Raw genomic sequence first — 112,872 nt, forward strand, 5'->3', positions numbered from 1 at the left:
CGAGAAGGAACAGGGCAACCTCGAGTCGCTGCTGTCCGCCTTGCTGTACCCGATGCGCAATGCCCTGCTCTACCGCGCCGCCACCCAAAGCGCATTACGCGACCCGCTAACGAGCACGGGCAACCGCATCGCCATGGATCAGACCCTGCAACGGGAAATCGACATGTCGCGCCGGCACCTGCAGCCCTTGTCGCTGCTAATGCTGGACATCGATCACTTCAAACACATCAACGACAACCACGGTCACAGCGCCGGCGATGATGTGCTCAAGGCGGTTGCAGCCTCGATCAAAAACCAGTTGCGCAACGTCGACATGGTCTTCCGGTTTGGTGGCGAAGAGTTTCTGATCCTGTTGTCCAACACCAGCCGGGAAGCGGCGGCCATGGTCGGCGAACGCCTGCGGTTTGCGGCGCAGACTGAGGAATATTCGGCCGATGGCCAATCGATCGGCCTGACGGTCAGCCTGGGCTGCTCGACCCTGTTGCCGGGCGAATCTGCAGAAAGCCTGTTGCGCCGGGCGGATAGCGCGCTGTATGTGGCCAAGCGCGAAGGGCGTAACCGGTTGGCGATGGCGGGCTGATCCTTGCGCCACAACTCAAAACAAATGTGGGAGCGAGCCTGCTCGCGAATGTGATCTACCCTTCAACGATGATGTTGACTGATAGTCCGCTTTCGCGAGCAGGCTCGCTCCCACAGTTTTATTGCGTGCTCTTCAGATCAGCTTTCAGCCAGCTCCATCCGCTCACGGGCTACCGGTGTTCTTTCGCCGTGTTCCAGTTGCATGCAGCGCTCCAGGAACAAGAACATGTAGTCGTAGCTCTTGCAGACTGCCTGGCGCAATTCCACTTGCAGGGACTTACTCGGGTTCATACCCGCCAGCGTGCAGATGATTTCCAGGGCTTCCCACGGGTGGGCATCGTCATATTGGGCGTGCATCTTCAACCACTTCATGGCCCGCTTGCGATCTTCTTCCGGGAACGATGCCGCGTAGACGCCACTGGAACAGACCAGCGCCGACCACTCCCCGGTCGCACCTTCAATGGCGTAGTTGGTGGCGGCAATCGCCACGATCAGCGAATCCGCCGAACTGGTGTGCCAGCACCAGTGGCTCAAGGCGTGAAGTTCAGGGGCAACCTGTTGCGCTTGCAGATCGTCCAGGCTGACACCGTGAGCACGGCTCCAGTGCACCCAGTAATCGGCGTGGTTCAATTCGACACGAATGTTGCGCATCAGCCAGCGGCGCGCCATGTCCTCGCCGGGATGGCGGGCAAAGCGGGTCTTGGTCAGGTTTTGTGCCATATATAACGCGAACTGTTCGACCACCGGCCAGCCACCAATCAGGTACTGGCGCATGGTTTTTGCGCTGAGTTTGTTATCACGCATACGCTGATACAGCTCGTGTTCGACAACCCGGCGCTTGCTCTCGCTGCAATCCTGGATCAGGCGCTGAGCCCAGGCGGGATAACTTGCAGCTTCCATGAGTGGTCCGGTTCGGTTGAATGTGTCGATCACTGTCGGGCTCCTTTTGATTGTGATTGTAAGGATCAGCAAGAGATTTCAACGGAACGTGCCAGGCGCCTTGAACAACAAAGGCTGAGGCCGGGCGGGACGACTTTGTAAACTGTCGCAGGTAAACAAATGCGGGCGTTCAATAACATACCCTTGAGCGTAATCGACCCCGATCTCCAGCAATGCCTGCTCGATCTGGGGTGTTTCTACAAACTCGGCAATCGTACGTTTACCCATTACATGGCCGATGTGATTGATCACTTCGACCATGGCGCGGTTAATCGGGTCGTCCAGCATATCCTTTACGAAACTCCCGTCGATCTTCAGGAAGTCTACAGGCAAATGTTTCAGGTAGGCGAACGAGGACATTCCGGCACAAAAATCGTCCAGAGAAAAATGGCATCCCAAGCCTTTGAGTTCATTGATAAATCTGATTGCACTTCCGAGATTTGAAATCGCGCTGGTTTCAGTAATTTCAAAACAAATCATTTCCGGCGGTATGGAATAAGCAACAAATTGTTCACGCAAGAAGTCCAGAAATGCCTCATCGCCGATGGTCGTGCCTGACAGATTTATCGCACACATCGCCAACGGCCCTTTGCGCTTTTCAGCAATACATTGAGCGATGATCTTGAACACGTTCTCGACAACCCAGCGGTCAAGAGACGTCATCAAACCATAACGTTCAGCAGCCGGAATAAAACTGTCGGGCAGAATCATGCGTCCGGCTTCGTCGTGCAGGCGCAAAAGGATTTCGATATGCCCACCGCCCTTCTCGGTATGGCCCAGGGGCGCGATTTCCTGGGAGTACAGACAGAAGCGGTTTTCCTCCAGCGCAATGTGTAAGCGCTGCACCCACGCCATCTCGCCGAAGCGCAGTGACAGTTCCGAATCGTCGGCGTGATAGACCTGAACGCGGTTGCGGCCCTTTTCCTTGGCCATGTAGCACGCCATGTCGGCCGCACGCAGCGAGGCTTCGAGGGTGGTCGGGTTCTGAGTGACATGCACCAGCCCGATACTCACGGTGGTCACGAACGGTCGACCTTTCCACACGAAGTGCAGGTTCTGCACGGTCTGGCGCAGGCTCTCGGCGATCTTCTCCGCCGACTCCGGTGCACAGTTCTCCAGCAGGATGCCGAACTCATCGCCGCCCAGCCGGGCCAGGGTATCGCCTTCGCGCAAACCCGATTGCAGCAACGCGCAGATATGCCGCAGCAACTCGTCACCCGCCGCGTGACCGCAGGTGTCGTTGACCAGTTTGAACTGGTCCAGATCGAGGAACATCAGGGCATGGCGCCCCGAATGTCGCGTCAGGTTATGCAGTGCCTGTTCCAGGCGATATTCGAACTCGCGGCGGTTGGCCAGTCCGGTCAAGGCATCATGGGTTGCCTGCCACGACAGATTGGCGATGTATTGGCGCTCCTGGGTCATGTCGTGCAGCACCAGCACGGTGCCGCTGACTTTGCCGGCATTGCGGATCGGCGCACCGACCAGGGTCACCGACACCGTGCTGCCGTCCAGGCGCTGGATCAACTTGGAATGCTCGCTGCCACCGCTGAGTTGACCACTCAAAATGTGCTCGATCAGCGTAAATCCATCGGCCTGGGCGTTCTCGTCCAGCAGATTGAACAACGCCGCCAACGGCAGCCCCGTGGCCTGTTCAGCCTTCCAGTGGGTCAACGCCTCGGCCGCCGGGTTCATGTAGGCAATCGCGCCGGCGACATCCGTGGTAATCACCCCATCACCAATCGACTGCAAGGTGATCTGCGCCCGGTCTTTCTCCAGTTGCAGGGCTTCGGCGAACGCATGGCGCTGCTTGAGCAATTTGTGCGTGCGCATCAAGGCCAACGCAATCAAGCCCAGCGCGGTGGCGAGGTTGGTCACCAACAGCAGGCGCAGGATGACGCGGGAGCCTTCGCCCAAGGCATCGCTGAACGCTTTGGCCGCCGGACTCACGCCATCGTTGATGGCAAATATCTGCTCCCTCCAGCGCTTGACGTCGGCCTCGGAGGCCTGGCTCGCGGCGATGTGCTGATGCATCTCCTGCGCAACATTGTCGAGTTGCACCAGGTACGCGTCGCCCACTGTCCAGCGGTCGATGGCTTTTTCGAGGTAACTGAAGTGCCGGAAATTGAGGTACAGCCAGATCAGGCTGGAAACGTCATCCGGGTGGTTGCCGCCCTTGAGGATGGCCAGTCGTGCCGCCTCGATATTGGGTGGCTGCTGATCCAGGGCCACGCGCAATTCATGGCCGCCCTGAGGCACGGAAATGGCGTTCTGGTATTTGACAAAAATCGATTCGTCGCGGCTGTCGGCGTACAGATTGAGGTAATAGATGGCGTCTTTCTGGCCCTTGGACCACAGGCTTTCACCGGCGACGTAGCCGCGGACCGCCGACAGAACGTACAGGCTGACGCCGCCCAGCAGGGCCTGAAATAACACAACGGCGATGAATGGCCAGACGATGCCCAACAACCGTGGCGTTCCGAGAGTCCGCGTTTGATTCATGAGGTCCCTTGTTTTAGCACTGCTCGATCGTCGTCCGGACAAGATCGCTACCGCTAGACTAGGTGGCGATTCCGCTCCCGGCAAGCGGCAAACCTCGCCCTGCTGGCAGGGTGTGGCCCGTGTGGCTACAACTGCTGCAAATGCCCATACAGCTTGGCGTACAAACCACCCTCGGCAATCAATTGCTGGTGGTCGCCATCCTCGGCAATTTGCCCGCCGTCGAACACCAGCACACGGTCAGCTTGTTTCACCGCGGAAAGTCGATGGGCAATGATCAGCGTGGTGCGGTTGCTCAGGAAACGCGCCAGCGCCTGGTGCAGGTTGTATTCGGTGGCCGCGTCCAGCGCCGACGTGGCCTCATCGAGAATCACCACCTTGGGCTCGGCCAGGACCATTCGCGCAATCGCCAGCCGTTGACGCTGACCGCCCGACAAGCGCACGCCGGAACGCCCGACGATACTGTCCAGGCCATTGGGCAACTCACGAACCGTGGTGTGCAGCTGGGCAATTTCCAGTGCCTGCCAGCAGGCCTCGTCGCTGCGTTCGCGGCCCATGGTCAGGTTGGCCCGCACGGTGTCGTTGAACAGCGCCGGGTGTTGCAGGACCACGGCGACATTTTCCCGCACGGTGTCCAGGCCGATCTCTTGCTGGGTCGAGCCACCGAAGCGGATGGTCCCGGCCAACGGCGTGTACAAGCCCAGCAGCAATTGCACCAGCGTGCTCTTGCCGCCACCGCTGGCGCCGACGATCGCGACTTTTTCGCCGGGGGCGATGGACAGGTCCATCTGGTTCAACACCAACTCGTCGCCATAACCGAAACTCAAACCCTGGACTTCGATACCCACAGTCTCGCGACCGTTAAACGGGTCGACACCCCCCGGATATTCAGGCTCATCGGCACGGGCCAGCAACTCATTGATTCTCGACAGCGCGCCACCGGCCGCGTAGTAGGCATATTGCAGGTTCAGCAGTTGTTCCACCGGACCGATCATGAACCACAGGTAGCTGAACACCGCCAGCATCTGGCCGATGGACAGGTCGGAAAACAGCACGGTGAGCATCGCCGCCGCGCGGAAAATATCGATACCGAACTGGAACAGCAAACCGCTGGCACGGTTCGATGCATCGGTTTTCCACTGGGAGTTCACCGCGTAATCGCGCACTTCCCGAGCCCGCTGGCCGAGGCGCCCGAGGAAAAAGCCCTGACGGTTGCCGGCGCGCACTTCCTGAATGGCATCGAGGGTTTCAGTCAGCGCCTGGGTGAAGCGCGAAGTGCTGTCGTTCTCGAGTTTCTTCAGGTGCTTGACCCGCTTGCCCAACAGCACTGTGGCGTAGATCACCAACGGGTTGAACAGCAGGATCAACAGTGCCAGTTGCCAATGCATCCACACCAGAATGCCGGCGGTGCCGACCAGCGTGAGCATCGCCACGAGGAAGCGGCTGAGGGTTTCGCCGACGAATTTGTCGAGGGTGTCGAGGTCGGTCACCAGGTGCGTGGTCACCGTGCCGCTGCCCAGGCTTTCGTACTCACCCAGGGAGATACGCTTAAGGCGTTCGATCAGGCGCACGCGAATGCGGTACACGATGTCCTTGGCCAGCGCCGCGAACAACCGCGCCTGCACCACGTTGAACAGCAATGCCGCGCAGCGCAGGGTCAAGGTCACCAGCAGCATCAGGCCAATGTAGCCCGCCGCTTTCTGCCAGCCATCAGGCAGTGCGTGGTTCATGATCTTCAGCGCGGCATCACCGTGTCCCAGCAGGACTTCGTCCACCAGCAACGGCAGAAGCAAGGGGATTGGCACGCTGCAAAGGGTCGCCAGCACGGCCACGCCGTTGGCGATCCACAGGGATTTCTTGTGATGAAGGGCCAGCCGACGGATTTCCGCCCAGCTCAGACGATCGACACGTGGAGCGGTTGCGGCGTTGTCGGGCAGATCATGCACAGGCAGCGCGCTCCAGCCAACGGCCGAGCAGCGGTGACAGTACGCTCAGAGGTTGATAGCCATTGGTCAACAACGCCAATTGACCATCACGCTCTGCGAGCAAAGTAGGGAAACCGGCAATGCCCAGGTCCTGGACCCAGGTGAAATCGGCAGCGGTTGCGGCGTGCATGTCGGCACGGTCGAACGCGGCGGCGAACTCGATACGCGGCAGACCGGCCTGCTCCGCCAACTCCACCAGAACACTGGCGTGGGTGACATCGCGCCCTTCAGCGTAAAACGCGTGCTGAATCAGCCCGAGCAGTTTCCACGCGCAATCCGGCGCCAGGCTGCGCGCCGTCACCAGCGCCCGACAGGCAGGCTCGGTGTCGTAGACAAAGCCGTCCGGCAGCGCGCCTTCGCGCTTGAACGGCTGGCCGGTGGCCTCGGTGACCGCCTGCCAGTGTTCAAGAATATAGCGCCGGGTGGTCGGCTCCAGCGCCGAACCACTGCCGGTGCGCAAACCGCCCACCACCAGATGCACATCCACACCCGCTGCCTGCGCCTGCTCGACCAGCGCATTGGCAACCGGCGCAAAGCCCCAGCACCAGGAACACATTGGGTCCATCACATAGAGCAGGCGGCGCGCAGACATGGTTCAAGCCTCGGAAGGTGTTTGCTTGTAGTTGTAGCCGATCGGGTGAGGCATGTTGCGAGCCTTGGCCAATTCGATCTGCTTTTGCCGGTCGATGGCACTGCGACGGGTTTTCTCGCTCAGCTTATCCCAGCAATGGGGGCAACTGATGCCAGCCACATAGTGCTCGGATGTGCGGTCTTCAACGCTGACGGGGGTACGACAGGCATGGCATTGATCGTAGTCGCCTTCGCTGAGGTCATGGCGAACGGTCACGCGGTTGTCGAACACAAAGCAGTCGCCCTGCCATTTGGTTTCTGCCTGCGGCACCTCTTCGAGGTACTTCAGAATGCCGCCCTTGAGGTGATAGACCTCATCGAAGCCCTGGCTGAGCATGTAGCTCGAGGCCTTTTCGCAACGAATGCCGCCGGTGCAGAACATCGCGACTTTCTTGTGCACGGCCGGGTCGAAATGGGCTTTGATGTAGTCGGGGAATTCGCGAAAGCTTGTTGTCTTCGGATCGATGGCGCCTTCGAAGGTGCCGATCGAGACTTCGTAGTCGTTGCGGGTGTCGATCAACAGCACCTCTGGATCGCTGATCAGTGCGTTCCAGTTCTCTGGATCGACGTAGGTGCCGACCTTCTTGTTCGGGTCCACGCCTTCGACGCCGAGGGTGACGATTTCTTTCTTCAGTTTGACCTTGGTGCGATAGAACGGCTGCTCGTCGCAGTACGACTCTTTGTGGTCGATGTCGTCCATACGCGGATCGTTCTTGAGCCAGGCCATCAGCCCGTCGATGCCTTCGCGACTGCCGGACACGGTGCCGTTGATGCCTTCTTCGGCGATCAGCAACGTGCCTTTGATGCCGTTGTCGACCATTGCTTGCAGCAGTGGCTCGCGCAGGGCGACGTAATCTTCCAGGGTGACGAACTTATACAGTGCCGCCACGACAATCTGTTGTGTCATGGGTGTTTCTCCAGGTGGCTACCCTCGTAAAGGGTGAACCGGATGCGAAAAAAAACGCGCCGGGTAAGCGGCGCGTTGGGCATTCTAACAAAAATAACCCTCCCTGTAGGAGCACGGCTTGCCGGCGATGGCGATTTCAAGGACGCCTTCGCCGGCAAGCCGGCTCCTACAGGGGGTAATTTCAGTGTTTGCTGCCGCCAGCACAGGTTGGCGAGGCCGGAGCCGCGTCGATCTGTGCCCATTCTTCAGGCGTGTAGGTATGCAGCGCCAACGCATGGAACTCGCCCATCAGCTCGCCGAGCGTGCCGTAGACTTTCTGGTGACGCTTGACGCGATTGAGCCCTTCGAACTGCTGGCTGACCACCACCGCCTTGTAATGAGTTTGCAACCCACGGCTGTGCATGTGGCTTTCATCCAGCACTTGCAAATGCAAGGGCTGCAACAGTCCTAGCGTCGATTCGATGCGTTGTTGCATGGTCATACCGAACTCCGGTTAAGGCTTTTTCTTGGCTGGAGCGGCGGCGCCTTTAGGCTCCAGCTCGGCAGTCATGTCAGCCAGCAGTTTGTTGACCACAGGCACCGCGCTTTCCAGCTTGGCTTGAGTCATCTGGGCCGATTGCTGAGTCAGCTGTGGCATTTTTTCCAGGACTTTCTTGCCCAGTGGCGACTGGTAGAAGGCAACCAGGTCTTTGAGCTCGGATTCGCTGAAGTTGGTGGTGTAGAGCTTGACCATGTCCGGCTTCAGCTTGTTCCAGCCAATGGCTGCGTCCAGAGCTGCATTGGCCTTGGCCTGATAGGTTTCCAGCAAGGCTTTTTTCGATTCAGGGGCTTTGGTCTGTTCAAAGCGCTGAGCGAACATTTGCTGCACTTGCATGTACACCGGAGTGCCCAATTTGTCAGCGTGCGCCAGAGTCAGGAAAGCTTCGGCACTGGCGTTGTGGCTGGCGGTATCGGCAAAAACAGGGCCGCTGGCGCAAACCAGTGCAACCGCGGTACAGATGGCACGAAGACGAGTCATCGAGTTTCCTTTTCTAGCAGGCGAGGTCATTACCCCAAGGGCGACCATTCTGCACCTAAAAAAGTGTGTCACTCAACCCCAAGCCTTGTCGGGCCTGATTTAGAGGGGTTGAATGGTCAAAAACCAGACTGATGGAACCACGGCCGGCGATCACGGCCTAAACTGCGCTATCAGACCTACAGGAGTGTGCATGATGAGCCGTATCGAAACCGACAGCCTTGGCCAGGTGGAAGTCCCGGATGAAGCCTACTGGGGCGCTCAGACGCAACGCTCGCTGATCAACTTCGCCATCGGCAACGAAAAAATGCCGCTGGCCGTGCTGCATGCCTTGGCGCTGATCAAGAAAGCCGCGGCACGGGTCAACGACCGCAATGGCGACCTGCCCGCCGACATCGCCCGGCTGATCGAACAAGCCGCCGACGAAGTGCTCGACGGCAGCCACGACGACCAATTCCCGCTGGTGGTCTGGCAGACCGGCAGCGGCACCCAGAGCAACATGAACGTCAACGAAGTGATCGCCGGGCGTGCCAACGAACTGGCCGGCAACCCGCGTGGCGGCAAGTCGCCGGTGCACCCCAACGACCACGTCAATCGCTCGCAAAGTTCCAACGACTGCTTCCCCACCGCCATGCACATCGCTGCGGCGCAGGCCGTGCAACAGCATTTGCTGCCGGCGATCAACGAACTGTCGGGTGGATTGGCGGAGCTGTCTGCGCGGCACATGAAACTGGTCAAGACCGGCCGCACGCACATGATGGACGCGACGCCGATTACCTTTGGTCAAGAAGTCTCGGCGTTCATAGCGCAACTGGATTACGCCGAACGGGCGATCCGCAGCGCATTGCCGGCGGTCTGTGAACTGGCTCAGGGCGGCACCGCCGTCGGCACCGGGCTGAACTCGCCACACGGTTTTGGCGAAGCGATTGCCGCCGAACTGGCCGCCCTCAGCGGTCTGCCATTCGTCACCGCACCGAACAAATTCGCGGCGCTGGCCGGCCATGAGCCGCTGACCACGCTGTCCGGCGCGCTGAAAACCCTTGCCGTAACCCTGATGAAAATCGCCAACGACCTGCGCCTGTTGGGCTCCGGGCCGCGCGCCGGTTTCGCCGAAGTGAAGCTGCCGGCCAACGAACCAGGCAGCTCGATCATGCCCGGCAAGGTCAACCCGACCCAGTGCGAAGCCCTGTCGATGCTCGCTTGCCAGGTTTTGGGCAACGACGTTGCGATTGGTTTTGCCGCGAGTCAGGGGCACTTGCAATTGAACGTGTTCAAGCCGGTGATCATCCACAATTTGCTGCAATCGATCCGCCTGCTGGGCGATGGCTGCAGCAACTTCCAGCAGCATTGCATCGCCGGCCTGGAGCCGGATGCGGCGAAAATGGCGGAACATCTGGAGCGTGGGTTGATGTTGGTGACGGCACTCAATCCGCACATCGGTTATGACAAATCGGCGGAAATTGCCAAGAAGGCGTACAGCGAAGGGCTGACCTTGCGTGAGGCGGCATTGCAGCTAGGGTATCTGACCGATGAACAGTTTGATGCGTGGGTAAGGCCGGAGAATATGCTCGAGGCGGGGGCCAAGGGCTGAGACCTGCAGTGACTGATAGTCAGCCTTCGCGGGCAAGCCTCGCTCCTACAGGATTTGTGTCGTTCATGGAAATTGTGACCGGCACAAATCCTGTAGGAGCGAGGCTTGCCCGCGAAGAACGATGACGCGGTTTAACTGGCCGCCATCCGTACCTTCCGCGCCCGAAGCCCGGCAATCAATGACGGCCCCAACGCCACCAGCGCCGACCCCACGACCACCAGCACCGCCCCGCCATACCCCAGACCATTGATCGTCTCGGCATGCACATACTCCGGCCACAACCACGCCGCGATTGCCACGGCGACGAAGGTCACCAGCGGCGTGATCGCCAGCGTCGCACTCACCCGCGAAGCTTCCCAGTGAGCCAACGCCTCGGCAAACGCGCCATAGGCAACCAGGGTATTCATGCAGCACGCCAGCAGCAGCCAGCCTTGCAGCGGGCTCAGTTGCAGCGCTTCCAGCGGATGCACCCACGGCGTCAGCAACAGCGCACAGAACAGGTAGATCACCATCATCACCTGCAATGAATTCCACACCGTCAGCAACTGTTTTTGCCCTAGCGCGTAAAAGGTCCAGACCGTCGAAGCCAGCAGCACCATCAGCACGCCAGCGGTGTAATCGGTCAGCGAGGTCAGCAACTCGGCCAAGCGCTGATTAAAAAACAACGCGAAGCCGATCAGCAGCACCAGCAGGCCAATCGCCTGCCCCACGCTGAACCGCTCCTTGAACACAAACAGGCTGGCGATCAGCAACATGATCGGGCCCATCTGCACCACCAATTGCGCAGTGCCGGGGCTGAGCAGGTTCAGGCCCATCAAATACAGCACGTAGTTGCCCACTAGACCGAGCACCGCCATCAATACCAGCCAGCCTCCGCGCGGACCAAGCACTTTGCGGCTCGGCAGGCGTTTGGTTGCCGCCAGGTAAATGAACAGGCACCCGCCGGACACGATCAGGCGAAACCAGGTCACTGTCACCGGGTCCATCACCAGCAGCACTTGCTTGAGTTTGATCGGCAGGATTCCCCACAACAACGCGGTCAACAAGGCCAGGCACAGACCGTAAACCCAGCGACCCGATGAAATGTGCATGCGAACCCCAAAGCCAAGTAGCGAGAAGCGTCATTCTAGGCGCAGAGCCGTGCGGCACACAGGGACAGTTGGCCGTTAGCCGCGAATGAAACTGTGCAGGTCGCAACGCTGACCGGGCGACATGCCGTCGATCGGTTGGCCAGGCGTCGCAAAGGGTTCCTGCATAAGCTCATTGAATTCGCCAACCGGAACATCCCTCAGGAGATCGCCATGTACGGCATGCGCGCCCAGGACCACGCCCCCGCCACGCACTTTCGCAGTGACCGGATGTGTCGTGTGAATGGGGAGTTGTACTTCAGCACCCGGGAAAACACCCTGGAGGGGCCGTTTGAAAATCCGCAGAAGGCGGCGCGCGCGATTCAGGCCTACATCGAGCGGATGCTGCTTTTGCGCATGAGCCTATAGACCGCATCGCGGGCAAGCCCGCTCCCACAGATTCTGTGGCGTACACGATAGTTGTGATCGCCGCCATTCACTGTGGGAGCGGGCTTGCCCGCGATAGCCATCCAACAGTCGCTACAAACTCCGAAAGAGTTAACGCACCGCCTCAAACAACCCGGTCGCCCCCATCCCGCCCCCGACACACATGGTCACCACGCCGTAACGCAAGTTGCGCCGCTGCAACTCCCGCACGATATGCCCCACCTGACGCGACCCGGTCATGCCGAACGGGTGACCGATGGAAATCGAGCCGCCATTGACGTTGTACTTGTCGTTATCGATCTCCAACCGGTTGCGGCTGTACAAGCACTGCGAGGCAAACGCTTCATTGAGCTCCCACAGGTCGATATCGGCAATTTGCAAACCTTTGGCCTTGAGCAACTTCGGCACTGAAAACACCGGGCCGATGCCCATTTCATCCGGTTCACAGCCGGCCACCGCAAAGCCACGGAAGAACGCTTTCGGCTTCAGCCCCAGTTCCAGGGCTTTTTCCAAGCTCATCACCAGGGTCATGGAAGCGCCGTCAGACAGTTGCGAAGAGTTGCCGGCCGTGACCGACCCGTCTTCAGCAAACACCGGCTTCAAACCCGCCAGGCTTTCCAGCGTGGTGTCCGGGCGATTGCAGTCGTCGCGATCGACGATGCCGTCGAGGATCTGCACCTGACCGGTGACCTTGTCCTCAACCCGATACTTCACCGCCATCGGCACGATTTCATCGTCGAACAACCCGGCTGCCTGAGCCTGGGCGGTGCGTTGCTGGCTTTGCAGGGCGTACACATCCTGTTCTTCACGGCTGACGTTGTAACGGCGCGCGACGATTTCGGCGGTCTGGCCCATCGGGAAGTAGATGCCTGGCACCTGCTCTTTCAGCAGCGGGTTGATCAGATTGTCAGTGTTGACGCTTTTCATGGTCAGGCTGATGGACTCGACGCCACCGGCGACGATGATGTCGCTGCAACCCGAGGCAATCTGGTTGGCGGCGATGGCGATCGCCTGCAAGCCCGACGAGCAGAAGCGATTGAGGGTCATGCCGGCAGTGCCGATGCCCAAACGCGAGAGCACCGCAACGTTGCGTCCGATGTTAAAACCCTGGGCGCCTTCGTTGGAGCCGGCGCCGACGATGCAATCCTCGACGCTGGCCGGGTCGATGCCCGTGCGCGCCAACAACGCGTTGACGCAGTGCGCCGCCATGTCGTCCGGACGGGTCTGGTTGAACTTGCCGCGAAAGGATTTGGCCAGGCCGGTCCGCACGCTGTCGACGATCACCACTTCACGCATGGCATACCTCATTGTTGTTGTCGGTTGAGAGTGGACCGAGCATAAGTCCACCTCATAACCGACCGCGACAATCATTCACCCCGCGTATGCGTAACCATCGGATCACTTCGTGTGTCGCTTCGCCTTCTTGTCGTGCTTGTCGGACTTTTCGAAGGCTTCTTCCAGCGCATGGTTGATGGTGCGCAGGACCTTGACCCGCGCCCAGCGCTTGTCATTGGCTTCTACCAGGGTCCAGGGCGAAATCTCGGTGCTGGTGCGATCGACCATGTCGCCGACCGCCGCGCGGTAGGCATCCCATTTGTCGCGGTTGCGCCAGTCGTCTTCGGTGATCTTGAAGCGTTTGAAAGGGATCTCTTCTCGCGCCTGGAAACGCTCCAGTTGCGTCTGCTTGTCGATGGCCAGCCAGAACTTGACGACGATGACGCCTGACTCGGCGATCTGCTCTTCGAAATCGTTGATTTCGCTGTAGGCCCGCAGCCAGTCCGCCGGCGGGCAGAAACCTTCAATACGCTCCACCAACACCCGGCCATACCAGGAACGGTCGAACACAGTGAACTTGCCCTTGGCCGGAATGTGCCGCCAGAACCGCCACAAATAAGGTTGAGCCCGTTCTTCTTCGGTGGGTGCGGCAATCGGCACGATGCTGTATTGGCGCGGATCGAGTGCTGCCGCGACCCGGCGAATCGCCCCGCCCTTGCCTGCCGCATCATTACCTTCGAACACCGCCACCAGGGCATGCCGACGCATGCGTTTGTCGCGCATCAACCCGGAAAAACGCGCCTGCTCGGTAATCAGTTGCTCTTCGTAATCGTCCTTTTCCAGGCTTTGGGTCAAATCCAGGCTGTCGAGCAGGTTCAACTGATCAACATGAATGGGTAGCGGCGCGGCATTGACCTTGTCCGGATGGACCTCGGAACGCTTGAGGGCATTTTGCAGGCCTTCGAGCAGGATTTGGCCGACCGCCAGGCTGCGGTAATGAGCGTCGACACCTTCAATCACATGCCAAGGCGCGTAGTCGCGGCTGGTGCGACGCAACACGCGTTCACCGTACTTGACGAACTTGTCGTAGGTTTTCGATTGCTGCCAGTCCAGCGGACTGATGCGCCAGCTGTGCAGCGGGTCATCCGCCAGCGCCTTGAGGCGCGCGTTCATTTGCTTCTTGGAGAGGTGAAACCAGAACTTGAAGATCAGCGCGCCTTCGTCGCAGAGCATTTTTTCAAAACGCTCGGACTGGTTGATCGACTGATCGAGCACCGCGTCCTTGAACAAGCCATGAACCCGGCCTTGCAGCATCTGGCTGTACCAGTTGCCGAAGAAAATCCCCATGCGGCCCTTGGCCGGGAGCATCCGCCAGTAGCGCCAGGCCGGTGGCCGCGCCAGTTCTTCGTCGGTCTGCTGATCAAAGGTGCGGACCTCGATCAGGCGCGGGTCCATCCACTCGTTGAGCAACTTGACTGTCTCGCCTTTACCGGCGCCTTCGATGCCGTTGATCAGCACGATCACCGGAAAACGGCCTTGCTGTTGAAGTTCGAACTGAGCGTCCAGCAAGGCTTCACGCAGGACCGGTACTTCGGCGTCGTAGGTTTCTTTGTCGATGGCGTGACCGATTTCAGCAGATTCGAACATGGGACGGCTCCTTCCAGGATTGAGCAAGACTAGCGGATTGACTCTTTATCCGTGGGAGAAATCCCTTACTTCGTAATAACGAGCACTCATGTAGCAGCTGCCGAAGGCTGCGTTCGGCCGCGCAGCGGTCGTAAATCCTGAATCCGCGTTTTGCCTGAAAAAATACATTGGCTGATTTTACGACCGCTTCGCGGCCGAACGCAGCCTTCGGCAGCTGCTACAGGTTTTTCGGTGAGTCTGCGCACGCGTGCCTTGCCATGGATCAAGCACCCCGCTGGCGATCGGCTAGAATGGCCGCCTTGTCGTTGCCGAGCCTGCCATGAAACCTGTATTGCCCCACGCCCAGCTCGACTGGGATGACCAAGGTCTGCCGCGTTCGCGGGTGTTCGACGATGTGTATTTTTCGGACAAGTCGGGCCTTGAAGAAACCCGCTACGTGTTCCTTGAGCAAAACCATTTGCAGGAACGCTTCGCCGCGTTACCGGTCGGCGGTCGACTAGTGATTGGCGAGACCGGTTTCGGCACCGGACTGAATTTCCTGTGTGCCTGGCAGCTGTTCGAGCAGCACGCGGTGGCCGGCGCGCGAATGCATTTTGTCAGCGTCGAAAAGTACCCGCTAAGCCAACCTGACCTGCAGCGGGCGCTGGCCTTGTGGCCGGAGCTCAAGCCATTGGCCGATCAACTGCTGGCGCAGTACGTGGCGATCCATCAGGGCTTCCAGCGCCTGGTGCTGGACAACGGTCGTGTCACCTTGACCCTGCTGATCGGCGATGCGCTGGAACAGTTGCCACAGCTGGACGCACAGATCGACGCCTGGTTTCTCGACGGTTTCGCCCCGGCGAAAAACCCCGACATGTGGACCGCCGAACTGTTTGCCGAACTGGCGCGTCTGGCCGCGCCCGGCTCGACCATCAGCACCTTCACCAGCACCGGCTGGGTGCGTCGTCTGTTGAATGCGGCGGGCTTCAAGATGAAGCGCACACCGGGCATCGGCCACAAATGGGAAATCCTGCGCGGCGTGTTCCTCGGCTGGCCCGAAACTGCAGCAGCGCCCGCCGCGACAAAACCATGGTTTTCCCGTCCGCAGCCGTTGACCGGTGAACGTCGTGCACTGGTGATCGGAGCCGGCCTGGCCGGTTGCGCCAGCGCGGCGAGCCTGGCCGCGCGCGGTTGGCAAGTGAGTCTGCTGGAGCGTCACGATGCCCTGGCGCAGGAAGCCTCGGGCAATCCTCAGGGTGTGCTGTCCCTCAAGCTTTCGGCGCATGGTACGGCGCTGTCGCAACTGATCGTCAGTGGCTTTGGCTACACCCGCCGTGTGCTCGAACACCTGCAGCGAGGCGTCGATTGGGATGATTGTGGCGTGCTGCAACTGGCGTTCAATGCCAAGGAAGCCGAGCGTCAGGCGCAATTGGCGGCGGCGTTCTCTCCAGAGCTGGTGCACATTCTCGATCAACCTCAGGCTCAGGCGCAGGCCGGGATTGCCCTGGATCACGGTGGCCTGTTCTACCCGGAAGGTGGCTGGGTTCATCCGCCAGCGTTGTGCCACTGGCAGGCGTCCTCGACGAATATTCAGTGGCTGCCGCACCGTGAAGTGCTTGAGCTGCGCAAGGTCGATGATCAGTGGCAAGCGTGGGACGGTGATGCGCTGCTGGCCAGTGCGCCGGTAGTGATTCTGGCCGGCGCCGCCGAGATCAAGCGTTTTGCGCAAAGCGCCGAGCTGCCGCTCAAACGCATCCGTGGGCAAATTACCCGCCTGGCGCAAACCTGCGAAAGCCAGGCGCTGGCGACGGTGGTGTGTGCCGAAGGTTATGTGGCACCCGCTCGCCTGGGTGAACACACCCTCGGCGCCAGCTTCGATTTCAAGAGCGATGACTTGACTCCGACCGTCGCCGAACACCTCGGCAACCTGGCCTTGCTTGAGGAGATTTCCACCGACCTGGCCACCCGTCTGCACGCTCATGACCTCGACCCGCAACACCTTGAAGGACGCGCCGCGTTCCGTTGCACCAGCCCGGATTACTTGCCGATCGTCGGCCCGCTGGCCGAGCAAGCGGCCTTCGCCGATGCCTATGCGGTACTGAGCAAGGACGCCCGGCAAGTCCCCGATGTTCCTTGCCCTTGGCTGGACGGTTTTTACGTCAACAGCGGCCACGGTTCTCGCGGCCTGATCACCGCCCCGCTGTCGGGAGAGCTGCTGGCGGCATGGCTGGATAACGAACCCCTGCCGCTGCCCAAGTCGGTCGCCGAAGCCTGTCATCCCAACCGTTTTGCGGTCCGGCAACTGGTCCGCGGGAAAGTCTGACCCCGCGCCTTATAACTTATCGGTCTAAAACTCCGGGGATTGAGCCGGGTCAGTTTCTGAGTACCTGCCGTTTCTGGCAGGTATCGATTGACCCTCCCCAACGGAAAAACCGGTAAGGACTTTATGTGCGGATTAGCTGGCGAGTTACGCTTTGATCATCAACCTGCGGACCTCGCGGCCGTTGAACGAATCACCCATCACCTGGCGCCTCGCGGCCCCGATGCGTGGGGCTTCCACAGCCAGGGGCCGATTGCCCTGGGCCATCGACGCCTGAAAATCATGGACCTGTCGGACGGCTCGGCGCAGCCGATGATCGACAACCAACTGGGCTTGTCCCTGGCCTTCAACGGCGCGATCTACAACTTCCCGGAACTGCGCACCGAGCTGGAAAGCCTCGGTTACGCCTTCTATTCCGGCGGCGACACCGAAGTGCTGCTCAAGGGCTATCACGCCTGGGGCGAAGCACTGCTGCCGAAACTCAACGGCATGTTCGCCTTCGCCATTTGGGAACGCGACGCCAAACGCCTGTTCATCGCCCGTGACCGTCTCGGCGTGAAGCCGCTGTACCTGTCGCGCACCGGCCAGCGCCTGCGCTTTGCCTCGTCGTTGCCGGCATTGCTCAAGGGCGGCGACATCAACCCGATCCTCGATCCGGTGGCGCTCAATCACTACCTGAATTTCCACGCCGTGGTTCCGGCACCGCGCACCTTGTTGGCCGGCATCGAAAAACTGCCGCCAGCCACCTGGATGCGTATCGAAGCGGATGGCAGCACCGAGCAGAAAACCTGGTGGACCCTGCCCTACGGCCCACACGCCGATGAGATGAATCTGACCCTCGAAGACTGGCGCGACCGCGTGCTCGACAGTACCCGTGACGCCGTGGCGATTCGCCAACGTGCTGCGGTCGATGTCGGCGTGCTGCTTTCCGGCGGTGTCGATTCGAGCATGTTGGTCGGGCTGTTGCGTGAAGTCGGCGTGGAAAACCTCTCGACCTTTTCCATCGGTTTCCACGATGCCGGTGGCGAGCGTGGCGACGAGTTCCAGTACTCGGACCTGATCGCCAAGCACTACAACACCCAGCACCACCAACTGCGCATCGACGAAAAAGAGATCATCGAGCAACTGCCGGCCGCGTTCCGCGCCATGAGCGAGCCGATGGTCAGCCACGATTGCATTGCCTTCTATCTGCTGTCGCGTGAAGTGGCCAAGCACTGCAAGGTGGTGCAAAGCGGCCAAGGCGCCGACGAACTGTTCGCCGGTTACCACTGGTATCCGCAGGTGGATGGCGCCAGCGATCCGTATGCGGCGTACCGCGATGCCTTCTTCGATCGCAGCTACGAGGACTACGCCGCCACGGTGCAGCCGAAATGGCTGACAGCGAATGACGCCGCTGGCGACTTCGTGAAGGAACATTTCGCACAACCTGGTGCCGATGCCGCCGTCGACAAAGCCCTGCGTCTGGACAGCACGGTGATGCTGGTGGACGACCCGGTCAAACGCGTCGACAACATGACCATGGCCTGGGGCCTGGAAGCGCGCACGCCGTTTCTCGACTATCGCCTGGTGGAATTGTCGGCGCGGGTGCCGGGCAAATTCAAACTGCCGGACGGCGGTAAACAGGTCCTGAAAGAAGCGGCGCGGCTGGTGATTCCAAGTGAAGTGATCGACCGTAAGAAAGGTTACTTCCCGGTGCCGGGTCTCAAGCATTTGCAGGGCGACACATTGAACTGGGTGCGTGAATTGTTGCTCGACCCGAGTCAGGATCGCGGCCTATTCAACCCGGCCATGCTCGACCGCCTGCTGACCGACCCGCAAGGTCAACTGACCCCGTTGCGCGGCTCCAAGCTGTGGCAATTGGCGGCGCTGAACCTGTGGCTCAGTGAACAAGGACTCTGATCATGAAACCTCATGCCACGGCTTATAGCCAACGCTTGTTGCGCGGTCAGGCGCCCTCTTACGAACGCTTGCAGGCACGCCTCGCCGAAGACGGCAGCGAACTGGGTGCGGCGCCAATTGCCGTGCATTGCGGTTGGGGCCGGTTGCTGATCGGCCACACCTTTCCCGATGCGGCGAGCCTCGCCCAGGAATTGCTCAACGAACATACCGGCGAACGCGACATTGCCCTGTACGTCGCCGCGCCCCAGCAGGTGTTGGGGCTGGAGCCGGCGCAGCTATTCCTTGATCCGTCCGACACCTTGCGCCTGTGGTTCAGCGATTACCGTCAGTCCACCCGAGTGTTTCGCGGCTTTCGCATTCGTCGCGCGCAAAGCGATGCGGACTGGCAGGCGATCAATCAGCTGTATCAATTGCGCGGGATGCTGCCGATCGACGCGAGCCTGTTAACCCCGCGTCATCAGGGCGGCCCGGTGTATTGGCTGGCCGAAGACGAAGACAGCGGCGCGATCATCGGCAGCGTGATGGGCCTCAATCATCACAAGGCGTTCAACGATCCGGAAAACGGCAGCAGCCTGTGGTGCCTGGCGGTCGATCCGCAATGTTCGCGACCCGGTGTCGGCGAAGTGCTGGTGCGGCATTTGATCGAGCACTTCATGAGTCGTGGCCTGAGTTACCTCGACCTGTCGGTGCTGCACGACAATCGGCAGGCGAAAAGTCTTTACGCCAAGCTCGGCTTCCGCAACCTGTCGACCTTCGCCATCAAGCGCAAGAACTGCATCAATCAGCCGTTGTTCCTGGGCCCGGGCCCGGAAGCCGAGTTCAACCCGTATGCGCGGATCATCGTCGAGGAAGCTCACCGTCGCGGCATCGATGTGCAGGTCGATGACGCCGATGCCGGGATGTTCACCCTCAGCCATGGCGGGCGTCGGGTGCGTTGCCGCGAATCGCTCAGCGACCTGACCAGCGCCATCAGCATGAGCCTGTGCCAGGACAAAAGCCTGACGCACAAAGTGCTCAAGGCGGCCGGCTTGAACCTGCCGTCGCAGCAACTGGCGGGTAACGCCGATGACAATCTGGCGTTTCTCGACGAGCACGAACGGGTGGTGGTCAAACCGCTGGATGGCGAACAGGGTCAAGGGGTGGCGGTGGATCTGCGGACCATCGAAGAGGTTCAGCAAGCCATCGAATCGGCCCGCCAGTTCGACAGCCGCGTGCTGTTGGAAAGCTTTCACGAAGGTCTGGATTTGCGGATTGTGGTGATCGGTTTCGAGGTGGTCGCTGCGGCGATTCGCCGGCCGGCAGAGGTGGTGGGCGATGGTCAGCATTCCATCGGTGCACTGATCGAGGCCCAGAGTCGACGCCGGCAGGCCGCCACCAGCGGTGAAAGCAAAATCCCGCTGGACCATGAGACCGAGCGCACTTTGCAGGCGGCGGGTCACGGCTACGAGAGCATTCTGCCGGCCGGCGAGCATCTGTTCGTACGGCGTACGGCGAATCTTCATACCGGCGGCGTGCTTGAGGACGTCACGGCGATCCTGCATCCGACCCTGGTGGATGCGGCGGTGCGCGCGGCGCGGGCGCTGGATATTCCAATGGTTGGGCTCGACCTGATGGTGCCGGCGGCCGATCAGCCGGAGTATGTGTTTATCGAAGCCAACGAACGTGCCGGACTGGCCAACCATGAACCGCAGCCGACGGCCGAGCGGTTTGTGGATTTGTTGTTTCCGCATAGTCAGCCGGCGGTTTCTTAGTGATGTAGCGCCTGGACGGGCCTCTTCGCGGGCAAGCCTCGCTCCTACAGGTCACCGTTGCCTTTGTAGGAGCGAGGCTTGCCCGCGAAGGCGTCCGTTCAGGCAACCCTTCCTTTCCCCTCATCGAAACCATCGATGCTGTTTACTCATCAGGAGTTTCCATGACCAGCAAAATTCCCGAACCAGACCTCAACTACCTGCAAAAAGTCCTCCTGGAAATGCTCGCCATTCCCAGCCCGACCGGGTTCACCGACACCATCGTGCGCTACGTCGCCGAGCGGCTTGAAGAGCTGGGCATTCCATTTGAAATGACCCGACGCGGAACCATCCGCGCCACCCTCAAGGGCAAGAAGAACAGCCCGGACCGTGCAGTCTCGGCGCACCTGGACACCATCGGCGCGGCGGTTCGCGCGATCAAGGATAACGGTCGCCTGACCTTGGCCCCTGTCGGTTGCTGGTCCAGTCGATTTGCCGAGGGCAGTCGGGTGAGCCTGTTCACCGATAACGGCGTGATCCGTGGCAGCGTGTTGCCGCTGATGGCTTCCGGGCACGCGTTCAATACCGCCGTGGATGAAATGCCGATCAGTTGGGATCATGTCGAATTGCGCCTGGACGCCTATTGCGCCACACGCGCCGATTGCGACTCACTGGGGATCAGCGTCGGCGATTTCGTCGCCTTCGATCCGCTGCCAGAGTTCACCGAAAGCGGCCACATCAGCGCCCGTCACCTCGACGACAAGGCCGGTGTGGCAGCGCTGCTGGCGGCGCTGAAAGCGATCGTCGACAGCGGCGAAGAGCTGATGATCGACTGTCATCCGTTGTTCACCATCACCGAGGAAACCGGCAGCGGCGCTGCGGCGGCATTACCTTGGGATGTCAGTGAATTCGTCGGCATCGACATTGCGCCCGTCGCGCCGGGCCAGCACTCCAGCGAACACGCGGTGAGCGTGGCGATGCAGGATTCTGGCGGGCCGTATGACTATCATCTGTCGCGGCACCTGCTGCGACTGGCCAGTGACAACGAGTTGCCGGTGCGTCGCGACCTGTTCCGGTATTACTTCAGCGATGCTCACTCGGCGGTCACCGCCGGCCACGACATTCGCACCGCCCTGCTCGCCTTCGGCTGCGACGCCACCCACGGCTACGAACGCACCCACATCGACAGCCTGGCAGCGCTCAGCCGTCTGCTCGGCGCCTACATTCTCAGCCCGCCAGTGTTCGCCAGCGATGCGCAACCGGCCAAGGGTTCGCTGGACCGGTTCAGTCATCAGATCGAACATGACACGCAGATGGAAAGTGATACCCGGGTGCCGTCGGTGGACAGTCTGGTGGGGCAGCGGTCGGAGAGCTGATCCAAGGGTTTTCGTTGTTTGAAAGATGGCCATCGCGGGCAAGCCCGCTCCCACATTTGACCGCATTCTCATGAACGAACTCGGTCACCCTGTGGGAGCGGGCTTGCCCGCGAAGGCGTCTAATCAGGCACCGCATCAGGCCCGGGCTAGCCGCAACCGCCCATTCGCCGTAGCATCGCGCCATTGTTTAGCCGAGGTGCCTATGCTGATCCCTTACGACCAACTTGAAGTCGACACCCTGACCCGCCTGATCGAGGATTTCGTGACCCGTGACGGCACGGACAACGGTGATGACACGCCGCTGGAAACCCGCGTTTTGCGTGTTCGTCAGGCATTGACCAAAGGCCAGGCGTTGATTGTCTTCGATCCGGAAAGCGAGCAATGTCAGTTGATGCTCAAGCATGACGTGCCCAAGCACCTGTTCGACTGAGGCCTTAGCGTCCCTTGGTTTTATCCAGTTCGAGCTGGATACGGTCGTAGATTTCTTCACGGTGCACAGGGACGGCCCGTGGCGCTTCGATACCGAAGCGCACGCTGTCTCCGCTGACCGCTACAACGCGCACGGAAATCTCGTCACCGATGGAAATCAATTCGCCCACAACGCGGCTGAGTACAAGCATGGCATTCGTCCTTCAGGGTTATCGAACCCTGAAGATGCCCGGCCCTTGGCAGGTCTTCAATGCGACGGCAGCAAACCAGAACGCCCCTACAGCACCAGCCGAGCGCCTCTTACGGAAACTTCCGACAAATCATGTCAATGAAGGACCGATCCTTCAGGACGCGGAGAAACGCGGCCCGAAAAGGATGACGCTGGCCCCGATTACGCACAGAGCCACACCGATCCAGTCCGAGCCCAGCGGACGAATCCGCTCGACCACCGCCAGCCAGCCAATCGACGCAATGATGTAGATGCCACCGTAAGCGGCATAGGCGCGACCAGCGTAGGTCGCTTCGACTCGGGTCAGCAGCAAGGCAAACAAGGTCAGGCTGAGGAGCGCCGGCACAACCCACCACACGCTTTTGCCCTGGCGCAGCCACATCCAGAACGCAAAGCAGCCGGCGATTTCGAACAGCGCGGCGAGAAAAAACCACAGGTAATTGAGCATGCAAACGTCTCGCAAGGGATGGCCGATGGCGGCCACCCTAACGAGGGGGTTGCCTGCGGGCAAGTTCAGCCTGCGGTTTGTTTGGCCTTGGCGCGCATTTTGTCGGCCATGACGGTCATTTCGTTGTAGAGCAATTGCGGGTTCTTCTGCTTGAGCGCCCAGGCCATGCGGCCCTGCTCGTGCGGCAGGATCATGAACTCGCCGTCGGCGACGTGCTGATAGATATAGTCGGCAATGTCGGACGCGGTGATCGGCGAGCTTTCCAGCAACTTGCCGACCTGGGCTTTCATGGCCGGTGTCGGGCCGCGGAAGGAATCCAGCAGGTTGGTCTGGAAAAACGATGGGCACACCACATGCACGCCGATTTCCTGCTGCGCCAGTTCGACCAACAGGCTTTCGGACAACGCCACCACGCCGGCCTTGGCCACGTTGTAGTTGCTCATGGCCGGGCCTTGCATCAGGGCTGCCATGGACGCGATGTTGATGATCTTGCCTTTGCTTTTCTCCAGCAGCGGCAGGAAGGCCTTGCAACCCTTGACCACGCCCATCAGGTTGATCGCGATCTGCCAGTCCCAGTCTTCCAGGGACAGTTCGTTGAAGAACCCGCCCGAGGCGACGCCGGCATTGTTGACGATGACATCGATGCCACCGAGCTTCTCTTCGCAGGCCTGGGCGAAGGCCGTCAGCTGGCTGTAATCACGTACATCACAACGCTGGATGAAACCGTCGCCGCCGGCTTCGCGAACCAGTTTCAGGGTTTCTTGCAGGCCGGGCTCGCTGACGTCCGACAAGGCCAGCTGCCAGCCCTCGCGCGCCCAGCGTAGCGCGATTTCGCGACCCAGGCCTGAGCCCGCGCCAGTGATCATCATGCGATTTTGCATAGCAAACAGCCTTGTTGTTCTGGGGAAGATGTGCCGAGTGTAGCGAAGGAAATTGCCAGACCCACGCTCCATCAGATTGCTGAATGGCGCAGGCAAAGCCAAAAGATCGCAGCGTTCGGCAGTTCCTACAGGTATAGATGAGTAACTAGCGCAACTAAAACAAACGAAATAACGCTTTCTTCGAAAAACATTAAAAAAACTTGGAATTTTCCTTCATGCGCGACAGTCGGATTTTGTAAGCAGCTCGGATTTACTTGCATTCCAGCTGACAGTTAAAGGTTAGGTCATTCCAGAACACTTCCAACAAGGAAATAGACATGGGCACAATTCTTATCGTTATTCTGATCCTCCTGCTGGTAGGTGGTTTGCCGGTCTTCCCACACTCCAGAAGTTGGGGTTATGGCCCGTCGGGTATCATCGGCGTGGTGTTGGTAGTGCTGTTGATCCTGCTGTTGCTTGGCAAGATATAAAGAATTAACAGGCAAAAAAAGAGGCCCTTTCAAGGGCCTCTTTTTTATTGCGCCAACACTTAGTCCGGCTTGCCGTCAACCACACCGGCGGTGTTGTCGATCAGGCTTTTGGTCGCCGTTTGCAGGAACGCTTCGAGCTTGAGTTTCAGCTCAGCCGTACGCGGTGCATTCGGCACGATCTCGGCGTGAGGCGTGGCGCCGAGTTCGTACTGGTACATCTTCGGCTCCATCTCTTTTTCTTTCGGCAGCACCAGGATCTGGTCAGCGGTGATGATGGCCGTGGTCTGTTCGCTGCCCGACGGCTTGATCACACCAAAACCGGTGTCGCCTTCAGGCAGATTGAGCAGGTCACGTCCCCAGCACTGATGGCGCACTTCGCCACCGATGCGACCCATGATGGTCGGCACGATGTCGATCTGTGTGCCCACGGTGTGGTCACGCTGGCCGAATTTTTCCTGGATGCCCGGTGCGATCATCAGCATCGGTACGTTGAAGCGGCCCAGGTCCATTTCGGTGATCTGACGCTCGTTGCCAAACCCGTGGTCGCCAACGATGACAAACAGGGTTTCCTTGAAATACGGCTCTTTGCGGGCCTTTTCAAAGAACTGGCCCAGCGACCAGTCCGCGTAACGCATGGCGGTCAAATGCTCGTTCAGGCTACCGCGATCGGTCACACGCTCGACCGGCAATGGCGTCGGCAAGGCGTATGGCGTGTGGTTGGACAGGGTTTGCAGCAACGCATAGAACGGCTTGCCGTTTTCCCGTGCCTTGAGCTCTACCAGGCCACGGTCGAACATGTCCTGGTCGGACACGCCCCACGTCGGGTCGGAGAACACCGGGTTGACGAAGTCGTTACGACCAATGAAGTTGGTCATGCCTTGGTTGCTGAAGAAACCCGACTGGTTATCCCAGGCGAAGTCGCCGTTGTAGACGTACACGTCGTCGTACTTACGCGCACTGAGCAACTGCGGCAGGCCGGACAGTTTGTGGCTGCCTTCCGGGGTCTGCATCAGGTATTCGAAACCCGGCAGGTTCGGGAAGCAGGCCATGGTGGCGAACATACCCTGGTGGGTGTGGGTGCCGTTGGAGAAGAAGCGGTCGAACAGCAGGCCTTCTTTCGACAGTTTGTCGAGGTACGGCGTGATGTTGCCCGGCGCACCCAAGGCGCCGACCGAGTGACCGGCCATGCTTTCCATCAGGATCACGACAACGTTCTTGATCGGCAGCGTCTTGTCGCTCGGCGGCGTGTAATCACGGCGCACGGCGGCGGTCTCGGCATCCACCAGTTTGTCGTCCGGCATCACCAGCATGTCACGCACGATTTGCTGCGCTTGCGGCTGCGGCAACGTAGCTTTCCAGATGTTGTCGCGATCTTCGGACATCCGGCTCTTCGCCGCTGCGACCAGCGACAATGTGCCGTTGAGGCCCAACTGGTTGGCGAAGTTCGAGTCGGTGGTGTAGACGTCACCCCAACGCAGCGGCGGACCTTGACGCAGGGTGCCACGAGCGGCAACCACGCAAACCAGCAAGCAAACCACGAACACCGCGATGCGCGCATACCACGGAGCGATCTGGCGCGTGCCGATGCTGCCACCGCTGAACGGGCCACGAGGGCGGGTCGCACGGTCGGCGCCCTTGAACGCCAGGGTCAGGATCACGGTGCCCACGACCCAGGCCAGCAGGTAGCGAACCACCGGAAAACCGTACCAGAGCATGCTCATCACGGTTTTCGGGTCTTCTTTCACATACTGGAAGACCAGGCCGTTGAGGCGCTGGTGGAATTCGCGGTAGAAGTCCATCTCCATAAGGCCGAGGAACAGCGCGATGCTCGAGGCAATGGTCAACCAGAAACGGAAGAACCCGCGTGCGGCCATGGCGCGTGCGCTGAACAGTGCCAGCAGCAAAGGAATGCAGAGGTAGACCACCAGGCGCAGGTCGAAACGCAGGCCGTTGGCGAATGCTTCAAGGAAGGTCGAAGCTGGCGTGTCGAGGATCATCTCGCGGTTGTAGACCAGCAGCGCGACGCGCAGCAGGCTGAACATGACCATCATGACCAGGGCACACAGTAGCGTGTAGGCCAGATGCGATTTGACGGTCGGTTGCAGCAGGCGACTAGAAGCTCGCTGCTGATTCAGGGCGTCCGGGATTGCCATGTCGTTTTAGGACCCATTGGAAGTTTAAGTTTCAAAAATACAGCTGCGCCTTGCCCTCTGTTGGCCAGTTCTCGGCCCCGGGGCTTGCGCGGTGCGCAAATGTTGCACGATCAACCGCCGCAATGCCATTGATTACTGCCCGGATGTTGGCGCGGGCGAATTGTCTTGGACGCTTTGTGAAAATTTCGTACAGGGCGATATCTGGAAACACATTATTGGCGTTGGTTTGTGTGTATATCCGTTGCTGCGGTAGTGGCGGCTTATGGTTTCGCTCTTGCAGCGAGTCACTTGGAAGAGCCCTGTAGGAGCTGGCTTGCCAGCGAAGATCGTCAACGATGGCGCGTTTCATCAGGATAAACGTGGTGTATTCGAATGCTTCGCTGGCAAGCCAGCTCCTACAGGGCTTTCACTCGCTGTAAAAGCAAAACCGCCAGCGGCCGTTACCGAAGAAAACGGATATGCACAAAAACGCCGAAGTTACTTCTCAGCGCGTTCCTTCAAAGCTTTCAAGGTATTAAAAGGCGCATCCACCACAAACTTGTTGGCAACCATCGAAGGAATGCTACCGCCCGGCTCGGTATGCACCTGATAGGTCACTTCAACCTGATCGCCCTTGGGCACAAACTTCCAGAAACCATCAACCTTGGTCACCCGCACAAAGCCCTTCTCTTCAGGAATGTACGTCGGCACACCTTCAAGTTTGCGAGTCAGGCTGCCATCAGCACCCACAGTGGTAGTGACATGCAACACCGAATCACGCGCAGTCACCGGCCAAGGCGTATTGAACTGAGTGTAAGTCCAGCTCTGATCGCCTTCGTGCTTAAGCAACTTCTGGGTCTTGCATTCGTGAATCCAGGCACAGGCGCCCGGCACATCTTCCTGCAGCGCACGCAGCTTAGCCAGGGTGGTTTTCATCATGGTCACGCCCTGGTAGGCCTTGTAATCGGACCCAGCCACTTCACTCAGGGAAACCTTGATGCCATCTTCGTTCTTGGCGACTTTCCAGTCCTCGGCCTGCGCAGCCGTGTTGGCCAGCAAAACCGTCAAACCACACAACACAGCCATACGATGCAGCGAACCCATAGTCTTATTCCTTATTGTTGAAGTTCCGTTCCTCGAACACATCACGCAGCCGTCATTTCCTCCCACCAACCCAGCAATTTGATCGCTTCGTCATTACTGCTGCCGCAAACCTCGACGTCGGCCTCAAATGCCGAACACACCGCCGGGCGCTCCGGCTTACCGAAAATACTGCACAGGTTTTCGATTGAGAGTTGTACGCAGCGTTCTCCCGCAGCTTTGCCATTAGGCATGCCAGGAATCGGTGAACTGATGGAAGGGGCAATGCAACAGGCGCCACAGCCTGCACGGCATTTCATGACGACGAGCTCCTCGCGATAAGCGATGTGTTAAAGGACGGGACACAGAGTAACCGCTAAAACAGTTGTTTAAAATTACTTGGGACCGGGTTTTTTAGCTGAAACGAAGGTGACTGACCAGTCTCCGACAAAGCGTCTGGTTGGCGGGTCACGGACGGGATCAAATTAGCGCTTGAACTCGAATTCCAGCGCAGCGCCTTCGACTTCACGGCGCTCTTCGTTACGCAGTTGCAACTGCATTTCGTTGCTGATCAGCCGTCCATTGAGCTGAAACGGAGTCGCCTTGTCACCGAACATTTGCGGTAACACCGTATCGTGGCGGGGCAACGGGACTGTACCGATCGGCTTCAACTCCTCGGCCATGTCCTTGGGCAGGCTCAAATCCAATGTGGCCGGTGGCAGTTGAGTTTTCACCACCTCGCTCGCCGGTTTCGATTTGGAAGCAATCGGCGCACGTTTTTTCACCACTGCCGTTTTCTTTTTGGCCGGCGCGGCTTTCTTGGCCGGTGCCGGTTTCTTCGACGTGGCGCTTGCGCTTGCTGGCGGTTTTTCCTGAACGGCAGCCGCCATGACGCCTTCGGCGGGAAAGGTCATCAACAGGCAGATCGATAGCCAAACGGCGGGAAGAATAGGTTTCATGACCCAACAGCACTCACGGCAGAGGGCCGTATGCTCGCCTGTTGCACGCAACAAGACAAGCTCGGGCAGGAAGAACCTGCCCATCCTGTCAGATGCCGCCGGCCATTTCCTGGCAAAGCTGGGTGGCGAGCATGCCGAGGGTCATCAAGGCGCGCTCCGCTTCACGGTTCCAGGGTGTACCGCAGTTCAGCCGGATGCAGTGATTGAACTGCTCGGTGTTACTGAAAATCAGCCCCGGCGCGATGCTGATGCCTTGTTGCAAGGCGCGCACGTGCAGTTCCTGGGTGTTGACCCGCCCCGGCAGACTGACCCACAGAATGAAGCCGCCCGTCGGCCGGGTCATCTGCGTGCCTTCCGGGAAATACTGCTGCACCGCCAGCTGGAAGGCGCTGAGGTTCTTGCGGTATTCCTGACGGATGTAGCGCAAATGCCGGTCGTAACCGCCGTTTTCCAGATAGGCGGCAATACCCATCTGCGTGACGCTGCAAGCCGAATGGGTACTGAAGGTCTGTAAACGCTGGATTTCCTGCTGGTATTTACCCGCAATCATCCAGCCGATCCGCACACCCGGTGACAGGGTTTTGGAGAAGCTTGAGCAATAGATCACCCGATCCAGCCGATCATAGGCCTTGAGTGATTTGGTGCGACCTTGCTCGAACATCAGTTCGCCGTAGATATCGTCTTCGACAATCTGGATATCGAAATCCGAGGCCAGACGCAGCAATTGCTTCTGCCGCTCTTCGGGCATCGTGCCGCCCAATGGATTGCTCAGACGAGTGGTCAGCACCAGGGCTTTGATCGACCACTGGTTGGCGGCCAGTTGCAGGGCTTCAAGGCTCATGCCGGTGGCCGGATCGCTGGGAATCTCGATGACTTTGAGGCCCAGCAGGTCAGCCAGTTGCAGCAAACCGTAATAGGTCGGCGACTCGGCAGCGATCAAATCGCCCGGTCGGGTCAGCACGCGCAAGGACATCTGCAAGGCATCGACGCAGCCGTGAGTGATCACCACTTCCGAGGGGTCGACCACCACGCCAGCGTCACGCATACGAATCGCCACTTGCCGGCGCAACGGTTCGAAACCGGGGCTGAACATGTAGCTGAAGGCGCGCGGGCTATGGAAACGGGTGACTTTGGCCAACTGCTGATGCAGCGCCCGCACCGGCAAATAGTCGACGCTGGGCACTGCGGCGCCCAAGGGAAAGACGCCTTCGCGACGGGATTCGACCAACACTTGCTGAATGATGCTGCTGCGGGTGACCAGACCGGGACGCTCGACCCGGGCAATGTCCGGTGTCGGTGCGGTGAGGGCTGGCGTCTGGTGCACGTAATAACCGGACTGCGGCCGGGCACGGATCAGCCCCTGATCTTCGAGGTTGGCGTACGCCTGCAACACCGTCGCATGGCTGACGTTGAGCTGCGAGCTCATCTTGCGCACCGAAGGCACGCGCTCCCCCGGTTGATAGACACCACGGCGGATGTCTTCGGCCAGTTGTTGAGCAATACGTTGGTAGAGCAAGAGATTGGTCATGACGCAGCACTCGATTTCACGGGCATTTTATTCTTGTGTGAAACAATACCGGAACAGTTTAGAAGTGTACGGGGACAGTTGCCACAATAGTCGACCGTACAGTGCGGTGTCAGCAAAATCTGTACTGCTTTTTCTGGCATGCGCCGCGCTAACCAGCAGGCGTAAAAAAACCCGGCGCTGCATGGCAGGCCGGGTTGTTGGAGCTGTGTAGGAGCTGTGTAGGAGCTGTCGAGTGAAACGAGGCTGCGATCTTTTAATTTTGCTTTTTAAAAACAAGATCAAAAGATCGCAGCCTCGTTTCTCTCGACAGCTCCTACGGGACTTTGGTCCCTTAACGGGCAGCGCCGAGCTGGCCTTTTTCGTCGGAAAACACAATTTCCACCCGACGGTTCTGCGCACGTCCCCGTTCGGAGGCGTTCACGTCCACCGGGTATTCATCGCCGTAACCTTCAACCTGAATACGCTTGTCGTCGATGCCCAGGTCCATCAGCACGTCCGCCACCGATTGCGCACGGTCACGGGACAGCTTGAGGTTTTCCTGCTTGCCGCCGGTACTGTCGGCATAGCCTTCGATGCGCACCACGCGCTTGGGGTTGAGCTGCAGGAACTGCACGATCTTCAGCACCACGCGGTTGGCCGAGTTTTTCAACTCTGCCTCGCCGGTATCGAACAGCACATCGCCGAGGGTCATCACCAGGCCACGATCGGTCTGGGTGGTTGCCAGCGCGACAATCTGTTCTTCAAGCCATTTGCCCTGCTGCTGCACGCTGAGCAATTTCGATTCGCGCAAGGCCAATTGCAGGCGCTGACGTTCCAGTTCGAGCTTCGCCGCGCGCTCTTCGTTGAGCACCTGATTGGTGTGCTCCCGAGCGATTTCGCTGTAGCGCTGGCTCAGGTAAGCGTAATGCACCACGTCCGAACCGCTGCCCCAGTAGCTGGACAGACGATCGGCGCGGGCCAGGGATTCACCGGCACGGATCACGTCCTTGGGCGCGATACGCAGCACATTGGAGTCTTCCTTGACCTTCTGGAAGTCGGCGCCGGCCTGCTGCAACGCGGCCTCGCTGTGTTGACCGGCACAGCCATAGAGGCTCGCGCAACCCGCCAGCATCAAGGCGCCGAATGCTTTGGTCTTGAGGCTCATTGGGCATCTCCCAGTTGCTTGCGCAGGCGAGTGATACGGGTATTGAGCACATTCAGCTGTTCCTCGCTCTTGAGGGTCAGCACCTTTGCTTCGGCCAGGCGCGCATCCAGCTCGGCCTGTTCGGCGCGCATGCGTGCATTCTTGAAGGATTGGTCGTTCATGCTGCCCTTGGCACGGTTGAACTTGTCTTCGGCCAATTTCATTTCCGGTACATCATCGGCTGTGGCGCCGACGGCCTTGGCTTGTTCGAGTGCCTGCTCGGTCAGGCGCAATTGTTCATTCGGCGCCGGATCGGCTGCACAACCCGCCAGAGCCAGAACGGCCAGGGCAGCGAAAAGAGGTCGAATACTCACTAAAAATCCCTACTGTTTTGGGGTACTGGCGGGTTGTTGCTGTTGCTGCGCTTTCCAACGCTCGATGTTGCGTTGCAGCACAGCTTCCGTCAGTCCGGACGCGGGCAATTCTGTCATCTTTTTGGCCAGCTGTCCGCGCAACCACGGATCGTTGCAGGCGGAGTTGTGGGAAACCGCGAGGAACAGACCGGGTTTGTCGACTGGTTGTGGTCGAGCGACCAGATCGTTGGCCATGCTCAGTGCCTGCGCGGCGGCCATGCCCGAGTAACGTCCCGCGAGGACAAATTCCACTTCGCCCAAGAGCAATTTCTGCAGGGCCTGGGTCAGGTTGGGCGTACGTACGAGGGTCAATTGCTGCTCGGCGAACATGCCGAATGCCTGCGTCATTCGAGACTTTTCCGACAAAGCGCCGGGATGGCCGTGCAAGTCTTGCACTTGGTTGTAGACCAATGCCGAGTCTTTGCGGGTCCAGACCAGGTAATCGTTTTCCAGCAACGGCGGATGAATGTAATCCAGTGACTCCAGTTCGCTGACGGTCAACGGTGCATCGGCCAGCATGTCCATGCGCCCGCTGCGCACTTCGTCCAGGGCCGGGGAGCGTTTGCCGGCGTAGAGTATTTCGCCCTTGATGCCCACCTCTCCCGCCACTTGCTGCAACAAATCGGCACTGGCGCCGATCAGGTGCTTGGGGTTCTGCGGGTCTTGCCACAGGTACGGCGGCGCATCCGGACTGCCGGTCACCACCAGCCGTTCGCACTTGCCCGCGGCGAAAGACAGCGCCGGCAACAGCAACAATGACCAACCGAACACGCGGCGCAGATCCATGGCAATACACTCCACTCAAACGGTTTACCTGTAGGAGCTGTCGAGTGAAACGAGGCTGCGATCTTTTGATTTCGCTTTGTAAAAACAAGATCAAAAGATCGCAGCCTCGTTTCACTCGACAGCTCCTACAGAAAAGCAAAAAAAAGCCCGACCAAAAGGTCGGGCTCTTTATAAGTCAGGCCGCTGGATTAGACCAGCTTCTCGAACTCAGGGATGGCTTCGAACAAGTCCGCCACCAGGCCGTAATCGGCCACCTGGAAGATCGGCGCTTCTTCGTCCTTGTTGATCGCAACGATCACTTTGGAGTCTTTCATGCCGGCCAGGTGCTGGATCGCGCCGGAGATACCGACCGCGATGTACAGCTGTGGAGCAACGATCTTGCCGGTCTGACCGACCTGCATGTCGTTGGGTACAAAACCTGCGTCGACCGCAGCGCGGGAAGCGCCGACAGCAGCGCCCAGCTTGTCAGCCAGGGCGTACAGGTGTTTGAAGTTGTCGCCGTTCTGCATGCCGCGGCCGCCGGAAACGACGATCTTGGCAGCGGTCAGTTCCGGACGATCGGACTTGGCCAGTTCTTCGCCGACGAAGCTGGAAATCGCAGCATCGTGAGCAGCGGCAACGGCTTCAACCGCAGCCGAACCACCTTCAGCCGCCACCGGGTCGAAACCGGTGGCACGCACGGTGATCACTTTGACCGCAGCGTTCGACTGAACGGTAGCGATGGCGTTACCGGCATAGATCGGACGCTTGAAAGTGTCAGCGCTTTCGACCGAGATGATCTCGGAGATCTGGTCAACGTCCAGCTGCGCGGCAACGCGCGGCAGGATATTTTTGCCGTTGGAAGTAGCGGCAGCCAGGATGTGGCTGTAGCCCTTGCCCAGTTCGGCCACCAGCGGCGCAACGTTTTCCGGCAGCTGATGCGCGTAAGCAGCATTGTCAGCGTTCAGGACTTTGCTCACACCAGCGATTTTCGCTGCGGCTTCAGCCACGGCGCCAGCGCCCTGGCCTGCAACCAGCACGTGGATGTCGCCACCGATTTTGGCGGCAGCAGCCACGGTGTTCAGTGTGGCCGGGGCCAGCACTTTGTTGTCGTGTTCAGCGATTACCAAGATAGTCATGATTAGATTACCTTCGCTTCGTTTTTCAGTTTCTCGACCAGTTCAGCCACCGACTTGACCTTGATACCCGCGCTGCGTGCAGCAGGCGCTTCGACTTTCACGGTCTTGTTGGTGGAGGCGGTGGAAACGCCCAAAGCGTCCGGAGTCAGCACTTCGAGAGGCTTCTTCTTGGCTTTCATGATGTTTGGCAGGGACGCATAACGCGGCTCGTTCAAACGCAGGTCGGTGGTGACGATGGCCGGCAGTTTCAGGGAAACCGTCTGCGCGCCGCCGTCGACTTCGCGAGTCACGGCAACGCTGTCGCCACTGATCTCGACTTTGGAAGCGAACGTGCCCTGACCGTAACCGCTCAGTGCAGCGAGCATCTGGCCAGTCTGGTTGTTGTCACTGTCGATCGCCTGTTTGCCAAGGATCACCAGCTGAGGCTGTTCCTTGTCGACAACAGCTTTCAACAGTTTGGCAACGGCCAGGGAAGTCAGATCTTCAGCGGATTCGACGAGGATGGCGCGGTCGGCACCCAGAGCCAGCGCGGTGCGCAGTTGCTCTTGAGCGGTGGACGGGCCGATCGAGACGACGACGATTTCAGTCGCAACGCCTTTCTCTTTCAGGCGTACGGCTTCTTCCACTGCGATTTCGCAGAATGGGTTCATCGACATCTTCACGTTAGCGAGGTCGACGCCGGAATTGTCCGCCTTGACGCGAACCTTGACGTTGTAATCCACAACGCGTTTGACAGCTACAAGAACCTTCATGGATTCCTCGTTACTCTCCGGTGAAAAGAAAGTCGCCTAGGCGAACCTGGCGGTTGATGCTCATCGGGCGCAAGGGCACCTCCAAAAACGCCGGCAAATGTGTCAAGGGACCATCGCTCACGATGCTCATGACCGTTCGTCAGTGGTGACCAACGAGTCATTCATTATCGCTGCGTGTAAACTGCGCGCCAAACCCGCGCGGCGTCACACCTTGTACTGCCATCGCCCTGTCTTTAGAGGTGCTCTTGAAACCAACAGTCAGCCTACGGCGAGCGCAAAACCGACCGTATCTTGACCGGAACGCCTATTCCGGTCAATACGGCAAAATGGCCAGTCATAAGCCGCGTGACTTTGATTTCTCTGGCTTTGAGCCGATTCAAACAAACGTTTGTATTGGACGCTAGGAGTGGTGTAGATATAATGCGCCACCCAGAGAGAAAGGTGGTTCATCGATTGTCCTCTTCCAGCATTGCGCAGGAATTCATGGATGCGACACCAAACCTCCAATTAGAAAAAAAACTGTTGAGCCTTGAGTAGGAGATAACCTGTGGAACGCGAATACATGGAATTCGACGTCGTCATCGTCGGTGCCGGCCCCGCTGGTCTTTCCGCCGCCTGCCGCTTGAAGCAGAAGGCTGCGCAAGCCGGTAAGGAAATCAGCGTCTGCGTGGTCGAAAAAGGCTCCGAAGTCGGTGCTCACATCTTGTCCGGTGCCGTATTTGAACCACGCGCCCTGAACGAATTGTTCCCGGACTGGAAAGAACTCGGCGCGCCGCTGAACACGCCAGTCACCCGCGACGACATTTTCGTCCTCAAGAATGCCGACAGCGCGCAGAAAATTCCTGACCTCTTTGTGCCCAAGACCATGCACAACGAAGGCAACTACATCATATCCCTGGGCAACCTGTGCCGCTGGCTGGCCCAGCAGGCCGAGAACCTGGGCGTAGAAATCTACCCGGGCTTCGCCGCTCAGGAAGCGCTGTTCGACGAGAACGGCGTAGTTCGCGGGATCATCACCGGCGACCTGGGCGTGGATCGCGAAGGCCATCCGAAAGAAGGCTTGTACACCCCAGGCATGGAACTGCGTGGCAAGTACACACTGTTCGCCGAAGGCTGCCGTGGCCACATCGGCAAGCAGCTGATCAAGCGCTTCAACCTCGACAGCGATGCCGACGCCCAGCACTACGGCATCGGCCTGAAAGAAATCTGGGAAATCGACCCGGCCAAGCATCAGCCGGGCCTGGTAGTCCACACCGCCGGTTGGCCGCTGGACATCATGGGCACCGAGAACACCGGTGGCTCGTTCCTCTATCACCTGGAAAACAACCAGGTGGTGGTCGGCCTGATCGTCGATCTGTCCTACAGCAACACCTACCTGTCGCCATTCGACGAGTTCCAGCGCCTCAAGCATCACCCGGTGCTCAAGCAGTACCTGGAAGGCGGCAAGCGCATCAGCTACGGCGCGCGCGCCATCTGCAAAGGCGGCCTGAATTCGCTGCCGAAAATGGTCTTCAAGGGCGGCGCGCTGATCGGTTGCGACCTTGGCACCCTGAACTTCGCCAAGATCAAAGGCAGCCACACCGCGATGAAGTCCGGCATGCTCGCCGCTGAATCCGTGGCCGAAGCGCTGTTCGCTGAGAAGGACGGCACGGAAGAGCTGACCACTTACGTCGACGCGTTCAAGAAGAGCTGGCTCTACGACGAACTGTTCGCCAGCCGCAACTTCGGCCCGGCGATCCACAAGTTCGGCGCCATCGTCGGCGGCGGTTTCAACTGGCTCGACCAGAACATCTTCGGCGGCAAACTGCCGTTCACCTTGCACGACACCAAGCCGGATTATGCTTGCCTCAAGCTGGCGGCCGACTGCAAGAAGATCGACTACCCGAAACCGGACGGCAAGATCAGCTTCGACAAACTCAGCTCGGTGTTCATCTCCGGGACCAACCATGAAGAAGAACAACCTTGCCACTTGAAGCTGACTGACCCGAGCATTCCGATCGGCAAGAACCTGCCGCTGTACGATGAGCCTGCCCAGCGTTACTGCCCGGCCGGCGTGTACGAAGTGGTGACCAAGGAAGACGGCGAGAAGCGCTTCCAGATCAACGCCCAGAACTGCGTTCACTGCAAGACCTGCGACATCAAGGACCCTGCACAGAACATCACCTGGGTGGCGCCGGAAGGTGCTGGCGGCCCGACTTACCCGAACATGTAAGTCGAACGCCTGAACATCGAGGCTCCCGAAATGGGGGCCTTTTTGTTGCCCGAGATTCAAGCACCCATACATGTAGGAGCCGGCTTGCTGGCGAATGCGCTGTGTCAGTCACATAGAGGCTGGCAGATACACCGTATTCGCCGGCAAGCCGGCTCCTACAAGGGAATTGCGGTGGATCAGGCGGCGCGTTCATCGCCGGGACTGCGCTCGAAGTAGCGCTTGTACTCGCGACTGAACTGCGACGTGCTCTGATACCCCACTCGATGCGCCACCTGCGCCACTCCCAACCCTTCGGCCACCAGCAACGTCTGCGCCTTGAGCAAACGCAAGCGCTTCAAATACTGCACCGGCGACAACAGGGTGCTGCGCTTGAAATGCTCGTGAAAGGTCGATGCACTCATGTTCGCGCAACTGGCCAGTGTCTCGACGTTCAAGGGTTCGGTGTAATGCGCATGCAAATGGCTGAGTGATGCCGCGATCCGCGCAAATTGCCCCTGTTGCTCGACCAGCGCCCGCAACACATCTGCTTGCGGCCCGCGCAAGGCGACGAACAACAACTCGCGCAATCGCGCCTGTCCCATCACCTGGCATTCCAGCGGATCGTGCAGGCACTGCAACAGCCGCTCGACACACCCACGCATCGCATCGTCGAGCACCGCCGAGGTCATGGATTCTGGCGTCTGCGCCGCAATGTAGCGCGCCGGCGCCAGCCTCATGGCCAATACCAACTCACCGAGCAACACCCGGTCAATGGCGATAGACACGCCCAGCATCGGGCCATCGGGCGCCGAAAACGTCTCGCATTCAAACGGCACCGGCAACGCCTGAATCAAATAATGCCCGGCACCGTATTCCAGCGTTCGCGGGCCCAGATACGCCAACTTGCTGCCTTGCGCGATGATTACCAGGCTTGGCTCGTAGATCTGCGGACCACGGGCGACATCGCAACTGGCGCGCAAAACCTGCACACCCGGCAAGGCGGTGGGCGCGAATCCGTCGCGCGTGGTCAGCGGCTCAATCAACGAAACCAGCGTGGCATTGGCGTCAACATGACGGGTCAACAACATGGGAGCTCTTCACAGAAAAAGTCGCGGAAAAAGGGATGAAAGCATCATCGCAGGTCTGATCGCCAATGCGCTCGTTCAAAGACCGATACCGGAGGATTAGGCATGACACCCGGAGGATTCGCCATGGTCGCTGACAGGTACGGCGCCCAGAATTCGCTACCTCACCTGTCACTGCTTTTGCGAGGTTCCTCATGTACACCGCTATCGGATACGCCGCCCAGTCGGCTACCACTCCCCTCGCCCCCGTGAAATTCGAACGCCGCAGCCCTCGGGCCGACGACGTGGCGATCGATATTCTCTACTGTGGTGTCTGCCATTCCGACATCCATCAGGCACGCAACGAGTGGGGCATTGCCGTTTACCCGTTGATGCCCGGTCACGAGATCGTAGGCAAAGTTACCGCTGTCGGTGCGAACGTCACCCGACACAAGGTCGGCGATCTGGTCGGCGTCGGTTGTATGGTCGATTCGTGCCGCAGCTGCGAAGCCTGCCAGTCCAACCTCGAGCAATACTGCCTCGAAGGTCCGACCATGACCTACGCCACCCCGGACCGGGTCGATGGCAGCAACACCATGGGCGGCTACTCCGACAGCATCGTGGTCAGCGAGCACTTCGTGGTGCGCATCCCGGAAAAACTCGACCTGGCCAGTGCCGCGCCGATCCTCTGCGCCGGCATCACCACCTACTCGCCGCTCAAACACTACGGCGTGAAAGCCGGCGACAAGGTCGGGATTCTCGGCATGGGCGGCCTCGGCCACATGGGCATCAAGTTCGCCAAGGCCATGGGCGCGGAAGTGACGTTGTTCACCCGCTCGGCGAACAAGGCCGAAGAAGGTCGTCGCCAAGGCGCGGACCACGTAATCGTGTCCACCGATGCCGAGCAGATGAAGGCAGCGGCCGGACATTTCGACTTCCTGCTCGACACGATCCCGGTGCAGCACGACCTCAATCCCTACCTCGACACCCTGCGTTTCGACGGCGTGCACATTTTGGTGGGGTTGATCGAACCGATTGATCCGCCAGTCCACGCGGCCAAACTGGTGTTGGGCCGTCGGGTACTGGCCGGCTCGCTGATCGGCGGCATCGCCGAAACCCAGGAAGTGCTGGATTTTTGCGCCGAGCACAGCATCACCTGCGACATCGAAATGCTCGACATCCGTCAGATCAACGAGGCTTACACCCGCATGATCGCCGGTGACGTGAAGTACCGTTTCGTGATCGACATGGCCACGCTGAAGGTCTGATTTTTCAAGTCAGCTTAGCGCCAAGCTCCGCCGATAGCCGGGCTGTGACCCCTTTGATCAGGGGAATCAGCTCGGCCATTTTTTCCAGCGGCATGTACGGCACGGTGCTGGCGATGCTGATGCCGGCAACGATTCGCTTGCTGGCATCACGAATCGGCGCAGCCACGCAACGGATCGACGGTTCGTTGTCTTCCAGGTCGAAGGCGTAACCGCCCGCCACGTACTCGACCATGCGCTGCTGAAACTGCTCCCAGGACTGTTCCGGGTGCTGCGGCCAGAACTGATTTTTCCCCCCCGCCGGCAGGCTGACTTCGTACAGCCGCTGCCATTCTTCCTGCGTGTCATCGAGCATCAGCGCCTTGCCGATCCCGGTGCGCGCCAACGGCATGCGATGGCCGACCCGCGAACGCATTTCCGGGCCATTGCGCCCCGGATTCTTGTGCAGGTACAGCACCTCGTCGCCTTCGCGAATCGCCAGGTGAATGGTGTCACCGGTCAACGCCGACAACTCATCCAGATACGGCCCGGCCAGTGTCACCAGCGGCAGCTCTTCGCGCGCCTGGAAGCCCAACTCGATCAGCTTCGGCCCCAACAGGTAACCGACTTGCGGCACCACGCGCAGGTAACGCTCGTCTACCAGGCAACTGGCCAGACGATGGGTGGTGCTGCGCGTAGTGCCGATCAGCCGGGCAATTTCCTTGAGATCGCGGGCGCCACTGGCCACGGCCTGAACCACACCCAAACCACGAAGCAGTGTCTGGGTGCCGGTCGGCGCGGCGTCCTTGGCGATTTTTGGGGCGTCTTCCTGCATATCCAGCCTTTACCGTTGAGCGAGTGAACGGGCGGCATTATGGTCGCCCGATGGCTGCGACTACAACTTGATACGCTCGACTTTGCCCACCAGCAAGATGTAGGAAAGTGCACCCAGCAACGCCAGAACCGAGATGTAGGTGATCGCCGGGGCGAACGAATCACCGGTGGCGAGGAAACCAATGACGATGGGCGTGGCAATGGCCGACAGGTTGCCGATGAAATTGAACACCCCGCCGGTCAATCCGAGCAGGCGAGCTGGTGCCAGGGTTGAAACCAGCGACCAAGTGATCGACGCCAGGCCATTGCCGAAGAAGGCCAAGGCGAGGAAGGCAATCACCAGCGGCGTCGACTCAACGAAGTTGGCGCCGATGATCGACGTGGAAATCAGCAAGCCGCCAATGATCGGCAACTTGCGGGCGAAACCCACTGTGTAGCCGCGACGGATCAACCAATCGGAAAAGAACCCCGAACACAGCACGCCGACGAAGGCCGCGAGAAACGGCAGCGACGCCAACAGGCCGGACTTGATGAAGTCCATGCCGCGATATTTCACCAGGTACGTCGGGAACCACGTCAGAAAAAACCACAACGTTGAGTTGAGGCAAAATTGGCCGAGGTAGATGCCCCAGAGTTTACGTTTGCTCAGGACGATGCCGAGGTCGGTCCAGCTGAATTTCGCTTTGACTTTGGCTTGTTCAGCCTGGATATCCACCAGCCCGCCACCTTCGCGAATCAGCTCGATTTCCGCGTCGTTGGCACCTTTGAAATCCCGTGGCTCGCGATACACCGCGTACCAGATCACCGCCCACAGAATGCCCACCGCACCCGTGCTGACGAACACCATGTGCCAGCCATATTGATGCTGCAACCAGGCCAATACCGGCGTGAGGAATGCCAGGCCGACGAACTGCCCGGAGGTGTAGAAACCGATGGCCGTGGCACGTTCGCGCTCCGGAAACCACGTCGTCACCACACGGCTGTTGATTGGATACGCCGGCGCTTCCAGCGCACCGACCGCCATGCGTAAAACGAACAGCGCGATGAAACTGGCGGCGAAGCCGAGCATCACCGTGGCAATCGACCACAGCAGCAGCGCGACGCTGTAGAGGATGCGCGGCGGCACCCGATCCACCAGCCAGCCGCCGGGGATTTGCATGGCGGCGTACGTCCAGCCGAACGCGGAGAAGATCAGCCCGACGTGGATCGGGTCGATCCCCAGTTCGCTGGTCAGCGCCGGCGCGGCAATCGACAGGTTGCTGCGGTCCAGGTAGTTGATCACCACGGTGATGAACAGCAGGACCATGATGAAAAAACGCTTGCGACTGGGCGTCACCAACGACGCCTGCCCGGTGAGGGTTTGCGGTTGCATGGGGAATGCCTCTTCTTATGTTTATCGGGCGATTTGAAGACTTGCGCTGAACCCTGTGGGAGCGGGCTTGCCCGCGATGGCGGCGGCACATTCGATATTGATGTGACTGACAGGACGCTATCGCGGGCAAGCCCGCTCCCACAGGGGTTGTATTGGGTCAGGGAGCACTCACCACTCGGCGAAACTGCCATCGGCATGGCGCCAGATCGGGTTGCGCCAGCGATGGCCGACCTTGGCGCGTTCGATCACGTATTCCTCGTTGATCTCGATGCCCAGGCCCGGGCCGTTGGGGATTTTCACGAAGCCTTTGTCGTAATCGAACACTCGCGGATCCTTGACGTAATCCAGCAGGTCGTTGCTCTCGTTGTAGTGGATGCCCAGGCTCTGCTCCTGGATGAACGCGTTGTAGCAAACCGCGTCCAGTTGCAGGCACGCCGCCAGCGCAATCGGGCCCAACGGACAATGCAGCGCCAGCGCCACGTCGTAGGCTTCAGCCATGTTGGCGATCTTGCGCGTCTCGGTAATGCCGCCCGCGTGAGAGGCATCGGGCTGGATGATGTCGACGTAACCTTCGCTGAGCACACGCTTGAAATCCCAGCGCGAGAACAACCGCTCACCCAAGGCAATCGGCGTACTGGTCAGCGGCGCCAGTTCCTTCAGCGCTTCGTAGTTTTCGCTGAGCACCGGCTCTTCGATGAACATCAATTTGTACGGATCGAGTTCCTTCATCAGCACCTTGGCCATGGGCTTGTGCACCCGGCCATGGAAGTCCACGCCGATGCCAATGTTCGGCCCCACCGCGTCACGCACGGCGGCGACGTTGGCCAGGGCCAGGTCGACTTTCTCGAAGGAATCGAGGAACTGCAGCTCTTCGGTGCCGTTCATTTTCACCGCAGTGAAACCACGCTCGACGGCTTCCTTCGCCGCACGCGCGGTGTCGGCCGGGCGGTCGCCGCCGATCCACGAATAGACGCGGATTTTGTCGCGCACCTGGCCACCGAGCAGATCACTGACCGATACACCCAAGGCCTTGCCCTTGATGTCCCACAACGCCTGATCGATACCGGCCAGGGCACTCATGTGAATCGCGCCGCCACGGTAGAAGCCGCCACGATAAAGCACGGTCCAGATGTCTTCGATGTTGCGTGGGTCTTTGCCGATCAGGTAGTCGGACAATTCTTCAACGGCAGCAGCGACCGTGTGGGCGCGGCCTTCGACCACGGGCTCGCCCCAACCGGTCACGCCCTCGTCGGTTTCGATCTTGAGGAAGCACCAGCGCGGCGGAACGATGAAGGTGGTCAGTTTGGTGATTTTCATCTGTGCTCTCTTTTTGTAGATGCAGCTCTTTTAGATGCAGCGCGCTCGGCGCCAGAAAGTCTTAACGCAGAGAGTTCCATGCAGCGACGTAGGCCTTGGCGTTCACCGCCACTTCCTCGGGCGTCATGCCCGGCTTGAACAACCCGGAACCGAGGCCGAAACCTTTGACGCCAGCGTCGATAAACACCTGCATGTTGTCCGGGGTGATGCCGCCAACCGGCGCCAGGATCGTTCCCGCCGGCAGCACCGCGAGCCAGGCTTTGACGACTGCCGGTCCCATCTGCTCGGCCGGGAACATCTTCAGTACGTCCGCGCCTTCGGCCAGCGCGGCAAACGCTTCGGTCGGCGTGGCAACACCCGGCGACAGGTACAGCCCGGCGGCTTTCCCTGCGCGCAACACCTTGGCATCGCTGTGGGGCATGACGATCACCTGGCCACCCGCCGCTTTCACTTGCTCGACCTGCTCCGGCGTCAACACCGTGCCGGCACCGATCAGGCAATCGGCAGGCAAGGCATTGCGCAGGATGCGGATACTTTCGTACGGCTCAGGGGAATTGAGCGGCACTTCGATGACGCGAAATCCGGCCGAGTACAGGACGTCGCCGATGGCTGCCGCTTCCTTCGGACGCAGGCCGCGCAGGATCGCGATCAGACCGTTTTGTGCCAGTGCTTGTTTGAGCATGTCAGACCTCCAGTCAGGTTTAACGGGATGGGTTCGCGGTGATCAGTCCGGCGGCGAGCGCCAGTTGCCACAACCCGCGTTCGGTGGCTTGTTCGGCCAGCGTCACCCGGGCAAAACCACAGGCATCGAGCGCCCGGCTGTAGCGGGCACAGAGTTGGGTATTGCCGATGAGGATGATCGACGGCAGATGCACGCTGTTGCGTCGACGGCGCTGAACGCTGGCCAACGCCGACAGTTCATGGCCGATCAGCAGGCCGGACAGATAATCCGCTTGGGCGGTGGCGCTGAGTTCGCCAGTCAAGCCGAGGCTGCGGGCACTGAACAACGTCGACAGCGGGCCGATTTCGCCGTCCGCCGACAGGGCCACTTGCACACCGCGATCAAAGGCTTCGCCATCGAACGAAGCAGCCTTTTGCTGGGTGCGCCCCAGAATGCTGTGTTCGCTGAGCACGGCGAAGACTTCGCCGGTCATGAAGGTATCGAAATGCACGATGCAGCCGTCGGCCACTTCCACCCATTTCGAATGACTGCCCGGCAGGCCGATCAACAGATCACCGCCCGCCCCGCTCGGCAGATTCTGCAGCACGCCGAGCACCTGGGTTTCTTCACCGCGCATCACATTCGGCAGGCGCGAACGTTGAATCACGCCCGGCACGATGTGCACATCGACGCCGCGAAGGCTGCGAACCGTTTGTAGGGAAGTTCCGAGATTGGCGACGTTCGCCGGTGTATCGCGGTAAGCCGCTTCGCGCCAACCCTGGGCGCTGCCGACCATGCCACAGGCAATCACCGGCAAGTCGGGCTGCGCGTCGAGCCAGTCGCCGCAGGCCTCGTCGAAGGCCAGTTCAAAACCGTCGGTGCAGGCCTGACCGGCGATGATTCGCGGCGTGCGCGGCAGCTGCATGATCCCCGACGACAGCGACCGCTGTTCGAGCACCTGGCCACCTGCGGCAAGTTTGTAAGCACGTAATGAGGTTGTCCCCCAATCGAGCGCGATCAATTGCGCCAGCATCGCTTCACCTGTTTTGTTTATTGGCAGTGAGTGAGCTGGACTATAAACCCGGACGGACTAAAATCTCAATATATAAATATCACTCCCATATATTGGGATATGTTTTTGACAGGCAAAAAAAATCGCAGCCTTCGATTGCTGCGATGCACCACACACGGAAATCCACCACAGCCCTGTAGGAGCCGGCTTGCTGGCGATCCACGCTCAAGCGTCGCGTTGGTCTTGAGTACGCCATCGCTGGCAAGCCAGCTCCTACAGATTCGGTGCAGGCCGCATCAATTGCCGTCGGCAAACTCGCGCAGCACTTTCCCATCCATCCGATACCGCACCCACTCTTCCTGCGGTTGCGCGCCAAGGGATTTGTAGAACTCGATCGCCGGTTTGTTCCAGTCCAGCACGCTCCACTCGAACCGCCCGCAATCATTGGCACAGGCGATTTTTGCCAAATGACGCAGCAAGGTTTTACCGGCGCCGCCGCCACGCTGTTCGGGCGTGATGTAGAGGTCTTCGAGGTACAGGCAGTTGCTGCCCAGCCACGTGGAATAACTGAAGAAGAACACCGCAAAGCCGATCGGCGAACCATCGCGCAGGCAGATCAGGCCGTGGGCGGTGGCGCCTTCGCTGAACAGGCTGCGCTCGATGTCGGCGACGCTGGCGATGACTTCGTGGCGGGCACGTTCGTAGTCGGCCAATTCCGTGATGAACGAGAGAATTTGCGGTGCATCGCTGGGGGTCGCCGGGCGGATCTCGATCGTCATGGACGTGCCTTCGTCAAAAAGTGGAAAACGCCATACTAAGGCGGCGAGCGGCGCTCGTCACATCGGAAATGAAAACGTCATCAGCGGGCCTGATACCTGTAGCAGCTGCCGAAGGCTGCGTTCGGCTGCGTAGCAGTCGTGAACCCTGAGTACACGGCTTTGCTGATACACCGCGTTGTCTGATTTCACGACTGCTGCGCAGCCGAACGCAGCCTTCGGCAGCTGCTACAAAGAATGAGTTGCGACGCACATCCCGTTACTCCGGCCTGCACTAACCCTGGCATCGCGAACCTCAGACCTAACATCCACGCCCCGCGTGATAGATAGATGACACTCACGTCTATCGGGTCAAGGAACCGCGTCATGTCTACTGCACCACCCCAGGTCTCAAGCAGGTTGTTCGGCCTGTTCTGCCTCGCCAGTTACTTGTTGTCGCTGTCCTACGGCTCGACGTTTTTGCTGTCGCTGTTGATCGGCTCACGCGGCGGCAACGAGCACGATGCCGGCAGTGTGATTTCGGCGGCGATGCTCAGCACTTTTGCGGCGGTGATCGTGTCCGGGCACTTGTCTGATTTGCTCGGCGCGGCGCGTTCGATTGCGCTGTTTGGTGTCTTGCTGGTGACCGCCAGCCTGGGTTTTGCACTGACACCAGGCTTCGGCAATTGGCTGCTGTTTTTCGGGCTGTTGCTGGGGTTGGGCTGGGGCGTGTTTTACACCCTGGGGCCGATCATCGTGGCGAGTCTGGTGTCACCCGCGCAACGGGCCAAATACTTTGCCCTGTTGTCGGGCAGCATGATGACCGGGATTGGCAGTGGCCCGTTGCTGGGGCGCGCCGCCAGCGCCCTCGGCTATCCGGTCACGGCGGCGTTTTACCTGGCGGCGCTGGCCAGTCTGATCGGCGTTTTACTGTTCTGGCGGCTGGACGTGCAGCTGAAAAAAGCGCCCGTCCAATCGACAGCGGTGTCGCGAATTTCCTGGCGCGCCACCGCTCGGGTGCTGTCCTCAAAAGCACTGTTTCCGATCATCATGGTCGGCCTCGGCGGGTGCGTGTTCGGCGGTCTGTCGAGTTTTCAAACCAGCTATGCGGCGGGCCGCTCGCTCGACTATTCGTTGTTCTTCCTTGGCTTCGTGAGCGCCGCGATCAGCAGCCGAATGCTGATTGCCGGTTTCGTCGTCAAGCGCGATCCGCTCCGGGCGTCCTGCCTGCTGTCAGGCTTGATGATGAGTTCGATCCTGATGTTCGGTTTCGTCGTCGATGACGGGTTCAGCTATGTGCTGGCGGCGGTGATGCTCGGGGTCGGTTACGGGCTGACCTACTCGGTGATCAACGGTCTGGCGGCCAACGAAGCGCCAAACGGTACAACCTCGCAAGCCTTGCTGTTGTTCAGCCTGTCTTACTTCATCGGCGTGGTTGGTTTTCCGTTGCTGGCCGGGTAAATCATCGTCGAACACGGGATGGCGACGCTGCTGCTCACGGTGTTGGCGATTGCCGTGCTGAACTGGTTGATCACCGTGGGCCGGCTGATCTGGCGTCGTGTCGTCACCCTTAAAACCGTGCAACAGGCCTGAACCGTTCGTCGTTCATCAGGCACCAACCCAATCGAGGGCGGACCAACATCAGGTAAGGACTCTAATAAATGGAGACGACACCATGATCCTGTCCAAGTTGACTGCCCTCGCTCTCGCCACCCTGCTGTCATCCGCCGCCTTCGCCGCAACCGGCCCGACCGATCCGGTTGAAAAGCCAAAATCCCCCGCCATCCAAAGCGCGCCCGGCATGAACACCAATGGCTCAGGTGTCGACAGCAGTTTGCCTCCGTCCACGGGCACCGACCCACGGACGCAAGGCAACGACGCGGGCCGTCAAGGTGGCATGAACATGCCAGACACCCGGACTCCTGACAACGCCGACACCGGCGTCGGCTCGAAAACCACCACCGGTGGCTCGGGTTCCGAAGGCGGTGCCAGCCAATAGTTCGCCCACGCGAGCGCCAGCAATACCTATCCACAGCCATGAAGAGGTAAGCATGAACGTCGATAAAAACCTGGAAAAAGAAGTCCTGACCCGCCTGCTGCACGCTCATCCGAGCGGTTTGGGCAAGGAGGTCCTGGACAATTACCGGGGGGAGAAAGTCGTGGCCAGCACCCTCGCCACATTGCAGGACCGTGGGCTGATTCAGCACGGTCATGTGGTCTGCAATGAGGCCGGTGAGCATTCGTTGAACCTGCCGATCAAACTCAGCGCTGCGGGGGTTGAAGCGGCGCGCAAGCTGAGCCTTCAGTAGCTCCCATGAGGTCGTGGTCGTGCGCGGCCGCGACCGTTTGCCAGACTCTACAAGCAGCAGGAGAAATCCCATGCCTCGTGGAAGCAAAGACACATACACCGCCGAGCAAAAGCGCAAGGCCGAACACATCGAAGAAAGCTACGAGCACAAAGGTCTCTCGAAAGATGAGGCCGAAGCGCGTGCCTGGGCGACGGTCAATAAACAGTCCGGTGGCGGTGAACGCAGCGGCGGCTCGGGGCGCAAGAAGCCGGCGAGTGCAAAGTCGGAAGATCGTAAGGAATCGGCACGACGCGCGGTGGCCAGCCGTGAAGGTCATTCGCGTAACAGCAAGGCTTCGCGCGATACGCAGACGGTGGACAGTTTGATGAAAGAGGCCAGGGCGAAGCAGATTCCTGGGCGGTCATCAATGCGTAAGCAGGAGTTGATTGAGGCGTTGCGCAAGGCTGGCTAGTCGTCAGGATTGATGTTGCATCTTATGGCCTCATCGCGGGCAAGCCCGCTCCCACAGTTTTTTGGAGTGAACACACAATTTTGTGAACACGCTGATCCCTGTAGGAGCGAGGCTTGCCCGCGAAGGCGGCAGGTCAGCCGCTGAAAGTCTTGCAGATCAATGCATCAACTTCAGCCGCCCCCGGCGATGTCGCCGGCCCCCACCGGGTCACCGCCAACGCCGCCGCCGCATTCGCCCGCCGCGCCGCCTCAACCGCCGACAACCCCTGCGCCACCCCGGCCACAAACCCCCCGGCATGGGCATCCCCGGCGCCGTTGCTGTCCACCGCCTCGACCTTGAACCCCGGCACATGCTGGCAGTCACCGCGCTGACTGATCCAACAGCCCTGCGGGCCATCGCGAACCACCATCAACACGTCGCTCGGCAGATGCTCAGCCAGCCGCTCCAACGCCTCGGCAATCTCCGACGCACCGGTGAACCGCAGCGCCTCGACACCGTTGCTGGTCCACACATCGATGCGCGCCAGCAGGGCCTGCATCAATGGCGTGTCCGGCGAATCCACCAGCGGGCCCGGATCGAACACCACCTTGATCCCGGCCGGTAACTCCAGCACCCAATCCACCAGTGCCTGGGCCTTGCCGACTTGCAGCAAGCTGTAGCCGCTGACGTAGACATAGTCGCCCGCCTCGGCCGGCACACTGGCCAGGTCCTCGGCAGTCACCTCGCCCTCGGCGCCGATGTAGGAAATGAAACTGCGCTCGGCCGAAGCATCCGTCACCGCGACGCACAATCCGGTATCGCGCTCGGCCCGGTGGGCGATGCCGATGCGGATGCCCTCAGCCTGCATCGCCTCCCGGGCCAGGTCGCCGAAACGGCCCGTGCCATGACGACCGAGATAGACCACCGGCAAGCCATTGCGCTGGGCGGCGGCCATCACATTGAAGCCGCCGCCGGCTTCGAAACTGGCGGACTGCGCCAACACGTCGCCGCCCGGCTGGGGCAGTTTATCCACGGCCATGACCAGGTCGATGATGACCTGGCCGGTGTGCAACAGCTTAGGCATGAGCATTCTCGATCAGTGCAGCGCGGCGATCCTTGGCCCCACCGAGTACGAAGTAAATCCCGCCGGCCACCAGGAACGTCACGATCCAGCCCAGGCCGTTATGGCCCAGCCATGAGTCAGACAGGAAACCGCGGAACCACACAGTTTGCTCGGTAGTGCCAATGGTGGTGAAACTGAAACCCAGCACGATCGCTATCGCCCACGCACCAAACGCACGCCACTCGACGCCGCCGCGATACCAGTAGGCGCTGCTCGGGCTGACGGCCAGCAGGTCCTTGGGGCTGTAGTAATGACGGTGAATCAGGTCGACCACGAAGATCCCGACCCACGCCGTGATCGGCACCGCCAGCAGAGAAATGAACGTGATAAAGGGGCCGTAGAAGCTGTCAGCGATCAGCATGAAGTAGATCGAACCGGCGAAAATCGCGACGATGTCGACCACCACCGCGTACACGCGTTTGACCTTGAGGCCGAGGGTCAGCGTGGTCAAACCGGCGGAGTACACCGACAGGTTGTTCGACAGCAGCAGCCCGCCGAACGCGGTGATCAGGTACGGCACGGCCATCCAGGTCGGCAGCATGTCGCGGATCGCGATGATCGGGTCAGTCGCCGAAGCGAGGTCGTTGTTGCCCACCGACAGCAGGCCGCCGAGGGTGATCAGCAGCACCAGCGGAATGCCCGCACCGAATGCCGCCGAGGCCACCAGGCGCACAGCCTTGACGCTGCGGTGCTGATAGCGCGACATGTCCGCACCGGCGTTGGCCCAGCCAATCCCGGTGCCGGCGGCCATGGTGCCGACGCCGATGATCATGGCGCTCAGCGGTGCCGGCGTGGCGTTGAACACGGCGCTCCAGTCGATGGTCGCGCAGAGGAAGCCGCCGACCAGAATGTTCAGCGCACCGAACACGTACGTCGCCCATTTCTGGATGACCAGCAAGGTGGCGTGACCGAGGCCGGACACCGACAACGTCAGCAACACGAAAATCGCAATGAAGACCAACGTCAACACAGGTGCGCTTTTGGCTTCCACCGGCGAGCCGAACAGGATCGAGCACAGCGACAACAACACGAAGGCGGCGGTGGTGGTGTTGACGGTTTCCCAGCCCAGGCGCGACATCAGCGAGACCAGGGTCGGGCCGATATTGCCGCGCACACCAAAGATTGCTCGCGACAGGGTCAGGCTCGGTGCGCGGCCACGACGGCCGGCGATGGAGATGATCCCGACCACCGCGAAGGAACCGGCGGCGCCGAGGATCGCGACGATGATCGCTTGCCAAATGGCCAGGCCGCGAAAGGCTACCAGCGTCGCGCCCAGCGGCAGGCCGAGGATGGAAATGTTGGCGGCGAACCAGACCCAGAACAGTTGCAGCGGATGACCGTTGCACTCGGCTTCCGGCACCGGTTCGATGCCTCGGGTTTCCAGTTGCCCGGCACTTGGCCCGGCGTTTGTTGAACTCATGAAAAATGCTCCTGTTGCCATTGTTGTGGTTGTTGGCAATAAATCAATGTGGCGGCATTCGAAGCCCCTGTAGGAGCTGCCGAAGGCTGCGATCTTTTGATCTTGATTTTTAGCGGCGTCAAGGCCGCCAAGATCAAAAGATCGCAGCCTTCGGCAGCTCCTACAGGGGGGCTGTGTTCCTCAGCGGAGGGTGAGGAGTCCTTTCACAAGGGGTTCAAGCTCCAGGCCATTAACGGCTTTAACCTGTTCAATCATCGCCACTGGCCAACTCTCTAGACCGAGACAGGCCCCCAGCATCGCACCCAGAATCGCCGCGATGGTATCCGTGTCGCCGCCCAGGCTGGCGGCCATGCACAGCGCTTCGAAGGCATTGATTTCGCCAATGGCCACTTGCTGGGCCAGGGCAAACGCCACCACCACCGATTCCTGCGACGCCACCGACGTGCCGATCACGTCGTACATCAAATCGGCGAGCATCCCTTTGTCACTGTCGACGCTGAGGGTCCGCGCCCAGCTGATGCGCGAGGCGATGCGGCCACCCGCAACCCAATGGCCGTGGCTTTCCGCTTGCTGGGCGATGTGCTGGCCGAGGTTCAACGCCTCGCCCAGGTCCACGCCGTTGATCCCGGCCGAGACCACTGCCGCCACCGCCGCCGCGCTGGAAATCCCCAGCGTGGTGTTATGGGTAACCTGGCAGGCTTGCACCACGGCGCTGATGAAGCGTTCAGGATCGGCGACGTCCGCCGCAATCCCCACCGGGGTGATGCGCATCGCCGCCCCATTGGTGGTGCCATAGCGCCCCGCTTCTTCCGGCGAATGACCGGCGAGGATCATCTCGATCGCCCGTTTGGTCGAAGGCCCGAGCAAATCCTGCGAGCCCTTGGCCTGCATCCCGGCTTCCCATTCGATCAGCCGCTGGGCGAGCACCGAAGGTTCGATGAGGCCTTCACCTTCAACCAGCAGCTGACCGACCAGGATCGCCTGTTCGGTGTCGTCGGTGATCGAGCCTTTGGGCATGTTGGCCGCGATCGGTTGATCGGGGCCGGCGTCTTGCAAATCGGTGATCTCGCCGAAGCGCAACTTGATCTCGGCGCGGCTCAGGGATTGAGTCGGCATGCCCAGCGCGTCGCCCAGGGCCAGTCCGTAGAACGCGCCCAGGGCACGATTGAGCGCGGTCATTGTGACGATCCAAATTGCAAATGCAGGCGAAAGTGCACGGGGTCGAGCAGGCTTTCGACCTGTTCCATGAAGCGGTTCTGCCGGTCGTAAGTGGTGCGCAGGGCTTTGAGAAACACCGTGCCGGTCGGACGGCCGAGCAGTTCGGCGTCTTCGGCGCTCAGGGGTTCAGCGCCGATCCATTGATCGCCGCGTTCGCCGATGTAGCCGTAGGCGGCCAGGGTGATGGTCAGGGAGTTGTCGATCAGGCCGACGCGCGGCAGGCTTTCCAGGCCTCCGGTGGCGGGCATCAATGAGCGTTCGAGGGAAACCAGTTTGCCGTCGGTGGAACGGCGGCGCCGATCGAGGGTAATGAATTGGTCGGTGCCGAAACGCGACAGCAGGTCCGGACGGGTTACCGCCTCCAGCCGCAGCACTTCGGTATTGATAAACGCGCCACTGTCCGCCAGGGCCTGGGCCCAGCCACTGCGCTGATCGAGCACCACACCGTCGAACGTGACGATGGACCCGACCCCGCTTTGCGTCGCGATGTAGTGACGCCGTTTCAACTCGGCCAGGGCTTCACGCAGCGTACCTCGGCTGACTTTGAATTCTTGAGCCAACTGATGCTCACCCGGCAACAGAAAGCCGTCCTCCATGAGGCCGGTTTCGATGCGCCGGATGAGCTCGTCGACCACCCGTTGTTTCTTGTCAAATCGTACCTGTCTAATCATGTACAAAGTGATAACCGAAACGGGTTGGGGCGAGCAAGGAATATTTAAGGGAAGTGACAGAAGGATGGGATTGTTCGTGATAGCAGGGGTGAATCAAATACACCGCCATCGCGGGCAAGCCACGCTCCCACAGGTTATGTGTCGTTCACGTATATGCGATTGACATGTAACCTGTGGGAGCGTGGCTTGCCCGCGATGGCGTCCGCGAGATCAGCGAAAATCTTAGCGTTGTTTCAACCGGTCAATCACCACAGCCAGCAACAAGATCGAACCGCGAATCACGTACTGATAAAAGGTATCGATGTTCTTCAGGTTCATCGCATTCTCAATGATCGCCAGAATCAACACCCCGGCAATCACATGCCGAATCATCCCGATCCCGCCGCTCAGCGACACCCCGCCCAGCACGCACGCCGAGATCACTGTCAGTTCGAAACCCTGACCAATCATCGGCTGCCCCGAGGTCATGCGCGACGCCAGGATCACCCCGGCCAACGCGCCAATCACCCCGTGCACGGCGAAGATGATGATCTTGGTCCGGTCAACGTTGACCCCGGCCAGCAGCGCCGCTTCCTGGTTACCGCCGATGGCCATGGTGTTGCGCCCGTAGGTGGTGTAATTCAGCAGCCAGCCGAAAAACAGGAAGCACACGAGGGTGATCAGGATCGGCACCGGCACGCCGAACAACTGGCCGTTGCCGAAGACGAAGAACGACTCCTGAGACACACCGACCGCTTTGCCGTTGGCAAAAATGTAAGCCAGACCGCGAACGATCTGCATGGTCGCCAGCGTGGTAATCAACGCATTGACCCGCAGCTTGGCAATCACGATCCCGTTGATCAGCCCGACAATCAGCCCCATCACCAGCGCCGCACTGACACCGAGAAACACGCTGTCGGTGTCGCGCATCACCACCGCCGCCACCACGCCGGCACAGGCAATCACCGACCCCACCGACAAGTCGAAATGCCCCGACGCCAGGCAATACAACATGGTGCAGGCGGCAATTCCCGTGGTGGAAATCGCCAGGCCCAGCCCACGCATGTTCAGCGGCGAAAGGAAGTTGTCGATCAGCAAGGTGCAGAGGACGAAGATCCCGACAGCCGCCAGCAACATCACCCAGTCATCGAGAAAGCGCCGCAGGTCGAGCGGTTTGCGCTGGGTCGGCAGAGCGTTGTTTTGGATGGTCATAGTCACCTCTCAGTTCGCCACGCCGTCAGCGCGTTGGCGTGGCAAAGCCAGCTGCAGCAGGTTGGATTCATTGGCCTGTTCGCGGGACAGTTCGCCGCGCATCGCGCCTTCGCAGAGCACCAGGATGCGGTCGGAAATGCCCATCACTTCCATCAGGTCGCTGGACACCACAATCACCGCGATACCGCTCTCGGCCAGGTTGTGGATGATCTGGTAGATCTCGGCTTTGGCGCCGATGTCGATGCCGCGAGTGGGCTCGTCGAGCAGCAGGACTTTCATCGGCATCGACAGCCAGCGACCGAGAATGGCCTTCTGCTGATTGCCGCCGGACAGGTACATGATTTTCTGCGCCGCGCTGGGCGTCTTCACTTTCAACGCCTTGATCTGCTTCTCGGCGTTGCCCTTTTCCCATAGGCCACGCAACAGGCAACCGAAGGTGGAATGGGCGCCGCGCGCGCTGATGTTGATGTTCTCGGCGACGCTTGCGAGCGGCAGGATGCCCTCCTTCTTGCGGTCTTCGGGGCACAGCAGAATCCCGGCGGCGATCGCATCGCGAGGTGAATGCAGTTTCAGTTCATGACCACGCAATTCGAGGCGTCCGGCGGTGTTGCGCGTCAGTCCGCTGAGCATGCGCAACAGCTCCGTACGCCCGGCGCCGACCAGACCGAACAGCCCGAGAATCTCGCCTTTGTGCGCGTCGAAACTCACCGGCTCACGCAAGCCCGGCCCGAGCAAACCGTCGACCCTGAGCGCAACCGCACCCCGCTGGCGCGAGCGGTAATCGTAGATGTCCTGGATGTCGCGGCCGACCATGCAGGTGACCAGTTGATCGTGGGTCAGCTCGCTCATGTCCTCGAAGGTACGCACGTAACGGCCGTCCTTGAACACCGTCACCGCGTTGCAGATGCGGAACACTTCTTCCATGCGGTGCGAGACATACAGCACCACTTTGCCCTCATCGCGCAGGCGAGTGATGATCGCCATCAAGCGATCGATCTCCCGCGCCGACAGGCTGCTGGTCGGCTCATCAAAAGCAATCACATGCGCGCCACGAGACAACGCCTTGGCGATTTCCACCAGTTGGCGCTGGCCGAGGGACAGGCGCCCGACTTTCTCTTGCGGATCGATTTCATCGGCCAGGCCCTTGAGGCAGGCCAACGCTTGCTGGCGCAATGCGCCGCGATTGATCAGGCCGAAACTCGCCGGCAGATGACCGAGGAACAGGTTCTCCGCCACGGTCATTTCCGGCACCAGGTGCAGCTCCTGATGGATCACGGCAACGCGGCTGGCGATGCTGTCGGCGGTGGACTTGAAGACCATCGTTTGTTCGCCGATCTGCAGGTCGCCGCTGCTCGGTGTGTAGGCGCCGCCGAGGATTTTCAGCAGCGTCGACTTGCCGGCACCGTTCTCGCCCATCAACGCGTGAACCTGCCCCGGGTGGGCGACGAAGCTGATGCCGTCCAGCGCCTTCACGCCGGGAAAGGTCTTGCCGATCCCGTTGAAGCGCAAGCTGCCGCCGCGGTGTTCTTGTCTGTGTGTTTGCGCTTGCATAACCACCTCATCGCAAAGATCAGGCGGCCCCGTTGCCAGGGCCGCCGATGAAATCAACCGCGCCTCAGTTCCACAGGCCGATCTTTTCCAGTTCCTGCTTGAAGTTGTCGCGCGTGATCAGCGTCACGTCGTCCATGGCGGTGTACTTCACCGGCTCTTTGCCGGTGGTGACCCACTCGTACATCATGCTGGCGGTGTTGTAGCCTTCGATGTGCGGGCTCGGCAGCATCGAGCCGTAGAAGCCGCTGTTGGCTTTCTTCAGTTCGCCGATGGCGTCGGTGCCATTGATGCCGATGCCGATCACATTGGCCGCGGCGAACCCGGCGCTTTCGGTGGCGCGCACGCCGCCCAGCACGGTGTTGTCGTTCATGCCGCCGATGATCAGGTTTTTTGCCGCGCCTGGCAGTTTCACCAGCGCCGAATTGGTGGCGTCCATGCTGCCCGGCACGTCGAGGGTTTTCAGCGCCGAGTACAGAATGTGCTCTTTCGGCATGCCGGCGTCTTGCAGGGCTTTGGCCGAGCCGTCGGTGCGCTTCTTGCCGGTGTCGAGTTCGTTGTAGGTGTTGATCACCGCGTAGGTGTCTTTCCATTCCCAACCGCGTTTTTTCGCTTCGGTGGCCATGGCGTTGCCTTGTTTCTGGCCGACTTCGAACGCCGCCATGCCGAGGTACGGAACGTCTTCCATGAACTTGCCGCTGGCATCGACGAAGCGGTCATCGACCGCGATCACTTTCAAACCGTTGAGCTTGGCCTTGGCCATGATCGCAGGGCCGAGGGACACGTCCGGCGGGCAGATCACGAACCCCTTGGCACCGTTGGCGGCGAGGCTGTCGATGGCCGAGAGGGTTTTTTCGCCATCCGGCACGGCGATCTTGATCAGGGTGAAGCCCTTCTCTTTACCCGCCTTTTCGGCGAACGCCCATTCAGTCTGGAACCAGGGCTCTTCCGCTTGCTTGACCAGAAAGCCGATCTTCACTTCTTCGGCCGCCAGCAGCGTGCTGCTCAGGCTGACCGCGGTGACCGCCAAAGCGGCACAGCACAGGGTACGGATCCCACGACGACGATTCATAAGCTGACTCCTTGTTATTTTTTTTGAGAGTTTCAGAAATCGATGCAGCGTCAAAACCATGCAGCCAATAGTCATATCGTATGATGATTGGATTTCAAGCGTAGCTTCTCGCCTGAAACCCGTTTTATTCAGTCGTGGTACATGACCGAGCGACCACCATCGATGGTGATGCACGACGCGTTGATGAACGGCGCTTCATCGCTGGCCAGGAACACCGCGGTCATGGCCACTTCGATCGGCTGACCGATGCGCCGTGGCGGATGCAGATCGAAGGCGCGCTGACGCTCGACGTGAGGGTCGGCAAAGCCGTTCCAGTAATCGACGTTCAGTTGAGTTTCGATGTAGCCCGGCGCGATGGCGTTGACGCGAATGCCCTTGGGCGCATATTCGATGCCCAGCGCGCGGGTCAGGCCGAGCAAACCATGCTTGGCCACCGGGTACGGGAAGCAACCGGGAATGATGTGAGTGGAATGGGTCGAGGCGATGTTGATGATGCTGCCGATGCCCTGCTCGATCATCTGCGGCAGCACCGCCTTGCAGCCGTACCAGGCGCCGTCCAGATCGATGGCGAAGCAGCGGCGCCAGTCTTCTTCAGTCATTTGCAGTGGATCACGGAACACGTTGACCCCGGCGCAGTTGACCAGCACGTCGATCCGACCATGAAGCTCGATGGCCAGCTTGGCCATGGCGTGCAAGTCTTGCTGGTTGGACACGTCGGCCTTGATCGCCTGGACATCAAAGCCCTTGTCCCGCCACTGGGCCGCGACGCTTTCGACTTTCTCGCCCTGGATATCGCTGATGACCAGTTTGGCTTGCTGCGAAGCGAAGGTCGCGACGATCGCCTCGCCGATACCTTGAGCGGCGCCGGTCAGCAGGACGACCTTGTTTCTCAGGCGTTCGCCCTTCGGCGGTTCGGGCACCGGTGGCAAGGAAAGAGGTTCAGCCATGGATCAGGACTCCTTTTCGAAGGCACGACAAAAGCCGGGCATCTGTCGATGCCCGGCCAAAAAGCTGTTTGGAAAATCGCTGCATCACTTCACCTGTTTTGTTTTTTTAAGTGTGAGTGCGTGTCACTGATGGGGCTGACTATAAACCCGGCCTGCCAATAATCTCAATATATAATTTTACATCCCATATTTAGGGATTTATCCAGCGAAGCGAGTACAGGTTTTTCCGGGTACATCGACGCGAATCGATAACACGGCACCGTCCAATAGGTGATTGTGCGGGCTGGCGGCACTGGTGATGTACAGGGTTTTCAGGTCTTCATCGCCGAACACGCAACTGGTGGGACGGCTGACGGGCAGTTCGATCATCCGATCGACACGGCCATCCGGCGCCAGTCTGAGCAGGCAGCTGCCGTCCCAGCGGGCGTTCCAGATAAAACCTTCGGTATCCATTGCCGAGCCATCGGGACCACCGCGCTGATGAGGGCCGAACCAGACTTTGGCCGGGTCGAGGTTTCCGTCAGTGCGGATGAAATGCTGATAGATCGTGCGGTCGAGGCTGTCGGCGAAATACACCGTGCTGGCGTCATCGCTCCACAGCAACGTATTGGGAATGCCCAAGCCTCGGAGCAACGGCGTGACGCGAGCATCGCGGTCGATACGAAACAGGCCACCGCAACGGCGCACGATGGGCACGTCTTCGCCCTGCGGACCGATGTTGTTTTGCATGGTGCCAAGCCAGAGCCGGCCCTGAGCATCGCAGCGCGCTTCGTTGGCGCGATTGCCCGGTTGCGGGTCGGCGACGCAGAGCAATGTCAGTCGCGGTTCCAGGCCGGGGGAATCCAGGTCTAGCCGGTACACGCCGCTGTTCAGGGTCACCAGCGCATCGCCGCTTTCGCAGGGAATGAAGGCGGACACGTGCTCGGGCATCTGCCAGATCTGCACGTTGGCGCCGATCAGCCGTAGCGCTTGTTTGCCGGCGATGTCGACCCAGTACAGCGCCTGGGTCGGCGCGTCCCAGAACGGGCCTTCGCCGAGTCGTGCACGGTGTTCGGTCACTGCGGTCCAGTCCATGAAACCTCCTGCGTTGTTCTTGTTTTTTTTATCTAGGAGCCCGGCTTGCCGGCGATGGCGTCCTTCAGCTCGCCTTCGCCGGCAAGCCGGCTCCTACCTTGTCGGCCATGACTTGTGGGTAGAAACGCTTGATGGCCAGGTCAGCGTTATCGATCAGGGTCATGCAGGCCCAGACACCGCGCGCGGCATCCCGGGCGGCGATGGCGTCGGCCATGTCTTTGTGAATCGGCAAGGTGCGGCGCAGTTCGTCGGGGTCGGCGGCGGACACTTCGAACGACACCGCGAGCAGCGCGCCGAGGGCCGGGACCATTTGTTCGATGAATTGATTGTGGCTGGCGGCGAGGATGCACTCGTGGAAAAACTGGTCGGCACGGTTGTAATCGACGCCGCTGTCGACTGCCCGTTCCAGAGCGTTATAGGCCTGAAGGATAGCGTGCACCTGTTCGGTGGTAGCGCGCTCGCACGCCCAGCGCACGGCCATCGGTTCGATGGTGCGGCGCAGGTCGAGCAGGTCGTCGACGAAGTTTTCCGGCAGGCCGCTGCGCGACAACCAGCCTACGACTTGTGGATCGAAGAGGTTCCAGCGCCGCACCGGCAATACTCGCGTGCCGACCTTTGGCCCGACTTCGAGCATGCCTTTGGCGACCAGGGTTTTGATGGCTTCGCGGATGACCGTGCGGCTGACACCCAGTTGTTCGCCGAGGTCAGCTTCGACCTTGAGGGTCTCTCCGGGCTTCACTTGGCCTGCGGCAATCCAGCCGCCCAGCCAATCGACCGTCGACGCATGAAAACTGCTGGACATGGACACCTCAAAGCCATTCGCTATGGAGGCCCACGCTAATCATCATACGATTGGGTGTCAATTTGATTTTCAGAAGTACACACAGGTCCACTGTGGGAGCGGGCTTGCCCGCGATGAGGCCTTAACATTCAACATCAATGTCGCCTGTTACGCCGCTATCGCGGGCAAGCCCGCTCCCACAGTGTTGTGTGTTATGGCTCCAGGCCGATGGGGAAGAACTCGCCGCCACTCCACACGCCCAGCCAGCGCTCGCCGTCGATCTCGCGACTCACCGCCAGCTCCACCAGTTGATAGAACACGTTACGGTGGATCAGCGCTTCAAGGTTGGTGCGCACATGCACGTATGGCGCGGGCTCTTGCGTCACCGGATCGATCACCACGCGAATCGGGTGTTCGGCGCCGGCCTCGGCGGTTTCGTCAACGTTGGTAGTGAAGCGCAAGACCTGGGCTTCGCCCTCGCCCTCCACTTCCACGGCAATCGCCACGAACGGCGCGTCGTCGACCTTGATGCCGACTTTCTCGACCGGGGTAATGAGGAAGTAATCATCGCCGTCGCGGCGGATGATGGTGGAGAACAGCTTGACCATCGGCTTGCGCCCGATCGGCGTGCCCAGGTAATACCAGGTGCCGTCGCGGGCGATGCGCATGTCGATGTCGCCGCAGAAGTCGGGGTTCCACAGGTGGACCGGCGGCAAGCCTTTGGTTTTGGGGATTTGCCCCAACAAGTCGTTGGCTTTTTGCGGGCCACTCATGGCGTTCTCCTGTCGAATTATTGGTCGCTGAGCCCCAGCAGGCTGCGCGCGTATTGTTCCAGCGGCGGGCCCCCCAGGCTTCTGGCTTTTTGTCGGGGGACGTCAGTAAACCGCCACGACTCTTGATGCGTGCAGTATCAATCAAATACTGGGTGCTGGTCTCGATCAACATGATTTGAATGACGCCACTGTCGATGCCGAGGCGATCCACGGCTTCCTGATCCAGCCACTCATCCGAGTTGCCGATGCGGTCGTCGGACTTGGCGAAACGCGTATAGAGAAGGTAGTGCGCCCCGGCGGCCCGTGCTTCGCCCATGGCTTCATCAAGACCTTCCGGCGTACGCGCGCGGCGGACCATGGGGAAATACTCGACGAAGCCATCGAAGGCGACTTCGGCAATCACGTTAGGTCGAGGGTAGCCGGCACTGCCTGGCGGGATGAAGGCGCCCTGGGCGATGTAGACGAACGAGTCCGGTTGAATGCGCAGGTTGTTCACGCGGCGGCTGTCGCTATGGTCGAGCAGGCCCGCATCGCTCATGTGGTAGCGAGTCCCTTCGGCCATATCGCTGACATTCATGCAGCCACCAAGCGCCAAAACGGCCAGCAGCAAAACCAGGCTACGCATCCTATCCTCCAGAGGCCGGTGACGGAAAACCGGCGAATGGCCAGTGGATGCAGCTTCCGCGCCAGCTCAGGGAACATCAGCGGCTGACAGATTGCTTTCGCGGGCAAGCCTCGCTCCTACAGGTTTTGCACAATCCCCTGTAGGAGCGAGGCTTGCCCGCGAAGAGGCCCGATCAGCCGCCGATAATCTTCATAACTGTGGCACCACCAGAGAACGCCACTTCCTGCTTGTCCCCCAGGGCTTTCACCAAGAGTCGCTGCAAGGCCGGCAACGCCTGATGACGCGGTTTGTCGAGCAGGTCACCAACATAGTGGCGATTACTCGATGACAGGCAGCCATGCAGCCACCCCGTGGAAGACAGGCGCAACCGCGAACAGGTGCGGCAGAACGGCACGCTTTCGTTGGCAATCACGCCGAAGTGGCCCTGCCCCGGAATTTCGTACCGCACCGCCGTCGCATCGACCGGCGCATCGGCCTGAAGGTACTCGTAGCGTTCGCCGATCAGGCTGAGCAATTGCTGGAGGCTGACAAACTGCTGCAAGAACGCGTTGGAGTCGCTGGCCAGATGGCCCATGCGCATCAGCTCGATGAAACGCAGCTCATAGCCGCGCTCCAGGCAGTAATCGAGCAACGGCATTACCTGATCGAGGTTCTGCCCGCGCAACGGCACCATGTTGACCTTGATCTTGAGGCCCGCCGCGCTGGCCTGGTCCATGCCATCGAGCACGGTCGCCAGATCGCCGCCACGGGCGATGCTGCGGAATGCGCCGGCATCCAGGGTATCGAGGGAAACGTTGATGCGACGAATGCCAGCGTCTACCAGCAGTGGCAGTTTCTTCGCCAGCAGCTGGCCATTGGTGGTCAGGCTGATGTCTTCAAGGCCCATTTGCCCGACGGCGGTCATGAAGGCTTCGAGTTTGGGGCTGACCAGTGGCTCACCACCGGTGATACGCAAGCGCTCGATGCCGGCGGCTTCGATCAGATACGCCACGCCACGCGCCATGGCCTCGGCCGACAATTCATCCTGCGCTGCCACCAATCGCTTGCCGTTGGGCACGCAATAGGTACACGCGTAATTGCAGGCTGAGGTCAGGCTGATTCGCAAATTGCGAAAACGCCTGCCTTGACGGTCAACGATCATGGATCACTCCGGCAGAAGAAGTTTCGGACCGCTAAAACTTGACTCACAAATCAAGTTTTAGCAATACCTAAGCCTGAGTATATTCCTGCGGTACTGCGCCATGTAGCGAAATAATGGCGCAATCAGGCAACTGAATGGTTCAGCTGCTGGGGGTGTCGGTATCGCGCTTGCGCTTGTTGCCCATGCGCACGCCGATGTCCATCAGGAACTGGAAGAAGCCTTCCTGATCTTCCAGCACATTGCTCCAGAATGGCGAGTGATACAGCGCCACGGCGCCATGCACCAGCGCCCAAGATGCGCAGTAATGGAAGTACGGCGGCACGTCTTCGAGCTTGCCTTCGCTGATCCGGCCCTTGATGAGCAGGGTCAGGCGTTCGAAGTTCGAGGCGCGGATCTTGTGCAATTCCTCGACCATCTCCGGCACCTGGTTGCCCTTGACCACCTTTTCTTCCAGGCGATCGAACAACCGATAGCGTTGCGGGTCGCGCATGCGGAATTCGAAATAGGCCCGGGACAACGCTTCCTTGTCCTTGTCGACATCGGCCGAATGCAACAGCTCGTTCAAATCGCGCTCGTAATCGAGCATCAGGCGCAGATAGATCTCGGCTTTGGATTTGAAGTGCTTGTAGATCGTGCCTTTGCCGATACCGACGGCATCAGCAATCATCTCGACGGTGACACTGTCTTCACCTTGGTCGAGGAACAGCTTGAGCGCGGTATCGAGAATTTCTTGCTCGCGGCGACGAAACTCACGGACCTTACGAGGTTCTTTATGCATAAGAAAAGGTCTGTAGGGGTCAAAATTCGAAGCCGCGTATTATGCCTAACTTGCGCAAAAATGCACGGATCATCCGACCATATATGTGTTTCTTGATGAATTCGGACAGGGTCGCCGGTTGATGAGAACTCTTCCGAAGCGGCCGTATTCCAAAATTGTTTAAAAACCGGGGCCGGTAAACTGGACTCGGCGCAATACTGATCAATACTTGAACTGTCGGCGAGGCATCTCCCCCAAGTGTCGCGCCGATATAGGTACCAACGGACCGCGTACCTTTGTTTTACTCCTAATGGTCTTAACCCGGATTCACCCCCCAGAACCCGGGTTTTTTTTGCCTGCGATTTAACCTTTCACGTGCGCCAGCGGAAACAGGCGCTTGAAGTTTTCAGTGGTTTGCTCGGCAAAACGCTCGTAGGACTCGCCTCGCAACATTGCCAGAAATTCCGCAACCTCGCGCACGTACTGCGGCAGGTTCGGCTTGCCGCGATACGGGATCGGCGCCAGGTACGGAGAGTCGGTTTCCACCAACAGACGATCAGCGGGCACCTTGCTGGCGACATCGCGCAACGCGTCGGCATTGCGAAAAGTGACAATACCGGACAGGGAAATGTAATACCCCATATCCAGTGCGGCTTTGGCCATCTCCCAGTCTTCGGTGAAGCAATGCAGTACGCCGGCCTGGGGCAACGCCGCTTCACGCAGGAGGTTCAACGTATCGGCGCGGGCGCCACGGGTGTGGATGATCACCGGCTTGCCGGTCTGCTGCGCCGCTTGCAGGTGCAGACGAAACGAAGCCTGCTGCAACTCCGCCGCTTCCGGTTCGTAGTGATAGTCCAGACCGGTTTCACCGATCGCCACCACACGTGGATGGTTGAGCTCCTGCAACAGCCAGTCCAGCGCTGGCGCGGCGTCCGCCTGTACATCCAGCGGATGCACGCCGACCGAACAATCGACGTCTTCATAACGTTCAGCCAGGGCTTTGACGTCGGCGGCATTGTCGACGCTGACGCCGATGCACAAGAAGTGCCCTACGCCGCGCTGACGGGCCGCATCCAGCGCAGCATCGAGGGAACCGTTGTGGGCGGCGAGATCAAGGCGATCGAGGTGGCAATGGGAATCTACGAGCATAAAAAGGGCTGCAACTTACATCGTATGAGTGGGACGGTCGGACTTCAGGGCTCCGGCCAGGTGGGTTTCGATTCGACTGCGCGCGGTGTCGTCGCCTGCGTTGAACTGCACGCCGACCCCGGCAGCCCGGTTGCCCTGGGCGCCTTTGGGGGTGATCCAGGTGACCTTGCCGGCGACCGGGATCTTTTCCGATTCATCCATCAGGTTCAGCAGCATGAACACCTCATCGCCCAACTTGTAGCTCTTGTTGGTCGGGATAAACAGGCCGCCATTCTTGATGAACGGCATGTAGGCCGCATAAAGCACGGACTTGTCCTTGATGGTCAGGGACAAAATACCGTTGCGCGGCCCCGGATTGACGGCTTCATTCATGCTGACCTCCACTGCTGATGCTCAGAGTCTAGGCGCAGACACTTACTTGTGGATAGGCAGGGATGCCCATTGCACCAGCAGCGCTTCCAGCAACAGCACCCGATTGAGGTTGGCTTTGCTCATGACTTTCTGGCGCTGGGCGAGGATCCAGTCCTGAATGTTCAGCACTTTGTCCTGAGCGGTTTTCTGCGCGAGGTACTGAACCACCTTGCGCATGTCCGTCAATCCAAGTCCTTCTTCATCCTGGGTCAACTGATAGCGAAGGATAAGGCTCGACCAGTCGCAGAACCAGTCGAACAGCAGCAACAACGGAATCGCATTCCAGCCTTCGGCCAGTTGCGTCGGCGATTGCTGCTGCTTGAGCAACTTCTTCACGCCATCAACCACCAGTGCTCGCTGTTCACGCACGCCCTGGGCCTGCAACTTGACCGCGGCCAGCGGCGAACCGGCGGCCAGGGTCAACAACTCGACGCGCTCTTCTTCCGAACAGTCCGGCAACGCCTGCGCCAGCCATGTCAGGCTCATGGCCTCGCTGGGCAGCGGACACGCCTGCTGCTGGCAGCGGCTCTTGATGGTCGGCAACAAACGGCTGGTCTGGTGGCTGACCAACAGCAGCACCGTATCGCCGGACGGTTCTTCCAGGCTTTTGAGCAAGGCGTTGGCGGCGTTGACGTTCATCGACTCTGTCGGCTCGATCAGCACCACTTTACGCCCGCCCATCTGCGCGGTCTGGACCACGAAGCTGACCAGATCACGAACCTGATCGACCTTGATCGCCTTGTCGGCTTCTTCCGGTTCCAGAATGTAGTTGTCGGGGTGACTGCCAGCCTTGAGCAACAGGCAGGATTTGCACTCGCCGCAGGCATTTTGCGCGGTCGGACGCTGACACAGTAAATGAGCCATCAGCCGCTCGGCCAATGCACGCTTGCCGATACCGGCCGGACCATGGAGCAAGTACGCATGCGCATGCTGCTTACGCCCCGCCAGTTGCTGCCAGAGATCGTCCTGCCACGGATAGGCCTCAGCCACGGGTCAACTCCAGCAGACGCGGGAGCAAGGCATCCAGGGACTGCTGAACCTGCGCCAGCGGTTGGGCGGCATCGACCAGGACATAACGCGCCGGATCGGCTTCAGCGCGCTTGAGGAAGGCACTGCGCACCGCATCGAAAAAGGTCCGGCCTTCGAGTTCGAATCGATCCAGACGACCGCGCGCGCTGGCGCGGGCCAGGCCTACTTCCACCGGCAGATCGAAAATCAAAGTCAGGTCCGGGCGCAAGTCGCCCTGGACGAAGGTTTCCAGCGTAGCGATACGCTCCAGCGACAAGCCGCGACCGCCGCCCTGATACGCGTAGGTCGAATCGGTAAAACGATCGCACAACACCACCGCGCCACGGGCCAGCGCCGGGCGGATCACCTCGGCCAGGTGCTGGGCTCGCGCGGCAAATACCAGCAGCAATTCGGTGTCCGGGTTCATGACTTCGTCGACCGGCGCCAACAGCACTTCGCGGATTCGCTCGGCCAACGGCGTACCACCCGGCTCGCGGGTCAGCACCACTTCGATACCGGCGGCGCACAGACGCTCGGCCAGGTATTCGCGATTGGTGCTCTTGCCGGCGCCTTCCGGGCCTTCCAGGGTAATAAACAAGCCAGTCACAGGCAGTCCTTAGTCAGAATCATTGCGGGCTTTGCGGCGCGTTTGCATCCGGTTCGGGCGCGGGTGCAGCAGCGGGTTCTTGGGCAGGCTCTGGAGCAGGCGCTTGCGGCGCCTCTTGAGGCGGCACTGGCGGCGACTCCTGAACCGGGTCCAGCGGCGTCACTGGCGGCAAAGCCTCGGGGGCTGTGTCGGGCGACGCAGCCGGAATCGGTGCCTGCCCATTCGTAGCCTCAGGCGCGGTGGCCGGTGCCGGGCTGGAGCGGTAATCGGCGCGGCGCTTGAGCTGGAACTCACGCACGGCATTGTTATGCGCATCCAGATCATCGGAGAACACGTGGCTGCCATCACCGCGTGCGACGAAGTACAGGCTGTTACCCGCCACCGGGTTCAACGCCGCATGGATTGCTTCGCGGCCGACCATCGCAATCGGGGTCGGCGGCAGGCCAGAAATCATATAAGTGTTGTAAGGCGTCGCTTCCTTGAGATGGGCGCGGGTCAACTTGCCGTTGTAACGGTCACCGAGACCGTAGATCACGGTCGGATCGGTCTGCAGCAGCATGCCCATTTCCATGCGTCGCACGAACACGCCGGCAATCTGCCCACGCTCCTGTGGCACGCCCGTTTCCTTCTCCACCAGCGAGGCCATGATCAGCGCCTGATAGGGTTCGGTGTACGGCACATCCGCGGCGCGCTGGCTCCATTCCTTGGCGAGGACTTCGTCGAGGCGGTCGTAGGCCAGTTTCAGCAGCTCGACGTCGGACATGCCGCGCACGAAACGGTACGTGTCAGGGAAGAATCGCCCTTCCGGAAAGATCCCGCTGTGGCCGAGCTTGTCCATCACTTCGCTGTCGCTCAAACCGTTCAGGGTCTGATCGAGTTTTTCATCCTTGGCCAACGCCGCACGGACCTGATGGAAATTCCAGCCCTCGACCAGGGTCAGGCTGTACTGAACGATTTCCCCGCGCTTCCACAGGTCGATCAGCCCCTCGACCGTCATGCCGGGCTGCATGCGGTATTCGCCTTTGTGCAACGGTTGTTTGGCGAGGTTGAACCGCCAGTACACGCGCAACCAGAAAGCGTCCTTGATGACGCCATCGGCTTCGAGTCGATAGAAGGTACGGGTAGGTGTCGTGCCCTTGGGCACTTCCAGCAGTTCTTCCTGGGTGATGTTCAGCGGCTGTTCCAGCGCCGAATGGATTTTCCAGGCCGAAGCGCCCAAACACAGCCCCGCCAGAACCAATCCGGTTTCCAGCAGCAGCAAGAATTTACGTCTCACGTATCAAGCATCCAGTAGCGCGCGGGCAATGGTTTGGAGTTTACGGGTGAGCGGCCCAACCGGCCAGCTCAGTGCTGCATAGGCGCGCACCGGCCAAACGCCATACACGCTGTTGCAGACAAAGACTTCGTCAGCCCATTGCAGCTGTTCGAGGGTGATATCGGTGATTTGCGTGGGAATCCCCAACGACTTGGCTTGAAACAATAATTCGGCACGCATCACGCCGACCACGCCACAGCGCTTGAGATTGGCCGTAATCAACACGCCATCACGGACCAGGAACAGATTGCTGAACACGCCTTCGATCACGCGCCCGACCTGATCAAGCATCAAGCCCTCTGCATGCTCGGTGTCTTGCCATTCGGAACGGGCAATCACTTGTTCAAGACGATTCAGGTGCTTGAGGCCGGCGAGCAGTGGCTGTTTTGAAAGCCGTGTCGCACAAGGGAACAGGCGGACGCCCTGCTCGGCATGCACAGCAGGATAAGCCGCCGGTGGATTGCCTTGCAAAATGCGCCGGGCCTGGGCCGAGGGATCGGGCGCGTAACCGCGCAAGCTATCACCGCGAGTGAGGATGAGCTTGAGCACGCCCTCGCCCAATGCGGCGGCATAGGCCAGCAGTTCGCTGCGGATCAGCTCGTGATCGGCAGCGATCGACAGGCGCAAACAGCCCTCCGCCAGACGCGACAGGTGCCGGTCCAGCAACAACGGCTGCCCGCCCCGCACGGCAATGGTCTCGAACAGACCATCACCATAAGCCAGGCCGCGATCCTTCAGCGACAAAGCGTCAGCCGGCTGACCGTCGACCCAGCTGTCCATCACTCAGAGAACCGGCGGAACACCAGCGAGCCGTTAGTACCGCCAAACCCGAAGGAGTTGGACAGCACCACATCGATATCCATGTTGCGCGCAGTGTGCGGAACGAAATCGAGGTCGCAGCCTTCGTCCGGCTCATCGAGGTTGATGGTCGGCGGCGCCACCTGGCTGTTGATCGCCAGCACGCTGAAGATCGCCTCGACCGCGCCTGCCGCACCCAACAGGTGGCCGGTCATGGACTTGGTCGAACTGACGGCCAGCTTGTAGGCGTGATCGCCAAACACCGACTTGATCGCGCAGGCTTCAGCGAGGTCGCCAGCGGAAGTCGAAGTGCCGTGGGCGTTGATGTACTGGACTTGATCGCCATTGATCTTCGCGTCGCGCAGGGCATTGGTGATGCAGCGTGCAGCACCGGCGCCATCAGCTGGCGGCGAAGTCATGTGGTAGGCGTCGCCACTGGTGCCGAAGCCGATCAGTTCGGCATAGATGGTCGCGCCGCGGGCCTTGGCGTGTTCCAGTTCTTCCAGAACCAGCGCACCGGCGCCATCAGACAATACGAAGCCATCACGGCCCTTGTCCCATGGACGGCTGGCGCGGGTCGGCTCGTCGTTGCGGGTCGACAGCGCGCGGGAGGCACCGAAGCCACCCATGCCCAGACCGCAAGCCGCCATCTCGGCGCCGCCGGCGATCATCACGTCGGCTTCGTCGTACATGATGTTGCGTGCCGCCATGCCGATGCAGTGTGTACCGGTGGTACACGCGGTGGCGATGGCGTAGTTAGGTCCCTGTGCACCCAAGTGAATGGACAGGAAACCGGAAATCATATTGATGATCGAGCCAGGCACGAAAAACGGAGAGATCCGTCGTGGGCCGGAATCATGCAGCGTGCGGCTGGTTTCTTCGATATTGGTCAGACCGCCAATCCCCGAACCCATGGCCACGCCGATGCGCTCACGGTTGGCGTCGGTGACTTCCAGACCGGAGTTGCGTACTGCCTGGAACCCTGCGGCCAGACCGTACTGAATGAACAGGTCGAGCTTGCGAGCTTCCTTGACCGACAGGTATTCCTCGACATTGAAGCCCTTTACCGAGCCGCCAAAACGGGTGGAATAGGCAGAAAGGTCGGTGTGTTCGATCAGACCAATGCCACTGCGGCCAGCCAGAATGCCCTGCCAACTGCTTGGCACATCCGTGCCCAGTGGCGACAACATACCCATACCGGTGACTACGACGCGTCTACGCGACACAGCACTCTCCTTTTTCAAATGACGACTTTGCATCAGGCCTAAAGAAAAAACCGCACGCCGTGATGGCAGTGCGGTTTTTCCATGACAGCGAGCAACGATTACAAACTATTACGCCTGGTGGCTAGTAACGTAGTCGATTGCAGCTTGTACAGTAGTGATCTTCTCAGCTTCTTCGTCAGGGATTTCGGTCTCGAATTCCTCTTCCAGAGCCATCACCAGCTCAACGGTGTCAAGGGAGTCGGCACCCAGGTCTTCGACGAAGGAAGCAGTGTTGACCACTTCTTCTTCTTTAACGCCCAGTTGCTCAGCAACGATTTTCTTGACGCGCTCTTCGATGGTGCTCATACCTTGTTTTCACTCCTAATGGACAAATTCAGGCAGCTGGCCAGTGGGTAAGTGTATAGAAAGACTTTTCAGTTTTTCAACTGAAAGCTTCACTCCTCAAACCCTGCGGCCTTCTGCCTATAAAATAGATTGCAGCTTTATAACGGATTTTAGACAGCTCGTATGACATTTTTTTGAAGCAATCCGTCACATTTAACTCATGTACATCCCGCCGTTCACCGGGATTGTAGCCCCAGTAACGTAAGCCGCACCGTCGGATGCAAGAAAAGCGACCACAGACGCGATCTCTTGAGCTTGCCCCAGACGACCCAGCGGAATCTGTGTCACCAAGCCTTCACGCTGCGTCTCGGGCAGTTCGCGAGTCATATCGGTATCGATGAACCCAGGGGCCACCGAGTTTACCGTAATCGAACGCGAACCGACTTCACGCGCCAGCGCACGACTGAAACCTTCCAGACCGGCCTTGGCGGCAGCGTAGTTTACTTGGCCTGCGTTGCCCATGGCACCCACAACCGAGCCAATACTGATAATTCGTCCCCAACGGGCTTTGGTCATGCCGCGCAAAACGCCCTTGGACAGGCGGAACAGACTGTTCAGGTTGGTATCGACGACGTCATGCCATTCGTCATCTTTCATCCGCATCATCAGATTATCGCGGGTGATACCGGCATTGTTGACCAGGATCGCCGGCGCTCCGAACTGCGCCGTGATGCTCGCCAGCACCGCCGCGACAGATTCGTCGCTGGTGACATTGAGTTCCAGGCCAGTGCCTTGAATACCGTTTTCCTTCAGGGTAGCGGCAATACACTCGGCACCCGAGGCGGACGTAGCGGTGCCAACAACGATGGCACCCTGACGACCCAGTTCCAGGGCAATAGCCTGGCCGATACCGCGGCTCGCACCGGTGACCAGTGCAACTTTACCTTGCAGACTCATGCAAGCTTCTCCTGATTCAGGCCAACGCTGCGCGGGCGGCAGCGAAAGCGTCTGGGGTATTGAGGTTGGATGTCGACACGCCTTCGGCGCAGCGCTTGTTCAGGCCAGCCAGCACTTTGCCTGGACCGCATTCGACCAATTGAGTCGCGCCCTTGGCGGCCAGCGCCTGGACCGATTCGACCCAGCGTACAGGCTTGTAGAGCTGCTCAAGCAGATCGCGCTTGAGGATTTCCAGATCCGCCGGCACAGCAGCGCTGACGTTCTGCACAACAGGAATCTGCGGCGCCTGCCAGTCGATTGCAGCGATCGATTCGGCGAAACGCTCGGCTGCCGGACGCATCAGCTCGCAATGGGACGGCACGCTGACCGGCAGCGGCATGGCGCGCTTGGCACCACGGGCCTTGCAGCCTTCAATGGCGCGCTCGACCGCAGCCTTGGCACCGGCGATAACCACTTGGCCCGGGGAGTTGAAGTTGACCGCGCTTACCACTTCGCCTTGCGCCGCTTCGGCACAGGCCGCCAGCACGTCAGCGTCTTCCAGGCCGAGGATCGCGGCCATGCCGCCCTGCCCGGCCGGAACGGCTTCCTGCATCAACTGACCACGACGCTCAACCAGCTTGACGGCATCGCCAAGGCTCAGACTGCCCGCCGCTACCAGGGCGCTGTATTCGCCCAGGCTGTGACCGGCAACATAAGCCGGACGCGCGCCGCCTTCAGCCAGCCACAGACGCCACAAGGCGATCGAGGCGGTCAGAATGGCCGGCTGGGTTTTATCGGTTTGATTGAGTTGCTCTTCCGGCCCTTGCTGGGTCAGTGCCCACAGGTCGTAACCGAGGGCATCGGAAGCTTCTTTGAATGTTTCGAGGACAACAGGATGTTGTGCGCCCAACTCGGCCAGCATGCCGAGGGACTGCGAACCCTGTCCTGGAAAGACGAATGCGAGGGAAGCAGACATGTAACGAGCCCCTAATGATCTTGTCGTCGGAAAATTTGACGCCCCGCTTGGGGACGCAAGAAACTGACAGTTGGATGGCCTATTGAACTGAGCGGTCACATTTAAGCATTGTCCGACGAAAACGCCTAAAGCAACAAATCCTCCAGACGACCGTGAATCCGCTCCGGCAGGTTTTCCTGAATTTCGATCAGTGCGCGGGAAATGGCACTCTGAAAGCCCTGGACCCCGGCCGAACCGTGGCTTTTCACCACAATCCCCTGCAAACCAAGGAAACTCGCGCCGTTATGCCGCGCAGGCGCCAGGTCTGCCTGCAGACGCTTCATCAGTGGCAGCGCCAGGGCACCGACCATTTTTGACGCGAGGTTTTTCCTGAACAAGGCTTCGATGCGCCCGGCAATCATGGTGGCCAGGCCTTCGCTGGACTTGAGCAGGATATTGCCGACAAATCCGTCACACACCACCACATCCGCTTCGCCACGGTACAAACCATCACCTTCGACAAAACCGATGTAGTTGATACCACGGGCTCGTTGCAACAAGGTTGCAGCGAGCTTGACCTGTTGATTGCCCTTGATGTCTTCGGTGCCGATGTTCAGCAGCGCCACACGTGGACGCACGATACCCAGGGTTTCCGCCGCCACCGAGCCCATCACCGCGAACTGCAACAGATGTTCAGCGCTGCAATCGACATTGGCGCCCAGATCGAGCAACTGGCAGTAACCCTTCTGCGTCGGAATCGCCGCGACCATGGCTGGTCGATCGATACCCGGCAAGGTCTTGAGCACAAACCGTGACAAGGCCATCAGCGCGCCGGTATTGCCGGCGCTGACACAGGCCTGGACCTTGCCGTCACGCAGCAATTCAAGCGCCACGCGCATCGATGAATCCGGCTTGCCGCGCAGCGCCTGGGCAGGCTTCTCGTCCATCGTAATGACTTCGGACGCCGGGACAATCGACAGGCGCGCGCGATCCATAGCCGATTGGCCAGAGAGCAATTCTTCAAGAAGTGAGGGTTGACCGACGAGGGTCAGGTGCAACGAGGGCGTAGCAGACAGGCAAGCAAGGCTGGCCTGAACAATGCTGCGGGGACCGAAGTCCCCGCCCATTGCGTCAATCGCGATGACTTGAGCAGACAAGGATTACTCGTCAGCGCCCTTGTCGATCACTTTACGACCACGGTATACGCCTTCTGGCGATACGTGGTGACGCAGGTGAACTTCACCGGTGGTTTTTTCTACAGACAGGGTGCTAGCCTCGAGAGCGTCGTGCGAACGGCGCATGTCACGGGCAGAGCGGGATTTTTTGTTCTGCTGAACAGCCATAATTGATTAACTCCTAAACGTTTGGGTCACGCTTTAACTGCGCCAATACACTGAACGGGTTGGACCGCGTTACCTCGTCCTCGCTCGGTTCGGGCTCATCGAGACCCGCCGGCTGCTGGCATTCTTCCGGATGATGAGCAGGCACAATGGGCAAGGCGAGCAGAAGCTCCTCCTCGATCAGTGACTGCAGATCCAATGGATCTTCGCCCAGTTCCAGCACGTCATAACCTTTCGGCAACGACTGGGTATTCGCACCCTCCTTCACCACAGCATAACTGCATTCGCTATGGATCGGCAGGGTGACCAGCTCAAGACAACGCTGGCAAACCATTTTGACCTCGGTGTCGATAAAGCTGTGGATTACCACAGACTTACGTTCATCTCGTTCAAAAACGAATTTAGCCTGCACCGTACCGACAGTGTCGGAAAGCGGGTCGCAGAGTCTCTCCAAATCGGCCAGCAGCAGTTCACCTTGAAGGGTGGTGCCACGATCAGCCAATTTGCGCGGGTCAACGTGAGGTGGAATCGGGTCATTCAACATAGGCGCAGCATTATAGGGATGCACCCAGCCATGTCAAAGGAAATTCAGCCCTGTCCGTCACTTGCAAGCCTCCGCTAGAATTCGCGCCTGTCTTCTGGAGATGCGCATGCTGCCTTTATTACTCGCTTCTAGCTCGGTTTACCGTCGGGAATTGCTGGCCCGCTTGCAGCTGCCGTTCACGTGCAGCTCGCCGGATATCGACGAAAGCCATCGTCCGGGGGAGTCCGCGATCGAGCTGGTAAAGCGCCTCGCCGAGGGGAAAGCCCGGGCACTGGCTGGCAGTCATGCCGCTCATCTGATTATTGGTTCCGACCAGGTCGCGGTGCTCGGTGAGCGGATTATTGGCAAGCCGCACACATTTGAAAAGGCGCGCGAGCAGTTGATGGCGGCCAGTGGCGCCAGTGTGACGTTTTTGACGGGTTTGGCGTTGCTGAACAGTCAGACGGGAGAGTGTCAGGTGGATTGCGTGCCGTTCACGGTGCATATGCGCGAGTTCGATCAGGCGCGCATTGAACGTTATCTGCGCGCGGAGCAGCCCTATGACTGCGCTGGCAGCTTTAAGGCGGAGGGTTTGGGGGTGAGCTTGTTTCAGCGCACTGAAGGGCCTGACGCTACCAGCCTGGTCGGTCTGCCGTTGATTCGTCTGATTGACATGCTGCTCAACGAAGGCGTGCAAATCCCCTGAACACCACACTTATGTAGCAGCTGGCGAAGCCTGCGTTCGAGTGCGCAGCGCTCGCCAAACCATTCACCGCAACCTTTCAGGCAAACTGCGTCCTACGGATTGGCGAGCGCTGCGCACTCGAACGCAGGCTTCGCCAGCTGCTACAGAGACCGTGCACAGACGAAAAAACCGGCCACTTGGGCCGGCTTTTTTAGCATCGCAAAAGAATCAGCGCAGCGATGGACCGTTGAACCCCATCCACATCGCCAACTGCGCAGCCACACTGGCACCGAGCTTCTTCGAAAAGCGATCAAACGGCGATTCCTGAACCGTAAAATCCACCAGCTCTTTCTCGCCAATCACATCACGCGCCACCGAACTTGCATTGCCCAGGCCATCGATCAGCCCCAGCGGCAGCGCCTGCTCACCATTCCAGACCAGCCCGGAAAACAGCTCTGGATGTTCCTTGTCCTTGAGGCGATCGCCACGACCCTGCTTCACGCTGTTGATGAACTGCTGATGAGTGGTATCAAGCACGCTCTGCCAGAACTGAGTTTCCTCAGGCTTCTGCGGCTGGAACGGATCAAGGAAGGTCTTGTGCTCCCCGGAGGTGTACGTGCGACGCTCGACGCCCAGCTTCTCCATGGTGCCGACAAAACCGTAGCCGGCCGCCGTCACACCAATGGAACCCACCAGGCTCGCCTTGTCGGCGTAGATCTGGTCCGCCGCACTGGCGATGTAATAAGCGCCGGAAGCGCCCAGGTCAGAGATCACCGCGTAAATCTTGGTGTCCGGATGCAAGCCGCGCAAACGGCGGATTTCGTCATAGACGTAACCCGACTGCACCGGACTACCACCCGGGCTGTTGATGCGCAGGATGATGCCCTTGACCTTCTCGTCCTCGAAAGCCGCACGCAGGCTGCCGACGATGTTATCGGCGCTGGCAGGCTCCTTGTCGGCGATCATGCCCGTCACGTCGATCAGCGCCGTGTAGTTGGCACTGCGTGTGGCGGCTTTTTCCATGTCTATCAGCGGCGTGAACAGGACCAGCGCGCCAAACAGGTACACAAAGGTCAGTAGCTTGAAGAAAATCCCCCAACGACGGGACCGGCGCTGCTCCTGCACACTGGCGAGCAGGGTCTTTTCCAGCAGCTTCCAGCTTTTCTCGTCACCGCTCTCTGCGCTCGCCTTGGCGGGCGCTTTCCATTCGTCGGTCATGACATCTACCCCAGCAAAAACCTATTAAGCCCGCTGACTCAGCCAGGCATGCAATTCTGAAAAACGGTCAATCGCCAGTGCCGGCTCGAACAGCTTCAGCGCCTCGATGGATTGCGCGCCGTAGCTGACCGCCACCGAATTCATGCCGGCGTTGCGCGCCATCTGCAAGTCGAAGGACGAATCGCCGACCATCAATGCCTGCTCCGGACGAACCTCGCAATGGGCGAGAATCTGCTCCAGCATCAGCGGATGGGGTTTGCTGGCGGTTTCGTCAGCCGCACGGGTGATGTCGAAGTAATCTTCCCAACCATGAGACTTCAGCACCCGGTCCAGCCCACGACGGGCCTTGCCGGTTGCCACTGCCAAGCGATAACCCTCGGCGCGGAATGCCTCCATCGACTCGACCACCCCCTCAAACAACGGCGAAGGCACGGCTTCCGAAGCGATGTAGTGATCGGCGTAGTGTTCGCGAAAAGCGATCAGCTCGGTATCGCCAATCTCCGGGTACAACGTGCGAATCGCTTCCGGCAGCCCCAGGCCAATAATGCCCTTGACGGCAAAATCATCGCGCAACTCAAACCCGGAGCGCTCGGAGGCGACGTGCATCGCCTCGACAATCCGACCAATGGAATCAGCGAGCGTGCCGTCCCAATCGAAAATCAGCAGTTTGTAATCAGAGGGGTGCACTCAGGCGCTCCACGGTCTTGGCCCACATCTCGTCGACAGGCGCCTGCAACTTCAACTCGCTGCCATCGGGCAGTGGCACCGTCAGCATGTAGGCGTGCAGGAACAGGCGCTTTCCACCCAGGTCACGAATTTCTTTACTGAAGCCTTCATCGCCGTACTTGGTGTCGCCGGCAATGCAATGCCCGGCATGCAAGGTGTGGACGCGGATCTGGTGAGTCCGGCCGGTGATCGGCTTGGCTTCGATCAGGGTGGCAAAGTCGCCGAAACGGCGCAGGACCTTGAACACGGTCACAGACTCTTTGCCCTCCTCCTCGTCGACCTCGACCATGCGCTCGCCGGAGCGCAGATTGCTCTTGCCCAGCGACGCACGGACTTGCTTGATCGACGCCGCCCAGTTACCACGAACCAGCGCCATGTAGCGCTTATCGACGCCATCGCCGCGCAATGCCGTGTGCAAGTGGCGCAACATGCTGCGCTTCTTGGCGATCATCAACAGGCCCGAGGTATCACGGTCGAGACGGTGAACCAGTTCGAGCTCCTTGCAATCGGGACGCAACTGACGAAAGGCTTCGATCACGCCGTAAGTCAGGCCGCTGCCGCCGTGAACCGCGATGCCGCAAGGCTTGTTGATCACGATCAGCGCCTTGTCCTCGAAGACAATCGAGGCTTCGAGACGCTGGAGCAGGCCTTGTGCCAGCGGCACGGGCTCGTCGCGCTCAGGCACGCGAACCGGCGGCACGCGCACGATATCGCCCGCCTGCAGCTTGTATTCGGGCTTGATCCGGCCTTTGTTCACTCGCACTTCGCCTTTGCGCAAAATGCGGTAAATCAAGGTCTTGGGCACGCCTTTGAGCCGAGCGAGAAGGAAGTTATCAATACGTTGGCCGGCATATTCCGGCGAGACCTCCAGCAGTTGTACGGCTGGGGTCGAAGGGGCAGTAGTCGTCATGGTGCGGATGATAACAATTTTTTATGGAATTGAAGCACTTAATCATTGCTGCTATAGTCGCGAACGCCGCCAAAAGTGGCCTGGACAGCGGACTAACGGTCAAAAACCGGCCCTGACCAACGCAATTCACGAGGACGTGAGGCCGTCCTACGGGGCTTTCGCTACGTAACGGTAGAGTTTGCAGCTGTAACGAGCGCAGGTGACATGAGGCCTGAATCATGCCGCAAAGCAGAGTTTTCACTCGCCTTCCGAGCAAATATTCACGGCCAGTTCACAAAGTGCAGTCAGCTACGAACAACCCCGAGCGAACGCTTCGGAAACAACGCCTAAATTAGCCATGATGCGTGACCTCCCCTTTCGGAGCTCACGGTAAATGCCAACCCGCTGCGGATTCTGCGCGCGGCAGCACCCGAATTATCAGGGATACGTGTAGGGTGGAGATGCACAACCGTCGGACTGTGTAGCACTAGGCTTATATTTAGACGCTTCATCTCGTCCACAGTCGCCGGTTGATTCCTCCTCCTGACTGAGTGCTTAAGTAGCCACAGCAAGCAGGACGCGTACGTCGCGACGCCGGCCCACATTGGCCGGACATCGCTAGACACTGGAGTGTCCAACCACTCCTGACGCACCTGACACCGACCATGAGAAGTCGTGTGTGCCGAACGCCGTTTCCGGCAGCCCGGAAACCGACGGTACTACATGAAAAGAATGCTGATTAACGCAACTCAACCCGAAGAGTTGCGTGTTGCACTGGTAGATGGCCAGCGCCTCTATGACCTGGACATCGAATCCGGTGCACGCGAGCAGAAAAAGGCCAACATCTATAAAGGCCGGATTACTCGCATCGAACCAAGCCTTGAGGCTGCCTTTGTCGATTTCGGCTCTGAGCGCCACGGCTTCCTGCCCCTCAAAGAAATCTCCCGCGAATACTTCAAGAAAGCCCCCGAAGGCCGCGTCAACATCAAGGACGTCCTGAGCGAAGGCCAGGAAGTCATCGTTCAGGTCGAAAAAGAAGAACGTGGCAACAAGGGCGCAGCCCTGACCACCTTCATCAGCCTGGCTGGTCGTTACCTGGTCCTGATGCCGAACAACCCGCGTGCCGGCGGTATCTCCCGTCGCATCGAAGGTGAAGAGCGCAACGAACTGCGTGAAGCCCTGAACGGCCTGGTTGCCCCGGCTGACATGGGTCTGATCGTTCGCACGGCCGGCCTTGGCCGCAGCAGCGAAGAAATGCAGTGGGACCTCGATTACCTGCTGCAACTCTGGACCGCTATCAAAGAAGCCTCGCTGGATCGCTCCGCGCCTTTCCTGATCTACCAGGAAAGCAACGTGATCATCCGCGCCATCCGCGATTACCTGCGCCAGGACATCGGCGAAGTGCTGATCGACAGCGTTGAAGCCCAGGACGAAGCCCTGACCTTCATCCGCCAGGTGATGCCGCAGTACGCCAGCAAGATCAAGCTGTACGAAGACAGCGTTCCGCTGTTCAACCGTTTCCAGATCGAAAGCCAGATCGAGACCGCTTTCCAGCGCGTCGTTGAACTGCCTTCCGGCGGCTCCATCGTCATCGATCCGACCGAAGCCCTGGTGTCCATCGACATCAACTCGGCGCGCGCCACCAAAGGCAGCGACATCGAAGAAACCGCCCTGCAGACCAACCTTGAAGCCGCCGAAGAAATCGCCCGTCAGTTGCGCTTGCGCGACATCGGCGGCCTGATCGTCATCGACTTCATCGACATGACCCCTGCCAAGAACCAGCGCGCCGTGGAAGAGAAAGTCCGCGAATGCCTGGAAGCCGACCGCGCTCGCGTGCAAGTCGGTCGCATCTCGCGCTTCGGCCTGCTGGAAATGTCCCGTCAGCGCCTGCGTCCATCGCTCGGCGAAAGCAGCGGCATCGTGTGCCCTCGTTGCAACGGCACCGGCATCATCCGCGACGTTGAATCGCTGTCGCTGGCGATCCTGCGCCTGATCGAAGAAGAAGCCCTGAAAGACCGTACCGCCGAAGTTCGCGCCCAAGTGCCGATTCCGGTGGCGGCGTTCCTGCTCAACGAAAAACGCAACTCGATCACCAAGATCGAACTGCGCACCCGTGCCCGCATCGTCATTCTGCCGAACGATCACCTCGAAACGCCGCACTTCGAAGTGCAACGTTTGCGCGATGACAGCCCGGAAGCTGCGGTCGGCCAGTCCAGCTACGAAATCGCTGCTGCCGCTGCCGAAGTCGAAGAAGTCCAGCCAGCCGCTGCGACCCGCACCCTGGTTCGCCAGGAAGCCGCGGTCAAGACCGCTCCGGCCCGCGCCAACGCGCCGGTGCCGACCGAAGTCGTCGCCGCACCTGTTGCTGCACCGGTCGCCGCGCCAGAGCCAAGCCTGTTCAAAGGCCTGGTGAAGTCGTTGGTCAGCCTGTTCGCGACCAAGGAAGAGCCAGCCGCTCCGGTTGTGGTTGAAAAGCCAGCTACCACCGAGCGTCCGGCCCGCAATGAAGAGCGTCGCAACGGTCGTCAGCAGAGCCGCAACCGTAACGGTCGCCGCGATGAAGAGCGCAAGCCTCGTGAGGAACGTGCACCGCGTGAAGAACGCGCACCACGTGAGCCACGCGAAGAGCGTGCCCCGCGCGAAGTCCGCGAAGAGACCGCTCCGGTCGTCGCTCGCGAAGAACGCGCTCCACGTGCTCCTCGTGAAGAACGTGCACCGCGCGCTCCACGTGAAGATCGCAAGCCACGTGGCGATCGTGAAGAGCGTCCGGTTCGTGAACTGCGTGAACCTCTGGATGCCGCTCCGGCCGCCGCTGCCACTTCGACTCCGGCTGCCGCTGAAGAGCGTCCAGCCCGTCAGCCACGCGAAGAACGCGCTCCACGCCCACCGCGTGAAGAACGTCAACCTCGCGCCGAGCAAGCGGCTGCCGCCGTTGCCGAAGAAGAGCTGACCACCAGCGAAGAGCAATTGCAGGAAGACGGTCAGGAAGGCGCCGAGGGCGATCGTCCACGCCGCCGCTCTCGTGGCCAGCGTCGTCGCAGCAACCGTCGCGAGCGTCAACGCGATGCCAACGGCAACGTGATCGAAGGTTCGGAAGAATCCGAAACCGGCGAAGGTAACGAAGCCAACGAAGCGCCAAGCACTGCCGACCTGGCCGCCGGCCTGGCGGTTACCGCAGCCGTTGCCAGCTCCGTGATCAGCGCGCCTGCTGAAGCACAAGCCAACGAGCAAGCTGAACGCGCCACTGCCGCCACCCTGGAAACTGCTCCAGTCGAAGCGCCAGTCGTTGAAGCGACCACTGCGGTAGAAGCCACCGCCGCTCCGGAAATCGAAGTGGCCCCGGTTCGTGAAGCACAGCCTGTCGTTGAAGCTGCCGCTGAGCCCGTGGTTGTCGCAGAATCGGTTGCTGAAACTTCATCCGAGACCGTGACCGAAGCCGTTCGTGAAGTTCGCGAAGAGCAAACCGCGTTCAACTGGGTTGCCGAGCCAGTAGCCGCCGAAGCGCCAGCACCTGTTGCTGAAGCCGAGGTTGCTCAAGCAATGGTCTCCGAGACAGTGGTTGTGGCTGCCGAACCGGCTCCAGTGGTTGAAGCACCGGTTGTTGAAGCCGCAGTTGAAGCCCCAGTTGTAGCCGAAGTGGTTGCACCGGTGGTCGAAGCCGCCCCGGTCAGCGCGCTGACGCCAAGTGGCCGTGCGCCAAACGACCCGCGTGAAGTGCGTCGTCGCAAGCGTGAAGAAGAGCGTCTGCAGAAGGAAGCCGAACTGGCTGCCGCTGCGGCTCCGGTTGAAGCGGTTGTTGCTGAAGCACCGGCACCGGTTGTTGCTGAGGTGGTCGAGGCTGCTGAAGTCGCTGCCGAACCCGTCAGCTCCGTGATCGACGAAGCGCCGCGCTCCGTTCAGGAAGCGGTACAGCAACACGAGCAAGCCCTGGAAAAAGAGCACGAGCCTAAACCCCTCGTCTGATCCATCGGCCACTAAAAAGCCCCGCCTGGTAACCCCAGGCGGGGCTTTTTTTATGTCTGTGGCGAAGCAGCGGGACCGCGTTATCGTTCATCGAGGGCAAGCCACGCTCCCACAGGTTTTGTGTCGTTCACATATTCAGCGAACGACACAAAACCTGTGGGAGCGTGGCTTGCCCGCGATGGCGATCCATCAGTCGAACACCAACTTCTCAGGCACATCCACATCCCACAACACCCCGAGATCATCCACCGCCACCTCAACCACCCTCGCCGAGGCAAACAACGACTTGGCACCACGATCACCGGATAACGCCATCAACCCCGGCCCGAAGCTGCGACCAAACCCCACCGGATGCCCAAGCTCACCCTCATGCACCGGCACGCTGATAACGTCATCAGCAATCCCCGCCAGCACCTGTTCGATACTCGACGGCAGGATAAACGGCATATCCCCCAGCACCATCAGCCACCCGCCAAGCTGCGCACACGCAGCCACCCCGGCCGCAATGCTGTCACCCATGCCGGTTGATTCGATCAGCACGATTTCGCAGCCATAGGCCTTGGCCATGCGGATCACCTGTGGGCGATCTTCGGTGGTCACTAAAATGCGTTTATCCAGCGAGGCCGGCAAGTTCACCAGCACGTGCTCGATCACCGAACGGACCGCGCCATCACGGCCAGTACAGTCCGCCAGCAACTTATCCTTTTCGGCACCGGCCACCTGCCGGAAACGACTGCCCTGCCCCGCCGCCAGCACGATGACGCCGATGGGTTCACTCATACAGCCTCCTGCAACGGCTTCTTCTGCTTCAGCTCTATGCCGTTCTTGATTGCCACGATTTCCGCCAGCAATGACAAGGCGATTTCCGCCGGGGTATGGCTGCCGATGTGCAAGCCGATCGGGCCGTGCAGCCGCTCGATGGCCTCTTCTGACAAGCCTAGCTGAGCCAGGTTATCCCGACGCTTAAGGCTGTTGACCCGCGAACCCAGTGCACCGACATAAAAGGCCTTGGAGTCCAGGGCCGTGAGCAGTGCCATGTCATCCAGTCGTGGATCGTGGGTGAGCGCGACGATGGCCGTCCGTTCGTCGGTCTGGATGCTCAACACCGCTTCGTCGGGCATGCCGGAAACAAACCGGCCGTGCTGCTCCTCCCAGCCATAGACGAACTCGGTGCGTGGATCGCAGATCAGCACTTCGAAGTCCAGCAACCGCGCCATCTCGGCGACATACCGCGACAACTGCCCCGCGCCGATCAGCAACAACCGCCAGCGCGGCCCGTAGATGGCGCGCAGGGTTTTGCCGTCAAAGCTCAGTGCATCGGCCTTGTTGGCCGGCTGCAACACCACTTCGCCGGTCACAATATCCAGCGAACGCGCGACGATTTCATGCGCTTCGCAGCGCCTCAGCAACTCGTCGAGCCATGCCGGATCACCAACCCGCTCTTCGGTCAGGCGCAAGGTGCCGCCACAGGGCAAACCAAAGCGCGCGGCTTCCTCACGGGTAATCCCATAAGTGATCAACTGCACCGGCGGCCCATCAGCCGGAATCCGCCCGTCGTGCAGCCGCGCAATCAAATCATCCTCGACACACCCACCGGACACCGAGCCAATCACCACGCCGTCCTCGCGCAAGGCCAGCATCGCGCCAGGCGCCCGGGGCGCGGTGCCCCAGGTCTGGACCACGCTGTACAACACCACTCGCTGACCGGCGCGGCGCCACTCCAGCACGCTGCGCAGGACATTCAGATCGACGCTGTCCATCAGGCCTGGGCCTTCTGCCAACCCTGCAGCTGATAGCGGACCGGCAGAGCGCGGATGCGTTTGCCAGTGGCGGCGAAGATCGCGTTGCACAGCGCAGGTGCAATCGGCGGCACGCCCGGTTCACCGACACCGCCCAATGGCACGTTGCCCGGCGGCGTGACCAGATGCACCGCGACTTCCTTCGGCGCCAGGGACATGCGCGCCACTTCGTACATGTGGAAGTTGTCCTGCTGGACCTTGCCGTCCTTGAAGCTGATTTCCCCCAGCACCGCGTTGCCCAGGCCCATCACACAGGCGCCCTCGAACTGCGCGCGAATCCGCTCGGGGTTGATCTGCGGACCGCAATCCACCGCAATATCCGCCTTGTGCACAATCAACGTGCCGTCGTCTTTGACTTCGACTTCAATCACCGCCGCCACGTAAGTGACGAAGCTGTAATGCACCGCCAGGCCCAAGCCTCGGCCCTTGGGCAATTCACGGCCCCAACCAGCGGCTTTGGCAGCGGTTTCCAACACCGTGCGCAAACGGCCGGTGTCGATCGGATAACGCTCGGGAGACTCGCCGTAGTTCCACTCTTCACTCAAGGTGCGCGGGTCGATCTGACGGTCCGGGCCCAGCAGCTTGATCTGATACTTGAGCGGATCCTGCCCGGCCTTGTGCGCCAGTTCGTCGACGAAGCTCTGAATGGCGAAACCGTGGGGAATGTTCGACACCGAGCGATACCAGCCGACACGGGTGTGGACCGCCGCTTCCGGGTTTTCCAGGCGCACGTTGGGAATCGCGTAGGCCATGTTGGTGAAACCCATGCCCAACTCGAAAGCCGCCTCGTGGTTCATGCCCGGCGCGAACAGCGCGGTAATACTCGGCGCCACCGTGCGGTGCAACCAGCCGGAAGGCAGGCCGTCCTTGTTCAGGCTGGCCTTCAGGTATTCGGCCGACACGGTGTGGAAATAGGAGCAGTGGATGTCGTCTTCACGGGTCCATTGCACCCGCACGGCCTTGCCGGGGAATTCCTTGGCGAGCACGGCCGCTTCGATGATGAAGTCCGGTTTCGATTTGCGACCGAAACCACCGCCTAGCAGGGTGACGTTAAAAGTGACGTTATCGAACGGAATGCCGAGGCGTTCGCCAATCCGTGTGCGGGTGACTTGTGGTGCTTGGCTCGGCGCCCAGGCTTCGCACACGCCGTCCTTGTAGCGGGCGACGGCGACCATTGGTTCCATCGGCGCTTGCGTCAGGTGCGGCAGGTAATAGGACGCTTCCAGGGTACTGTCGGCGCTGCCCATGGCCTCTTCGATATTGCCGGTGTTGCGCACCACTTTGCCGGGTTTGAGCGACGCGGCTTCAATTTCCTTGCGGTAGGCGATCGAGTCGTAACTGGCATTGGGGCCGTCATCCCACTCGATTTTCAACGCCTCGCGGCCCTTGATCGCCGCCCAGGTGTTGCTGGCCACCACGGCCACGCCACCCAACGGTTGAAACTCCGACGGCACCGGGCTGCTGTCAATCTGGATGACCTTGATCACGCCAGGGACTTTCAGGGCGGCGATGGAGTCGACGGATTTGACCTTGCCACCGTACACCGCAGGGCGCGCAATGGTGGCGTAGAGCATACCGTCGAAGTGCACGTCTGCACCATAAATGGCGCGGCCATTGACGATGTCGGCCCCGTCGATGGCCTTGGTGCCTTCCTTGCCGATGTAGCGGAATTCCGACGGTTGCTTGAGCCGCAGACTGTCGCGAGCCGGCACTGGCAGAGCCCCTGCGGCAGCGGCCAAGGCGCCATAGCCGAGTTCACGACCGGACGGTTTATGGATGACTTTGTGCAGTTGCGCATGGCACTCGCTGACTGGCACTTTCCACTGCTCGGCAGCCGCTTGTTCCAGCATGGTCCGCGCGGCAGCGCCGCAACGCCGCATCGGCTCGTACCAGTGACGCATGCTGCGCGAACCGTCAGTATCCTGGTTGCCGAAGCGCACTTCGTCGCCCGGCGCCTGTTGCACCTTCATCATTGCCCAGTCGGCGTCCAGCTCATCGGCCACCACCATGGTCAGGCTGGTGCGCACGCCCTGGCCCATTTCCGAACGGTTGCAAACCACGGTCACACTGCCGTCAGCGGCGATGCTGACGTACACCTTCGGATCATCGATCCAGCCGTGGGGCATGCCGTCGGCACCGAATTTCTTCTCTTTCTCTTCAGCGAAGGCATCCTGCCAGCCCCAGCTTGCGGCCAGCACCAGCGCACTGGTGGCGCCCACGCCTTTGAGGAAACCACGGCGACTGAGGTTGCTCAGGGCGAAATCATTCGGTAACGGGCTCATGCCTTGGCCTCCTTCAGGTGAGTGGATGCCTGGCGGATGGCGGTCTTGATGCGGTTGTAGGTGCCGCACCGGCAAATATTGCCGACCATCGCCTCTTCGATCTGTTCGTCGCTCGGGTTCGGATTCGTCTTGAGCAGCGCAGTGGCGGACATGATCTGCCCGCCCTGGCAAAAACCGCACTGGGCCACGGCGGTGTCGAGCCAGGCTTGCTGGACGACTTGCCCGACCGGGTCGGCGTGCAGGTTATCGATGGTGGTGACGTTCTGGCCGACCACCGAGCCGATCGGCGTGATGCAACTGCGCGCCGGAGCGCCTTCGATATGGATGGTGCAGGCGCCGCACAGACCCATGCCGCAGCCGAATTTGGTGCCGTTGTAACCGGCCACGTCGCGGATCGCCCAGAGCAGCGGCATATCCTCGGTGACGTCGAGTTGATGGTCTTGACCATTGAGCTTCAGGGTAATCATGGGCACGCCCGCATATTATCGGTTATGGGGTCGAGCAATCTGCCGCCGTGGGTTGGCGGTTGGCATCACGCAGATCCGCTCAGGCTGATGGGCTCTCTTATGCGGACGGCGACGTCTGCATCGGGCCTTTGGTGGAGCAAACGTTTGCATCGTTAGGTGGCTAAGTTAACCCAGCATTAACAAAAAAGCCCTGCACAATGGAAGTTGTGCAGGGCTTTGAAATCAGCCTTTAAAGCTTAGACTCAATACCGGTTTGGCTCCATTTCCAGATCGACATGGAAACGTTCTGAAATGTCTTTCTGGATGCGCTGCGCCAGGTCGAGCAATTGCAGCCCGGTCGCGCCGCCGTAATTGACCAGTACCAGTGCCTGCAATTTATGCACACCCGCATCGGCCTCACGGAAACCTTTCCAACCCGCGCGCTCGATCAACCAGCCCGCCGCCAGTTTCATTTGCCCATCGGGTTGTGCATAAGCCACCAGATCCGGGTATTCACCTTTGAGCCGGGCGACCAGCGCTGCGGGCACCAACGGATTCTTGAAGAAGCTGCCGGCATTGCCCAGCACCGCCGGGTCCGGGAGCTTTTCGTTGCGAATACTGCAAATCGCCTGGCTGACGTCGGTAGCGGTCGGATGATCGATACCTTGCTCGGTCAGGCGTTGACGCACCGGGCCGTATTCCAGATGCAGGTGCGCGGCACGATCCAGGGCAAACCGCACGCGCAGGATCAACCAACGCCCCGGCTGCTGTTTGAACAGGCTGTCGCGGTAGGCGAAGTTGCACTCGGCCAACGTGAAGTCGCGCAGTTCGCCGGTCTGGCGATCGAGCGCCGTCAGGCCGGCGAACACGTCTTTGATCTCGACACCATAGGCGCCGATGTTTTGCATCGGTGCGGCGCCGACGGTGCCGGGAATCAGGCTGAGGTTTTCCAGCCCCGACAAACCCTGCGCCAGCGTGTGCTGCACGAATGGATGCCAAGGCTCGCCGGCCTCGGCTTCGATCACCACGTTGCTGCCGTCATCGCTGAGGATGCGAATCCCGCGCGTGGCCATGCGCAGCACCAGCGACTGGATATCGGCGGTCAGCAGCAAGGTGCTGCCGCCCCCAATCACCAGCAGCGGTACATCGTGTTCCACCGCATACGCCAAGGCTTCGCGGACGTCGGCATCGCTGTAGGCCTCGGCAAACAACCGGGCCTGGACGTCCACGCCAAAGCTGTTGAACGGCTTGAGCGAAACCTGCGGTCGAACCTGCAAACTCATAACCGTCCCTTCAATTCGATCACCAGCAGATCGCTGGCACGCTCGATCAAGTCGAGCACCTGCTCAAAGCCCTGGTCGCCGTCGTAATACGGATCCGGGACTTCGTCGATTTCCGACTGGTAGCGACGCAGGAACAGGTCCAGTTCAGCCTTGCCCTTGGCCGGTTGCAGGGCCTTGAGGTTGCGCAGGTTGCTGTTGTCCATCGCCAGGATCAGGTCGTACGTGGCGAAATCGGCACGAGACACTTGCCGGGCGCGCTGGGCCGACAGGTCGTAACCGCGTAGCCTGGCCGCAGCCTGACTGCGCTTGTCCGGCGCCTTGCCGATGTGCCAGTCACCCGTACCGGCGGAGGCGACTTCGATTTGATCGGCCAGCCCCGCTTCGCGCAGTTTGTGCCGCAGCACGCCTTCGGCCGTGGGTGAACGGCAGATGTTGCCCAGGCAGACGAACAGAACCCGCATCAGGCCTCCAGCAGGCGACGAACGCGCTCGAGGTCTTCAACGGTGTCGACCCCCGTTGGCGGTGCGATCAGTGCATCGGCGACATGAATTCGCACGCCGTGCCACAAGGCCCGCAGTTGTTCCAGGGATTCGGTGTTTTCCAGCCAGCACGGGCCCCAGCTGACGAAGTCATGCAGGAAACCGGCGCGGTAGGCATAGATGCCGATGTGGCGACGGTACGGCACGCCCTCCGGCAATTGCTCACGACTCTTGGCAAAGGCGTCACGCGCCCACGGCAACGTCGCGCGACTGAAGGTCAGCGCCAGGCCATTGAGGTCGCTGACGACCTTGACCACGTTGGGGTTGAACAGGGTTTCCACGTCTTCGATCGGCTCGGCCAGGGTGGCCATGCGCGCTTCTGTGTGGGCGGCCAGGTTGGCGGCGACCTGATCGATCACGCTCGGCGGGATCAACGGCTCGTCACCCTGGACGTTGACCACAATCGCGTCGGGCGCCAGGCCCAGAATCGCAGCGACTTCGGCCAGGCGATCGGTGCCGGAATTGTGGTCCTCACGAGTCAGCACCACTTCGGCGCCAAAGCCTTTGCAGGCCTCGGCGATGCGCGCATCGTCAGTGGCAACCACTATGCGTTCGGCGCTGCTTTTGCTCGCCTGTTCCCAGACGTGCTGGACCATAGGCTTGCCGGCGATCAACAGCAGCGGTTTACCCGGCAAGCGGGTGGAGGCGTAACGCGATGGAATGACAACGGTAAAAGGTGTGGTCATTTATCCAGGCGCTCATCGGTGGTCAGGGTGCGGGCTTCGGTTTCGAGCATGACCGGAATGCCATCGCGAATCGGGTACGCCAGACCTGCGCCTTTACTGATCAGCTCGGTTTTGTCGGCGCTGAGCTTGAGCGGGCCTTTGCAGACCGGGCAAGCGAGGATGTCGAGCAATTTGGTGTCCATGAGCATTCCCTGGATAAAAACGGTTTTAAGGCAAAAGACGGTCCGGTAACAGGCGCATCAGCTGCGTATCGAACCAGGCCACGAAGGCCGGCGATGGCACAGCATCGACCGCCAGATACCACCAATCGGCGGCGGCGAAGGCACGGCACTTCACCGCGTCCTTTTCGGTCATCACCAATGGCAATGACGGTGTGAAATTCAAGGCCTGGACGCTGTACTCGGCGTGGTCGGCAAACGCATGCGGGACAGGCTGCCAGTGTAGCGTTTCGAGGGTCGTGAAGAAACGCTGTGGATTGCCGATCCCGGCCACGGCGTGCAGGGCTTGTCCTGGGGGAAAGTGATCGAGGGGACGCCGCTCGCCGCTTTGCAGGTTGATCAGTGCGGTGGGTTGCAACTGGAAGGCAAAACCACCGTCGCGATCGGCAGCGGCACCGTTATAGAGCACCGCGTCGACACTTTGCAGACGCTCGACCGGTTCGCGCAACGGCCCGGCCGGCAGGCAACGCTGGTTGCCCAGGCCTCGGGCGGCGTCGATCAGCACCAGCTCCAGGTCCCGGGCCAGACGGTAATGCTGCATGCCGTCGTCGGACAGGATCAGGTCCAGCGGCTCACTCGCCAGCAGGGCTTGGACCGCGCGACTGCGGTCGGGGTCGATCATCAACGGCACGCCGGTGCGCTGGACGATCAACAAAGGTTCATCGCCGGCGATCCCGGCACTTTGATCGGCTTCGACTCGCCACGGTAATTGCGGCGGTTTGGCGCCGTAACCGCGGCTGACCACGCCGACGCGCAAACCGCTGCGCTGGCAATGCTGGATCATCCACAGAATCAGCGGCGTCTTGCCGGTGCCACCGACGGTGATATTACCGACCACGATCAGCGGCACCGGCGGTTGATAGATCTCGCCCTCACCCGCCAGAAAACGCTTGCGCTTGTTCACGACCACGCGCCGATACAACCACTCCAGCGGCTGCAACAGCTTCAAGGCCGGATGACCTTGATACCACGCGGCGAGCAAGCGATCAGACATGGCCATCAGGGCGTCGGCGGCGCCGCTTCGACAGTGGTCATGCGCAGATGGCTGAAGCCGAGCTTGCCGGCGGCATCCATGGCGGTGATGACGGACTGATGCTGGGTCTTGCCATCGGCGCTGATGGACAGCGGCAGGTTGGTGTCACCGCTCGATTCCTTTTGCAGCGCATCCATCAGGGTCGCCAGATCGTTCTTGGGCAATAGCTGATTGTTCACCGAGAACACGCCCTCGGCACTGATGGCGACGTCCAGATGCTTGGCCTGCTGGTCTTCGGCAGGCGAACCGCTCGCTGCTTCCGGCAGTTCGACGCGCAACTGGGTTTCCCGGGTAAAGGTGGTGGTCACCACGAAAAACAGCAGCAGGACAAACACCACGTCGATCAGCGACACGAGGTTGATGTCCACGTTCTCCCGTTGCTTGCGGCGGAATTTCACGCTCGGCCCTCAGCCAGGTCCACGTCGCGGTCGCCCTGCACCACTTCAACCAGCTTGATGGCTTCCTGTTCCATGCCCACGACGAGTTCATCGATTCGCCGTTGCAGGAAACGGTGGAAGAACACCGACGGGATACCGACGATCAGACCCGACGCCGTGGTGATCAAGGCTTTGGAAATACCGCCGGCCAGCACTGCGGCGTTGGTAGTCATGCCAGTGCCCATGAACGAACTGAAGATATCGATCATGCCCAGCACCGTACCCAGCAGGCCCAGCAACGGCGCCATGGCGGCAATGGTGCCGAGGGCGTTGATGTAGCGCTCAAGCTCATGAATGACCCGCGCGGCAGCCTCTTCGATGCACTCTTTCATGATCTCGCGACCGTGCCTGGAGTTAGCCAGGCCCGCAGCCAGGATCTCGCCCAACGGGGAGTTGGCGCGCAGTTCCTTGAGTTTGTCTTTATTGAGTTGTTTGTCCTTGATCCAGACCCAGACCTGACCGAGCAAGTGCTCCGGGGTTACACGGCTGGCGCGCAGGGTCCAGAGACGCTCGGCAACGATAGCCATTGCCGCGATGGAACTCAGAATGATCGGAATCATCATCCAGCCGCCGGATTTAACCAATTCCCACACAGTGACAGTCCCCTCGAAAAAGTGCGCCACTCTAACATAGGGGGTGGGCGCACCGAAGACCGTGATGTCGCATCCGGTCGGGGTTTAATAGCTCGCGGTTATTGCGGCGAGCGCCAGAAACGCCGTTCTTGACGCATCGACCGGGGCGGTTGGAAACGTCCCAGTTGCAGATGAATGGCACCCTGCTCCGCGCTGTCATGGATCAGCATGCCGCGCTTTCGATAGCGTGCCACGACGGTAGGATGGGGATGTCCGAAGGAATTGCCGTTGCCTCGGGAGATCAACACCGCTTTTGGTTGCAACCCGGCCAGCAGCGCCATGGATGACGAACTGCGACTGCCATGGTGCGGCGCCTGCAACCAATCGGTGGTCATGGCCAATGGGCTTTCGAGCAGCGCTCGTTCGGCTGCGCTGTCGATGTCACCGGTCAGCAGCAATCGCTCGCCATTGGCTTCGATCTGCAGGACGCAGGACTTTTGATTGCTATCGGTGGCAAGCGGCCATTGCCAGAGCTGGAACCGGACATCGTCCCAGATCCATTGCCGACCACTTTCACAGGGCCCGGCGTGTAGTTCGGCCGGCAATGCCAGTGGATCGCCACTGATAACCCGCGTCACCGGCAGCCCATTGGCAACGGCCCGTGCGCCGCCAGCATGATCGGCGTCGGCATGACTGATCAGCATCAGGTCGAGGCCGTCCACGCCCAGTTTGCGTAACGATGGCAGTACCACCCGTTCGCCCAGGTCGAAATCGCCGAAACGCGGTCCGGTGTCATACAGCAGGGTGTGATGACGGGTGCGCACCAGAATGGCCAATCCTTGACCGACATCCAGCTGCCAGATGTCGGCAACCCCTTCTGGCAACGATTGCTTGGGCGCAAATACCAGTAACAGCAGCATCGGCCAGCCCAACGGGCGCATGGGCACGCCGCGCGGCAGCAATAGTAGAAAGGCACCGAATGTACTGAGGGCCCACACCCCTATGGGGATGGCCGGCGGCACCCACGCGGGGACCTGACCGGCCATCAACGCCAGGCATTTGAACAGCCAGTCGATCAAACCTCCCGCCAGCCACAGCAAACTTTCGCCCACATAAGGCACTGGCAACAGCAGAGTCCCAAGCAAAGCCGGCGGCAACACCACCAGACTGATCCACGGCACCGCCAGCAGATTGACCAAGGGCCCGCTGAGACTGATCGGCAGCCCCAGCACCAGCAACACTGGACACAGGCCGATCGCGATCAGCCATTGCGCGCGAGTCCAGGTTTGCCACCATCGCCAGGGTCCCAGGCGACCGCCGAAGGTGAAGATCAGCACCGCTACCGCCGCGAACGACAACCAGAAACCCGGTTGCAGGCTCGCCAATGGGTCGAGCAGCAAAACGCTGTCGAGCGCCAGTAACAGCGGCCACCAGGCGCCGAGATGGCGAAACCGCAGCCGCCACAGCAGCACCAGGCCGATCATCACACAGGCCCGACGCACCGGCACTTCGAAGCCCGCCAGCAGCCCATAACCGAGCGCCGCGGCGAATGCGAGGCTACACGCCCACGGTAGCCAGGGCAGGTTTGGCCACAGACCGTAACGGGCCAGCCCGGCGATCAGCAGGTACACCAGCCCTGCCAGCAAACCGATGTGCTGGCCGGAAATCACCAACAGGTGCACGGTGCCGGTGTCTTGCAGAGCCTGCCAGTCCTCACGACTCAGCCCGGCGCCGTCCCCTAGCACCAACGCCGTCAGCGCTCCTGTTCGTCCTTGGGCATCCACGGCCTGCAAACGCTGACGGATACCATCGCGCCAGGCCCACCGGGCCTCCATCAGCCGCTCGCCATCCTTGACCGTACCTGTGGCGCCGATGTGTTGGGCCAGCAGCCAGGCGTCGTAATCGAACGCATGAGGGTTGAGCAGCCCGGCAGGACGCTTCAACTTGACCGCCAGTCGCCAATATTCGCCGCTGTTCACGGGTGGCCCGTCGTACCAGGCCAGGCGTATCAGTTGCGGCACCCTGGTGTGTCGCGACCGGGCGTCCGCCAATTCGAAACGCACGACATCTTCATTGTTCTGCGGCAATCCCGTTACCCGGCCTTCGATCCAACGGGTTTCGCCATCCAGGCTTTTTGGCAGGCGATCATCCAGCGCCCACTGCGCATTCGCGCACGCCCAACTGAGACCGAACAGGAAGAACGCCACCGGGTAAGTCCTGAACGGCAGCATCATCAAACCCACTACCGGCAACAACAGCCACAACCAGACCGGTGGTAAAACCGGTAAAAAACGCAGGGCCAGCAACCCCAGCGCCAGCGCCATCATCCCTGTGCGCATAAGCCCGTCCTTGAGAGTTCCTTCCCTAGGCATAGCCGGGCCGCCGCACGACCGTGGATATCAATTGTCACAAAGTCTGAATGGGCGACTCATAGAATCCAGACATACTTGCCGCCTTAACCGACCGAGAAGCCTTATGCCCCGGCGCTTATTCAAACGTTACATGCCAGACCCGACGAGCATCAGGGAACACAAATCCTTACGCTTTCTCGGCACCCTGCTGCATGACCCGAACCTCTGGCACCTCAACCGGCACTCCGTCGCGCGGGCCATGGCGGTGGGGTTGTTCGCGGCTTTCCTGCCGATTCCGTTGCAGATGCTGGTGGCGGCCATCCTGGCGATTTTGGTGCGTGGCAATATGCCGATAGCGGTGAGTCTGGTCTGGCTGACTAACCCGATTACCATGCCGGCGGTGTTCTTTTGTACCTATCAGACGGGTGCCTGGTTGATGGATGTTCCTGCTCGTCATTTGCCTGACGAACTGACCTGGGAATGGATCAGTGGTGAACTCTCTACGTTGTGGCAGCCGTTTTTGCTTGGCTCGGTGGTGACGGGGTTGGTGCTCGGGGCATTGGCCTATTGTTTGACCATGCTGTATTGGCGGTGGTGGGTTGGGCGGCAGTGGGCTCGGCGCAAGAAAAAGCGGATGTTGTGAATGTGGAAAGGCCTCCGTGGTGGGAGGCCTTTTTTTTGCTTTTTGATTGGGGGTATATCCGTTGCTGAGGTTGCGGCGGCTGACGGTTTCGCTTTTAAAAACCACCCTCCCCTGTAGGAGCTGGCTTGCCAGCGAAGCATTCGAATGTGCCACGTTTATCCTGTTGGAACGCGTCATCGTTGACGACCTTCGCTGGCAAGCCAGCTCCTACAGGGGATTGGGGGATGACACGGTTACTGTAGGAGCTGGCTAGCCAGCGAAGCATTCGAATGCGCCATGTTTATCCTGTTGGAACGCGTCATCTTTAACGACCTTCGCTGGCGAGCCAGCTCCTACAGGGGATTGGGGGATGACACGGTTACTGTAGGAGCTGGCTTGCCAGCGAAGCATTCGAATGTGCCACGTTTATCCTGTCGGAACGCGTCATCGTTGACGACCTTCGCTGGCAAGCCAGCTCCTACAGGGGACGCAGGTCGCCGTGTTGTAAAAGCGTAACCATTAGCCGCCATCACCACAAAACCGGATATGTACACAAACCAAAGAACCTAGGTACGCATCCCCCGCCCACTAACCAACAATCTCGCGCAGCCAATATAAAGCGCCACAGTCGCCACCAACATAAAGGTAATCGCGACACTGATCTTAATGTCCGAAACCCCAAGAATGCCGTAACGGAACGCGTTAACCATATGCAACACCGGGTTAGCCAACGACACCGTCTGCCAAAACGGCGGCAGCAACGTAATCGAGTAAAACACCCCGCCGAGGTAAGTCAGAGGCGTCAGCACAAACGTCGGAATAATCGAAATATCATCAAAGTTGCGCGCAAACACCGCATTGATAAAACCCAGCAGCGAAAAGATCGTCGCCGTCAGCACCACCACCAAAATGGTCACACCCAGGTGATGCACCTGCAAATGCGTGAAGAACAGCGACAGCAGCGTCACGATAATCCCGACCATCAACCCACGCAGCACGCCACCCAAGGTGTAGCCGATCAGAATCGTATGCGGCGACACCGGCGACACCATCAACTCTTCAATCGATCGCTGAAACTTGCTACCAAAAAAACTCGAGACCACGTTGCCATAGGAGTTAGTGATCACCGACATCATGATCAACCCCGGCACGATGTATTCCATATAGGTGAAGCCACCCATATCACCAATTTGCCGGCCAATCAGATTACCGAAGATCACGAAGTACAGAACCATGGTGATCGCCGGCGGCAGCAACGTCTGCGGCCAGATCCGCGTGAAGCGTCTGACCTCACGGTAAACGATGGTATTGAGGGCAACTAAGTTGGGTTGCAGCTCGGAACTCATACCGCCACCTTCGACAGATTTTTCTCCACCAGGGACACGAACAACTCCTCGAGGCGATTGGTTTTGTTACGCAGGCTCAGCACTTCGATGTTCTGCTGCGCCAACTGAGTGAACAACGCGGTGATGCCCATGGACTTGTCCACCTGGACTTCCAAAGTGTGGCTGTCGAGCAGTTTGCTGGCGTAACCGAGCAACTGCGGCGCCACTTTCAGATCGTTTTTCATGTCGAGCAAGAACGTTTCCACATGCAGTTGGCCGAGCAACTGTTTCATGCTGGTGTTCTCGACGATGGTGCCGTGGTCGATGATGCCGATGTTGCGGCACAACTGCTCAGCCTCCTCCAGATAGTGGGTGGTGAGGATGATGGTGATGCCTTTCCTGTTCAGCTCGGTGAGGAAGGTCCACATCGAGCGACGCAGTTCGATGTCCACACCCGCCGTCGGTTCGTCGAGGATCAGCAAGCGCGGCTCGTGAACCAGCGCGCGGGCGATCATCAGGCGACGCTTCATGCCACCGGACAGTGAACGCGACGGCACATCGCGCTTGTCCCACAACCCCAATTGGGTCAGGTATTGCTCGGCGCGTTCCTTGGCGACTTTCGGCGGAATGCCGTAGTAACCGGCCTGGGTCACGACGATATCGAAAGTCTTTTCGAACTGGTTGAAGTTGAATTCCTGGGGCACCACGCCGATGGAGCGTTTGAGCTGCGCAGGGTTCTTGTCCAGGTCGTTACCAAAAATATTCACCGTGCCGCTGGTCTTGTTCACCAGGGTCGAGAGAATGCCGATGGTCGTGGATTTGCCGGCGCCGTTAGGGCCGAGCAAGGCGAAAAAGTCACCTTCGGCGACGTCCAGATCGATACCACTCAGGGCCTGGAAACCGTTGCCGTAGGTTTTGGTTAGCTGCCGGATGGACAGAGCGGAACTCATATCGGATTACGCACCAAGAAGGGAGGAAAGGAAGAAATAAGGGCGGGCGGCGATCAGTTCAACCACGGCGCATGAGCGCAATGGTGCTTGTCGCCGCCACACAAGTACAGTCAAGTGTGTCGATAGTGAGTATTAAGTCAACGCGGTCATAACGGCTTTCTGATACGCCGGACGCTGTTTCAAGCGGGCATACCAGGCTTCAAGATGAGGCTGCGGCGCGCGTTCGATCGGCATCTCGAACCAGGCATAAATGAAACTGCCCAGGGGGATATCGCCCATGCCGATCTCATCGCCCGACAGGTACGGTTGGGTAGCCAACGCGTGATCGGCCATCGCCAACAGGCCGTCACATTCTTTGATCGCGGCGTGGATGGCCGACCAGTCCTGCTGATCTGCCGGCGTACGCAATACACCCCAGAACACCGTGCGGAACGGGCCGGCAAAACTTGAAGTGGCCCAGTCCATCCACTTGTCGGCGGTGGCGCGGTTTTTTGGATCTTCCGGATACCAGGCCGTGCCATTGGCATGCAGAGCCATCAGGTAACGCACAATGGCGTTGGATTCCCACAGCACGAAACCGTCGTCTTCAATCACCGGCACGCGACCATTGGGGTTCATCGCGCGGTATTCCGGTGTATCGACTACACCAAAGGCGCCGCCCGCATCGATGGCTTCATAGGCCAGGCCCAGCTCCTCGGCAGCCCACAACGGTTTTCTGACATTCGACGAATTTTTCCGACCCCAGATCTTCAGCATGACCGCCTCTTTATGGATGAATGCGCAGGCAGCATACGCCGGATCAGGCGCGACTCAAATCGCTCTGCATGTCCCCCAGCAGTGTCGGCAGTTGCTCGCTGAACAGATGCGGATAGCACTTTTGCAGGTGCTCGAAAAAGAACGCTTCGGGCACGTCGGTGAACTGGCCGTGATCCACCACATACTCCATCAACTGCTCGCCATCGCGATTGAAGGGATGGAAAACACTGTCGTTGATCCCGTCGAACTCCAGCGGCGCGACATTGAACAGTTCACACAAACCTTGATTGAACGCTGGCGTCGCCTTGACCCAGCGACCGTTCAGGTACAGCTCGGTGTAGCCATGCATGGCGAACACGTCGCTCTTGAGCAATTCGAGCAGGCGCGGCGTCGACAAATGATTGCGCACGTCCGCCAGCCCGATACGCGCGGGGATCGCGCAATGCCGGGCGCACCCGGCCAGTAGCGTGGCTTTTGGCACGCAATAACTTTCCCCGGCCGCCAGCGCATAACTGCCGCGCAAGGTTTGCGGGTCGCGGCTGAAGGTGTAGGGGTTGTAACGCACGGCCTCGCGCACGGCGTAATAAAGATTGATCGCCTGCTCGAGTGGATCGCGACGACTGCCGCGATGTGTTTCGGCGAACTCCACCACCGACGGGTGGTCACTATCGATGAAGCGGCCGGGACTCAGGTACTCGTGCATGAGAATAATCTCCTGGGGAAGCCACGAGTCTATCGACACGTTCAGCACAGAGATAACGACGTTTCGGCCAAACATGGACGCTTTGTCGCCCGCCCAGCGAACGATTTCCCAGGCCTGTTGCCAACCGGGCCTACAAAACTCATCCAAGGTTTCCCACGAATTCAAACACATCGCTCTGACCACCCTGTTTTGCGGATGCCGTCTAAGCTCTGAAGGTTGGTTTGCCCTGGTTTCACGGAGGATTAAATATGCTGCTGTTGTGGATACTGGTTCTGGTTGTCGGGATTGCCTGGTTAGCTCACCGCCGTATCGCCCCGTTGCCCGCCCTGGGCATTGTTGCCCTCTATCTGGTGGCGATGGGTGCCTTCAGCCGCGCACCCGGCTGGTTGCTGCTGATTTTCTGGGTATTGATCGCAGCCGTCGCGGCGCCTTTGTTGCTGCCCGACCTGCGCCGCAAATTCTGCAGCGCGCCGCTGTTCAACTGGTTCCAGAAAACCCTGCCGCCGATGTCGCAAACCGAACGCGACGCCATCGACGCCGGCACGGTGTGGTGGGACGGTGAACTGTTCAGCGGCCGCCCGGACTGGAACAAGCTGCTGTCCTATCCAAAAGCGCAGTTGAGTGAAGAGGAACAGGCCTTCATCGACGGCCCGACCGACGAACTCTGCGCGATGGTCAGCGACTGGCAGATCGGGCAAGACATGGACCTGCCGGCCGAGGCCTGGACCCACATCAAGGAAAACGGCTTCTTCGCCCTGATCATTCCCAAAGAGTTTGGCGGCAAAGGCTTCTCGGCTTATGCCCACTCGCAAGTGGCGATGAAACTGGCGACCCGCAGTGGCGACCTCGCCTCCACCGTGATGGTCCCCAACTCCCTAGGTCCGGCCGAACTGCTGTTGCATTACGGCACCGACGAACAACGCAACCATTACCTGCCACGGCTGGCGCGCGGCGATGACATTCCATGTTTCGCGTTGACCGGGCCATTGGCCGGCTCCGACGCCGGCGCCATGCCCGACACCGGCGTCATCTGCAAAGGCGAATGGGAAGGCAAGGAAACCCTCGGCCTGCGCCTGAATTGGGAAAAGCGCTACATCACGCTGGGCCCGGTGGCCACCCTCCTCGGCCTCGCCTTCAAGGCTTACGACCCGGACCACCTGCTGGGTGACAAGGAAGACCTGGGCATCAGCCTGGCATTGATCCCGACCGATACCGCCGGTGTTGAAATCGGCCGTCGTCACTTGCCGCTGGGCGCCGCGTTCATGAACGGCCCGAACTCCGGCAAGGACGTGTTCGTGCCGCTGGACTTCCTCATCGGCGGCCAGGAAATGCTCGGCAAAGGCTGGATGATGCTGATGAATTGCCTGTCGGTCGGGCGCTCGATTTCGTTGCCGGCGGTCGGCACTGGCGCGGCGAAGTTCACCAGCCTGGTGACGGGCCAATATGCGCAGGTGCGTGAACAGTTCAATGTTCCGCTGTCGGCGTTTGAAGGTATTCAGGAAGCCATGGCGCGCATCGGCGGTAACGCCTGGATGATGGACGCTGCGCGAATGTTGACCGCCAACGCGGTGGATCTGGGCGAAAAACCCTCGGTGCTGTCGGCGATTCTCAAGTACCACCTCACCGAGCGCGGCCGCGAGTGCATCAGCCACGCCATGGACGTTCATGGCGGCAAGGCGATCATCATGGGGCCGAACAACTACCTCGGTCGCAGCTGGAATGGCGCGCCGATCTTCATCACCGTGGAAGGCGCCAACATTCTCTCGCGCAACCTGATGATCTTCGGCCAGGGCGCGATTCGCTGCCATCCATTCGTGCTGAAAGAAATGGCCCTCGCCGGTCGCGAGGACAAGGATCAGGCGCTCACGGAATTCGATGGCCTGTTGCTCAAGCACATCGGTTTTGCCGTAAGCAACGCCGCCAGCACCCTGGTGCTGAACCTTGGTTTCGGTCACTTCGAACACGCACCAGGCGACAAGCTCAGCCAGGGTTACTTCCGTGCGCTCAACCGTCAGGCGGCGGCGTTCGCGATGCTCGCCGACCTGAGCATGATGCTGCTGGGCGGGGAACTGAAACGTCGCGAGCGTCTGTCGGCGCGACTGGGGGATGTGCTCAGCAACCTGTACCTGGCCTCCGCCGCGCTCAAGCGTTATCACGACCTCGATTCGCCGGAGCACATGGCGCCGCTGTTTACCTGGGCCATGGAAGAAAGCCTGGGCCAGTCGGAACGGGCGCTGGATGAGCTGCTGAGCAACTTCCCGAACAAGGTGCTGGGTTGCCTGCTGCGGGTGATCGTGTTCCCGTTCGGCCGCCGCCACAAAGGGCCATCGGACAAACTCGGTGCCGAAGTCGCTGCAGTGATTGGTCGTGCCAAAGGCGATCCGACCCTCGAGGAATTGCTCGGCGGTTGCTACCGTCCGCAATCGGCTGATGATGCCGTCGGTGCTCTGCAACATGCGTGCAACCTGTTGAACGCAGCGCAGCCGTTGCAGAAAAAACTGCATGTGGCGCTCAAAAGCGGCCAGGTCAAACCCGCCGCCGGGGAACACGCCATTGATGCCGCGCTGGAAGCGGGTGTGTTGCAGCCGGTGGAAGCACAGACCCTGCGTGAGGCCGAAGCGGCGCGACGCAAGGTGATTGATGTCGATGATTTCGACAAAGAGGAGTTGGCGCTGGCGGAAGGCAAGGTCCGCTGATCCAGCAAACCATGCTCTACCATGGGAAAAAGGGCGCAGGAGCTTTATACTCCTGCGCCCGTTTTGCTCTTGAGGACTTATCTCGTGTCCAATGTCGTTGCCGATCATCTTGTCTTGCTCGACCACCTGCGCAGCATCCTGGTCGCCGTAGGTGAGGCCGAACAGGTTCCCGAAGAAAGCCATGCCTTGTTCCTGGAGCGCTTCGACGAACTGCGTGCGCTGCTGCCGGTCGATCCGATCGAAAGCCAATACCTGGGCCAGGACATCTTGTGCCAGGTGATAACCCGTTACCCGCAAATCGCCCACCTGGTCCCGCGCGACCTGCTGTGGTATTTCGCCGGTGACTGCCTGCATTACATGCCGGACGATGAAATCGACTTGTACCAGGCGCTGGAAGAACGTCGTTTCGAAGCCGAACAGAACGATGAACCGTTCGACTGGAACCAGGAAAAACAGCTGCTGGCGATGTCGAACGACGACAGCAAGCACTGATCCTGATCAGCAATGCAAAAGGCCCGCATGGTGATTCATGCGGGCCTTTTTTTTGTGGCATTGCCGACGACGCCTTCGCGGGCAAGCCTCGCTCCTACAGGGATTGCACAACACCTTGTAGGAGCGAGGCTTGCCCGCGAAGGCGCCCGTCAGAGCAACCCATCACTCTCGGGCAACTCATATTCCGCCGCTACTTTTGGCTTACCCGGCTTGCTCAGGGTCGGCTCCTTTTCCAGGCACTCCACCAGATAGTCGATAAACACCCGCAGCTTCGGCGGCAGGTAACGGGTCGGTGAATGCAGCAACCATGCGCCGCCGTGATAAGAAGCGAGGAAAGTCCAGTCCGGCAGCACCTGCACGATCAACCCCTGCTCCAGCGCATACCGCGCGGTGAAATACGGCAGGCTGCCAATCCCGATGTGCTGCAATACCGCGCCCAAGCGCACCCCGGTGTGGTTGGCGGCGTAACGTCCGCGTACACCAACCGTCACAGCCTTGGTGCCTTTCTTGAATTTCCAGCGCGCATCGCTCGGGGTTTCGCCCAGGTAGATGCAACTGTGATTGAGCAAATCGTGGGGATGGGTCGGCGTGCCGTGTTCGGCCAGGTACTGCGGCGTTGCGCAGAGCAAATGGTCGATGGTCAACAATTGCCGCCCCACCAGTCCTGCGGGTGGCCGGTCGGTGATACGAATCGCCAGGTCGACGTTGTCGTCGATCAAATCCACCTGGCGATCCTCCAGCAACAACTCCACATCCACTTTGGGATACCGCCGTAGAAACTCCGGCATGTGCGGGTGAATCACGAATCGCCCCACCGCTTTCGGCACGCTGACGCGCACCAGCCCTTCTGCTTCATGGGTGAATTGACCGCTGATTTCCATCACCGACTTGGCCGCGCTGACCATCTCCTGGCAACGCTTGAACACCTCTTCCCCACCGTCGCTCAAACGCAACTTGCGCGTAGTTCGTTGCAGCAATCGGGTGGCGAGCGCCTTTTCGAGTCGCGAAATGCTGCGACTGACCGCCGAGGGTGAAGACCCCAACTGGCGAGCCGCCTCGGAGAAACTGCCGGTCTCGACAACCTTGACGAAAATCGCCATTTCACCCAGCAGTGGCAGTGGAAGATTTATGCTCACAGCGCAACAGTCCTTTGATGTTTGAACGGATTATCACGCAATTCCATGCTTCATATAATGAAAAATAGAAATGTTAATTAGGGCATGGAATATGACGCTTCGCCTCTTTTTCCATAGTGATGATCTCAAGGCTAACGTGGAAGTCCTGGATTGCACGCCCCACGAGAACGAATTCGCCGTGGTGCTGCGTGCCACGCTGTTTCACCCACAGGGCGGCGGGCAACCCTCTGACACTGGCTGGATCGGTGAAAGCCGTGTGCTGCGGGTGGTTCAGGACCCTGACCGGATCATCCATTTCGTCGAGCACCCGGTGAAACTCGGGATGATCCAGATTCGGGTCGACGAACAACGTCGCCAGTTCAATACGCGCATGCATTCCGCCGGCCATCTGATCGGGCACTTTGTCCAGGCGATGGGCTGGATGCCGATCAAGGCGCATCACTGGCCGGGCGAAGGACGTGTGCAGTTCAAACCGGCGGAGAGTGCACAAGACGTCGATGCCCAGACCATTCAGTTCGGTATCGAGCAGTGGATCGCGCATGACCTGCCGCGCTTGACGTCGTTGCGCGAAGGCGCCCGGGAAATCGGTTTCGGTGAACTGCCCGCCTACGGCTGCGGCGGCACCCATGTACGTAGCCTGAAGGATTTGGGCACAGTCACGATCGCCGCCCTTTCGCAAAAAAAGGGAACGCTGTCAGTCCACTACAGCGTGGATTGAGCATTTGGGCGGTGGCACCGCAGCCATCGCCTCACGCCGGGGGAACCTGCATTCGCCGGTTCCGTTGACTCTCTGTTAGATGGACCTAAGACATGATGCTTGACGTCGAGCGTCTCGATGAGACGTGCATAAAAAAACTGGCCAACCAAGAAGTCCTCGCCATCCGCGTCAAAGGCTTTCTGCCCCGACCACTGGCGCTGCAGATCGGCGACAAGATCCTCGCCCCTGGCTTCGAGGGGTACATCAACGCGCCGAGTATCGGTCGCATCGGCATGGCGTTTTATGAAGCGGAGAACCAGCCGCTATTGATCGAAGATTACTTCGAACGCGCCACGCGCAACATTGCGGAACTGCGCGACCGTTGTGCCCCCTACTCGTCCCCGGTCGACACCCTGCGCTGCATGCTCGACGAGACGTGGCCGGCGGGTGCACACCTGGAAAACCTCTACGGTCGCAAAATGTATGTGGGGCTGTCCCGGGTGGTGAAACCCGGGGTGTGCTTTCTGGCCCACCACGACATTTTCGCCAAGGATGCCCCGGACAGTTTCCAGGCCCGAAGCCTGGAAGCGCAGTTCGCCTGCAACGTTTACCTGAACATGCCCACCGAAGGCGGCGCACTGCAGATATGGGACGACGACATTTCCCCGGAGCAGTTCGACGAAATGCGTGGCGACAGTTACGGCATCGACCCGGCCTTGCTCGGTCCTCCAGCCCTGGAGATTCGTCCTGAACCGGGAGATTTCATCATGTTCAATTCGCGCCGCATGCACTCGGTGACACCGGGCGTGGCCGATCCGCGCTTGAGCCTTTCATTCTTTGTCGGTTATCGCGGCAATGCTTCACCCCTTACCTACTGGAGTTGAGATGCTTTCGAATTACCTGGGCGAGTTCCTGGCGCTGGCGACTATCCACTTCCTGGCCGTGGTCGCACCCGGACCGGACTTCGCCGTCACCATCCGCCAGAGCGTACGTTTCGGCCGATGGGTGGGAATCTGCACGGCACTGGGCATCGGCGCAGGCATTTCCGTGCATGTGCTGTACACCCTGCTCGGGGTCGGCGCGTTGATGCACACGTTGCCCTGGCTGTTGACGGTGGCCAAGGTCGTCGGCGGTGCGTACATTCTGTACCTCGGTGTCAGCCTGCTGCGCAGCCAACCGAAAACCGTGCTGGAAGGCGACAAAGGTGCAGACGAACCGGTCGTAGAACAAACCTTGTTGAAGGCGTTTACCACGGGTTTTTTGACCAACGCCACCAACCCCAAGGCCACCTTGTTTTTCCTGGCGATCTTCACCACGATCATCAGTGCCACGACACCGCTGAAGATTCAGGCGCTGTATGGGGTCTGGATGTGTTTTGTGAATGCGTTGTGGTTTGTCATCGTCGCGCTGTTCTTTTCAAGCAGCAGGGTGCGATTGCTGTTTATGCGCATGGGGCACTGGTTCGAGCGGACGATGGGGGTGATTCTGATCCTGTTTGCCGGGCGGTTGATTCTGTCGATGTAAACACCCCGAACATGTAAAAGGCCCGCTCAGTCTGACTGGCGGGCCTTTTTATGGGATGAAAGCTAAATAACGCGCAAACAAAAACGCCGCTCATTGCTGAGCGGCGTTTTCGTTAAATATGGAGCGGGAAACGAGACTCGAACTCGCGACCCCGACCTTGGCAAGGTCGTGCTCTACCAACTGAGCTATTCCCGCAAAGGGGTCCCCTAGGGGACTCGAACCCCTGTTACCGCCGTGAAAGGGCGGTGTCCTAGGCCACTAGACGAAGGGGACACGCTAACTGAAACACATGGTGTGTATTTCAGTGCCCAAATCCGTATCCGAAGATACCGGTTCTGGTTTCACTCAGCCCTGCCCGAAAGCAACGCTGTTTAAAATTGGAGCGGGAAACGAGCCTCGACCTCGCGCCCCCGCCTTGGCAAGGTCGTGCTCTACCACCTGGGCTTTCCCCGCATTGGCGTCCCCTAGGGGACTCGAGCCCCTGTTACCGCCGTGAAAGGGCGGTGTCCTAGGCCACTAGACGAAGGGGACACACGTACAACATTCACTGCCTACCGCGTTTCGCTGTGTGCTTTACGCTGTAAGTGGCGCGCATTCTATGGATGGATTGAGGGGTCGTCAACCCCCAACTATAAATTTATTTAAATCAATGACTTCGACCTGCTTTCGGACGCCTTTCAGGGTTTTCCGTCGCCTGATCATTGACGCCTATATTCTGGCTTCCACCAAGGCGTTATAGTCGACGGCGACAAGATGATGGCAATCCGACACATATTTGCCAGCATTTAGATAAGTAGAACGATGGCCGATATCAACAAAGCCACAGCCGATTCAACTCGTCGAGCGGTCCTGGGCGCCCAAATGCCCAGCCACTACACTCGCACGCAAACCCTATAAAGAGGTCTTACCGGTGACGCCACTCATGATCACCCTGCTAGTCGTAGCCGGGATCGCACTATTGATCGCCATTGGCTACATGAACCATGTGGTGGAAAACAACAAGCTGGAAAAGGCCCGTACCAAGGTAGAACTCAACGATCGCTTGCGTCGCTGCGGTGAAATCACCGAGACCTTCCCGGGTCAGCTGATGACGCCGGCGCTCAAGCTGCTGTTGACCCGGCTGGAGCTGAACGTCTGCCAGCGCCTGCTCCACCTGGAAAAAACCAGCGCCAACCTAAAGGCTCGCATTGGCGAACTGAGCGCACTGATTGCCCAGGGCGAATCGATCCCGGTCAACAACCCGCCGGCGCCGATCCAGACCGAAGCCAAAGCCAAAGACGTACGTTTCCTGCTCGAAGCCCTGCACGGCCAAATCACCCGCGCCGCACACGATGGCTTCCTGCCAACCAACGAAGCCAAACGCTGGATCCGCGAAGTTCGCCACATCCTGGTCCTGCTGCACATCGAATTTTTCAACAACCTCGGCCAACACTCCCTGCAACAGAACCAGCCTGGCCAGGCCCGCCTGGCATTCGAACGCGGCGTGCAATACCTGCGCAAACAGCAGGAACCGCAGATCTACGCCGAACAGCTGGAATACCTGGAAAAACTCCTGGCTCGCGCCAACGCACAAGTCATGGACAACATCGCGCCGGTGGAAGGCGAAGTGAACCAATTGACCGAAGGGTTGAAAGACGTAGAGGCTGATGCGGACTGGAAGAAGAAAGTAATCTACGACTGATCAGGAAAAAGAAGAAAAGCCACCCAGACCGGTGGCTTTTTTTTGCCCTGTAGGAGCTGTCGAGTAAAACGAGGCTGCGATCTTTTGATTTTGCTTTTAAAAAACAAAGTCAAAAGATCGCAGCCTCGTTTTACTCGACAGCTCCTACAGAAGGGTGGGGGCCATAGATCGAGCAAACATCAAAGCCGGAAGTGCCCCACCATGCCCTGCTCACCGGCCCGCGCCGCTTCGATGGCCGCGTTGAGCGCCAACAGGTTGGTCTGTTCAGCCACGCTGTCGAAGGCGAAGTTAACCAGTTGACCGAAGGCTTGAAAGACGTCGAGGCCGACGCGGACTGGAAGAAGAAAGTAACCTACGACTGATCAGGAAAAAGAAGAAAAGCCACCCAGACCGGTGGCTTTTTTTTGCCCTGTAGGAGCTGTCGAGTGAAACGAGGCTGCGATCTTTTGACTCTGTTTTTTAAAAGCAAAATCAAAAGATCGCAGCCTCGTTTTACTCGACAGCTCCTACGGATGGATGGGGCCCATAGATCAAGCAAACATCAAAGCCGGAAATGCCCCACCATCCCCTTCAACTCAATCCCCAACTGCGCCAGCTCAATACTGGAAGCCGCATTCCCCTGCATTGCCAACGAAGACTGATCGGCACTGGCACGAATACTCGTGACACTGCGATTAATCTCCTCGGCCACCGAACTCTGCTCCTCGGCAGCCGCGGCAATCTGCTGGTTCATCTGCTGAATCAACGACACCGCCGCCGCAATACTGCCCAACGCACTCTCCGTCTGCAGCGCATCACTCACCGCCAGCTTCACCAACTCGCCGCTGTTCTGAATCTGCTGCACCGACGACTGCGCCGCCGAACGCAAGGCACTGACCAGTCGCTCAATCTCCTCGGTCGATTGCTGGGTCCGCTTGGCCAGCGCCCGCACCTCATCGGCCACCACCGCAAAGCCCCTGCCCTGCTCGCCGGCCCGCGCCGCTTCGATGGCCGCGTTGAGCGCCAACAGGTTGGTCTGCTCGGCCACGCTCTTGATCACGCTGAGCACCGTGCCGATGTTCTGGATTTCCGCACTCAGGCTTTCAATGCTCGAACTGGCCGATGTCGCCGAGTCCGCCACCTGCTCGATCCGCGCCATGCTCTGGCGCACGACCTGCTGACCACTTTCAACCTTGCCATCGGCCGTCTGAGCCGCCTGCGCGGCCTCCTCCGCGTTGCGTGCAACGTCATGCACAGTGGCGGTCATCTGATTCATCGCCGTGGCGACTTCCTCGGTTTCTTCCTTCTGCTGCCGCCCTCAAGGTTGGTCTGCTCCTCCCCCCCCGACAGCGTTTGCGCCGACCGGCCCAACTGTTCGATCCCCGCCTGCAAGCCGCTGACAATACTGCTCAGCCCCGCGCCCATTTTCTGCATGGCCTGCATCAATTGGCCGATCTCATCACGACGGGTCACCTCAACCGTCCCGCTCAAATCGCCAGAGGCGATCTGCTGGGCGACACGGATCACACTGCGCAGCGGCGCCACGATCAACCGGGTAATCACCCACGCTGCGATCAGCCCCACCAGCAACGCCAACGCGGAAGAACCGATGATCAGCAACGAGTTCTTTTTCAGCTCCGTCTGCATCGACTGGTCTTCGGCGACATAGGCCTGATCCACGCGATCCACTACTTGAGCGGCGCGCTGATGCAGCTGCTCATAGACGGTCTTTTCCTGTGCCAGCAGCCCGGTGTACTCGGCAAGCTTTTCGCTGAAACCGCTAATGTGCCCGACCACTTCATTGAGAACAGTCTGGTAGCCCTCATCCTTGACCGTAGTTTTCAGCTGCTCAGCCTGAGTCAATGCCTGGTCGGCCTGCTCGATCTTGCCCTGCCCCGCGCTGTCGTCACCCTTGCGGCTCTGATCCAGGCGCACTCGGGCTTCGTTCATCGCCTGCAACATCAGCCGCGACACCTGGCTGACCTGATTGGCTTGCTCGATGAACTGCGCACCGTCCTTGCCCTCGGACTCCTTCAGAGCATAAGCGCCGTCATCGGCCAGTCCGGCCTGGAGCACGTCGAGGTTATTGGCCACGCTGGACACCGACCAACTGGCCATTTCCAGCGCCAGGTCCTTGGCCTGGCTGAGTGAGACGAACTCATCAAAGGCCTTGCGATAAGCCCCAAGGGACTGCTCGACATCATTCATTACTGGCACGTTGGACGCAGACGCTGCCTTGAGTTCGTTGGCCAGAGCGATCAGGCCATCAACACCCTGGTGCAGGGCGTCGGCAGTTTTCGGGTTGCCGTGCAAGGCGTATTCCTGCTCGAGCAGGCGCACCTTGAGCAGGCCGCTGTTGAGCGACGACATCTGTTTGAGCCCGTCGAAGCGCTGACTGATGGTTTGCAGGGACCATACGCCGATGGCCGCCACCAGGGCTGTCAACAACAGCACCAGCACGAACCCTACTCCCAGTTTTTTCGCCATACCGAGGTTGGCAAAACGTCCTTGCACGGCCGAAATCATTGCACTTAGTCCCCTGACATAGTCTGTCGACGCAGATTCGCAACGGGCTTGTATCAACACAAGTCTCTGGCGTCGGAATAATGGCAAAAAGCTACGCCCACGTCGTTTTCAGAACGCTTGAGGTCGATCCAGAGCGGTAGCTTGAAAAAACGCCCGGGCACGCGGATCACAGGCATAGGCCACATTGATACGCTGCCAGTCACTGGGCTCACCGGTGGGACTGAATGCCGTCGCCGAAGACAGCCGGACACCGAAGCGCTGTGCCTCGGTGAGCACCTGAGCGTAGTCGGACATCCGTGATCGCGCCCAAATGAACAAACCGCCGGCGGGCTTGCCGAAGACCTCCCATTCGGCGTCTTCAAGCACTTGCAATGCGGCCTCCCTGTCGGTGTTCAAACGTAGGCGTTGGCGCTGTACCAACTTGCGATAGGCACCGCTGGCCAACAGGCTGGCCAGCACCGACTCACAAAATCGTGAAGCGCCCATGCTGCTGATCATTTTGACTTGGGCCAGACGTGAAACAACGTCGGCGCCGGCCACGATAAAGCCGACCCGCAGCGAACTGCTGAGGGTTTTTGAGTAGCTGCCGACGTAGATCACATCCTCATCCAGGGCGGCGAGCCGCGTACCGGGGCCGCTGTGCAAATCCGCATAGACATCGTTTTCTATCACCTGCACGCCATGGGTTTTGGCCAGATCCAGGACCCGTTGCGCCACCACCGGTGCCAGGCTACTGCCCGTCGGGTTGTGATAGAAACTGTTGATGAATATTCCGCGCGGCCGGTGCGTGTGCAACAGCATCTGGAGCACGTCGATATCCGGCCCGCGCGGAGTTCGCGGCACCTCGAGCATGTTGACGCCGTGCAGCCTGAGCAAATCGAATAGCAGGGAATAACCGGGACTTTCCACCACCACGCAATCACCCGGCTTGAACAACGTGCGCACGATCAGGTCGAGCCCTTGGCTGGCGCCCGCCGTCGTCAGGATGCGACTGTCTTCCACCTCGATGTCCAGCGGCTTCAGGCGTTTGGCAATCTGCTGGCGCAAGGCAGGCAGGCCCAGCGGTGTGCTGTAGTTGAACAGGCCGGCCATGTCGGTGCGGCTGACCTGCCGGATCGCATAGCTCAGGTCGTCTGTCTCGCGCCAGCTCTCCGGCAATCCGCCACAGCCCAGCTTCAGCTCGCCCAAGCGGCCTTGCTGATTCACTTCTGCGCCCTCGAACCAGAGCCCCTCCCGTTGCCCTTTAGCGACTTGCACCGGGGCGCCGACAACAAATCCCGCGCCAGGCCGCGTTGCCAGCACTCCCTGAGCCACCAGACGCTCACAGGCTTCAACGACACTGGACTGACTGAGTAAATTGATTCGCGCGATTTGCCGCACCGAAGGTAAACGTGCCCCCGGCGGTGCCTCGCTGTGATAGAGCCAGGCGGTTAGCGCGTCGACGATTTGCTGTACGACCGGCACCAATGCCTGTCGATCGATTCTCAACTCCATGAGCAAGCAAACTCCTGTTCGTTTTGCGGGAGTCAGTTAATCACAGGAGCGGCCGACGGGATGTGCGACAACGCCGCCAAAACCCTCGGTTCTAACCATTTGAAACACAATGCCGAGGCTTTCCCGGAACCATGAGGCAAATGAAAAACCTGTGGGAGCGAGCCTGCTCGCGATGAGGGAGTGTCAGTTGGCATCAATGCTGTCTGACACGCCGCCATCGCGGGCAAGCCCGCCCCCACAGGTTTGGTGTTTCCTTCGTATCAGCGCCGGGTTTTAGAACGCGGTAACGCCACCATCCACTGCCAATGAATGCCCGGTGGTGAATGCGGCGCCGTCGCTGCACAGGTACAGCACGGCGCTGGCGATTTCCTCGACCTTGCCGATGCGACCGACCGGGTGCATGGCGTTGGCGAACTCGGCTTTTTTCGGGTCGGCTTCATAGGCACGGCGGAACATGTCGGTGTCGATCACCGCCGGGCACACCGCGTTCACCCGAATCTTTTTCTTGGCGTATTCGATCGCCGCCGATTTGGTCAGGCCGATCACCGCGTGTTTCGACGCGGCGTAAATGCTCATCTTCGGTGCAGCGCCCAAACCGGCTACCGAGGCGGTGTTGACGATCGCGCCGCCGCCCTGGGCCAGCAACAAGGGCAACTGGTACTTCATGCACAGCCAGACGCCTTTGACGTTGACGCCCATGATCGCGTCGAACTCATCGAGCGTACCGTCGGCCAATTTGCCTTTCTCGATCTCGATGCCGGCATTGTTGAAGGCATAGTCGAGACGACCGTAGGTATTCACCACTTCTTCCATCAGATTTTTTACATCGCTCTCCAGCGTGACGTTGCAACGCACGAAGGTCGATTCGCCACCCGCCGTGCGAATCAGCGCTACCGTGCCCTCGCCCCCCGCCGTGTCCAGGTCGGCGACCACGACCTTCAAACCTTCGGCAGCGAATGCCTGGGCGGTCGCACGGCCAATCCCATTGGCGGCGCCCGTCACTACGGCGACCTGGCCGGAAAACGTCATGCTCATTGTTATGTCCTCGGAGAGAAGAATGCGGGGAATCGCGTGTTCGCAGTCTAGTCACAGGCCCCATGACGCGGCAGCACTATCAGAAGGCCGGTTGGGTGCTCATGAGTTGCAGTGATAAAACCGCCGGGGCGACTATCACTGCACTGGATCGCGGTGCATTCGCCGCATCAGCCAAACTTGCGACATCGATCATGAAGGGCTATCAACAAGGCTTCATTCATCTTGAGTGCCTGTCATGACTACCCAGACCAATCGCCAGTTCCTGCTCGCCAAACGTCCAGTGGGTGCGGCGACCCGCGAGACCTTCACCTATCAAGAAGTACCGGTCGGCGAGCCGGCGGCGGGTCAGATCCTGGTCAAAAACGAATACCTGTCCCTGGACCCGGCCATGCGTGGCTGGATGAACGAGGGCAAGTCCTACATCCCGCCAGTCGGTCTCGGCGAAGTGATGCGCGCATTGGGTGTAGGCAAAGTCGTGGCCTCGAACAATCCAGGGTTTGCCGTCGGGGACTACGTGAACGGTGCCCTGGGTGTGCAGGATTATTTCCTTGGCGAGCCGCGCGGTTTCTACAAGGTCGATCCGAAACTGGCGCCGCTGCCGCGTTATTTGTCCGCACTGGGCATGACGGGCATGACGGCTTACTTCGCCCTGCTCGATGTCGGCGCGCCCAAGGAAGGTGACACGGTGGTGTTGTCGGGCGCCGCCGGTGCCGTGGGCAGCATTGCCGGGCAAATCGCCAAGCTCAAGGGTTGCCGTGTGGTCGGCATTGCCGGTGGCGCGGACAAGTGCCAGTTTTTGATCGACGAGCTGGGCTTTGACGGCGCCATCGACTACAAGAACGAAGACGTCGTCGCCGGCCTCAAGCGCGAATGCCCGAAAGGTGTGGACGTGTATTTCGATAACGTCGGCGGCGATATTCTCGACGCGGTACTGAGCCGCCTGAACATGAAGGCACGGGTGGTGATTTGCGGCGCCATCAGCCAATACAACAACAAGGAAGCGGTCAAAGGCCCGGCCAATTATTTGTCGCTGCTGGTCAATCGCGCGCGGATGGAAGGTTTTGTGGTGATGGATTACGCCGCACAGTTCGCCGCCGCCGGGCAGGAAATGGCCGGCTGGATGGCCAAGGGGCAGCTCAAGAGCAAGGAAGATATTGTTGAAGGGCTGGAAACGTTCCCGGAGACGCTGATGAAATTGTTCAGCGGCGAGAATTTCGGGAAGTTGGTGTTGAAGGTTTAACCCTGTAACTGACTAAATCAAAACCCTGTGGGAGCGGGCTTGCCGGGCGTGTCAGTTAGCATTAATGTTGACTGATACACCGCTATCGCGGGCAAGCCCGCTCCCACAGGTTTAGCGGTGTTTAGGCGAGTTCGGCGACGACTGCGGCCAATGCCTTGGCCGGATCAGCCGCCTGGCTGATCGGGCGGCCGATCACCAGATAGTCGGAACCGGCATCCAGTGCCTGACGCGGGGTCAGGATACGGCGCTGATCATCCTGGGCGCTGCCCGCCGGACGAATCCCCGGGGTCACCAGTTGCAGCGACGGGTGAGCCGATTTCAAAGCCTGGGCTTCCAGGGCCGAACACACCAGCCCGTCCATCCCGGCTTTTTCAGCCAATGCGGCCAAGCGCAGCACTTGCTCCTGCGGCTCGATATCCAGGCCGATACCCGCCAAATCTTCACGTTCCATGCTGGTCAGCACGGTCACGCCGATCAGCAACGGCTTGGGGCCGGTACGCTGGTCGAGCACTTCACGGCACGCGGCCATCATGCGCAGGCCACCGGAGCAATGCACATTGACCATCCACACACCCATTTCCGCAGCGGCCTTGACGGCCATGGCGGTGGTGTTCGGGATGTCGTGGAACTTGAGGTCCAGGAACACTTCGAAACCCTTGTCGCGCAAGGTGCCGACGATTTCCGAGGCGCAGCTGGTGAACAGCTCTTTGCCGACTTTTACCCGGCACAGTGTCGGGTCCAACTGGTCGGCCAGCTTCAGTGCGGCGTCACGGGTAGGGAAATCCAGGGCGACGATGATAGGAGTCTGGCAGACGGACATGTGCGGGCTCTCAGGCAGGACGAAATCGGCGCGCATTGTAGCGGAACCAACGGCGCTGCGGGACCCGATGATCGGTAAATCGTCCCGAAGACTCAGGCAAGACTAGCCTTTTCGGCCATTGTGTCGAGCTTGATACCGACACGACACGCCTGCAACATCCTTCATCGCTGCCCTCGGCCGCCGCAACACGTCCTTACAGCACTTCCCGCCTCCGGGCCGGACGCCTATGCTGAAGCCACAACCTCGCAGCCCATCTTTGTGGTTGGCAGCCTACCTGGCAGATGAACGCACGCATGCACAGCACCCAAGCACCCTTGAACGACGATCAAAAAGCGCCCGGCGACGACAAACGCTGGAGCATTCGCGCCCTGATCGTCGACGATGACGTCCCGATCCGCGAACTGATGATCGACTACCTCGCCCGGTTCAACATCCACGCCAGCGGCGTCACCGACGGCGCGGCCATGCGCGTGGCCATGCAAGCGGAACACTTCGATGTGGTGGTGCTCGATCTCATGCTGCCCGGCGAAGACGGTCTGTCGCTGTGCCGCTGGCTGCGCGCCGAGTCGGACATCCCGATCCTGATGCTCACGGCCCGCTGCGAACCCACCGACCGGATCATCGGCCTGGAACTGGGCGCCGACGATTACATGGCCAAGCCGTTCGAACCACGCGAACTGGTGGCGCGGATTCAGACCATTCTGCGGCGAGTGCGCGACGACCGCACCGAGCAGCGTGCGAACATTCGCTTCGACAACTGGCGCCTGAACAGCGTGCTGCGCCAATTGATCGCCGCCGATGGCCTGGTGGTGCCACTGTCCAACGCCGAATTCCGCTTGCTCTGGGTGTTCATCGAACGGCCGCGCCGGGTACTCAGCCGTGAACAATTGCTCGACGCCGCTCGCGGTCGCTCGATCGAAGCCTTCGACCGCAGCATCGACCTGCTGGTCTCGCGCCTGCGCCAGAAACTCGGTGACGACCCCAAGGCCCCACAATTGATCAAGACCGTTCGCGGTGAGGGTTACCTGTTCGACGCCCGAGACATCGGCTGATGCGTGCGCGCTTCGATACGCTGTTCGGCCGCCTGTTTGGCGTGTTGCTGGTGGCGATTATCCTGGCGCACCTGTTGGCGTTTGCCTGGTTTCACCATTACGGCCCGCCACCGCCGCCACCGCCGCCCGAGTTTTCCGAGGGCATCGAAGGGGAGCGCCCACCGCTGGACCCGCGTTTCGAAAACCGGCCGCCGCGCCCGTGGTTCGGCGGACCGTTGGTGCCGCTGACTTTTCAATTGGTCTCGCTGATCATTGCCGCCTGGTACGGCGCCAAACTGCTGAGCCGGCCGATCCAGCGACTGAGCGATGCGGCCGAGCGCTTGAGTGAAAACCTCGACAGCCCGCCCCTGGATGAATCCGGCCCACGGGAAGCCCGGCAAGCGGCCTACACCTTCAACTTGATGCAAAAACGCATTATCGAACAGGTACAGCAGCGCTCGCGGATGCTCGGCGCCGTCTCCCATGACTTGCGCACGCCGCTGTCACGGCTCAAGTTGCGGCTGGAGCAGATCGATGACGACAAGCTACAAGGCCAGATGCGTCAGGATCTGGACGATATGATCAGCATGCTCGACGCCACCCTCACTTACTTGCACGAACAACGCACCAGCGAAGCGGCGCAGTGGATGGATGTGCAGGCGCTAGTCGAATCCCTGAGCGAAAACGCC

General features: G+C 60.0%; 108 protein-coding genes, 3 tRNA genes and 3 pseudogenes (2 of these 114 running past the window's edge). 27 read left to right on the forward strand and 87 right to left on the reverse strand.

Features of this window, described 5'->3' with window-relative positions; translation table 11 throughout:
- A protein-coding gene (locus AEQ67_RS26935) for a GGDEF domain-containing protein (protein ID WP_059406810.1) crosses the window boundary here: on the forward strand, positions 1-580 show its 3' portion. It extends 347 nt beyond the left edge of the window; only the last 580 of its 927 coding nucleotides appear in the window; its start codon lies beyond the left edge, outside the window; it ends in the stop codon at positions 578-580.
- Positions 581-717: 137 nt separating this feature from the next.
- Here the strand turns inward: AEQ67_RS26935 and AEQ67_RS26940 are convergent, their stop codons facing one another.
- From AEQ67_RS26940 to AEQ67_RS26970, 7 genes are all read right to left on the reverse strand, one after another.
- Positions 718-1,479: a TenA family transcriptional regulator gene (locus AEQ67_RS26940; RefSeq protein ID WP_442965677.1), complete on the reverse strand. Its 762-nt coding sequence runs from the start codon at positions 1,477-1,479 to the stop codon at positions 718-720.
- Between the two features lie 78 nt (positions 1,480-1,557).
- Positions 1,558-4,017 carry an EAL domain-containing protein gene (locus AEQ67_RS26945; protein WP_059406812.1) on the reverse strand — a complete coding sequence of 820 codons (2,460 nt, stop codon included), beginning with the start codon at positions 4,015-4,017 and terminating at the stop codon, positions 1,558-1,560.
- A 125-nt stretch (positions 4,018-4,142) separates the two neighbouring features.
- The gene (locus AEQ67_RS26950) at positions 4,143-5,960 is read right to left on the reverse strand and encodes an ABC transporter ATP-binding protein (RefSeq protein WP_059406813.1); all 1,818 of its coding nucleotides are present in this window, start codon (positions 5,958-5,960) and stop codon (positions 4,143-4,145) included.
- Positions 5,953-6,555: a DsbA family protein gene (locus AEQ67_RS26955; protein WP_177333688.1), complete on the reverse strand. Its 603-nt coding sequence runs from the start codon at positions 6,553-6,555 to the stop codon at positions 5,953-5,955. The genes AEQ67_RS26950 and AEQ67_RS26955 overlap by 8 nt, the downstream gene beginning before the upstream one ends.
- 39 nt (positions 6,556-6,594) lie before the next feature.
- The gene (gene trhO, locus AEQ67_RS26960) at positions 6,595-7,536 is read right to left on the reverse strand and encodes an oxygen-dependent tRNA uridine(34) hydroxylase TrhO (RefSeq protein WP_059406815.1); all 942 of its coding nucleotides are present in this window, start codon (positions 7,534-7,536) and stop codon (positions 6,595-6,597) included.
- A gap of 181 nt (positions 7,537-7,717) precedes the next feature.
- Entirely contained in the window at positions 7,718-8,017 is a 300-nt protein-coding gene (locus AEQ67_RS26965) for a BolA family protein (protein ID WP_059406816.1), read from the reverse strand.
- 12 nt (positions 8,018-8,029) lie between these two features.
- Positions 8,030-8,554: a DUF2059 domain-containing protein gene (locus tag AEQ67_RS26970; RefSeq protein ID WP_056742489.1), complete on the reverse strand. Its 525-nt coding sequence runs from the start codon at positions 8,552-8,554 to the stop codon at positions 8,030-8,032.
- 193 nt (positions 8,555-8,747) lie between these two features.
- Here AEQ67_RS26970 and AEQ67_RS26975 point away from each other — a divergent pair, with 193 nt between their 5' ends.
- Complete coding sequence (locus AEQ67_RS26975) at positions 8,748-10,142, forward strand: class II fumarate hydratase (protein WP_059406817.1); 1,395 nt, start codon at positions 8,748-8,750, stop codon at positions 10,140-10,142.
- Positions 10,143-10,273: 131 nt separating this feature from the next.
- On the opposite strand, the gene AEQ67_RS26980 is transcribed toward AEQ67_RS26975, so the two are convergent.
- A complete protein-coding gene (locus AEQ67_RS26980) occupies positions 10,274-11,233 on the reverse strand; it encodes a DMT family transporter (protein ID WP_059406818.1) in 960 nt (319 codons plus the stop codon).
- A gap of 210 nt (positions 11,234-11,443) precedes the next feature.
- Here AEQ67_RS26980 and AEQ67_RS26985 point away from each other — a divergent pair, with 210 nt between their 5' ends.
- Positions 11,444-11,638 carry a DUF6316 family protein gene (locus tag AEQ67_RS26985; RefSeq protein WP_059406819.1) on the forward strand — a complete coding sequence of 65 codons (195 nt, stop codon included), beginning with the start codon at positions 11,444-11,446 and terminating at the stop codon, positions 11,636-11,638.
- A 129-nt stretch (positions 11,639-11,767) separates the two neighbouring features.
- Here AEQ67_RS26985 and AEQ67_RS26990 read toward each other — a convergent pair whose 3' ends face one another.
- Both AEQ67_RS26990 and pap read right to left on the reverse strand, forming a co-directional pair.
- The gene (locus AEQ67_RS26990) at positions 11,768-12,952 is read right to left on the reverse strand and encodes a thiolase family protein (RefSeq protein ID WP_059406820.1); all 1,185 of its coding nucleotides are present in this window, start codon (positions 12,950-12,952) and stop codon (positions 11,768-11,770) included.
- Positions 12,953-13,054: 102 nt separating this feature from the next.
- Positions 13,055-14,578 (reverse strand): polyphosphate:AMP phosphotransferase, encoded by a 1,524-nt coding sequence (gene pap, locus AEQ67_RS26995; protein WP_059406821.1) that lies wholly within the window; start codon positions 14,576-14,578, stop codon positions 13,055-13,057.
- Between the two features lie 319 nt (positions 14,579-14,897).
- On the opposite strand from pap, the gene mnmC reads away from it, so the two are divergent.
- The 5 genes from mnmC to AEQ67_RS27020 all read left to right on the forward strand — a co-directional run bounded on the left by mnmC (position 14,898) and on the right by AEQ67_RS27020 (position 22,309).
- Positions 14,898-16,880, forward strand: coding sequence for a bifunctional tRNA (5-methylaminomethyl-2-thiouridine)(34)-methyltransferase MnmD/FAD-dependent 5-carboxymethylaminomethyl-2-thiouridine(34) oxidoreductase MnmC (mnmC, locus tag AEQ67_RS27000; protein ID WP_059406822.1), 1,983 nt, complete (start codon positions 14,898-14,900; stop codon positions 16,878-16,880).
- 123 nt (positions 16,881-17,003) lie between these two features.
- Entirely contained in the window at positions 17,004-18,776 is a 1,773-nt protein-coding gene (locus AEQ67_RS27005; RefSeq protein ID WP_059406823.1) for an N-acetylglutaminylglutamine amidotransferase, read from the forward strand.
- A gap of 2 nt (positions 18,777-18,778) precedes the next feature.
- The gene (gene ngg / locus AEQ67_RS27010; protein ID WP_059406824.1) at positions 18,779-20,527 is read left to right on the forward strand and encodes an N-acetylglutaminylglutamine synthetase; all 1,749 of its coding nucleotides are present in this window, start codon (positions 18,779-18,781) and stop codon (positions 20,525-20,527) included.
- Between the two features lie 161 nt (positions 20,528-20,688).
- Positions 20,689-21,879 carry an osmoprotectant NAGGN system M42 family peptidase gene (locus AEQ67_RS27015; protein ID WP_059406825.1) on the forward strand — a complete coding sequence of 397 codons (1,191 nt, stop codon included), beginning with the start codon at positions 20,689-20,691 and terminating at the stop codon, positions 21,877-21,879.
- 202 nt (positions 21,880-22,081) lie between these two features.
- Positions 22,082-22,309 (forward strand): YheU family protein, encoded by a 228-nt coding sequence (locus AEQ67_RS27020; protein ID WP_007945785.1) that lies wholly within the window; start codon positions 22,082-22,084, stop codon positions 22,307-22,309.
- Positions 22,310-22,313: 4 nt separating this feature from the next.
- Here AEQ67_RS27020 and csrA read toward each other — a convergent pair whose 3' ends face one another.
- From csrA to AEQ67_RS27035, 3 genes are all read right to left on the reverse strand, one after another.
- The gene (gene csrA / locus AEQ67_RS27025; protein ID WP_059406826.1) at positions 22,314-22,499 is read right to left on the reverse strand and encodes a carbon storage regulator CsrA; all 186 of its coding nucleotides are present in this window, start codon (positions 22,497-22,499) and stop codon (positions 22,314-22,316) included.
- A 153-nt stretch (positions 22,500-22,652) separates the two neighbouring features.
- A complete protein-coding gene (locus AEQ67_RS27030) occupies positions 22,653-22,985 on the reverse strand; it encodes a YnfA family protein (protein WP_059406827.1) in 333 nt (110 codons plus the stop codon).
- A gap of 65 nt (positions 22,986-23,050) precedes the next feature.
- Positions 23,051-23,866, reverse strand: coding sequence for an SDR family oxidoreductase (locus AEQ67_RS27035; protein ID WP_059406828.1), 816 nt, complete (start codon positions 23,864-23,866; stop codon positions 23,051-23,053).
- 311 nt (positions 23,867-24,177) lie between these two features.
- Here AEQ67_RS27035 and AEQ67_RS34335 point away from each other — a divergent pair, with 311 nt between their 5' ends.
- Positions 24,178-24,336, forward strand: coding sequence for a DUF3309 family protein (locus AEQ67_RS34335; RefSeq protein ID WP_169858239.1), 159 nt, complete (start codon positions 24,178-24,180; stop codon positions 24,334-24,336).
- Positions 24,337-24,395: 59 nt separating this feature from the next.
- Here AEQ67_RS34335 and AEQ67_RS27040 read toward each other — a convergent pair whose 3' ends face one another.
- From AEQ67_RS27040 to AEQ67_RS27090, 11 genes are all read right to left on the reverse strand, one after another.
- Entirely contained in the window at positions 24,396-26,489 is a 2,094-nt protein-coding gene (locus AEQ67_RS27040; RefSeq protein ID WP_059406829.1) for an LTA synthase family protein, read from the reverse strand.
- A gap of 31 nt (positions 26,490-26,520) precedes the next feature.
- Positions 26,521-26,838, reverse strand: a complete 318-nt coding sequence (locus AEQ67_RS36040) for a hypothetical protein (RefSeq protein ID WP_059406830.1) — start codon at positions 26,836-26,838, stop codon at positions 26,521-26,523.
- 128 nt (positions 26,839-26,966) lie between these two features.
- Complete coding sequence (locus tag AEQ67_RS27050; RefSeq protein WP_059406831.1) at positions 26,967-27,572, reverse strand: START domain-containing protein; 606 nt, start codon at positions 27,570-27,572, stop codon at positions 26,967-26,969.
- A 41-nt stretch (positions 27,573-27,613) separates the two neighbouring features.
- Positions 27,614-27,868, reverse strand: a complete 255-nt coding sequence (locus AEQ67_RS27055) for a YkgJ family cysteine cluster protein (protein ID WP_059406832.1) — start codon at positions 27,866-27,868, stop codon at positions 27,614-27,616.
- A gap of 165 nt (positions 27,869-28,033) precedes the next feature.
- Entirely contained in the window at positions 28,034-28,507 is a 474-nt protein-coding gene (locus AEQ67_RS27060; protein WP_059406833.1) for a hypothetical protein, read from the reverse strand.
- 88 nt (positions 28,508-28,595) lie between these two features.
- Entirely contained in the window at positions 28,596-30,035 is a 1,440-nt protein-coding gene (locus tag AEQ67_RS27065; protein WP_059406834.1) for an aminotransferase-like domain-containing protein, read from the reverse strand.
- 331 nt (positions 30,036-30,366) lie between these two features.
- Complete coding sequence (locus AEQ67_RS27070; RefSeq protein ID WP_059406835.1) at positions 30,367-31,179, reverse strand: OmpA family protein; 813 nt, start codon at positions 31,177-31,179, stop codon at positions 30,367-30,369.
- Positions 31,176-31,532 (reverse strand): DUF4398 domain-containing protein, encoded by a 357-nt coding sequence (locus AEQ67_RS27075; protein ID WP_059406836.1) that lies wholly within the window; start codon positions 31,530-31,532, stop codon positions 31,176-31,178. Before AEQ67_RS27075 ends, AEQ67_RS27070 begins: the two co-directional genes overlap by 4 nt.
- A 9-nt stretch (positions 31,533-31,541) precedes the next feature.
- Positions 31,542-32,357, reverse strand: coding sequence for a substrate-binding periplasmic protein (locus AEQ67_RS27080; RefSeq protein WP_059406837.1), 816 nt, complete (start codon positions 32,355-32,357; stop codon positions 31,542-31,544).
- A 188-nt stretch (positions 32,358-32,545) separates the two neighbouring features.
- Positions 32,546-33,475: an electron transfer flavoprotein subunit alpha/FixB family protein gene (locus AEQ67_RS27085; RefSeq protein WP_059406838.1), complete on the reverse strand. Its 930-nt coding sequence runs from the start codon at positions 33,473-33,475 to the stop codon at positions 32,546-32,548.
- A gap of 2 nt (positions 33,476-33,477) precedes the next feature.
- A complete protein-coding gene (locus tag AEQ67_RS27090) occupies positions 33,478-34,227 on the reverse strand; it encodes an electron transfer flavoprotein subunit beta/FixA family protein (RefSeq protein WP_024164570.1) in 750 nt (249 codons plus the stop codon).
- A gap of 547 nt (positions 34,228-34,774) precedes the next feature.
- Between AEQ67_RS27090 and AEQ67_RS27095 the strand changes: the two genes are divergently transcribed.
- Positions 34,775-36,439: an electron transfer flavoprotein-ubiquinone oxidoreductase gene (locus AEQ67_RS27095; protein WP_059406839.1), complete on the forward strand. Its 1,665-nt coding sequence runs from the start codon at positions 34,775-34,777 to the stop codon at positions 36,437-36,439.
- A 176-nt stretch (positions 36,440-36,615) separates the two neighbouring features.
- Here AEQ67_RS27095 and AEQ67_RS27100 read toward each other — a convergent pair whose 3' ends face one another.
- The gene (locus AEQ67_RS27100; protein ID WP_059406840.1) at positions 36,616-37,506 is read right to left on the reverse strand and encodes an AraC family transcriptional regulator; all 891 of its coding nucleotides are present in this window, start codon (positions 37,504-37,506) and stop codon (positions 36,616-36,618) included.
- A 191-nt stretch (positions 37,507-37,697) separates the two neighbouring features.
- Between AEQ67_RS27100 and AEQ67_RS27105 the strand changes: the two genes are divergently transcribed.
- Complete coding sequence (locus AEQ67_RS27105) at positions 37,698-38,750, forward strand: NAD(P)-dependent alcohol dehydrogenase (protein ID WP_059406841.1); 1,053 nt, start codon at positions 37,698-37,700, stop codon at positions 38,748-38,750.
- A gap of 4 nt (positions 38,751-38,754) precedes the next feature.
- On the opposite strand, the gene AEQ67_RS27110 is transcribed toward AEQ67_RS27105, so the two are convergent.
- From AEQ67_RS27110 to AEQ67_RS27135, 6 genes are all read right to left on the reverse strand, one after another.
- Positions 38,755-39,561, reverse strand: coding sequence for an IclR family transcriptional regulator (locus AEQ67_RS27110; protein ID WP_059406842.1), 807 nt, complete (start codon positions 39,559-39,561; stop codon positions 38,755-38,757).
- Positions 39,562-39,621: 60 nt separating this feature from the next.
- Complete coding sequence (locus tag AEQ67_RS27115) at positions 39,622-40,932, reverse strand: MFS transporter (protein ID WP_059406843.1); 1,311 nt, start codon at positions 40,930-40,932, stop codon at positions 39,622-39,624.
- A 168-nt stretch (positions 40,933-41,100) separates the two neighbouring features.
- Positions 41,101-42,249 carry a galactonate dehydratase gene (dgoD, locus tag AEQ67_RS27120; RefSeq protein ID WP_059406844.1) on the reverse strand — a complete coding sequence of 383 codons (1,149 nt, stop codon included), beginning with the start codon at positions 42,247-42,249 and terminating at the stop codon, positions 41,101-41,103.
- A gap of 61 nt (positions 42,250-42,310) precedes the next feature.
- Positions 42,311-42,931, reverse strand: coding sequence for a 2-dehydro-3-deoxy-6-phosphogalactonate aldolase (locus tag AEQ67_RS27125; protein WP_059406845.1), 621 nt, complete (start codon positions 42,929-42,931; stop codon positions 42,311-42,313).
- 19 nt (positions 42,932-42,950) lie between these two features.
- Positions 42,951-43,943: a 2-dehydro-3-deoxygalactonokinase gene (locus AEQ67_RS27130; protein WP_059406846.1), complete on the reverse strand. Its 993-nt coding sequence runs from the start codon at positions 43,941-43,943 to the stop codon at positions 42,951-42,953.
- Positions 43,944-44,218: 275 nt separating this feature from the next.
- The gene (locus tag AEQ67_RS27135; RefSeq protein WP_059406847.1) at positions 44,219-44,701 is read right to left on the reverse strand and encodes a GNAT family N-acetyltransferase; all 483 of its coding nucleotides are present in this window, start codon (positions 44,699-44,701) and stop codon (positions 44,219-44,221) included.
- A 363-nt stretch (positions 44,702-45,064) separates the two neighbouring features.
- Between AEQ67_RS27135 and AEQ67_RS27140 the strand changes: the two are divergent.
- The 4 genes and pseudogenes from AEQ67_RS27140 (at position 45,065) to AEQ67_RS27155 (ending at position 47,437) form a co-directional block, all read left to right on the forward strand.
- Positions 45,065-46,270 (forward strand): annotated as a pseudogene (locus tag AEQ67_RS27140) (MFS transporter).
- Between the two features lie 82 nt (positions 46,271-46,352).
- Positions 46,353-46,676 carry a hypothetical protein gene (locus tag AEQ67_RS27145; RefSeq protein ID WP_059406848.1) on the forward strand — a complete coding sequence of 108 codons (324 nt, stop codon included), beginning with the start codon at positions 46,353-46,355 and terminating at the stop codon, positions 46,674-46,676.
- Between the two features lie 52 nt (positions 46,677-46,728).
- Positions 46,729-46,986, forward strand: coding sequence for a hypothetical protein (locus AEQ67_RS27150; protein ID WP_059406849.1), 258 nt, complete (start codon positions 46,729-46,731; stop codon positions 46,984-46,986).
- A 70-nt stretch (positions 46,987-47,056) separates the two neighbouring features.
- Positions 47,057-47,437 carry a Rho termination factor N-terminal domain-containing protein gene (locus AEQ67_RS27155; protein WP_059406850.1) on the forward strand — a complete coding sequence of 127 codons (381 nt, stop codon included), beginning with the start codon at positions 47,057-47,059 and terminating at the stop codon, positions 47,435-47,437.
- 133 nt (positions 47,438-47,570) lie between these two features.
- On the opposite strand, the gene AEQ67_RS27160 is transcribed toward AEQ67_RS27155, so the two are convergent.
- From AEQ67_RS27160 to AEQ67_RS27290, 27 genes and pseudogenes are all read right to left on the reverse strand, one after another.
- Entirely contained in the window at positions 47,571-48,500 is a 930-nt protein-coding gene (locus AEQ67_RS27160; RefSeq protein ID WP_059406851.1) for a PfkB family carbohydrate kinase, read from the reverse strand.
- The gene (locus AEQ67_RS27165) at positions 48,493-49,959 is read right to left on the reverse strand and encodes a purine-cytosine permease family protein (RefSeq protein ID WP_059406852.1); all 1,467 of its coding nucleotides are present in this window, start codon (positions 49,957-49,959) and stop codon (positions 48,493-48,495) included. The genes AEQ67_RS27160 and AEQ67_RS27165 overlap by 8 nt, the downstream gene beginning before the upstream one ends.
- Positions 49,960-50,139: 180 nt before the next feature.
- Positions 50,140-51,138 (reverse strand): ADP-ribosylglycohydrolase family protein, encoded by a 999-nt coding sequence (locus AEQ67_RS27170; protein ID WP_059406853.1) that lies wholly within the window; start codon positions 51,136-51,138, stop codon positions 50,140-50,142.
- A complete protein-coding gene (locus AEQ67_RS27175; protein ID WP_059406854.1) occupies positions 51,135-51,848 on the reverse strand; it encodes a GntR family transcriptional regulator in 714 nt (237 codons plus the stop codon). The genes AEQ67_RS27170 and AEQ67_RS27175 overlap by 4 nt, the downstream gene beginning before the upstream one ends.
- A gap of 222 nt (positions 51,849-52,070) precedes the next feature.
- Complete coding sequence (araH, locus tag AEQ67_RS27180) at positions 52,071-53,039, reverse strand: L-arabinose ABC transporter permease AraH (RefSeq protein WP_059406855.1); 969 nt, start codon at positions 53,037-53,039, stop codon at positions 52,071-52,073.
- A gap of 9 nt (positions 53,040-53,048) precedes the next feature.
- Positions 53,049-54,590, reverse strand: a complete 1,542-nt coding sequence (araG, locus tag AEQ67_RS27185; RefSeq protein WP_059406856.1) for an L-arabinose ABC transporter ATP-binding protein AraG — start codon at positions 54,588-54,590, stop codon at positions 53,049-53,051.
- 64 nt (positions 54,591-54,654) lie between these two features.
- A complete protein-coding gene (locus AEQ67_RS27190) occupies positions 54,655-55,659 on the reverse strand; it encodes a substrate-binding domain-containing protein (protein ID WP_059406857.1) in 1,005 nt (334 codons plus the stop codon).
- 128 nt (positions 55,660-55,787) lie between these two features.
- Positions 55,788-56,606, reverse strand: a complete 819-nt coding sequence (locus AEQ67_RS27195; protein ID WP_059406858.1) for an SDR family oxidoreductase — start codon at positions 56,604-56,606, stop codon at positions 55,788-55,790.
- A 198-nt stretch (positions 56,607-56,804) separates the two neighbouring features.
- Positions 56,805-57,680, reverse strand: a complete 876-nt coding sequence (locus AEQ67_RS27200; RefSeq protein ID WP_059406859.1) for an SMP-30/gluconolactonase/LRE family protein — start codon at positions 57,678-57,680, stop codon at positions 56,805-56,807.
- 64 nt (positions 57,681-57,744) lie between these two features.
- Positions 57,745-58,482 (reverse strand): FadR/GntR family transcriptional regulator, encoded by a 738-nt coding sequence (locus AEQ67_RS27205; RefSeq protein WP_059406860.1) that lies wholly within the window; start codon positions 58,480-58,482, stop codon positions 57,745-57,747.
- 191 nt (positions 58,483-58,673) lie between these two features.
- Positions 58,674-59,234, reverse strand: coding sequence for a DUF1285 domain-containing protein (locus AEQ67_RS27210; RefSeq protein ID WP_059406861.1), 561 nt, complete (start codon positions 59,232-59,234; stop codon positions 58,674-58,676).
- A gap of 17 nt (positions 59,235-59,251) precedes the next feature.
- Positions 59,252-59,859: pseudogene (locus AEQ67_RS34340) on the reverse strand (DUF4823 domain-containing protein).
- Positions 59,860-60,031: 172 nt separating this feature from the next.
- Positions 60,032-61,000: a GTP 3',8-cyclase MoaA gene (locus AEQ67_RS27220; protein WP_059406863.1), complete on the reverse strand. Its 969-nt coding sequence runs from the start codon at positions 60,998-61,000 to the stop codon at positions 60,032-60,034.
- A gap of 139 nt (positions 61,001-61,139) precedes the next feature.
- Complete coding sequence (locus tag AEQ67_RS27225; RefSeq protein WP_008152317.1) at positions 61,140-61,778, reverse strand: TetR/AcrR family transcriptional regulator; 639 nt, start codon at positions 61,776-61,778, stop codon at positions 61,140-61,142.
- Positions 61,779-62,120: 342 nt separating this feature from the next.
- On the reverse strand, positions 62,121-62,906 hold the full coding sequence (locus tag AEQ67_RS27230; protein ID WP_059406864.1) for a TatD family hydrolase: 786 nt from the start codon (positions 62,904-62,906) through the stop codon (positions 62,121-62,123).
- A 15-nt stretch (positions 62,907-62,921) separates the two neighbouring features.
- Positions 62,922-63,278 (reverse strand): PilZ domain-containing protein, encoded by a 357-nt coding sequence (locus tag AEQ67_RS27235; protein WP_059406865.1) that lies wholly within the window; start codon positions 63,276-63,278, stop codon positions 62,922-62,924.
- 42 nt (positions 63,279-63,320) lie between these two features.
- Positions 63,321-64,307 (reverse strand): DNA polymerase III subunit delta', encoded by a 987-nt coding sequence (locus AEQ67_RS27240; protein WP_059406866.1) that lies wholly within the window; start codon positions 64,305-64,307, stop codon positions 63,321-63,323.
- Positions 64,300-64,932: a dTMP kinase gene (tmk, locus tag AEQ67_RS27245; protein ID WP_059406867.1), complete on the reverse strand. Its 633-nt coding sequence runs from the start codon at positions 64,930-64,932 to the stop codon at positions 64,300-64,302. Before tmk ends, AEQ67_RS27240 begins: the two co-directional genes overlap by 8 nt.
- Positions 64,933-64,951: 19 nt before the next feature.
- A complete protein-coding gene (gene mltG / locus AEQ67_RS27250) occupies positions 64,952-66,208 on the reverse strand; it encodes an endolytic transglycosylase MltG (protein ID WP_059406868.1) in 1,257 nt (418 codons plus the stop codon).
- 3 nt (positions 66,209-66,211) lie between these two features.
- Positions 66,212-67,027: an aminodeoxychorismate lyase gene (gene pabC / locus AEQ67_RS27255; protein WP_059406869.1), complete on the reverse strand. Its 816-nt coding sequence runs from the start codon at positions 67,025-67,027 to the stop codon at positions 66,212-66,214.
- Positions 67,027-68,271, reverse strand: coding sequence for a beta-ketoacyl-ACP synthase II (fabF, locus tag AEQ67_RS27260; protein WP_059406870.1), 1,245 nt, complete (start codon positions 68,269-68,271; stop codon positions 67,027-67,029). The genes pabC and fabF overlap by 1 nt, the downstream gene beginning before the upstream one ends.
- 108 nt (positions 68,272-68,379) lie before the next feature.
- Positions 68,380-68,616, reverse strand: a complete 237-nt coding sequence (gene acpP / locus AEQ67_RS27265) for an acyl carrier protein (protein ID WP_003175607.1) — start codon at positions 68,614-68,616, stop codon at positions 68,380-68,382.
- A gap of 192 nt (positions 68,617-68,808) precedes the next feature.
- A complete protein-coding gene (gene fabG, locus AEQ67_RS27270; RefSeq protein ID WP_059406871.1) occupies positions 68,809-69,552 on the reverse strand; it encodes a 3-oxoacyl-ACP reductase FabG in 744 nt (247 codons plus the stop codon).
- Positions 69,553-69,568: 16 nt separating this feature from the next.
- On the reverse strand, positions 69,569-70,507 hold the full coding sequence (gene fabD / locus AEQ67_RS27275; RefSeq protein WP_059406872.1) for an ACP S-malonyltransferase: 939 nt from the start codon (positions 70,505-70,507) through the stop codon (positions 69,569-69,571).
- Positions 70,508-70,632: 125 nt separating this feature from the next.
- Positions 70,633-71,643 (reverse strand): phosphate acyltransferase PlsX, encoded by a 1,011-nt coding sequence (gene plsX / locus AEQ67_RS27280; RefSeq protein ID WP_082377966.1) that lies wholly within the window; start codon positions 71,641-71,643, stop codon positions 70,633-70,635.
- Between the two features lie 3 nt (positions 71,644-71,646).
- Complete coding sequence (gene rpmF / locus AEQ67_RS27285) at positions 71,647-71,829, reverse strand: 50S ribosomal protein L32 (protein ID WP_003179396.1); 183 nt, start codon at positions 71,827-71,829, stop codon at positions 71,647-71,649.
- A gap of 13 nt (positions 71,830-71,842) precedes the next feature.
- On the reverse strand, positions 71,843-72,370 hold the full coding sequence (locus tag AEQ67_RS27290) for a YceD family protein (RefSeq protein ID WP_004371317.1): 528 nt from the start codon (positions 72,368-72,370) through the stop codon (positions 71,843-71,845).
- 106 nt (positions 72,371-72,476) lie between these two features.
- On the opposite strand from AEQ67_RS27290, the gene AEQ67_RS27295 reads away from it, so the two are divergent.
- A complete protein-coding gene (locus AEQ67_RS27295; RefSeq protein ID WP_059406874.1) occupies positions 72,477-73,055 on the forward strand; it encodes a Maf family protein in 579 nt (192 codons plus the stop codon).
- A 207-nt stretch (positions 73,056-73,262) separates the two neighbouring features.
- On the opposite strand, the gene sppA is transcribed toward AEQ67_RS27295, so the two are convergent.
- From sppA to rluC, 3 genes are read right to left on the reverse strand one after another with little or no spacing between them, the layout of a single operon-like run.
- A complete protein-coding gene (gene sppA, locus AEQ67_RS27300) occupies positions 73,263-74,252 on the reverse strand; it encodes a signal peptide peptidase SppA (RefSeq protein ID WP_059406875.1) in 990 nt (329 codons plus the stop codon).
- 24 nt (positions 74,253-74,276) lie between these two features.
- Positions 74,277-74,939, reverse strand: a complete 663-nt coding sequence (locus AEQ67_RS27305) for an HAD-IA family hydrolase (RefSeq protein ID WP_059406876.1) — start codon at positions 74,937-74,939, stop codon at positions 74,277-74,279.
- Positions 74,926-75,888: a 23S rRNA pseudouridine(955/2504/2580) synthase RluC gene (gene rluC, locus AEQ67_RS27310; RefSeq protein ID WP_007945738.1), complete on the reverse strand. Its 963-nt coding sequence runs from the start codon at positions 75,886-75,888 to the stop codon at positions 74,926-74,928. The genes AEQ67_RS27305 and rluC overlap by 14 nt, the downstream gene beginning before the upstream one ends.
- A 702-nt stretch (positions 75,889-76,590) precedes the next feature.
- Here rluC and rne point away from each other — a divergent pair.
- Complete coding sequence (gene rne / locus AEQ67_RS27315; protein WP_059406877.1) at positions 76,591-79,830, forward strand: ribonuclease E; 3,240 nt, start codon at positions 76,591-76,593, stop codon at positions 79,828-79,830.
- Positions 79,831-80,019: 189 nt separating this feature from the next.
- Here the strand turns inward: rne and AEQ67_RS27320 are convergent, their stop codons facing one another.
- The 12 genes from AEQ67_RS27320 to AEQ67_RS27375 all read right to left on the reverse strand — a co-directional run bounded on the left by AEQ67_RS27320 (position 80,020) and on the right by AEQ67_RS27375 (position 91,464).
- Complete coding sequence (locus AEQ67_RS27320; protein ID WP_059406878.1) at positions 80,020-80,610, reverse strand: nucleotidyltransferase family protein; 591 nt, start codon at positions 80,608-80,610, stop codon at positions 80,020-80,022.
- Complete coding sequence (locus AEQ67_RS27325; RefSeq protein ID WP_059406879.1) at positions 80,607-81,590, reverse strand: XdhC family protein; 984 nt, start codon at positions 81,588-81,590, stop codon at positions 80,607-80,609. Before AEQ67_RS27325 ends, AEQ67_RS27320 begins: the two co-directional genes overlap by 4 nt.
- Positions 81,590-83,911, reverse strand: a complete 2,322-nt coding sequence (locus AEQ67_RS27330) for a xanthine dehydrogenase family protein molybdopterin-binding subunit (protein ID WP_059406880.1) — start codon at positions 83,909-83,911, stop codon at positions 81,590-81,592. Before AEQ67_RS27330 ends, AEQ67_RS27325 begins: the two co-directional genes overlap by 1 nt.
- Positions 83,908-84,378: a (2Fe-2S)-binding protein gene (locus AEQ67_RS27335; RefSeq protein ID WP_008152370.1), complete on the reverse strand. Its 471-nt coding sequence runs from the start codon at positions 84,376-84,378 to the stop codon at positions 83,908-83,910. Before AEQ67_RS27335 ends, AEQ67_RS27330 begins: the two co-directional genes overlap by 4 nt.
- A gap of 242 nt (positions 84,379-84,620) precedes the next feature.
- The gene (gene murB / locus AEQ67_RS27340) at positions 84,621-85,640 is read right to left on the reverse strand and encodes a UDP-N-acetylmuramate dehydrogenase (RefSeq protein WP_059406881.1); all 1,020 of its coding nucleotides are present in this window, start codon (positions 85,638-85,640) and stop codon (positions 84,621-84,623) included.
- Positions 85,637-86,101, reverse strand: coding sequence for a low molecular weight protein-tyrosine-phosphatase (locus AEQ67_RS27345; RefSeq protein WP_059406882.1), 465 nt, complete (start codon positions 86,099-86,101; stop codon positions 85,637-85,639). Before AEQ67_RS27345 ends, murB begins: the two co-directional genes overlap by 4 nt.
- Positions 86,101-86,865, reverse strand: a complete 765-nt coding sequence (kdsB, locus tag AEQ67_RS27350; RefSeq protein WP_059406883.1) for a 3-deoxy-manno-octulosonate cytidylyltransferase — start codon at positions 86,863-86,865, stop codon at positions 86,101-86,103. Before kdsB ends, AEQ67_RS27345 begins: the two co-directional genes overlap by 1 nt.
- Positions 86,862-87,047 (reverse strand): Trm112 family protein, encoded by a 186-nt coding sequence (locus AEQ67_RS27355; protein ID WP_007945752.1) that lies wholly within the window; start codon positions 87,045-87,047, stop codon positions 86,862-86,864. The genes kdsB and AEQ67_RS27355 overlap by 4 nt, the downstream gene beginning before the upstream one ends.
- A 25-nt stretch (positions 87,048-87,072) precedes the next feature.
- A complete protein-coding gene (gene lpxK, locus AEQ67_RS27360) occupies positions 87,073-88,083 on the reverse strand; it encodes a tetraacyldisaccharide 4'-kinase (protein ID WP_059406884.1) in 1,011 nt (336 codons plus the stop codon).
- Positions 88,083-88,514 (reverse strand): ExbD/TolR family protein, encoded by a 432-nt coding sequence (locus AEQ67_RS27365; RefSeq protein WP_059406885.1) that lies wholly within the window; start codon positions 88,512-88,514, stop codon positions 88,083-88,085. The genes lpxK and AEQ67_RS27365 overlap by 1 nt, the downstream gene beginning before the upstream one ends.
- On the reverse strand, positions 88,511-89,146 hold the full coding sequence (locus AEQ67_RS27370) for a MotA/TolQ/ExbB proton channel family protein (protein WP_059406886.1): 636 nt from the start codon (positions 89,144-89,146) through the stop codon (positions 88,511-88,513). Before AEQ67_RS27370 ends, AEQ67_RS27365 begins: the two co-directional genes overlap by 4 nt.
- A 98-nt stretch (positions 89,147-89,244) precedes the next feature.
- Positions 89,245-91,464, reverse strand: coding sequence for a DNA internalization-related competence protein ComEC/Rec2 (locus AEQ67_RS27375; RefSeq protein WP_059406887.1), 2,220 nt, complete (start codon positions 91,462-91,464; stop codon positions 89,245-89,247).
- Between the two features lie 136 nt (positions 91,465-91,600).
- Between AEQ67_RS27375 and AEQ67_RS27380 the strand changes: the two genes are divergently transcribed.
- On the forward strand, positions 91,601-92,119 hold the full coding sequence (locus AEQ67_RS27380; RefSeq protein ID WP_059406888.1) for a DUF2062 domain-containing protein: 519 nt from the start codon (positions 91,601-91,603) through the stop codon (positions 92,117-92,119).
- 545 nt (positions 92,120-92,664) lie between these two features.
- On the opposite strand, the gene AEQ67_RS27385 is transcribed toward AEQ67_RS27380, so the two are convergent.
- The 4 genes from AEQ67_RS27385 to AEQ67_RS27400 all read right to left on the reverse strand — a co-directional run bounded on the left by AEQ67_RS27385 (position 92,665) and on the right by AEQ67_RS27400 (position 95,832).
- Positions 92,665-93,444 (reverse strand): ABC transporter permease, encoded by a 780-nt coding sequence (locus AEQ67_RS27385; RefSeq protein ID WP_059406889.1) that lies wholly within the window; start codon positions 93,442-93,444, stop codon positions 92,665-92,667.
- Complete coding sequence (locus tag AEQ67_RS27390; protein ID WP_059406890.1) at positions 93,441-94,373, reverse strand: ABC transporter ATP-binding protein; 933 nt, start codon at positions 94,371-94,373, stop codon at positions 93,441-93,443. The genes AEQ67_RS27385 and AEQ67_RS27390 overlap by 4 nt, the downstream gene beginning before the upstream one ends.
- A gap of 132 nt (positions 94,374-94,505) precedes the next feature.
- Complete coding sequence (locus AEQ67_RS27395) at positions 94,506-95,129, reverse strand: glutathione S-transferase family protein (RefSeq protein WP_059406891.1); 624 nt, start codon at positions 95,127-95,129, stop codon at positions 94,506-94,508.
- A 43-nt stretch (positions 95,130-95,172) separates the two neighbouring features.
- Entirely contained in the window at positions 95,173-95,832 is a 660-nt protein-coding gene (locus AEQ67_RS27400; protein WP_059406892.1) for a transglutaminase-like domain-containing protein, read from the reverse strand.
- Between the two features lie 248 nt (positions 95,833-96,080).
- Here AEQ67_RS27400 and AEQ67_RS27405 point away from each other — a divergent pair, with 248 nt between their 5' ends.
- Together AEQ67_RS27405 and AEQ67_RS27410 are read left to right on the forward strand one after the other, a co-directional pair.
- Positions 96,081-98,528 carry an acyl-CoA dehydrogenase gene (locus AEQ67_RS27405; protein ID WP_059406893.1) on the forward strand — a complete coding sequence of 816 codons (2,448 nt, stop codon included), beginning with the start codon at positions 96,081-96,083 and terminating at the stop codon, positions 98,526-98,528.
- Positions 98,529-98,612: 84 nt separating this feature from the next.
- The gene (locus AEQ67_RS27410) at positions 98,613-99,020 is read left to right on the forward strand and encodes a PA2817 family protein (protein ID WP_027924016.1); all 408 of its coding nucleotides are present in this window, start codon (positions 98,613-98,615) and stop codon (positions 99,018-99,020) included.
- Positions 99,021-99,169: 149 nt separating this feature from the next.
- Here AEQ67_RS27410 and AEQ67_RS27415 read toward each other — a convergent pair whose 3' ends face one another.
- Positions 99,170-100,156 (reverse strand): LysR family transcriptional regulator, encoded by a 987-nt coding sequence (locus tag AEQ67_RS27415; protein ID WP_059406894.1) that lies wholly within the window; start codon positions 100,154-100,156, stop codon positions 99,170-99,172.
- A gap of 91 nt (positions 100,157-100,247) precedes the next feature.
- On the opposite strand from AEQ67_RS27415, the gene AEQ67_RS27420 reads away from it, so the two are divergent.
- From AEQ67_RS27420 to AEQ67_RS27430, 3 genes are all read left to right on the forward strand, one after another.
- Complete coding sequence (locus tag AEQ67_RS27420) at positions 100,248-100,874, forward strand: hypothetical protein (protein ID WP_059406895.1); 627 nt, start codon at positions 100,248-100,250, stop codon at positions 100,872-100,874.
- Positions 100,875-100,966: 92 nt separating this feature from the next.
- The gene (locus tag AEQ67_RS27425) at positions 100,967-101,737 is read left to right on the forward strand and encodes a 2OG-Fe(II) oxygenase (RefSeq protein ID WP_059406896.1); all 771 of its coding nucleotides are present in this window, start codon (positions 100,967-100,969) and stop codon (positions 101,735-101,737) included.
- A 1-nt stretch (position 101,738) separates the two neighbouring features.
- Positions 101,739-102,377: a LysE family translocator gene (locus AEQ67_RS27430; protein ID WP_059406897.1), complete on the forward strand. Its 639-nt coding sequence runs from the start codon at positions 101,739-101,741 to the stop codon at positions 102,375-102,377.
- Between the two features lie 119 nt (positions 102,378-102,496).
- Here AEQ67_RS27430 and AEQ67_RS27435 read toward each other — a convergent pair.
- The 3 genes from AEQ67_RS27435 to AEQ67_RS27445 all read right to left on the reverse strand — a co-directional run bounded on the left by AEQ67_RS27435 (position 102,497) and on the right by AEQ67_RS27445 (position 102,908).
- A tRNA-Gly gene (locus AEQ67_RS27435) sits at positions 102,497-102,572 on the reverse strand.
- Between the two features lie 5 nt (positions 102,573-102,577).
- Positions 102,578-102,650, reverse strand: a tRNA-Glu gene (locus tag AEQ67_RS27440).
- A gap of 182 nt (positions 102,651-102,832) precedes the next feature.
- Positions 102,833-102,908 (reverse strand) — tRNA-Glu (locus tag AEQ67_RS27445).
- Between the two features lie 391 nt (positions 102,909-103,299).
- Between AEQ67_RS27445 and AEQ67_RS27450 the strand changes: the two genes are divergently transcribed.
- Positions 103,300-104,058, forward strand: a complete 759-nt coding sequence (locus AEQ67_RS27450; RefSeq protein ID WP_059406898.1) for a hypothetical protein — start codon at positions 103,300-103,302, stop codon at positions 104,056-104,058.
- 203 nt (positions 104,059-104,261) lie between these two features.
- Here AEQ67_RS27450 and AEQ67_RS34345 read toward each other — a convergent pair.
- The 5 genes and pseudogenes from AEQ67_RS34345 to AEQ67_RS27465 all read right to left on the reverse strand — a co-directional run.
- Positions 104,262-104,333, reverse strand: a pseudogene (locus AEQ67_RS34345) (methyl-accepting chemotaxis protein); the annotation flags it as partial.
- A gap of 266 nt (positions 104,334-104,599) precedes the next feature.
- Positions 104,600-105,313, reverse strand: a complete 714-nt coding sequence (locus AEQ67_RS36895; RefSeq protein WP_442965681.1) for a methyl-accepting chemotaxis protein — start codon at positions 105,311-105,313, stop codon at positions 104,600-104,602.
- Positions 105,310-106,563, reverse strand: a complete 1,254-nt coding sequence (locus AEQ67_RS36900) for a HAMP domain-containing protein (RefSeq protein ID WP_442965682.1) — start codon at positions 106,561-106,563, stop codon at positions 105,310-105,312. Before AEQ67_RS36900 ends, AEQ67_RS36895 begins: the two co-directional genes overlap by 4 nt.
- A gap of 108 nt (positions 106,564-106,671) precedes the next feature.
- A complete protein-coding gene (locus AEQ67_RS27460; RefSeq protein WP_059406899.1) occupies positions 106,672-108,057 on the reverse strand; it encodes an aminotransferase-like domain-containing protein in 1,386 nt (461 codons plus the stop codon).
- A gap of 273 nt (positions 108,058-108,330) precedes the next feature.
- Positions 108,331-109,092: an SDR family oxidoreductase gene (locus AEQ67_RS27465; RefSeq protein WP_059406900.1), complete on the reverse strand. Its 762-nt coding sequence runs from the start codon at positions 109,090-109,092 to the stop codon at positions 108,331-108,333.
- Positions 109,093-109,327: 235 nt separating this feature from the next.
- Between AEQ67_RS27465 and AEQ67_RS27470 the strand changes: the two genes are divergently transcribed.
- Positions 109,328-110,332, forward strand: a complete 1,005-nt coding sequence (locus tag AEQ67_RS27470) for an NADP-dependent oxidoreductase (protein ID WP_059406901.1) — start codon at positions 109,328-109,330, stop codon at positions 110,330-110,332.
- A 121-nt stretch (positions 110,333-110,453) separates the two neighbouring features.
- Here AEQ67_RS27470 and pyrF read toward each other — a convergent pair whose 3' ends face one another.
- A complete protein-coding gene (pyrF, locus tag AEQ67_RS27475; protein ID WP_059406944.1) occupies positions 110,454-111,152 on the reverse strand; it encodes an orotidine-5'-phosphate decarboxylase in 699 nt (232 codons plus the stop codon).
- 293 nt (positions 111,153-111,445) lie between these two features.
- Between pyrF and AEQ67_RS27480 the strand changes: the two genes are divergently transcribed.
- Together AEQ67_RS27480 and AEQ67_RS27485 are read left to right on the forward strand one after the other, a co-directional pair.
- A complete protein-coding gene (locus AEQ67_RS27480; protein WP_059406902.1) occupies positions 111,446-112,204 on the forward strand; it encodes a response regulator in 759 nt (252 codons plus the stop codon).
- Positions 112,204-112,872, forward strand: partial view of a sensor histidine kinase gene (locus tag AEQ67_RS27485; protein WP_059406903.1) — the 5' portion only. 381 nt of this gene lie beyond the right edge of the window; 669 of the gene's 1,050 nt are visible here — the first part of the coding sequence; its start codon is at positions 112,204-112,206; its stop codon lies beyond the right edge, outside the window. The genes AEQ67_RS27480 and AEQ67_RS27485 overlap by 1 nt, the downstream gene beginning before the upstream one ends.

Origin of the sequence: Pseudomonas sp. RIT-PI-q (genome assembly GCF_001297125.1) — a bacterium.
Classification (GTDB): domain Bacteria; phylum Pseudomonadota; class Gammaproteobacteria; order Pseudomonadales; family Pseudomonadaceae; genus Aquipseudomonas.

What these genes read in the sequence shown, in the direction of transcription:
- AEQ67_RS27175 (WP_059406854.1), bottom strand. Translation starts at nt 51,848, where the DNA reads ATGATTAGACAGGTACGATTTGACAAGAAACAACGGGTGGTCGACGAG.
- AEQ67_RS27105 (WP_059406841.1), top strand. Translation starts at nt 37,698, where the DNA reads ATGTACACCGCTATCGGATACGCCGCCCAGTCGGCTACCACTCCCCTC.
- pyrF (WP_059406944.1), bottom strand. Translation starts at nt 111,152, where the DNA reads ATGTCCGTCTGCCAGACTCCTATCATCGTCGCCCTGGATTTCCCTACC.
- AEQ67_RS27135 (WP_059406847.1), bottom strand. Translation starts at nt 44,701, where the DNA reads ATGACGATCGAGATCCGCCCGGCGACCCCCAGCGATGCACCGCAAATT.
- AEQ67_RS26955 (WP_177333688.1), bottom strand. Translation starts at nt 6,555, where the DNA reads ATGTGTTCCTGGTGCTGGGGCTTTGCGCCGGTTGCCAATGCGCTGGTC.
- AEQ67_RS27055 (WP_059406832.1), bottom strand. Translation starts at nt 27,868, where the DNA reads ATGAAATGCCGTGCAGGCTGTGGCGCCTGTTGCATTGCCCCTTCCATC.
- AEQ67_RS26975 (WP_059406817.1), top strand. Translation starts at nt 8,748, where the DNA reads ATGAGCCGTATCGAAACCGACAGCCTTGGCCAGGTGGAAGTCCCGGAT.
- AEQ67_RS27130 (WP_059406846.1), bottom strand. Translation starts at nt 43,943, where the DNA reads ATGCTGGCGCAATTGATCGCGCTCGATTGGGGGACAACCTCATTACGT.
- AEQ67_RS26940 (WP_442965677.1), bottom strand. Translation starts at nt 1,479, where the DNA reads ATGGAAGCTGCAAGTTATCCCGCCTGGGCTCAGCGCCTGATCCAGGAT.
- AEQ67_RS27170 (WP_059406853.1), bottom strand. Translation starts at nt 51,138, where the DNA reads ATGACCGCGCTCAATCGTGCCCTGGGCGCGTTCTACGGACTGGCCCTG.
- AEQ67_RS27070 (WP_059406835.1), bottom strand. Translation starts at nt 31,179, where the DNA reads ATGAGCCTCAAGACCAAAGCATTCGGCGCCTTGATGCTGGCGGGTTGC.
- AEQ67_RS27195 (WP_059406858.1), bottom strand. Translation starts at nt 56,606, where the DNA reads ATGGCTGAACCTCTTTCCTTGCCACCGGTGCCCGAACCGCCGAAGGGC.
- AEQ67_RS27060 (WP_059406833.1), bottom strand. Translation starts at nt 28,507, where the DNA reads ATGAAACCTATTCTTCCCGCCGTTTGGCTATCGATCTGCCTGTTGATG.
- kdsB (WP_059406883.1), bottom strand. Translation starts at nt 86,865, where the DNA reads ATGACCACACCTTTTACCGTTGTCATTCCATCGCGTTACGCCTCCACC.
- AEQ67_RS26990 (WP_059406820.1), bottom strand. Translation starts at nt 12,952, where the DNA reads ATGCGTGAAGTGGTGATCGTCGACAGCGTGCGGACCGGCCTGGCCAAA.
- csrA (WP_059406826.1), bottom strand. Translation starts at nt 22,499, where the DNA reads ATGCTTGTACTCAGCCGCGTTGTGGGCGAATTGATTTCCATCGGTGAC.
- AEQ67_RS27050 (WP_059406831.1), bottom strand. Translation starts at nt 27,572, where the DNA reads ATGGGTTCGCTGCATCGTATGGCTGTGTTGTGTGGTTTGACGGTTTTG.
- AEQ67_RS36040 (WP_059406830.1), bottom strand. Translation starts at nt 26,838, where the DNA reads ATGAAACGCGCCATCGTTGACGATCTTCGCTGGCAAGCCAGCTCCTAC.
- dgoD (WP_059406844.1), bottom strand. Translation starts at nt 42,249, where the DNA reads ATGAAAATCACCAAACTGACCACCTTCATCGTTCCGCCGCGCTGGTGC.
- AEQ67_RS27390 (WP_059406890.1), bottom strand. Translation starts at nt 94,373, where the DNA reads ATGAGTTCCGCTCTGTCCATCCGGCAGCTAACCAAAACCTACGGCAAC.
- araG (WP_059406856.1), bottom strand. Translation starts at nt 54,590, where the DNA reads ATGCAAGCGCAAACACACAGACAAGAACACCGCGGCGGCAGCTTGCGC.
- AEQ67_RS27380 (WP_059406888.1), top strand. Translation starts at nt 91,601, where the DNA reads ATGCCCCGGCGCTTATTCAAACGTTACATGCCAGACCCGACGAGCATC.
- rne (WP_059406877.1), top strand. Translation starts at nt 76,591, where the DNA reads ATGAAAAGAATGCTGATTAACGCAACTCAACCCGAAGAGTTGCGTGTT.
- AEQ67_RS27375 (WP_059406887.1), bottom strand. Translation starts at nt 91,464, where the DNA reads ATGCGCACAGGGATGATGGCGCTGGCGCTGGGGTTGCTGGCCCTGCGT.
- AEQ67_RS27345 (WP_059406882.1), bottom strand. Translation starts at nt 86,101, where the DNA reads ATGCGGGTTCTGTTCGTCTGCCTGGGCAACATCTGCCGTTCACCCACG.
- lpxK (WP_059406884.1), bottom strand. Translation starts at nt 88,083, where the DNA reads ATGGCCATGTCTGATCGCTTGCTCGCCGCGTGGTATCAAGGTCATCCG.
- sppA (WP_059406875.1), bottom strand. Translation starts at nt 74,252, where the DNA reads ATGACCGACGAATGGAAAGCGCCCGCCAAGGCGAGCGCAGAGAGCGGT.
- AEQ67_RS27405 (WP_059406893.1), top strand. Translation starts at nt 96,081, where the DNA reads ATGCTGCTGTTGTGGATACTGGTTCTGGTTGTCGGGATTGCCTGGTTA.
- AEQ67_RS27230 (WP_059406864.1), bottom strand. Translation starts at nt 62,906, where the DNA reads ATGCTCGTAGATTCCCATTGCCACCTCGATCGCCTTGATCTCGCCGCC.
- AEQ67_RS27090 (WP_024164570.1), bottom strand. Translation starts at nt 34,227, where the DNA reads ATGAAGGTTCTTGTAGCTGTCAAACGCGTTGTGGATTACAACGTCAAG.
- AEQ67_RS26980 (WP_059406818.1), bottom strand. Translation starts at nt 11,233, where the DNA reads ATGCACATTTCATCGGGTCGCTGGGTTTACGGTCTGTGCCTGGCCTTG.
- AEQ67_RS27200 (WP_059406859.1), bottom strand. Translation starts at nt 57,680, where the DNA reads ATGGACTGGACCGCAGTGACCGAACACCGTGCACGACTCGGCGAAGGC.
- acpP (WP_003175607.1), bottom strand. Translation starts at nt 68,616, where the DNA reads ATGAGCACCATCGAAGAGCGCGTCAAGAAAATCGTTGCTGAGCAACTG.
- AEQ67_RS27085 (WP_059406838.1), bottom strand. Translation starts at nt 33,475, where the DNA reads ATGACTATCTTGGTAATCGCTGAACACGACAACAAAGTGCTGGCCCCG.
- AEQ67_RS27425 (WP_059406896.1), top strand. Translation starts at nt 100,967, where the DNA reads ATGATGCTTGACGTCGAGCGTCTCGATGAGACGTGCATAAAAAAACTG.
- AEQ67_RS27100 (WP_059406840.1), bottom strand. Translation starts at nt 37,506, where the DNA reads ATGTTGTTGACCCGTCATGTTGACGCCAATGCCACGCTGGTTTCGTTG.
- AEQ67_RS27210 (WP_059406861.1), bottom strand. Translation starts at nt 59,234, where the DNA reads ATGAGTGGCCCGCAAAAAGCCAACGACTTGTTGGGGCAAATCCCCAAA.
- AEQ67_RS27220 (WP_059406863.1), bottom strand. Translation starts at nt 61,000, where the DNA reads ATGATCGTTGACCGTCAAGGCAGGCGTTTTCGCAATTTGCGAATCAGC.
- AEQ67_RS27450 (WP_059406898.1), top strand. Translation starts at nt 103,300, where the DNA reads ATGATCACCCTGCTAGTCGTAGCCGGGATCGCACTATTGATCGCCATT.
- AEQ67_RS27320 (WP_059406878.1), bottom strand. Translation starts at nt 80,610, where the DNA reads ATGAGTGAACCCATCGGCGTCATCGTGCTGGCGGCGGGGCAGGGCAGT.
- AEQ67_RS26970 (WP_056742489.1), bottom strand. Translation starts at nt 8,554, where the DNA reads ATGACTCGTCTTCGTGCCATCTGTACCGCGGTTGCACTGGTTTGCGCC.
- mnmC (WP_059406822.1), top strand. Translation starts at nt 14,898, where the DNA reads ATGAAACCTGTATTGCCCCACGCCCAGCTCGACTGGGATGACCAAGGT.
- AEQ67_RS27145 (WP_059406848.1), top strand. Translation starts at nt 46,353, where the DNA reads ATGATCCTGTCCAAGTTGACTGCCCTCGCTCTCGCCACCCTGCTGTCA.
- AEQ67_RS27430 (WP_059406897.1), top strand. Translation starts at nt 101,739, where the DNA reads ATGCTTTCGAATTACCTGGGCGAGTTCCTGGCGCTGGCGACTATCCAC.
- AEQ67_RS26985 (WP_059406819.1), top strand. Translation starts at nt 11,444, where the DNA reads ATGTACGGCATGCGCGCCCAGGACCACGCCCCCGCCACGCACTTTCGC.
- AEQ67_RS27125 (WP_059406845.1), bottom strand. Translation starts at nt 42,931, where the DNA reads ATGCTCAAACAAGCACTGGCACAAAACGGTCTGATCGCGATCCTGCGC.
- ngg (WP_059406824.1), top strand. Translation starts at nt 18,779, where the DNA reads ATGAAACCTCATGCCACGGCTTATAGCCAACGCTTGTTGCGCGGTCAG.
- AEQ67_RS27225 (WP_008152317.1), bottom strand. Translation starts at nt 61,778, where the DNA reads ATGCATAAAGAACCTCGTAAGGTCCGTGAGTTTCGTCGCCGCGAGCAA.
- AEQ67_RS27155 (WP_059406850.1), top strand. Translation starts at nt 47,057, where the DNA reads ATGCCTCGTGGAAGCAAAGACACATACACCGCCGAGCAAAAGCGCAAG.
- AEQ67_RS27150 (WP_059406849.1), top strand. Translation starts at nt 46,729, where the DNA reads ATGAACGTCGATAAAAACCTGGAAAAAGAAGTCCTGACCCGCCTGCTG.
- AEQ67_RS27065 (WP_059406834.1), bottom strand. Translation starts at nt 30,035, where the DNA reads ATGACCAATCTCTTGCTCTACCAACGTATTGCTCAACAACTGGCCGAA.
- AEQ67_RS27385 (WP_059406889.1), bottom strand. Translation starts at nt 93,444, where the DNA reads ATGAGTTCCGAGCTGCAACCCAACTTAGTTGCCCTCAATACCATCGTT.
- AEQ67_RS27465 (WP_059406900.1), bottom strand. Translation starts at nt 109,092, where the DNA reads ATGAGCATGACGTTTTCCGGCCAGGTCGCCGTAGTGACGGGCGCCGCC.
- AEQ67_RS27325 (WP_059406879.1), bottom strand. Translation starts at nt 81,590, where the DNA reads ATGGACAGCGTCGATCTGAATGTCCTGCGCAGCGTGCTGGAGTGGCGC.
- AEQ67_RS27035 (WP_059406828.1), bottom strand. Translation starts at nt 23,866, where the DNA reads ATGCAAAATCGCATGATGATCACTGGCGCGGGCTCAGGCCTGGGTCGC.
- pap (WP_059406821.1), bottom strand. Translation starts at nt 14,578, where the DNA reads ATGTTCGAATCTGCTGAAATCGGTCACGCCATCGACAAAGAAACCTAC.
- rluC (WP_007945738.1), bottom strand. Translation starts at nt 75,888, where the DNA reads ATGACGACTACTGCCCCTTCGACCCCAGCCGTACAACTGCTGGAGGTC.
- AEQ67_RS27395 (WP_059406891.1), bottom strand. Translation starts at nt 95,129, where the DNA reads ATGCTGAAGATCTGGGGTCGGAAAAATTCGTCGAATGTCAGAAAACCG.
- AEQ67_RS27205 (WP_059406860.1), bottom strand. Translation starts at nt 58,482, where the DNA reads ATGTCCAGCAGTTTTCATGCGTCGACGGTCGATTGGCTGGGCGGCTGG.
- AEQ67_RS27110 (WP_059406842.1), bottom strand. Translation starts at nt 39,561, where the DNA reads ATGCAGGAAGACGCCCCAAAAATCGCCAAGGACGCCGCGCCGACCGGC.
- AEQ67_RS27030 (WP_059406827.1), bottom strand. Translation starts at nt 22,985, where the DNA reads ATGCTCAATTACCTGTGGTTTTTTCTCGCCGCGCTGTTCGAAATCGCC.
- AEQ67_RS26945 (WP_059406812.1), bottom strand. Translation starts at nt 4,017, where the DNA reads ATGAATCAAACGCGGACTCTCGGAACGCCACGGTTGTTGGGCATCGTC.
- araH (WP_059406855.1), bottom strand. Translation starts at nt 53,039, where the DNA reads ATGACCATCCAAAACAACGCTCTGCCGACCCAGCGCAAACCGCTCGAC.
- AEQ67_RS27165 (WP_059406852.1), bottom strand. Translation starts at nt 49,959, where the DNA reads ATGAGTTCAACAAACGCCGGGCCAAGTGCCGGGCAACTGGAAACCCGA.
- trhO (WP_059406815.1), bottom strand. Translation starts at nt 7,536, where the DNA reads ATGACACAACAGATTGTCGTGGCGGCACTGTATAAGTTCGTCACCCTG.
- AEQ67_RS27190 (WP_059406857.1), bottom strand. Translation starts at nt 55,659, where the DNA reads ATGAATCGTCGTCGTGGGATCCGTACCCTGTGCTGTGCCGCTTTGGCG.
- fabG (WP_059406871.1), bottom strand. Translation starts at nt 69,552, where the DNA reads ATGAGTCTGCAAGGTAAAGTTGCACTGGTCACCGGTGCGAGCCGCGGT.
- AEQ67_RS27420 (WP_059406895.1), top strand. Translation starts at nt 100,248, where the DNA reads ATGACGCTTCGCCTCTTTTTCCATAGTGATGATCTCAAGGCTAACGTG.
- AEQ67_RS27080 (WP_059406837.1), bottom strand. Translation starts at nt 32,357, where the DNA reads ATGGATCTGCGCCGCGTGTTCGGTTGGTCATTGTTGCTGTTGCCGGCG.
- fabD (WP_059406872.1), bottom strand. Translation starts at nt 70,507, where the DNA reads ATGTCTGCTTCCCTCGCATTCGTCTTTCCAGGACAGGGTTCGCAGTCC.
- murB (WP_059406881.1), bottom strand. Translation starts at nt 85,640, where the DNA reads ATGAGTTTGCAGGTTCGACCGCAGGTTTCGCTCAAGCCGTTCAACAGC.
- AEQ67_RS27235 (WP_059406865.1), bottom strand. Translation starts at nt 63,278, where the DNA reads ATGAATGAAGCCGTCAATCCGGGGCCGCGCAACGGTATTTTGTCCCTG.
- AEQ67_RS27355 (WP_007945752.1), bottom strand. Translation starts at nt 87,047, where the DNA reads ATGGACACCAAATTGCTCGACATCCTCGCTTGCCCGGTCTGCAAAGGC.
- AEQ67_RS26965 (WP_059406816.1), bottom strand. Translation starts at nt 8,017, where the DNA reads ATGACCATGCAACAACGCATCGAATCGACGCTAGGACTGTTGCAGCCC.
- rpmF (WP_003179396.1), bottom strand. Translation starts at nt 71,829, where the DNA reads ATGGCTGTTCAGCAGAACAAAAAATCCCGCTCTGCCCGTGACATGCGC.
- pabC (WP_059406869.1), bottom strand. Translation starts at nt 67,027, where the DNA reads ATGGACAGCTGGGTCGACGGTCAGCCGGCTGACGCTTTGTCGCTGAAG.
- AEQ67_RS27335 (WP_008152370.1), bottom strand. Translation starts at nt 84,378, where the DNA reads ATGATTACCCTGAAGCTCAATGGTCAAGACCATCAACTCGACGTCACC.
- AEQ67_RS27295 (WP_059406874.1), top strand. Translation starts at nt 72,477, where the DNA reads ATGCTGCCTTTATTACTCGCTTCTAGCTCGGTTTACCGTCGGGAATTG.
- AEQ67_RS27330 (WP_059406880.1), bottom strand. Translation starts at nt 83,911, where the DNA reads ATGAGCCCGTTACCGAATGATTTCGCCCTGAGCAACCTCAGTCGCCGT.
- AEQ67_RS27400 (WP_059406892.1), bottom strand. Translation starts at nt 95,832, where the DNA reads ATGCACGAGTACCTGAGTCCCGGCCGCTTCATCGATAGTGACCACCCG.
- AEQ67_RS27480 (WP_059406902.1), top strand. Translation starts at nt 111,446, where the DNA reads ATGCACAGCACCCAAGCACCCTTGAACGACGATCAAAAAGCGCCCGGC.
- AEQ67_RS27160 (WP_059406851.1), bottom strand. Translation starts at nt 48,500, where the DNA reads ATGCCTAAGCTGTTGCACACCGGCCAGGTCATCATCGACCTGGTCATG.
- AEQ67_RS27115 (WP_059406843.1), bottom strand. Translation starts at nt 40,932, where the DNA reads ATGCAACCGCAAACCCTCACCGGGCAGGCGTCGTTGGTGACGCCCAGT.
- AEQ67_RS36900 (WP_442965682.1), bottom strand. Translation starts at nt 106,563, where the DNA reads ATGATTTCGGCCGTGCAAGGACGTTTTGCCAACCTCGGTATGGCGAAA.
- AEQ67_RS27005 (WP_059406823.1), top strand. Translation starts at nt 17,004, where the DNA reads ATGTGCGGATTAGCTGGCGAGTTACGCTTTGATCATCAACCTGCGGAC.
- AEQ67_RS27470 (WP_059406901.1), top strand. Translation starts at nt 109,328, where the DNA reads ATGACTACCCAGACCAATCGCCAGTTCCTGCTCGCCAAACGTCCAGTG.
- AEQ67_RS27015 (WP_059406825.1), top strand. Translation starts at nt 20,689, where the DNA reads ATGACCAGCAAAATTCCCGAACCAGACCTCAACTACCTGCAAAAAGTC.
- AEQ67_RS36895 (WP_442965681.1), bottom strand. Translation starts at nt 105,313, where the DNA reads ATGAATCAGATGACCGCCACTGTGCATGACGTTGCACGCAACGCGGAG.
- AEQ67_RS27020 (WP_007945785.1), top strand. Translation starts at nt 22,082, where the DNA reads ATGCTGATCCCTTACGACCAACTTGAAGTCGACACCCTGACCCGCCTG.
- AEQ67_RS27460 (WP_059406899.1), bottom strand. Translation starts at nt 108,057, where the DNA reads ATGGAGTTGAGAATCGATCGACAGGCATTGGTGCCGGTCGTACAGCAA.
- AEQ67_RS27290 (WP_004371317.1), bottom strand. Translation starts at nt 72,370, where the DNA reads ATGTTGAATGACCCGATTCCACCTCACGTTGACCCGCGCAAATTGGCT.
- AEQ67_RS27040 (WP_059406829.1), bottom strand. Translation starts at nt 26,489, where the DNA reads ATGGCAATCCCGGACGCCCTGAATCAGCAGCGAGCTTCTAGTCGCCTG.